Genomic DNA, 113,477 nt, shown 5'->3' on the forward strand with positions numbered 1-113,477 from the left:
CTGTCGCGGGCATACGGCCGCACGGTGGCACGGGTGGGGGCGGCGGCACCCTCCGAGCGGGGCAGGCGCATTCGCCCACCCGCAGCGCCCGCGGGCACCGGTCGCTAAGGGACCAGGTGCCCCAGATCGTTCCAGCTCTCGATCGCCGGCTCCCCGTACGCCCACCCCAGCACCGACAGCGACGTCGGATTGAGCCGTATCCGTGCCGCGAAGTCCAGCGGCAGCCCGAGCCAGCGCGCCCCGATCGACCGCAGGATGTGCCCGTGGGCGAAGACCAGCACGTCACGGTCCTCGGCCCGGGCCCAGGCCACCACCTGGTCCGCGCGGGCGGTCACCTCGGCGAGCGTCTCTCCGCCGGGGACGCCGTCGCGCCAGATGAGCCAGCCCGGCCGCTCGTCCTGGATCTGCTGCGGCGTGAGGCCCTCGTAGGCGCCGTAGTCCCACTCCACGAGCGCGTCCCAGCGCGTCGCGCGGTCACCGAAGCCGGCCAGTTCGCACGTCTCACGCGCGCGGGACAGCGGACTGGTGCGGACCTCGACGCCGGGCAGGCCGTCGAAGGGCGGCCGGTGCAGCCGCTCGCCGAGGAGCTTGGCGCCGCGCCGGCCCTCCTCCAGGAGGGGGACGTCGGTCCTGCCGGTGTGCTTGCCGGACAGCGACCACTCTGTCTGTCCGTGCCGGGCCAGCAGGATGCGCGGTGCCATGGGGAGCCTTCCGGGAAAAAGTACGATCTTCAGGCGGAACCCTTCCATCATCGCGCACCCTTGGCGGGAGCAACCCGAGGGTCGATCTCTGCGTCTTTGAGGGCCGGGGCGCCCCATGAGGGCGGGCGCATACACCGTAAAGTGGCACGACCGGCCGGACACCACCGGAGATCACCGGGAGCCGCAGCACCGACAAGAGCGACGAGAACGGGGAGGGGCATCGGATGCCGCAGACGGAGGCACCGGCACCACGCACCGAGGCGGCCCCGCGGACCCGGCTGCGCTGGTGGACGGAGCTGCCGCTGATCCTGCTGGTGTACGGCTGCTACTCGGCGGGCCGGCTGCTGGCCCGCGGTGACGTCTCCAGCGCCGTCGACCACGGACTGGCGATCCTGCGCCTGGAGAAGCTGCTGCGGCTCAACGCCGAGCACCCGCTCAACCGCCTGTTCACCCGCGAGCCCTGGCTCGGCGTCCCGGCCGACTTCTGGTACGCCTCACTGCACTACGTGGTGACGCCCGCGATCCTGGTGTGGCTGTTCCGGACGCGCAGCGCGCACTACCGCGCGGCCCGCACCTGGCTGATGGGGTCCACCTTCATCGGGCTGATCGGCTTCACGCTGCTGCCGACCTGCCCGCCCCGGCTGCTCTCCCCCGACCACGGCTTCGTGGACACCATGGCCCACTACAGCTCGTACGGCTGGTGGGGCGGCGAGGCCAGCGCACCGCGCGGCCTGGGCGGCATGACGAACCAGTACGCGGCCATGCCGAGCCTGCACGTGGGCTGGGCGCTGTGGTGCGGGATCATGCTGTGGCGCCACGGCGGCACGCGCTGGGCCAAGACGGCCGGCGTCGCCTACCCGCTGCTGACCGCGCTGGTGGTGATGGGCACCGCGAACCACTACTTCCTGGACGCGGTGGCGGGCGTGGCCGCGATGGTGGTCGGGCTGCTGCTCGCGCCGTACCTGATGCGGGGCATGGACCGGGCCCGGGCGGCGCTGGCGGCCCGCGCCCCGGCCGTCGCATGGCGCACGAGCGCCGCGGGTTCCCCGATTGTCAGTGGTGGATGCCAGACTTCGGCGGGTGAGCGAATTCCACGGCAGCGCGAAGCACGGTTCGGTTCCGGAGCCGAGCCGGGTGCCTCCTCCCAGGACGCGGGGGACGGCGCTCCGGCACCGGCTCGCTGAGCTGCGCGGCCCCGGCGTGCCGGCCCGGGCGCTGGACGCCCGCGCGCTGGCGGCGCTGGCCGCGAACCCGGGCTGCAGGCGGCGCGCGATCCTGGACGGCGCGGGCGTGGACAAGGCGGCGCTGGCGGGCGCGCTGGGGTCGCCTTCGGCGTTCGGCCAGTCCCAGTTCGCCTTCATGCGGGGCAACGCGTTCGAGGCGCGGGTCAAGGCCGACGGCGGTGCGGAGCTGCTGCGGCTGGCGCACCAGCGGCTGGACCCGGGCGCGGAGCCGCCGCGTCAGGCCCAGCTCCCGGACCTGACCGCCGCGGGCCCCGAGGGACGCGCGGAGCGTACGGCGATGGCGCTGCGCGAGGCGACGGCGGCGGGCGGCTGGACGCTGCTGGACCACCCGATGCTCGCCCTGGAGGTGGCCGGCTCCCCCGCCTACCTGGAGCCGGACGCGGTGGCGGTGCACCCGGACGGCAGCTGGACGGTCGTGGAGATCAAGTCGTTCCCGATGCTGGACGGCTCCGCGGACCCGGCGAAGGTCGGCGCCGCGGCGCGCCAGGCGGCGGTGTACGTGCTGGCGCTGGAGGACGTCGCCGCCCGGATCGCCCGGGACATCTCCGACCAGGACGGGGCGCCTGTCCCGCGCGTGCGGCACCGGGTGCTGCTGGTGTGCCCCAAGGACTTCTCCAACCTGCCCACCGCCTCCGCCGTGGACGTGCGCAAACAGCGCGCGGTGACCGCCCGCCAGCTGGCGCGCCTGACCCGCATCCAGGACATCGCCGACACCCTCCCCGAGGGGGTGTGCTTCTCCCCCGAGCTGCCCGCCGAGGAGCTGACGGCCGCGGTCGAGGCGGTCCCGGCGACCTACGCGCCCGAGTGCCTGGCCGCCTGCGAGCTGGCCTTCCACTGCCGGGCACGCTCCCGCGACCAGGGCGCCGTGACCGCCCTGGGCCGCTCGGTCCGCGCCGAACTGGGCGGCCTGACCACGGTGGAGGACGTCCTGGCGGCGGCGCACGGCGAGGCCGGCGACCCCGACGACCCGGCCGTGGCCGCCCTGCGCAGGGCGGCACGGCTGCGGGCGGAGGCGCTGAGCGGCCACCAGGACGCACTCGGCGGCCGCCCGGCCCCCAGGGACCACGCCCACCGGGACCACGACCACGGGGACCACCGGGAGGCGGCGTGTCGCTGATCGCCACCCTCGCCCGGCTGGAGGCCGTGCGGGACGGTCGCGCCCGGCCCGCCGCGACCGTCCGCCACCGGCATGTCGCCGAGCGTCCGCTGGTGTTCGTGCCGCTCACCACCGCCGGTGAGGCCGGCGCCCCGCTGGGCGCGCTGATCGGCACCGACCGGGACGCGCCCCGGCTGCTGGCCGTGCCGCAGCCGCGCGACCGGGACCTCAGGTTCGCGTTCCTGGCCGAACTGGCCGATGTGATCCTCCCGTACATCGACTCCTACGCCGACACCGTGGAGGCCGCCGAGCGCAGCGAGACCGACCCGGAGACCGGCAAGCGGGTCAAGGTCGAGGTCGAGCTGTGCGCGGACGCACCCCAGCTGATCGTGCCGAGCCGCGCGGGCATCGACTTCGTACGGCTGCTCGGACGCTCCACGCGGTTCCGGCGCACCGCCGAACAGGACCCCGAGGCCCCGCACCCGGCGCCGCCGAGGGTGCCGCTGCTGGGACGGTGGCTGACCCACTTCGGGGAGCGGGCCCGGGTGCCCGGCTCCTCGCTGCTGCTGGCGCTGAGCGATGTGCTGGCCCGGCACTGGACCACCGGCCAGTCCAGCCTGGAGGACCAGCACCTCGGGGCGCTGCTGGCGTGGATCACCCCGCCGGTGGGCGTCCCGGGCGCCGAGGCGGCACTGCGCGCGGAGCTCGCGCGGGACGCGGCCGGCCAGCTGGAGTGCCCGCCCGCGGGCCCGGCCACCGACCCGGCGTTCGACAACAAGCTGCTCGCCCCCGCCATCGAGCGCTACGACCGCGCCCGTACCGCGCTCGCCGCCGCCGAGGACGGCTTGGAGGCGGACGACCGGCTCGGCGCCCTCACGGCGGCCGAGCGGCACATACGGGCACTCGTCGAACAGTGCACGCGCCCCACGTGGGAGAAGGTCTGGGACGGTCTGGACCTGCTGCGGACGCTGCCCGAGGGCGGGCACGTGGCGGAGCGGTGGACGCGCGACCGCTGGTCGTTCACCGGTCACCGCGACCGGGTGCTGGCCGGCGAACCGCCGCAGCCGCGCCGCGACGACGCGGTCACCGCCGCGAACAAGCTGGCCACCCGCGAGCGCGAGCAGGCCCGGCTGGAGGCCCAGGAGGCGCTGGACGACCCGCTGGTCATGGCGGGGCGGCGGCTGGCCGGGGAGGCGTTCGCGGGCGAGGTGACCGATGTGACCATGGCGTACAGCGAGGGCAGGCGGCCCAGCCCGCGCCCGCTGGTCACCGTGCGCACGGACGACCGGCCGCACCTGGGCGAGCGGGCCCGGGTGTACCGCTCGCTGGGCGGGAAGCCGCAGTCGGCGGAGTTCGTCGGCTTCGCGGAGGACGGCGGTCCGGAGGACGGCGGTTCCGAGGCGGGCGGTCCCGAGGGGGGCGGTCCCGAGGCGGGCGGGGCGCTGATCGTGCTGCGGATCCTCGACAAGATGGGGCGCGGCAAGGAGCCGGAGGCCGGTTCCGTGCCGGAGAAGGGCGACCACGTGTGCTTCACGCTGTTCGAGCACGAGCAGCGCGGCGGGGCCAAGCTGCCCGACCCCGAGCAGACCCCGTGGACGCACGGCGGCCCGCCGGGCGAGGAGAGCGTGCCGGAGATCCCGGACCCGGTGACGGAAGAGGATGTGTTGTGACCGCCCCCGCGCACCCCACCCGGGCAGTTCCGGACGGCGCCGCCTTCGATCCGGGGGCGGCGGCCGCCCGCGCCACCGAGGCGATCCTGCGCGACACCCTGCACGGCCCGCACCGCGGTGTCGTCGTCGACTCCCCGCCGGGTGCGGGCAAGTCGACGCTCGTCGTCCGCGCGGCACTGGAGCTGGCCGAGGCCGGGCGGCCGCTGATGGTGGTCGCGCAGACCAACGCGCAGGTCGACGACCTGGTGCTGCGGCTGGCGGAGAAGAACCCCGAGCTGCCGGTGGGCCGGCTGCACAGCAGCGACACCGACCCCTACGACAAGGCCCTCGACGACCTGCCGAACGTACGGAAGTCGGCGAAGGCGGCCGATCTCGCCGGTCTGGACGTCGTGCTGTCGACGGCCGCGAAGTGGGCGCATGTGAAGGTCGACGAGCCGTGGCGGCACGCGATCGTCGACGAGGCGTACCAGATGCGCTCCGACGCGCTGCTCGCCGTGGCCGGGCTGTTCGAGCGGGCGCTGTTCGTGGGCGATCCCGGTCAGCTGGACCCGTTCTCGATCGTGGGCGGCGAGCAGTGGGCGGGGCTGTCGTACGATCCGTCGGCCTCCGCGGTGACCACCCTGCTGGCCCACAACCCCGAGCTGCCCCAGCACCGGCTGCCGGTGTCCTGGCGGCTCCCGGCGTCGGCGGCACCGCTGGTCTCGGACGCGTTCTACCCGTACACGCCGTTCCGCAGCGGTACCGGGCGCGGTGACCGGCGGCTCACCTTCGCGGTGCCCTCGGACGGCTCGGGCCCCGACCGGGTGATCGACGAGGCCGCCGAGTCGGGCTGGGGCCTGCTGGAGCTGCCCGCGCGGCACACTCCGCGCACGGATCCCGAGGCCGTGCGGGCGGTGGCGGCGGTCGTGGCGCGGCTTCTGGAGCGGGGCGGGGCCGCCGTCTCGGAGCGGTCCCCGGATCCGGCCCCGCTGACCGCCGACCGGATCGCCGTCGGCACCGCGCACCGGGACCAGGCGGCGGCCGTACGGGCGGCGCTGGCGGACCTCGGTGTCACGAACGTCACAGTGGACACGGCGAACCGGCTCCAGGGCCGGGAGTTCGACGTCACGGTGGTCCTGCACCCGCTCTCCGGCCGCCCCGACGCCACCGCCTTCCATCTGGAGACCGGCCGCCTGTGCGTCCTGGCCTCCCGACACCGGCACGCGTGCATCGTGATCTGCCGCGCGGGAGTCAGCGAACTTCTCGACGACCACCCCTCCACGGAACCCGTCCAGCTGGGCGTCACGGTGAAGTTCCCGGACGGCTGGGAGGCGAACCACGCCGTACTGGCCCGGCTGCGGGAACATCGAGTCGGGTGGCAGCCATGAACAGCGGCCCGCAACCCGTCACCACCACCCAGCCCGAACCACCCCCACCGCCGGACGGAGTCCGGCACGCCGCCGCAGGCGGCAGAGAAACACAGCCCGGACGGCTGGGAGGCGAACCACGCCGTACTGGCCCGGCTGCGGGAACATCGAGTCGGGTGGCAGCCATGAACAGCGGCCCGCAACCCGTCACCACCACCCAGCCCGAACCACCCCCACCGCCGGACGGAGTCCGGCACGCCGCCACAGGCGGCAGAGAAACACAGCCGGACGGCTGGGAGGCGAACCACGCGGTACGGGCCCGGCTGCGGGAACATCGAGTGGGGTGGGCGCCTTGAGAACCTGTGGGCCTTGAGAACCTCCGGGGTGGGTAGGAACTGTCTCTGTCCGGTCCGCCGGGGTCCGTGTGATCCCAGGGAGGGGCAGGCGCCGTGAGGCGACCGCCCCCCTTGCGTGGGCGCGGGACAATGGAGGGTGGCCCTGAAAGAGGTGGCACCGATCCGAACCGTACGAGGAGGACACGAGATGGCGGAGCCCGAGCCGCGTCGGAACGAGCAGCGGCTACGCCCCGCGCCCCTGATCTTCGAGCCCGCGGAGGCCGCTGCCGACCCCGAGCACTTCTTCGACCTGGAGTCGATCGAGGACCCCGGGGCGCTGCTGGCGCGGGCGACCGAGCTGACGCTCGCGTTCCGCGCGGCGGCCGACCGTGCCGTGGAGTTCCAGGCGATCGCGGCGGCGCAGCTCGCCGACCCGCGGCGGTTCGACCGGCTGAGCCCGGCGGACATCGCCGAGCGGGCGGAGTGGACCGAGGACTACGCCAAGAAGATGGTCGAGTTCGGGCGGGACCTGCTGCGCGGGGCCGAGGGGCTGCACGCCAATCCGGCCGACCCCGTCTGACGCTTCGCCCCAGGCGCTTCACCGGCGTCCGACGCCGCCTCGCCGTCCGACGCTTCCCGCCCGATGGGCTGGCATATGCCAGGCGGGCAAGATACTCCTCACCTTCCCTTTCTGTCCCGGTTTCCGGCAACCCTGGGAAAGTGCCCCCTCACGGTCGGTAGACGTATCCGACATGAGCCGCACTGGGAAGCAACCGCTCGCCGACCGCCTCGACCTCGCGGCAGGCCGCCGTTCCGACACCTCCGACGCCTCCGGCGTCACCGCGGACGGCGCGGCCTGGCTCGCCTCGGCCGGCCCGTATCCCCGCAGCACGCTCGCGTTCTGGCGGGAGCGGCCGGACGCGCCGGTCGTGCTGCCCTGCGGCGCCGCCTTCGACGTGGTCAGCGCACCGGCGATCTTCGGCCGCCGGATGCTGGACCGGCTGTGGGAGGAGGGCCCGGGGACGGGCCCGGTGGCCGTCCACCGGGGGCGGACGCTGTTGTTCGCCGCCCCGGGCACGGCGCAGCGGCTGCCGTCGCTGCTGGAGTGGGAGGAGTGGGGGTCCCGGGGCCGGCAGGACCGCTCCGGGCGCGCCGGCGGCGTTCCCCCGCTGCTGTGCCACGGCAACGGCGACGCGGTGACCGTGCCGGCCCCGGCCGGCGGCCCTGGGCTCATGCGGTCCGCGTCCCGCTGGCTGGTCGCCCCGGACACCCGTCACCCGTGGCTGCCCGGCCCGGAGATCCTGCTCTGGGCGGCCGTGCGGGCGGCTCGTGCGGCCGTACGGATTTCGATTTTTCCTCCCGCCGACCAGGATGCTAATGTCTACGACGTCAGCAGGCGCCGCTAGCTCAGTTGGTTAGAGCAGCTGACTCTTAATCAGCGGGTCCGGGGTTCGAGTCCCTGGCGGCGCACGATGGCGATGGCGAGGCATGTTCGCGGAAAACGCGAATCGGCCTCGCCATCGTCGTTTCCGCACGGTTTCGCTCCCTCCGCGCCGCCCATCATGCGGTCAGCCCGCTTGGGCCGTGGGGTAGCCGGGTGTGATCTTGACCGTGTACGCGCCCGAGGGCGTACGGTCCTCCACCTCCACACGGACGCCGTCGCCCGGCACCGTGAAGCTCTCCCCCACGCCGATCGGCGCGTCCGCGAGCGGCGGGTACACGGAACTCTCCGGGCAGGCCGAGGTGTGCGGATGGGCGTCGATCACCTGGACGGGGCCGCCGCCCGACTCCATCTCGCTGCGCACCCGGTACACCAGCACCCCCTCCCGGCATCCGGCGATGTCGCTCCCGAGCGACTCCCGCACCTCGAGGGCCAGCACGCTGTCGTTCCCGGTCCGCACCACCGCGAGCTTCGTGCCGCCGCCCAGCCCGAACATCGGCGACCCGGCGGCACCCGTCGCCGGCGACCGCGCGTCCGGCACGTCCGCGCCCGCCGGGCCCACCTCCACCGGTTCCAGCGTCAGCCGGGTCGGCCCGGTTCCCCGCACGCACGCCACCTGGCGCGGGTCCAGCCAGCCGAGTTTCCACTTGTGCCAGGCGAACAGATCGGGCGAGAGCGCGAACTGGCTCCCCATCAGGTCCCAGTCGCCCACATAGGTGTCCCAGTCGCCCTTGCCGTCCGAGGGCCGGTGGTACAGGTCCGGCAGGTCGAAGACGTGCCCGGTCTCGTGGGCGAGCACCAGCCGGTCCGGGGGGTGCCGTTCGAACACCGTCACCACCCGCCGGATGTCCGTGTGGTCGGCCCACAGCGGGGTGTCGAGGTTGACGACCTTCGTGGCGTCGGAGTCGACGCCGGGCGCGTCCGGGTCGGCGACGAAGTAGACGACGCGGTACCGCGAGAAGTCCACCTCCTTGTCGGCGGCCGCGAGGGCGTCGTGCAGGTAGGCGGCCCGGTCGGCGGGGTTCCAGTCGCGGTGCATGGCGTACGCGGTGGACGGCCGCGGCATCCGGATCCAGTGCTTCAGCGGATGCGGGCGCAGCACGAACCTGCCGTAGGACGCCCGTGCGTAGAACTGGCTGGTGGCCGGGAAGTGGTCGGCGGCGAGTTCCGCCGGGGTGGTGCGCGGGGTCGAGTCGGGGAAGGACAGGAAGATCATCACGGCGTCGATCGGCTTGACGGGCCGGGCGTAGGCGGCGTTCCAGGTGTCCACCCCCTCCGAGTGGTGCGCCTCGGTCCGCCGCAGCGCGCACGGCGCCGGTGAGAAGGGCTCGGCGGCCGAGGGACCGCTCAGGATCGAGGTGGCGGCGACCGCCGACAGGACGCTGAACACGGCCGTGGTGCTGCGCAGTCGGGGCCGCGCCGCCGTCCCGGTCAGCGCTTCGAGGGCGTCACGGCTGAGCGCCTTCAGAGCGAGCTGACGCGGCACAGGGACCTCCGGGTGCGGTTCGCGGGGACACCGCACCCAGCCTGTGGCAGTTTGTAGGTGTACGCCCTGTTTGTCTGCACCGGAAGGGTGAGGGACGGGTGAGTGGTCCGAGTTCGCGCCGCACCAGGCCGTTGCCTGCCCCGAGTTCGCGGCCGCTGGCCGCACGGAGTTCGCCGCCGTGGCGGATCCGGACGGCGACACCCCCGAACCGCTCACGGAACGTCACAAGTGGTCGGCCGTCAGAAGAACCCGTCCAGGCACGAGCAGAAACGATCTGGCAGAGGGACCCGCCGCACGGCAGGACCGGCAAGCGGCTGGAACGGGTCAGGCGCCGGCATCTATGATCGGCACACTTTCCTGGCACTTCCTGCGCGGGCACGGGCCCGGCGGCCGTGCGTCACCCGGCCGGCCACCCGACGAGACCGATACGAAGACCGAGTGCACTGCGGGAGCGAGCGGTGAGCGGAACGTCCGAGGGGCCGACGCCCACGGCAGACCTCATCCGGCCGAAAGTCACACAGAGTGATGTTACGAAGTCGTCCGGTGCCGGACCGCTCGTGGCCGCCGTCCACGAGGGGGCCGTCGCCGCCACCGCCCCGGCCCCTCCCGCGCCGCCCGGGACCGGCCCCTGCGCGCCCTCCCCGACCGGCCTGACCGGCCCCTCCGACCCGGCCCCGGCGCCCGCCCCGACGCCCCCGCCGGCCCCCCTCCGCGCCCCCGGCCTCACTCCGTTGGCGGAACCGGCCCCCACTCCGCTCGAATTCACCGACTTGGCCCAACCCGCGCAGGACCCCCGACTCCCGCAGGACCCCGGATCCGCGCAGGACCCCCGACTCCCGCAGGACGCCTGCTCCCCGCAGAGCCCCCACCCCGCCCCCGCCGGTCAGCCCTTCCGCTCGGTCTTCGACGCCGCCCCCCTCGCGATGGCCGTTCTCGACGGCGACGGGCTGGTCGTCAGCGCCAACGACGCCTTCGGCGCGCTGCTCGGCACCGGGCCCGACGAACTCGCCGGACAGGTCGCCGCCGACCTGGTCGACCTGGCCTCCGACGCCCGCACCTGGCACGCCTACCGGGAGGTCCTGCGCGGACGGCAGGCCCGGCTGCGCTGCACCCGCCGCCTCAAACACGCCGACGGCCGCTCCCTGTGGGTCCAGGTCACGGTCGCCCCCCTGCCACCCGAGAGCCCACCAGGAGCGGCCGGACCCCCCGGCGTGCTGCTGTCCGTCGCCGACGTCAGCGCCCGGCGCGAACTCCAGGCCCGGCTGCGGCATGTGCGGATGCACGACCCGGTGACCCGGCTGCCCAACCGCACGCTGTTCTTCGAACGCCTGTCCGCCGTACTGGAGGCGGAGCCGACGGCGCCGGCGGAGTCGTACGACGAGGAGCGCGGCGGGACCGGCCGGATCGGCCTGTGCTACCTGGACCTCGACGGCTTCAAGGCGGTCAACGACACCCTCGGCCACCACGTCGGCGACCGGCTGCTCGCGGCCGTGGCCCAGCGGCTGACGAACTGCGCCGACGCGGCCGCCCACGGCCGGGCCGGCGCCCCGCTGGTGGCCCGGCTCGGCGGCGACGAGTTCGCGCTGCTCGTCGAGGACTCCACCGGCACCGAACAACTCGCCGGCCTGGCCGAGTCGGTGCTGACGGCCCTTCAGACGCCGTTCGAGATCTCCGGCAGACGGCTGTCGGTGTCGGCGTCGATCGGCGTGGTCGAGCGGCGGACGGCAGGGACCTCGGCCACCGCCCTGATGCAGGCGGCCGACACCACCCTGTACTGGGCGAAGGCGGACGGCAGGGCCCGCTGGACCCTGTTCGACCCCGAGCGCAACGCACACCGCATGACCCGTCAGGCGCTGGTCTCCACGCTGCGCGCGGCCGTCGAGCGGGGCGAGTTCACGCTGGAGTACCAGCCGCTGGTCGGCATGGACGACGGGCGGCTGCGCGGGGTCGAGGCGCTGGTGCGCTGGCGGCACCCGCAGTTCGGTGTGCTGACGCCGAATCGGTTCATCACACTGGCGGAGGAGGACGGCTCGATCGTGCCGCTCGGCCGCTGGATCCTGGCCACCGCCTGCCGCCAGGCCCGGCGCTGGCAGCTGGACCACCCGGACGAGCCGCCGATCTTCGTCAGCGTCAACGTGGCGGTCCGTCAGGTGTGGGACTCCGACCTGGTCGCGGACGTCGCCCAGGTGCTGGCGGAGACCGGACTGGCGCCGCATCTGCTGCAGTTGGAGCTCACCGAGTCGGCGGTGATGGGCTCGGCCGGGCGGCCGCTCCAGGCCCTGCGGGCGCTGAGCGACATGGGCGTGCACATCGCCATCGACGACTTCGGCACCGGCTACTCCAACCTCGCCTACCTCAGCCGTCTGCCGGTGTCGGCGCTGAAGCTGGACGGTTCCTTCGTGCGCGGCTTCCAGTACGAGGAGCGACAGACGCGCGAGGCGGAGGCCCGGCAGGCGGAGAACCCGCAGGCCGCGGTGAACCGGCAGGCGGAGACCCCGCAGCCCGCGGCGGACCGGCCGAGCCCCGCCGACGAGGTGATCGTGGAGGCGATGATCCAGCTGGCCCACCGGCTGGGACTGACCGTCACCGCCGAGTGCGTGGAGACCTCCGACCAGGCCAGCCGGCTGCGCCGGATCGGCTGCGACACCGGGCAGGGCTGGCTGTACTCCCGGCCGGTGCCGCCGGACCGTATCTCCGAACTTCTCGACGGCCACGCCTGCGGCCGCCGGTAGCGGCGTCAGGCCCAGGGCGAGACGCCCCTAGGACGCGCCGGGCAGCCCGTAGGCGTCCGCGATGAGTTCGTAGCTGCGCAGGCGCGCGTCCCCGCTGTGGGCGTTGCTCGTGATCATCAGCTCGTCGGCGCCGGTGCGCTTGTGCAGGTCGTCGAGGCCGGAGTGGACCTCGTCGGGCGTGCCGTGGACGACGTTGGCCGTCCAGGAGGCGACGAACTCCTCTTCCATCGGGCTGAATTCGTACGCTTCCGCCTCCTCGGGGGCGGGGACCAGGCCGGGCCGGCCGGTGCGCAGCCGGACCATGTTCAGCGCGGCGGCCCGCACCTGGCGGCGGGCTTCCCGCTCCTCGTCGGTGGCGAGGGCGGCGACGCCGATCAGGGCGTACGGGGCGTCGAGCACCGCGCTGGGCCGGAACGACTCGCGGTACAGGTCCAGGGCCGGGACGGTGTTCTGCGCGGAGAAGTGGTGGGCGAAGGCGAACGGCAGGCCGAGCATGCCGGCCAGGCGGGCGCTGAAGCCGGAGGAGCCGAGCAGCCAGATCGGCGGCCGGTGCGGCGACTGCACCCCGCCCGGGGAGGTGGCCTGGACCGGGCCGGGGACGGCGTGGATACGGCGGTAGGGGTGGCCGTCGGGGAAGTCGTCGTCGAGGAAGCGGGTGAGTTCGGCGAGTTGCTGGGGGAAGTCGTCGGCGCCCTCGTTCAGGTGGTCGGTGCGGCGCAGGGCGGCGGCGGTGGCGCCGTCGGTGCCGGGGGCGCGGCCGAGACCGAGGTCGATCCGGCCGGGGGCCATGGCCTCCAGGGTGCCGAACTGCTCGGCGATGACCAGCGGGGCGTGGTTGGGCAGCATGACGCCGCCCGAGCCGAGGCGGATGCGCTCGGTGTGGGCGGCGAGGTGGGCGAGGATCACGGCCGGTGAGGAGGAGGCGACGCCCGGCATGGAGTGGTGCTCGGCGACCCAGTAGCGGTGGTAGCCCCTGGCCTCGGCCAGGCGGGACATCGCGACACTGGTGCGCAGCGCGTCGGTGGCGGTGCGGCCCGCCCCCACGGTCACCAGGTCCAGTACGGAGAGGGGTACGGGTGCGATGCAGTGGGCTTCGCCGCGGATCTCGTTCGCCAACACGGGGGCGCCTCCTGTGTGTGCCGTGCGCTGTCCTGCCTGCCCGGCGTTAACAGGAGACGCTCTCCGCTTATTCCCTCACCCCGTCTCTCACCCTCTCTCACCCCGTCCCTCAGGCCGTCTCTCTCCGGTCTCTCAGGCCGTCTCTCTCCGGGTCTCTCAGGCCGCCAGCGCGTGTCCCGGGTGCAGGACCACCTTCGTGTAGCCCTCGATCCGCTTGTCGAACTTCTCGTACGCCTGGGGCGCCTGCTCCAGCGGCAGCTCGTGGGAGACCACGAAACTGGGCTTGGCGCGCCCGGCGATGATCAGGTCGCGCAGCTGGCGGTTGTACCGCTTGACGTTGCACTGGCCGGTGCCCATCTGCTGGCCCTTCTCGAACATCCGGCCGATGGAGACCAGCAGCTGGCCGTGCTTGGCGTGCTCGTCGGGGCCGCCCGGGTCGGAGGGGACGTACAGACCGGGCACGCCGAGCATGCCGGTCGGCCGTACCGTCTCCACGAGCGTGTTCAGGACGACGGCGGGCTCCTCGTGGCTGACGTCCTTGTGCGACTGAGCCTGGTAGCCGACGGCGTCCACGCCCTTGTCGGTGCCCTCGCCCGCCGTCTGCTCCTTGATCTGCTCGGCCGGGTCGCCCTTGGTGAAGTCGATGGGGATGGCTCCGATCTCCTCCGCCTTGGCGAGCCGCTCGGGCACGCGGTCCACCGAGAACACCTTGGACGCGCCGCGCAGCAGCGCCGAGTAGGCGGCCATCAGGCCCACCGGTCCGGCACCGAAGACGGCCACGGACTCACCCGGCGAGACCTGGGCGAGCTCACAGCCGTGGTAGCCGGTCGGGAAGATGTCCGCGAGCAGCACGAAGTCGGTCTCGTGCTCCTCCCCGGGCGGCAGCTTCAGGCAGTTGAAGTCGGCGTAGGGCACACGCACCCGCTCGGCCTGGCCACCGAGGAACGGGCCCATCGCCACGTATCCGTACGCACCGCCGGCGAAGCCGGGGTTGACCGTGAGGCAGAACCCGGTCTTCTCCGCCAGGCAGTTCTTGCAGAACCCGCAGGCGACGTTGAACGGCATCACGACCCGTTCGCCCTCGGACAGGGCGGTCACGCCGCTGCCGACCTCCTCGATGACACCGAGGTTCTCGTGGCCGAAGACGATGCCCGGCTCGGCGGCCGTGCGGCCCTCGTACATGTGCAGGTCGGAACCGCAGATCGCGCTTGACGTGACGCGTACGATCACGTCGTTGGGGTGCTGGATCCGCGGATCGTCGACGTCCCGTACCGCCACGCTGTAGGGCTTCTCGTAGACGACGGCTTTCATGGGTCACCTCCGCGTCGAACGCTGGACGACGACGGCGACGACGGGCCGCTGCCCGGGGCGGGGGCACACAGACACACGACCCGCCGGGTGCTGCCGTGGGCGGCCCCGGGGCGTTCTCGCTGCACCGCCGGATACTTCCAGGGAACGCCCCCGCGACGGGGGCCGCAACCGCGCCCCGGCACACCTGGACATCCCCGGGCGGCCTCACACCTGGACGATCGGCTCCCGCATGAACAGCGCACCCAGGTCAGGTGCGTTGACCCGGCGGTCGGTGAGCCTCAGCCCCTCCCACACGGTCACCTGGTTCGCCGTGAGGACCGGCTTGCCGAGCCGCTCCTCCAGGGCCGGGATGTGGGAGGCGGTGTGCAGGGCCGTGTCCGGCAGGAGCAGCGCCCCGGCCCCGGTGGTGTCCACGGCCCCTGCCAGGGCCAGTACCTCCGGCTCACCCCAGCCGGCCACCTCGGCCGCGGTGGCGGCACCGGCGCTGTGCGCGGCGACCACCTCGATGCCGCCGGCCCGCAGGAAGTCCGCGAACAGGGCGGTCACGTCCTCGGGGTACGGCGACGCGACCGCGACACGCCGTACGCCGATCTCGCGCACCGCGTGCACGAAGCCGAAGGAGGTGGAGGAGGCCGGCATGCCGGCGGCCTGGGCGAGGGTGCGCACCTGCGTGTGGGCGTCGTGCCGGCCGGGCCCGAAGCCGCCGCTGGTGCTCGCCCACACCACCGCCTCCGCGCCGGCCAGCCGCAGCCCCTCGACGTTCCGTGTCAGCCGCTCGGCCGGGACCGTCTCGCGCACCGCCGCCGCCCGGTAGGCGTCCTCGCAGCCGACGTGCACCAGGTCCACTCGAACGTCACTGCCCAGGAGTTGCTCGATGCGCGGATAGTCGTCCTCGGCGAAGTGGCCCGGGTAGAGGACTCCGAGTGCGGTCATGACCAGCCTTCCTGCTGTTCTTCGGGGCAGTACGGACACGGCGCTCGCCGAGTCGTCCGGCAGCGCCCGGCAGGTTCCACCGCTCGGGTACCCAGCCGTCGCGACACCGCTCCACCTGGTGACCTGGTCGGCCGAGACGACCGGGATGCGCGGTGAGGCCAGTGCCTCCGCTCCCCGGCCTCCTGAAACGGAACCGTCTCGCCCACGTCACCGTTCCATCACGTCCGACGGCAGACCCGCATAGTTCCCGTGAGTCGGGAAGGGGCCCTCACTGGCCGCATTTGGCCCGTCCGGCAAGGCTCCCTGGAGGTTGCACGTCCATGACCGAGTTCCCGAACCTGTCCCGCAGGGGCTTCCTCACCAGAACCGCGGCCGTCGGCGGGCTGCTCACCGTCCCCGGACTCCTCAGCGCCTGCAGCAAGACGGACAGCGGTGACGGCAGCGGGAAGCTGGCCCAGCTGAAGAAGCAGGGCTATGTGAAGGTGGCGTACGCCAACGAGGCGCCCTACGGCTACAAGGAGAACGGCCAGCTCAAGGGTGAGGCGCCCACGCTGCACCGGGAGATCTTCAAGGCGCTCGGCGTGCCCGAGCTGCGCCCCACCTTCTCCGAGTGGGACGGCCTGATCCCGGGCCTGCAGGCCGGCAAGTACGACGTGATCAGCGCCGGCATGGCGATCATCCCGGACCGCTGTGCGAAGGCGCTGTTCTCCGAGCCGGAGTTCGTCTCGCCGACCGCGATGATGGTGAAGAAGGGCAATCCGAAGAAGCTGACCGACCTGGCGTCGGCGAAGAAGGCCCAGGTCACCATCGGCGTGATGTCCGGCGCGGTCGAGAAGGACTACGCCACCGGCGCCGGGATCTCCGCCGGCAGCATCAAGACGCTGCAGAGCCCGCAGGACGGCGCGGACGCGGTCAAGGCCGGCCGGATCGACGCCTTCCTGCTGACCAGCATCTCGCTGAACTGGCTGGCCAAGACCAACAGCGGGCTGGAGGTCACCCAGCCGTTCATCCCGGAGATCGACGGCAAGAAGCAGTACAGCCCGGGCGGCGCCGTCTTCCGCAAGGGCAACGAGGAGCTGCGGGACGCCTTCAACGAGCAGCTGAAGAAGATCACCTCCGACCAGGCCCGCTATGTGAAGCTCATCGGGCAGTACGGCTTCGGCAAGGAGACCATCCCGCCCGCGAACCTCAAGACCGCCGACCTCTGCAAGGGCTGACGGGGACGCCTGCCCATGGGTGACTTCTACTCCTACTTCTTCGGCCACTTCTCACAGGTGTGGTCCGGACTGGCGGTGACGCTGGAGGCCACGGTGCTCGGCGCGGCCGTCGCGCTCGCGCTGTCCTTCGTGTTCGGCTTCATGGCGGGCAGCCGGTCCGTGCTGGTGCGGGGCGTGTCCCGGGTGATCGTGGAGTTCTTCCGCGGCACCTCCCTGTACGTCCAGCTGTTCTGGTTCTTCTACGCCTTCCCCCTGCTCTTCCAGTACCAGCTCACCCCGCTGTTCTGCGGAGTGCTGGCCTTCGGCATGAACTACGGCGCCTACGGCTCCGAGGTCGTGCGCGGCGCGCTGAACGCCGTACCCAAGGCGCAGTGGGAGGCGGCGGTCGCACTGAACATGACGCCGCTGCAGCGGATGCGCCGGGTGATCCTGCCGCAGGCGTGGGTGCAGATGATCCCGCCGTTCACGAACCTGCTGATCCAGCTGGTGAAGTGCACCCCGCTGCTGTGGCTGATCCAGGCGGCCGACCTGACCACGGTGGTGCAGCAGATGCGGACCCGCACCGGCGAGACGACGTGGGCCTATCTGACGTTGCTGGTGCTGTACTTCGTCATCGCCTACGCCCTGACCCTGCTGATGAACGCCCTGGAGCGGCACGCGAAGGCCCGGCTCGGCCAGCACGATGACGCCCGCTCCCTGCTGCGCACGCGGAGCGCCGAGTCGCCGCGCAGGTCCGAACTGGCGGGAGGTGCCCGGTGAACTACCAGTGGGACTGGGGCGCGATGGGGGACGCGCTGCCCCTGCTGCTGAAGGGTTTCGAGACCACGCTGCTGGCGACCGTCCTCGGCATCCTGCTGGCCGCCGTGCTGGGACTGGTCGTCGCCGTGCTGGGCCGTGCCCCGACCCGGCTGGTCACGGTGCCCGTGCGGGCCGTCACCGAGTTCGTGCGGTCCACGCCGATGCTGGTGCAGCTGGTCGGCGCCTACGCGATCTTCCACACGGTCAAGCCGCTGGTCATCGGCATCGCGGTGCTCGGCATCCACTACGCCTCATACCTGTCGGAGGTGTACCGGGCGGGCATCGACGCCGTGCCGAAGGGTCAGTGGGAGGCCTGCCGGGCGCTGTCGATGTCGACACGGCGCACCTGGCAGGCGGTGGTGCTGCCGCAGGCCGTGCGCAACGTGCTGCCCGCGCTGGGCAACTACGGCATCTCCATGTTCAAGGAGACCCCGTTCCTGGCCGTCATCACGGTGTCGGAGATGGTCTCCCAGGCCCGGGAGTACGGGGCCACCCACTTCGTGTACGCCGAGACGTTCACCCTGGCGGGACTGATCTTCCTGGCGGCTAGCTATCCGACCTCGCTCCTGATGAGAAAGCTGGAGAGGCGCCTTGGCCACTGATCCCCTGCAGAAGACGAGCCCGGCGGACGCGGTGCCGCAGGCACCCTCCGACCTGGTGCGCTTCGACCATGTGGTCAAGCGCTTCGGTGACCACGTCGTGCTCGACGAGCTGGACTTCACCGTCCGGCGCGGAGAGCACGTGACTCTGATCGGGCCGAGCGGCTCCGGCAAGACGACCATCCTGCGGCTGCTGATGACCCTGGAGCGCGTCAGCGACGGCGTGATCTGGGTGGACAGCCAACCGCTGTCCCACATGCCCGGTCCGGACGGCCGGCTGAAGCCGGCCGACGACAAGCACCTGCGGCGGATCCGCAAGAAGATCGGCATGGTCTTCCAGCAGTTCAACCTGTTCCCGAACATGACAGTGCTGCGCAACATCACGGAGGCACCCGTCAACGTGCTCGGGCTGAGCCGCGAGGAGGCCGAGCAGCGGGCGCGCGAGCTCCTGGACCTGGTCGGGCTCGCCGACAAGGTCGGCGCGCACCCGTCCCAGCTCTCCGGCGGCCAGCAGCAGCGGGTGGCGATCGCGCGGGCGCTCGCCATGCGGCCGGAGATCCTGCTGTTGGACGAGGTGACCTCGGCGCTGGACCCCGAGCTGGTCGCCGGTGTGCTCGACCTGCTGAGGGAGATCGCGCACACCACCGACATCACGATGCTCTGCGTCACCCATGAGATGAACTTCGCCCGCGACATCTCCGACCAGGTGATGATGTTCGACTCCGGACGGGTGATCGAGTCCGGTCCGCCGGACAAGATCTTCGGCGAGCCGGAGCAGGAGCGCACCCGGGAGTTCCTCAGCGCGGTGCTTTGACTGCTCCCCTCCCTGATGGGAGGGGATTCCTGGCTCAGGCCGCCTCCCGGAGCAGCGCTCCGGGAGGTCTTGTGCCCTCGACACCAGCCGGGTCCAGACCTGCCCGGAGGAGCATCACGCGCGCGGAGTTCTTGTCCCTCGGGGAGACGGCTCCGCACGCGGTGCAGGTGTAGGTGCGTTCCGACAGCGGCAGGGCGTGCTTGGTTCTCGCTCCGCACCGGCCGCAGTCCATCGTGGTGTGCGCGGGATGCACCAGACGCACGTCCCGGCCGTGTTTGCGGCCCATCTCGATCAGGGCCTGTTTGGTGGCGCCGATCGCGGCGTCGGCCGCCTTGCGTGCCATCGACGTCCGGGCCAGGAACTTCGGCCGGAAGTCCTCCACCGCGATCACGTCATGGTCGCGGACCACCTTCTTCGCCCACTTGCGGGCCGCATCCTTCCGCTGCCGGGCGATCTTGGCGTACGTCTTCGCCCGCCAGTGTTTCGCCTCCCGGTAGCCCTTCGACGCCGACTGGCCTTTCTTCGGCTTGCGGCGGGCCATCATCCGGTCGTAGCGGCGCAGCTTCTCCTGCCCCTTCCGCCCGTGCTGAGGGTGCGGGAAGTCGTGGGGGTCCGAGGTGGTGGTAGCCGTCTCCTTCACGCCCCAGTCGACACCGAGCACCCGGCCGGTCGGTGGCAGCGGCTGAGTCTGGGCAGGCACGACGAACGAGCAGTACCAGTGGCCCAGTCGGTCGCGGTAGACCCGTACCGAGGAGGGTTCGGCAGGCAGCGGCCTGGACCACACGACGGTCAGGACGATCCCGCCCGCCAGATGCAGCCGCCCGTCCTTGAGACGGAAGCCGCGCCGGGTGTAGTTCAGCGTCGGCCGCGCCCGATGCTTCTTCCTGTGCCGGGGCATGCCCGCCCGCCGTTTTACCGGCAGCCGGTCCTTGATGTCCTTCAGCGCCTTCACGCGGGAGGCAGCGAAGTCGCGGATGGTCTGCTGCTGCGGCACCGACGAACCGGCGGCCAGCCACGGTGTCACCGCCCGCGCTCGGGTCAGCATCCTGTCCAGCAGGGCAGGCCCGCACGCCTCCCTCTCGGCGTGGGCCCTCTTGGAGCGGGCCACGCACTCGTTCCACACCCAGCGGCAGCGGGCCCATTCCGCCTCCAGCCCCGCACGGGCCGTCGACGACACCCGCAACCGGTACGTGTAGCGCGCGTGTCCCGCCGCCTCCCCGGCCTCCCGCACCGCCCCCGCACCCCCTGCCTTGCCCCGGTCAGCCGACTCCCACCGCCTGACCGTACGTACGAGTCCCGCACGCCCGCACGCCCTTCCCTCACACTCACCCCGACCGGCGAACAGGGGCACACACGTTCACCTTTGCCCGGCCCCGCCGGGCCGGGTCGGCGGTCAGGGCGCTCCGCGCCCCCGGGGCCTGGTGCGGCCCGCGCGGCCATGCCGGTGCCCCGGGGTGGTCACGAGCACCCCTCGGGACCAGGTAGTATTTTCTTCGTCGTCGGCCGCGTGAAGCGGAAGGCGAGAGTCATGCGCCGCTAGCTCAGTTGGTTAGAGCAGCTGACTCTTAATCAGCGGGTCCGGGGTTCGAGTCCCTGGCGGCGCACCGGAGGAAAGGCCCCTCGCGCGAGCGGGGGGCCTTTCGCATCCCCCGGGCCGCTACGGCAGCACCTCGTCCGCCGCCGAGAAGATCAGGTACGCGATGCCCATGAACGCGAGGCAGAAGACGATGAAGACGCCGAAGAAGGCGTAGGCGCAGCCCTGGCCCACCGCGAGTCTGCCGGGCGCCGGAGCGTGGGCCGTCGCCCGCTCCGGGTGCTCGGCCGTGTAGTGCACGGTGACGATGTCGCCCTCCACGGTCGTCACCGGACCGTCGCTCTCGGTGAACCGGACCCCGCGGCCCTCGCGGGTCGTGAACTCGTACACGTGGTGCACCGTCGCGCTCACTCCACCGCGGTGCCAGTCACCGGTCCCGTCGTACGTCCGATGCGTCTGGTACGTCTGATACGTCCGCAGGCACCGCCCCTCGGCCGTGAGCCCGCTGCTCCAGGCGCCGCGCACCTCGCGCGAGCGCCGGGTGACCCGCACCAGGAGGAACACCGCGCCGCCCATCATGAGCGTCGGCACGAGACAGAACAGTGCCGGTACGGCGTAGGTCAACGCCTCCATGAAGCCCCCCGAACTCCGTGCGGCCGTGATCGGCCGGCGTGGGTGGGAAGCTACCCACACCGGCCGTACCGGTGACTCAAGGGATGCTCAGAACTGCCTTCGGAGCCGTTCAGAAGGTGACGTCGGAGCAGGCGTAGAACGCGTTGCCCGTGTCGGCGATCGTCCAGACGGCGAGGATCACGTGGTGGCCGCTCAGCCCGGTGGGCAGGGTGCCGCTGTGGCTGAGGGTGGACGGTGGCTGCTTGCCGCCGTAGGGGACCGTCAGGAACGGCGTCGTGTTCAGGTCGGAACGGGTCAGGGCATGGTCCTGGTTCCAGCCCTGCCGGGTGACGTAGTACTTGAAGTCCGTCGTCGCGTGCCTGGCCGTGAACTGCCAGCGGAAGGTGTAGCTCTGGCCGCCGGTGACCCTGGTCGTCGGCCAGGCACCGCCCGAGGGCGTCCGGGGGCTGTCGAGCTGGGCGAACCGGGTGTTGCTGCCGGAACAGATCCGCCCGTCCGCCGGTCCGGCCGCCGGGAAGCCCTTGGGCCCCTCGACGCTCTGCGGCTCCCACTGGATGTCGCCGCAGTCGGTGACCGTGCCGTTGGCGCAGAGCTTCTGCCTGCTGATGGGGAGGTCGGTGTAGCCGTGGCTGCTGGCGCCGCCGGTGGAGAGCACGAAGGCTCCGGCGGTGGTGAGGCCCAGCACGGCCGCGTACAACTTGGCCTTGGTGCCCATGCTGCCGCTCCTGAGAACGCGTGGGGAGGTTCGATGAGCTGTACTGTGCGTGTGCTGTGCATGCTGGTCTAGACCAAGCTCCAGGCTATTGCGACTACTTGAGCATGTCCATACCAATTACAGGACGGCTTCCGGGCGCCCGGCGGTCAGGACCACCCCTCACCGTCCTGTAAAGTTGTCCACGTCAGCAGGCGCCGCTAGCTCAGTTGGTTAGAGCAGCTGACTCTTAATCAGCGGGTCCGGGGTTCGAGTCCCTGGCGGCGCACGGTGACGATGGCGAGGCATGTTCGCGGAAAACGCGAACCGGCCTCGCCATCGTCGTTTACGGCGCGAGGTCGCCGCGCGCCGTAGAGGCTTCGCCACCCACACCCCCACACCGGCCCACCGGCACCCCTGCTCGCACGGATGCGCCGCCATGAAACTTACGTGCGTATGAGTGGTCAGCTCCGTTTTTCACACCTTGTGATCATGATGAGCCCCGTAGAACCCTGGATGCGGAGATGCCGCATGTACGCGGCAATTGGGGGGTTGTCGGGGGATTTCGAAAGGTCGTTTGAGCCTGTTGCCCGATGTGCGGGGAGAAGGGGGTTCCGTGCGTCGACGGCTGCCGAGGGGGGCAGCCATGCAACCGGCACGAAACCGATGACACGCGCGTGACCTGCGTGTGGGGGGATGACTCATGACGTCGACGCCGACGGGCGCCCGGCACCAGTACGACCACACCAGCCGAACCGGCCGCACAGGCCGCGACAGCCACACAGGCCGCTCCGGCCGCACAGGCCACAGCGGGAGTCTCCGCAGACTCCGGAAGACCCTGCCGAGATACGACTACGAGCACTACAGCCGCCTGGCCGGTCCCCTCACCCAGCCCGATCCGGACCGGCCGTACCGGGTGCAGTACCGCTCGCTGCTCTCCCGGGAACCGCACCGCCTCCGGGTCGCGCTGATGCTCGTCGCCGCGCCGCTGCTCTCGCTGGTCCTGCTGGCCTGGCTGCTCCAGCCCGAGCACTGGACCGAGCGGGACCACCCGGCGTACGACTTCCTGCCGGTCCTCGACGTGGTGATGCTGGTCTCGATCGGCCTGATCGAGTTCTTCCGCTGTATGAACGTGCTGTCCAACGCGCACGCCACCCTGGTCGCCCGCGACCCGGTCCCGGTGGTGCCCGAGACCGGCACCCGCGTGGCCTTCCTCACCACCTTCGTACCCGGCAAGGAACCGGTGGAGATGGTGACGAAGACCCTCCAGGCGGCCGTACGGCTGCGCCACCGGGGCGTGATGCACGTCTGGCTGCTCGACGAGGGCGACGACGACGAGGTGAAGGCGGTCTGCGCGCGCCTGGGCGTGCACCACTTCACCCGCAAGGGCGTCGAGCGCTGGAACCAGCCGAGGGGCCCGCACCGCGCGAAGACCAAGCACGGCAACTACAACGCCTGGCTCCAGGCGCACGGCGACGAGTACGACTTCTTCGCCTCCGTCGACACCGACCACGTGCCGCTGCCCAACTACCTGGAGCGGATGCTGGGCTACTTCCGCGACCCGGACGTCGGCTTCGTCATCGGCCCGCAGGTCTACGGCAACTACGACACGTTCGTCACCAAGGCCGCCGAGTCGCAGCAGTTCCTCTTCCACGCCCTGGTTCAGCGCGCCGGCAACCGCTACGGCGCGCCCATGTTCGTGGGCACCTCCAACGCCGTACGGATCAGCGCCGTCAAGCAGATCGGCGGGCTGTACGACTCGATCACCGAGGACATGGCGACCGGCTTCGAGATGCACCGCGCCAAGAACCCGGCGACGGGCCGCAGGTGGAAGTCGGTCTACACCCCGGACGTGCTCGCCGTCGGCGAGGGCCCCAACGCCTGGACGGACTTCTTCACCCAGCAGCTGCGCTGGTCGCGGGGGACGTACGAGACGATCCTCAAGCAGTACTGGAAGGGCTTCGGCTCGCTGCCGCCGGGCCGGCTCTTCAACTACACCATGATGATCGTCTTCTATCCGATGTCCGCCCTCAACTGGATCCTGGCCGCGCTGAGCTGCGCGCTGTTCCTGGGCCTGGGCGCCTCGGGCGTGGACATCGACCCGACGGTGTGGCTGATGCTGTACGGCAATGCCTCCGCGCTCCAGATCGGCCTGTACATCTGGAACCGCCGGCACAATGTCTCCCCGCACGAGCCGGAGGGCTCCGGCGGTGTCGCGGGCATGGTGATGTCGGCGCTGTCCGCGCCGGTCTACGCCCGCTCGCTGATGGACGCGGTGCTGCGCCGCGGGAGCAGGTTCGTGGTGACCCCGAAGGGCGAGTCGGCGAGCCCCGACACCCTGTTCGGGACCTTCCGCGTGCACTGGTTCTTCATCCTCGTCTTCGCCGGCTCCCTCGCCACCGGCTTCGTCCGCGGCCACTCCCACCCCGCGATGATCACGTGGGCGGTTCTCGCCCTGCTGATCACCGCCTCGCCGATCCTCGTCTGGCGGTGGACGCTGCGGCGGGACAGGCGCGCGCCGGAGCCCGCTCCGGCCACGCCGTACGCCGACCCGCAGGACGTCGCGCTGTCGGCGCGCACATCACCAGCGCAACCCAGGCCCACCTGGGCCGGGTCCGGCGCGAGGAGCTCGGAGGGGACGGGCGAGCACACCATGCGGATCGCCCTCGGCGGGCTGGGGGAACGTAAGGAATGAGGGAGCAGCAGGCCGGCCTCCGCCGTGTCCGCCGGCTCGGGATCGGCGCGGTGGCGGTCCTCGCCCTGGCCGGGATGAACGGACCGTGGCTCTACCGCTTCGGCACGGAGCGCTACCACCAGTACACGATCAACAAGCCCGAGTACAAGGCCGCCCACGGCCACTGGGACATCATCGAGTTCCCCAGGAAGTACCGGCAGGACACCATCCACGCCGTGCTGCTGCACACCGGGAAGGTGCTGCTGGTCGCCGGCTCGGGCAACAACCAGGAGAACTTCGACGCCAAGAAGTTCGACTCGCGGATCTGGGACCCGGTCAAGGGCACCATCAAGAAGGTGCCCACCCCCAACGACCTGTTCTGCACGGGCCACACCCAGCTCTCCGACGGCAAGATCCTGATCGCGGGCGGCACCAAGCGGTACGAGAAGCTCAAGGGGGACGTCACCAAGGCCGGCGGGCTGATGATCGTGCACAACGAGAACCCGGACAAGCCCATCACGCTGCCCGCGGGCACACGGTTCACCGGCCGGGCGAACGGCAGGACCTTCGTCTCCAGGGACCCGGTGCTGGTCCCGCGCGCGAAGAAGAACTTCGACAAGAAGACGGGGAAGTTCCTCGGCAACAGCCCGGGGCTGGGCCGGATCTACGTCGAGGCGCTGAGGAGCGGCGCCGCGTACGAGACCGGGACCCAGGACAACTACCGGATCCGGGGCCTGACCGGCACCGACGCCCGCAACACCTACGGCATCGCGCAGAAACTCGCCCTGGACAAGAAGGACTTCCAGGGCATCCGGGACACCTACGAGTTCGACCCGGTCGCGGAGAAGTACATCAAGGTCGACCCGATGCACGAGGCCCGCTGGTATCCGACGCTCACGACCCTGAGCGACGGCAGGATCCTCGGCGTCTCGGGCCTGGACGACATCGGCCAACTGGTCCCGGGCAAGAACGAGATCTTCGACCCGCGGACGAAGAAGTGGACGTACGCACCGAAGATCCGTCAGTTCCCGACCTATCCGGCGCTGTTCCTGATGCAGAACGGCAAGATCTTCTACTCGGGGTCGAACGCCGGCTACGGCCCCGCCGACGTGGGCCGCGACCCGGGCATCTGGGACGTGGCCGGCAACGGGTTCAGCGAGCTGCCCGGGCTGAGCGACCCGGACATGCTGGAGACCTCCGGCACGGTGCTGCTGCCGCCGGCCCAGGACGAGAGGTACCTGGTCATCGGCGGCGGCGGGGTCGGCGAGTCCAAGCTGTCCAGCAGGAAGACCCGGCTGATCGACCTGAAGGCGAAGCACCCGCGCTTCACCGACGGCCCGTCCCTGGAGAAGGGGACCCGCTACCCGCAGTCCTCCATCCTCCCCGACGACACCGTGCTGGTCTCCGGCGGCTCCCAGGACTACCGGGGTCGCAGCGACTCCAACATCCTCCAGGCCCGGTCGTACGACCCGAAGTCCAACACCTTCAGGCGGGTGGCCGACCCGCTGGTGGGCCGCAACTACCACTCGGGCTCGATCCTGCTGCCCGACGGCCGGGTGATGTTCTTCGGCTCCGACTCGCTCTACGGCGACAAGGCCGACACCAAGCCGGGCACGTTCGAGCAGCGCATCGAGATCTACACGCCGCCGTATCTCTACCGGGACGCGCGGCCCTCGCTCTCCGGCGGCCCGGGGAGCATCGCGCGAGGCGCTTCTGGGACGTTCACCTCGCAGCACGCCACCGCGATCAGGAGGGTCCGGCTGATCCGGCCCAGCGCCTCCACGCACGTCACGGACGTCGACCAGCGCTCGATCGCGCTGGGCTTCAAGGCGTCGGGGGACAAGGTCACGGTGACGGTGCCGAAGAACCGGAACCTGGTGCAGTCGGGGTGGTACATGCTGTTCGTGGTCGACGACCAGGGGACGCCGAGCACGGCGCGGTGGGTGAAGGTGCCGTAGCCGGTCCGGTGGCTGGGCCTGGCCCGGTGGCCGAGCCGGCCCGGTGGCCGAGCCGAGCCGGTGGCTACCGGCTGGCCCTGGCGAGGGCGAGCGCATAGCTCGCCCACCACTGACCCGCCTTCGGCCCGCCCTTGCACTCGCCGTCCGACTCGCCGGGCCGCTTCACCCAGAGATAGGCGTCCACCAGCGGGTCGGCGGTCCTGGTCGTGGGCGACTCGCCCAGGGCGCGGCCCGGCGGGTTGCACCAGCGCTCGTCCGGGTCGCCGCCGGTGTAGGGGCCGTTGCCGTTGCGGCTGGTGTCGATGACGAAGTGCTTGCCGCCGGCCGCGGCCGACAGCTGTTTGCCGTAGGCGAGGGAGTCCGGCGTGGAGTAGAAGTTGGACACGTTGACCGCGAAGCCGTCGGCCGGGCCGACGCCCGCCCGCTTCAGCGGCTCGACGACCTGGTCGGGGCGGCCCCAGCCGGCGTTGCCCGCGTCCAGGTAGACCTTGGTGTTCTTCAGGGACTTGAGCGCGGTGACGGCGCCCTCGAGGAGGTCGTAGCGCTCCTCGTGGAACTCGTCCGGGGTGCAGCCGTCCACCAGGTGCAGTACGGCGTCCGGTTCCAGGATCACCGTCGCGGGGCGGTCCCCGATGCCCCGGGCGACGGCGCCGATCCAGGCGCGGTAGGCGTCGCCGTCGGCGGCGCCGCCCCGAGAGTACTGGCCGCAGTCGCGGTGCGGGATGTTGTACAGCACCAGCAGGGCCGTGCGGCCCGCGCGGTCGGCGGCCTCGGTGAAACCGCGGGCCTCCCGCTCGGGGTTCTCCGGACCGATCCACTCGCCGGTGGGCTGCTCGGCGATCTTGCGGATCTGCTCGGCGTCGTCCTTCCTGCCCGCCTTCTCGTACGCCGCGACCTGCCGGGCCGCGGTGCCGTCCGGGTTGACCCAGAACGGGTCGGCCTCCTTCGGCTGCTGGGTGATACGGGCGCCGGCCCCTTCCTTCCGATCGCCCCCGTCCCCGTCCCCGCCACCCGATGAGCACCCCGCGACGAGCAGCGCCGCCCCCAGCAGCGCCGCGATCACCGGGGCGCGCCGGCACCGGGCCCCCCTCCTGCCGTCCATGCGACTCCCCCTCGGTGCGCTCGGCCACCTGGCCCGCGTTCCATGCTGCCAGGTGGCCTCGGTGCCCGGGCCGGTTCCGGCGAGGCGGCGCGTGGACCGGTTGCACGAGGTGGGACGGGGTACGCGGACACGCTCCGGGCGCCGGGCGGGCGTGCCTCAGCGACCGGGCGCCGGGCAGGCGTGCTCAGCGGCCGGGCGCCGGCCGGGCGTGCCTCAGCGGCCGGGCGCCGGCCGGGCGTGCCTCAGCGGCCGGGCAGCACAGCCGGCGGGCTGTCCGTCACGGGCCGGCCGACCGCGGCCATGTCCCCGGTGACGGTGACCGGCTGGACCGGTCCCTGCCGCACCTCGGCCCGGTCGCTTCCCCACTCCCACACCCCGAGCAGCAGGACCAGCCAGGCGAGGCCGGCCAGCAGACGGCCGGTACTTCTCAGACGTTCGGTGTCGGACATCGTGATCGCATCCCTCAGACCTCTGTCTCGGACTCGGACTCGGACTCGGTCTCGTTCCGGGCTCGAGCCTCGGTCCTGGTCTCGCTGTCCTCCCGGGTCCGGTTCGCGCCGAGCGCCCGGGGCAGGAGGAGGACGGCGGTCGTCGCGGCGCCCGCGAGGACCAGGCCGGTCACCGCGTGCGCCGTACCGGGCGGGGCCGCGACGCGGTGAAGCTCCGCACAGAGCGTCATGCGCAGTGAACCCATCGTGACAACCTCCGGGTACCAGGAGACGCCCGGTGGACCGGCCCCGCATCCGCGGCGGAGCCTCACTGCTCCGTTCGGGTGACGAGGAGGGTCGCGGCAGGTCAGACCAGGTCCACCAGGTCGGCGATCGAGTCGACGACCTCGGACGGCCGGAACGGGTAGCGGTCGACGTCCTTCGGCTGCGTCACCCCGGTCAGCACCAGGAACGTCCGCATCCCGGCCTCCAGGCCGGCGAGCACATCGGTGTCCATGCGGTCGCCGATCATGGCCGAGTTCTCCGAGTGGGCACCGATCGCGTTCAGCCCGGCGCGCATCATCAGCGGGTTGGGCTTGCCGACGAAGTACGGCTTCTTGCCGGTCGCGGCGGTTATCAGGGCGGCGACCGAGCCGGTGGCCGGCAGGTCGCCCTCGACGGACGGACCGACGTTGTCGGGGTTGGTGGCGATGAACCGGGCGCCGCCGTTGATCAGCCGCACCGCCTTCGTCAGGGCCTCGAAGGAGTACGTCCTGGTCTCGCCGAGGATCACGAAGTCGGGCTCGTGGTCGGTCAGGATGTAGCCGACGTCGTGCAGCGCGGTGGTCAGGCCCGCCTCGCCTATGACGTAGGCGCTGCCGCCCGGCCGCTGGTCGGCCAGGAACTGGGCGGTGGCCAGCGCCGACGTCCAGATGTTCTCCACCGGCACGTCCAGGCCCATGCGGCTCAGCCGGGCGTGCAGATCGCGCGGGGTGTAGATGGAGTTGTTGGTGAGCACCAGGAAGGGACGGCCGGAGTCCCGCAGCTTCTTGAGGAAGGCGTCGGCGCCGGGAACCGGGACACCTTCGTGGATCAGGACTCCGTCCATGTCGGTGAGCCACGACTCGACGGGCTTGCGTTCTGCCATGTGCGGATCTCCTGCCGTACGCGGGCCTGCGTGGGCCTCAGCCTAACGAGTGACCCGATCTTGCCGGAACGGTTCGGCTTCCTGTCGTCCGCTTCCACGATCCGGCATCCGCGGTGCCGGACGGAGCAGGGCGGCAGGGCGGGCAGGGCGGCGACCGAGTCGAGCTCGCGGACGAGGCGGACGATCCTCGACTTCGCCGGTAGTACTCGGGGATCCGGCCGTGTTCCGGGATGCCGGAGCGGCCCGGGGCCCCGGGGGCCTGGTCGTTCGGGTGGTCCCCCCAGGGATCACCGCGGACTCGGGCCGCGCCTTCAGCGGCGCCGCCAGGTCAGTACGAGCGTGCCGCCGGCGGCCAGCAGCAGGGCGGCGGCCGTGATCACTCCGAGCGGGGTGGCGAGGCCCGTGCGGGCGAGCTGGTCGGCGAAGGGGAGGTCCTCGTCGGGGGCGGCGGGGTCGGTGGCGACGGCGGGGCCGGCGGAGGCTGTGGGGGTCTGGGAGGAGGTGGCCGAGGGAGCGGTGTCCGTGTCCGAGTCCTTGTGCGTGTGGGCGTGGGACCGGATACGGAAGCGGTAGTCGTTGGACTGCCCGACCCAGTCGCCGTCGTCGTCGTGCCGCTGTACGACGGCGGCGTTCACGGTGACCTCGTTCGCCACGGCGTCGGAGGTGAACGAGAGCCTGACCTTCACGGTGACGGTCTTGCCCGGCCCCACGGTGAACCCGGGCAGCCCGGCGTCGAACGGGCCGACGAGTTCGTCCTGGTCGGTGGACTCGAAGCGCACGGGGTGGAGGCGGGCGCCGGCGTAGAACTCCAGCCGGGCCTGGCCGGCCTTGAGGGCGCGCTTGCCGTCGACGAGGACGACGACGGGGTGGACGGCGGCGCAGGTGCCGGAGGTGGTGTTGGTGAGGTCGAGGGAGAAGGTGCCGTACCCGCCGCCCGCGCGGTAGGCGGCGGGGCCGCCGTGGATACGGCTGCTGATCGGGAAGTGACGGTCGTCCGGCCCGGCACAGGCGGGACGCGAGTCGGCCCGGGCGAGGGCGGGACCGGCCAGAAGGAGGGCGGCTGCGGCAAGGCAGGGGGACAGGGACGTGCACAGTCGCATGACCACGTGACCTTCCCGAACCCCACCCCTTTCCAGGAAGCCACCCCGAACACACCCCTCGAACAGCCGCACACTTCCGCCCGACCAGCCCAGTGCAGACAGCTGACGCAGCCGTGTGCCTCGTAGCTGCGCGCAGCCGCGTGCCTCCGTAGCCGCGGGCAGTCGTGCCGCAGGGCGGCACGGGTGGGCGCTGGGGGCACCCCCTCTGGGGGAGGCACCCCCACGCGGGGCAAGCGCCCCGATCCACAGCAACCACGCACCGCCCCCACCGGCACGCTCACCCCTCCCCCCGCCCGAACAACGGCGCCAACAGCAACTGCGCCGCCCCCACCGCAACCCCCCACCCCCCTCCCGGCGCCACCCGAACCGGCACCCCGCAAGCAGAACCCCCACCCCGCCGAGCCCGCGCGGCGACCCCCGCCCCCACCCCCGCCACGAACACCTCCGGCGCGGCCGCGACCGTACGCCCACCCAGCAGCACCAGATCGATGTCCAGCAGCCCCACCAGATTCGCCGCCCCCGCCCCCAGCACCCTCGCCGCCTCCTCGACGTCCCCCCGCTCCACGGCCGCCAGGCACAGCGCCTCGACGCACCCCCGCTCACCGCACCCGCACAGCGGCCCGTCCAGCTGGATCACCTGGTGACCGAACTCCCCCGCCCCGGTCCGCGCCCCCCTGTGCACGCTCCCGCCGATCACCAGTCCGGCCCCGAGGCCCGTACCGAGATGGAGATAGGCGAAGGAGCCGCCCTCCCCGGCGACGGCGAGCCCCAGCGCGGCGGCGTTGGTGTCCTTGTCGACGACGACCGGCAGGCTCAGTCGCGCGGCGAGCGCGTCCCGCAGCGGAAAGCCGTCCCACTCCGGGAACCCGGTCACCCGGTGCAGCACCCCCCGCGCATGGTCGAGCGGCCCGGGCAGCGCGACGCCCACGCCGAGCACCGAGCCCGCCGGAACCGACCCGGCAGGCGGCCGCACCGACCGCTCCACGGCGGCCAGCAGCGACTCGGCGCCCGCCCCGAGATCGAGCGGCGCGCGCCGGCGCCCGACGACGGCACCGGTGAGGTCGACGAGGACCACCCGCAGTTCGTCGCGGTCCAGGTGCACTCCCACGGCATGTCCGGCGTCCGGCACCAGCCGCAGCACCGTGCGCGGCTTGCCCCCGGTGGAGGCGCGCCGCCCGGCCTCCGCGGCCAGTCCCTTCTCCCGCAGCCGGGCGGTGATCTTGCTGACGGCCTGCGGGGTCAGCCCGGTGCGCTCAGCGAGTTCGAGCCGGCTGATGCCCCGCTCGCCGGACGTGCGCAGCAGGTCGAGCACCAGCGCGGTGTTGTGGCTGCGCACGCCCAGCAGGTTCACGCCCGCCGCGTCGTTCCTGATCCCGCCGATGCCACCCACGCCACCCACGCCGCCGACTCCGCCGCGTCCGCCGTCTCCGCCCACCCTGCCGTTCGTACCGCTCACAGCCCCCATTCTCCCCGCCGCTTGCACTTTGGCAACAGCGTTGCGAAAGTGGCAGCCATGACAGGTACGACAGGCACCCCCCTCCGCGTGGGCCTCATCGGCTACGGCCTCGCGGGCTCCGTCTTCCACGCCCCGCTGATCGCCACCACCGGCGGCCTGGTCCTCGACACGGTCGTCACCTCGAACCCGGAGCGGCAGGAGCAGGCCCGCGCCGAGCACCCGGGCGTGCGGACCGTGGCCGGCCCCGACGAGCTGTTCGCCCGCGCCGGCGAACTCGACCTGGTCGTCGTCGCCTCCCCGAACAGGACGCACGTCCCGCTCGCCACGGCCGCGCTGAAGGCCGGACTGCCGGTGGTCGTGGACAAGCCCGTCGCGGGCACGGCGGCCGAGGCGCGCGACCTCGCGGCCCTCGCCGAGGAGCGCGGACTGCTCCTGTCCGTCTTCCAGAACCGCCGCTGGGACAACGACTTCCTGACGCTGCGCCGGCTGATCGCCGACGGCGAGCTGGGCGAGGTGTGGCGGTTCGAGTCGCGCTTCGAGCGCTGGCGGCCCAAGCCCAAGGGCGGCTGGCGCGAGTCAGGCGACCCGGCGGAGATGGGAGGCCTGCTCTACGACCTCGGCAGCCACGTCGTCGACCAGGCCCTGGTCCTCTTCGGCCCGGTCACCCAGGTGTACGCCGAGTCGGTGATCCGCCGCGCGGGCGCCGAGACCGACGACGACACGTTCATCGCGCTCACCCACGCGAACGGCGTCCGCTCCCACCTGTACGTCTCCGCCACGGCCGCCCAGCTCGGCCCGCGCTTCCGGGTGCTGGGCTCCCAGGCGGGCTACGTCAAGTACGGGCTGGACCCGCAGGAGGACGCGCTGCGGGCGGGGACGCGCCCGGGTCCCGGGGGCTGGGGCCGGGAGGAGGAGTCCCTGTGGGGCCGTGTGGGTGCCGGGGAGTCCCCGGTGACCGGCGGCGGCCGTGCGGTACCGACCCTGCCGGGCGACTACCCGGCGTACTACGCCGCCGTGGCCGCCGCCCTGCGCGAGGGCGCCCCGAACCCGGTGACGGCCCGTGAGGCGGCCGCCGCGCTCGACGTCCTGGAGGCGGCACGCCGCTCCGCCCGCGACGGTGTGGCGGTGCGGCTGTGAACCCGGAACCCAGCCCCACCATCGAGGAGCTTCAGGCGCAGGAACGCCGCCTGGTCTTCAGCCGGTTCAGCCACGAGGACGCCTGGGTGCTGGGCTCGCTGCTGGTGGAGCTGGCGCGGGAGCGGCAGGCGCCGGTGGCCATCGACATCCACCGTGCCGGCCAGCAGCTCTTCCACGCGGCCCTGCCCGGCTCCACCCCCGACAACGACGCCTGGATCGCCCGCAAGCGCCGGGTGGTGGAGCGCTACGGCTCCGCCTCCTACCTGGTCGGCGCGCGCTTCCGGGCCAAGGGCACGACCTTCGAGGACTCCTCCCGCCTGGACCCCGACGCCTACGCGGCCCACGGCGGCTCCTTCCCGATCAATGTCGAGGGCGTCGGCGTGATCGGCGCGGTCACGGTGTCGGGCCTGCCGCAGTTGCAGGACCACCGGCTGGTGGTGGAGGCGCTGGAGGCGTTCCTCGACCGCTAGTGCCCCAACAGGCACCGTCTGCCCCGTCGCGACGCCCCGCACGCACTCTCGCCGCACCGGACGCCACTCCTTGACGGGCAAACGTTGCCTGCCGGGGCACTGGCCGTAACACCCCCGAGGGACCCGTAGTCCCCTCGGGGGATTACCGGCGAGGCCCCGCGGGTTGCGGTGCGTGTACGCGAGATGATCAGCGCACCCCGCCCGGAGGGATCGGAACCGATGAGCGACACGGCAGCCCCGCTGCAGGAAACGGCCGCGCTGAAGGAGAAGGTCGGACGGTACGGCGTCTGGAGCATCGGCCTCCGCTCGGAGGACCCGACCCGGCGCGGCGAGATCGCCGAGGCCGCCGCCGAACTGGAGGAGCTCGGCTACGGCGCCGCATGGCTCGGCGGCAGCAGCGCGCCCCGCAACGCCGCCCCGCTGCTCGAGGCGACCTCGACGCTCGTCGTCGGCACCAGCATCCAGAGCATCTGGCAGCACGACGCCGAGGCGAGCGCGGCCGGCTTCGCCGAGCTGGAGGCGTCCCACCCGGGCCGGTTCCTCCTGGGTCTGGGGGTGAGCCACGCCAGGGCCACGGAGCAGTACCGGCGCCCGTACTCGGCGCTGGTCGCCTATCTGGACGGCCTGGACGCCGCCGGCGTGCCCGCCGGACGCCGGGTGCTGGCCGCGCTCGGCCCCAGGACGCTGCGGCTGGCCCGGGACCGGGCGGCGGGCGCGGTCCCCTACCTGGTCACTCCGGAGCACACCGCGCAGGCCCGGGAGATCCTGGGCGAGGGCCCGCTGCTGGCCCCGGAGTTGAAGGTCGTCCTGGACGAGGACCCGGACCGCGCTCGCGAGACCTCCCGCGACTACCTCGCGATGTACCTGGAACTGCCGAACTACACCAACAACTTCCTGCGCCTGGGCTTCACCGAGGACGATGTGCTGCACGGCGGCAGCGACCGCCTGGTCGACGCGGTGTTCGCCTGGGGCGACGAGAGCCGGATCCGCGCCCGCGTCGAGGAGTTCCGGGCGGCGGGCGCGGACCACATGGCCCTCCAGATCGTCACCGGCACCGGCGACCGCGACGAACTCCCGCGGGAGCAGTGGCTCAGGCTGGCCGATCTGTTGAACGGCTAGGCGTCCTTCAGTTCCTGGCGCTGGCGCCCAAGGCCCTCGATCTCCAGCTCGACCACGTCGCCGGAGCGCAGGAACGGCTTCGGGTCGGGCCGGCCGAGGGCCACGCCGGCAGGGGTGCCGGTGTTGATGACGTCGCCGGGGTAGAGCGTCATGAAGTGGCTGACGTAGCGCACGACTTCCGCGACCGGGAAGATCTGCTCGGCGGTCGTGCCGTCCTGCTTCAGCTCCCCGTTGACCCACAGCTTGAGGGAGAGGTTCTGCGGGTCGGGCACCTCGTCGGCCGTCACCAGCCACGGGCCGAGCGGGTTGAACGTCTCGCAGTTCTTGCCCTTGTCCCAGGTGCCGCCCCGCTCGATCTGGAACTCGCGCTCGGACACGTCGTGCGACACGGCGTACCCGGCGACATGCGCGAGCGCCTCCTCGTGCGACTCCAGGTAGCGGGCCGTGCGGCCGATGACGATCGCCAGCTCCACCTCCCAGTCGGTCTTGGTGGAGCCGCGCGGTACGAGCACGGTGTCGTTCGGCCCGACCACCGTGTCGGCCGCCTTGAAGAAGATGACCGGCTCGGCGGGCGGCTCGGCACCGGTCTCACGAGCGTGGTCGTGGTAGTTCAGCCCGATGCACACGACCTTGCCGATCCGGGCGAGCGGCGGCCCGATCCGCAGCCCGGTCGCGTCCAGCGCGGGCAGCTCCCCGGCGTCGGCGGCGGCCCGGATCCGGCCGAGCGCCGCGCCGTCGGCGAGCAGCGCGCCGTCGATCTCCGGGACGATTCCCGACAGTTCACGCAGGGTGCCCTCGGCGTCCAGCAGCGCGGGCCGCTCCGCCCCCGCCGTACCGACTCGCAGCAGCTTCATGTTCCCCATCTCCCTCGATCGCGGTCAGCCCGGCCGAGCGACGCGACCTGGGTGCGGCGGACGCAGCCGTCGGAGGACTGGTCGATCCTCCAAGGTCGATATCCAGTCTGCAAGACCCCGTTCACGTACTGGACCGTAGCCAGGCCAGGCCCACGCGCAGGGTCACCGGTAGAGCACCACCCGCTCGACGGCGCTCCACGCCGTACTGGTCACCACGTACAGCGCGGCGGCCAGCGGCACCACCGCCACGGTGACGAGCGTGAAGTAGGACATGAACGGCATGGCCTTGCTCACCGCGCCGAGCCCGGGAACCCGCTCCCCCCCGCCTACGGCGACCCCACCGCTTTCGGCCGTGCTCCGCTTCGCGCGCAGGAAGTTGAGGGTGGCGACGGCGGCCACGACCGCGAACAGCGCGACGTACACGAGTCCGGCCACCCCGAAGACCTGGCCGTCCGCCAGGACGTCCGCCCACCGCCCGCCGAGCGGGGCGGCCAGCAGCCGGTGGCCGAGCAGCCCGTTGCCCTCGCCGCCGATCGTCGAGCTGGAGAAGAGTCGGTAGAGCAGGAAGAAGGCGGGCAGCTGAAGCAGGCCGGGCAGGCAGCCCGACAGCGGTGACACCTTCTCCTCGGTGTGCAGTTCCAGCACCGCCTTCCGCAGCCGCTCGGGATCCTTCCGGTACTTCTCCCGCAGCTCGGCGACCCTCGGCCGGAGCGCGGCCCGGGCCCGCTGCCCGCGCGCGGCCGCACGGGAGAGGGGAAGGACGAGGAGTCGTACGAGCGCGGTGAACAGGACGATCGCGGCGGCGGCCGCGGAGGCGTGGAACAGCGGCTGGAGCAGGTCGGCGAGTCGCTCGACCAGGCTCGCGAAAAGGGACAGCAGTGCGGACATGGGTGAGCCCTCCGGGGGTCTCTCGTCGTGCCGGGTTGATGACATGGCGGCATGACGACCGGACCCGCGCAGGGCCGAAGAGGGGAGGGAAGAGGTGCGCCCTACGCGACGGCGGTCGTCGGGAGGGCGTGTCCGGGTGCTCGGGGCCGCCGCCGGCCGGCGGCGTCGGGATCGCGCTGCGGCAGGAAGGCCGTACGGCGCACGCGGTCGCGGATGGCCGTACGCACCCGGGTGGGCGGCATGACCGGCACCGAGCGCGCCGCGAGCAGGGCGCAGGCGACGAGCGCCGCCCCGGCCGCGACGGTGACGGAGAGGCTGCCGGTGTCGAGCAGCGAGAGCTGGAGGACCAGGACCAGCAGGGACAGCAGCACGGGAGCGAGTCGCGCACCGACCCGGTGACGGATCACGGGCGACCCCCTTCCTCGCGTACCAGCTGTCGTCGTCATACAGGATCGGTCTGGAGCGGCTGCAACAGCCTCTTCGGCCGCAGCAGCGCCCGGCTGACCGGATCCGCCGGGTGGGGATCGAGTCCGGGTCCCGGCACCATGATGACGTCCCGGACGGGCACGACGGTTCCGCAGGCGGGGCACTCGCCGTACGGCCCGAGTTCGGTACCGCAGTCGGCGTGCCGGAAGCTGCGCAGCTGCTCCTCGCCGAAGTGCTCGCGCCCCCACAGGCCGAGCGCCCGCAGGGCGGGCCACAGGGCGATCCCGCGCTCGGTGACGACGTACTCGTCCCGGGGCGGCGACTCCTGGTACCGCCGCTTCTCGAGGATGCCCTCGGAGGTCAGCGTCTGGAGCCGGGCGGCGAGGACGGCGCGCGGGACGCCGAGGTGGACCAGGAAGTCGTTGTAGCGCCGTACGCCGTAGAGCGCGTCGCGGACGACGAGCAGCGTCCAGCGCTCCCCGACGATCTCCAGCGCGCGGGCGATCGAGCACTCCTGCGTCGCGTAGTCCTTGCCCAGTGCCATGAGACCCACTGTAGCCACTTTTCGACATCTTGGTTCAGTGAACGAACTGACGGTGTTACGGTGGCGGCAGGCGCTGAGTTCAATCAATGAACCAACACGCAGACCCAAGGCTCGACCAACGGACCCGACACACGGAGACCGTGGATCCCCCCCCGTCCGGAAGGACAAGGTCATGACCGGCCTCGACTCCCCCACCACGGCACACGCCACCGCAACCGCGACCGCACGCGGCACGGAGCGACCCCGCGAAGAACGCCGGGCCTCGCCCCCACGCCCGCGGGCCACCCTCGCCGTGACCAGCACCGCCACCGCCGTGGCCCTGATGACGTACACGGCGCCGATGGTCACGCTCCCCGACACCGCGGCCGCCCTGCACACCTCCCTCTCGGCCCAGGCCTGGCTGCTCAACGGCACCCCGCTGGGCCTGGCGGCACTCCTCCTGGTGGCCGGCAGCCTGGCCGACGACCACGGCCGCCGCCGCGTCTTCCTCGCCGGCACGCTGGCCCTGGGTCTGACCACGGCCCTGGGCGCCTTCTCGACCTCGACCTGGCAGTTCACGCTGGCCCGCATCGCCCAGGGCGCGGCGAGCGCGGCGCTGCTGGCCAGCAGCCTGGGCCTCATCGTCCACGCCTTCCCGACCCCCCGCGGCCGGCTCCACGCGACCGGCGTCTGGGGCGCCTTCGTGAGCGGCGGCATCGCGGTCGGCCCCCTGGTCTCGGGCGCCCTGCCGAACTGGCGGATCGGATACGGCATCCTGGGCGCGGCGGCGCTGGTGGTGACGGCGCTCGGCGCACGCGCCCTCTCCGAGTCGCGCGCCCCGAGGCCCGGCCGCCCGGACGTACCCGGCGCACTGGCCTTCGGCCTGGCCCTGGTCGCCCTGGTGGCGGCCCTGACCCTGGGCCGGGACGGCTGGATCCGGCCCTCGGTGGGCATCCTGCTCGCGGCGGCGGTGCTGCTGGTCGGGGTGTTCGTGGCGGTGGAGCGCCGAACGGCCACCCCGATGATCGACCTGTCCCTGCTGCGCCACCCGCCCTTCCTGGCGTCCTCGGCGGGCGGCCTGTTCACGGGCCTGGCGGTGATCGGCCTGTTCAGCTTCCTGCCGGCCCTGTTGCAGCAGGTGCTCCACCTGTCCCCCATCGCCACGGCCTGGCTGTTCCTGCTCTGGTCGGGCCTGAGCTTCGCCGTCGCGCTCCTGGCCAGGCACCTGGCGGGCCGGCTCTCCCCCCGCCCGCAACTGGCCCTCGGCTTCGCCCTGCACGCGGCCGGTGTCCTGACGATGCTGGGCGCGATCGGCTCCGGTTCCTGGGTACGCCTGCTCCCCGGACTGCTGGTGGGCGGCGTCGGCAGCGGACTGCTGAACGCGGCCCTGCCGCTGGTCGCGGTGGAGTCCGTACCGGCCGAGCGGGCGGCGATGGGCTCGGGCGCCCAGCAGACCTTCCGCTACATCGGCTCCTGCGCGGGTGTCGCCCTGACCATCGCGATCGCCACGTCGGCGGCGAGCCCGGCACGCGGCGCGAACATGGCGATGCTGGTGTCGGCGGGACTGGCCGCGGCGGGCGCGCTGACGGTGGCGGCGGCACGGGGAGCACGGTGACGGTGACCGCGACGCAAGGAGGACGGTGAAAGGCCACAGCGGTCGTGCGGGGCGCGCCGGTCACGGCGGCCTCGCGGTCACGGCAGCCTCGCCAGTCACGGCGGCCTCGCCGGTCACGCCGGTCGGCGGCACGCGAATGGGACACATCCCCGCCCGCGCGGCCGACGGACCCCTGCCGGCACCCTGGCCAGCAGATACCTCACGTTCGTCACCGCCCGGCAGTACGGTGTCCCCCATGCGCCCCGACACGCCGCCCGCCGACAACGCCGACACCGTCGACCACGCCGCCGAAGCGGCCCGCCTGGAGCGGACCGCCGGCCTGTACCCCGAGGACGCCGAGGCCCTGCTGCTCCGGGCCGCGGCCCACCTGGAACTGTCCGGCGACCGCCCCGCCGCGACGGCCCTCTACGACCGTCTGCTCTCCTCCGGCGACGGCCTGGAGAACCCCCACCTGGTCCGCGCCCTGAAGGCCTCCAACCTCTGGGAGTACGACCACGAGGCGGAGGCGAGGGCGATCATCGAGGGCATCCGCACGGCGGCACCCCGGGACCCGGCCCCCTGGGTGATCATCGCCGAGTCCCTGGAGTCCCACGACGAGCTGGAGTCGGCGCAGAAGACGTTCACGGAGGCGGTGGACCTGCTGCTCAGGGACGTCCCGGAACCTCCGTACGCCACGCACCCCCTCCTCTTCGGCCGCCACCGGGTCCGCCGCATGCTGGGCGCGGCCCACGACGCCTGGGACTCCCTGGCCGACACCCTGCACACGGCCCCGGTCTCCCTGGACGAACTCCACGACCCCAAACGCGTCTGGTCCCTCGGCTCCGACAACCCGGCGGAACTCCAGGCCGAACTGGTACGCCTCCGCGCCGAACTCGGCACCTACCGAGAGGCCCTCTCCCGCCCCTTCCCCGTCGCGGTCCTCCACTGGCCGACCCGGGAACTGCGAGAACTGCTCACGGCCTACCCGGACCTCACCACGGAGTACCCCTCCCACGAGGCCCACCTGGCGACCATAGAGGCATCCCTGCGGGAACTGGCCGCCTCCGGCACCCAGAACCTCGGCATCGTCTCCGGCACCCTCCCCTCCTACGAGGCCTTCGCCGCCTCGGAGGGCTCGTCACCGGCGGACCCGACCCTCCTCCCCCAGTACGCGACAACTCTCGCGGCCAGGGGCCGAGCGGTGGCCTGGCCGCCGCAGCAGGGCACTCCGTGCTGGTGCGGCTCGGGAGGAACGTACGAGACCTGCCACGGCACACCGACCCTCTGAGCCGAAGCACACCTACCAGACCCAGAGTTGGCCAACCCGGCACGCAGGAGGCCCCCGCACATTGCCCCACCCCTGGCCCGCCGTCTCGCTCCTCCTCGCCGTCTTCTGGGTGATCGTCGGCGCGCACGGCACCCGCGCTGCCCTGCGTGCCCGCCGTTCCTTAAGCCTGCTGGGCACGCTCGGCGTCGAAACGGTGGGCGAGGTGGCCAACGACGCCCGCCGGGTCGGCAGCTCCTACCACCCACCCCAGATCCGCTACCAAGCCCCGCCCCCAGGCCACCCCGCCGCCCCCGCCACCCACACCTACCGTCAGGTCCCCCTCAACCTCGACGCTCCCAACGCCCTTCACCGCGGCACCCCCGTCCTCCTCCGCTACGACCCGAAAGACCCGCGGCGCGCAGTGATCGTCCGCACGAAGAAGGCGTACTCGCCCACGGCCAATGTCGTGTGGTGCGTGTTCTGCTTGGTGGTGGGGCTGGCGCTGAGTGCGGCCGCGCTCCTGTGACCGGTCCGGTTCCGGCCCCCAGGCCGGTTACTCCACTCCGGCCCCTGCCTCCCTGCACCACCCCGGGAACGCATCCAGGATCTTCGGACGTATTTGTTCCTGTCCGGTTACTCCTTCACGTCAGGCTCACGCTAACGTCACATGGGAACCAGTCGCACTGGCATGTCCGCACACACCTGGACATGCCCCGGCCCGCGAGGAACACCCGTATGCCGCCGTACCAGCCCTCTTCTGACTGGCAGTTCGACGTACCCACCAGCGGAAGCAAGCGGCTCCCCCCGGCGGCCAGGTCGTTCGAATCGCTCGCTCATCAGGGCTACGGCTTCGAGGCGGCCATCGCCGACCTGATCGACAACTCGATCGACGCAGGAGCGCGCAACGTCGTCGTCAGCTTCCTGCGGGACACCGGTGAGCGGGGTGGGCGGGACCGGCTCGTCGGCTTGCTCGTCATCGACGACGGCCATGGCATGGACGAGACCGGTCTGGACACGGCGATGACCGTCGGGGGCCGTCAGGAGTACGCCATCGGCGCCCTCGGGCACTTCGGGGCCGGACTGAAGGCTGCTTCCCTCTCGCACGCCGACGCGCTCACCGTGATCAGCCGCACCAAGCGCAGCCCGTCGGCCGGCCGCCGCTGGCTCACCGCCCGCGCCCAGGCCGACTTCACCTGCGACATCGTCGATGCGGCGTACTGTCAGGATCTGGTCGACCGCTACGACGGGATCATCGGCTGGCACGGGACGATCGTGCGCTGGGACCAGGTCCGGACGTTCGAGACCATCACCGTCGGCCAGACCGACCGGTACCTCGACGACGCGATCGAACGGCTCGAGACCCACCTCGGACTTCATCTCCACCGCTTCCTCGCCCGCGACGGCTTCCACATCGACATCGTCGTCGAGGACGTCCACACACGGGAGGAGCTGGACCACCGCGGCGTGGAACCCATCGACCCGTTCGGCTACCGGGTCCCGGGCCGCCCCGGCTATCCCCGCGCGTACACCGCGCCTGTGGAGGGCGTCGGCGACGTCGAACTCACCGCCCACATATGGCCGCCCAAGTCACCCCTCGTCGCCTACCGCGGCATCGGGCCGCTCGCCGAGCGGCAAGGCTTCTATCTCTACCGCAACGACCGGCTCGTCCAGGCCGGCGGCTGGAACGACACCCGGAGTCCGGAGGGTCACCTCGCCCTGGCCCGCATCGCCGTCGATCTGCCGCCCGAACCCAACGACGTGTTCGCCCTGACCGTCAAGAAGGACGGAGTCCAGGTCACCCCGGCGTTCGCCCGGGGCCTTGAGAAGGCGGCGGCCCCGAGCGGCCACACCTTCGCCGAGTACGTCCGCGAGGCCGAGGTGACCTACCGCGAGGCCGCCAAGCGGCGTACGGAGGTCAAACGCGCGGCTGTCATCCCGCCTGGCAAGGGCATCGACCCGAAGCTGAAGCGGACGCTGCGGGACGAACTACCGCAGCTGGAGGGCGCCGACCCCATCACCTTTACCTGGGCCAGGCTCGATGTGCCACCCGGCGTCGACTCCGCGGAACTGCTCTTCACGATCGACCACAAGGAACGCCGGGTCGTCCTCAACAAGGACTATCGGCACGCCTTCAACGGTGACCGGCGCGGGGGTTCCAACGACGCACCGGTCCTCAAGAGCCTTCTCTATCTGATGCTCAACGAGATCTTCCAGAAGGAACGCGTCTGGGCCAACCAGACCGACAAGGTCACCCTGTGGAACAGCGTTCTCGTCACCGCGGTGCGTGCCGAACTCGCCCGCGCAGAGGGGTAGTCACGCCTCTCGCCCGCGCCCTCCCGTATCTCCAGAAAGGCCGCCCAGTCGCCGTGACCGCCGTGAACACATCCGCTCCCGACCACCTCACCGACCTGCACGGCGAGGTCCTCGACGCGATGAGCAGGCGTGGCCCCAGGCACTTCGCCAAGCTCGCCTTCGTGCTTGCCGACGCGGACGATCCGGCGGACGCGGACATGACCCGCTTCCGCGACCGTCTGCTGGCCGCGGACCCCGGCGACGCGCTGATCGCCCTCTGGCGCCGGAAGCTCACGGCATGGGACTTCGAACAGTCCCCTACGTGGTCGGCCACCACCGCGCCTCGCACCGCGGAGCGGCGCGCCGAGATCTACGACAAGCTCGCGTTCGGCGCGGATCTGCGCAAGGCGCTCGACGCGGCAGTCCCCGTGCACGAAGAAGCGGGCCCCGTCACCATCAGCCGCGAGTTCGAGCCCTGGTACACCCGGGAGCAGGCGGCGAACCGCTCCTTCTACTGGACGTCGTACGAACGGCTGCTGCGTCGCAAAGGCTGGAGCGACGCGGCGGTCTCCAGCCTGGACGAGGCCGCCCACGCGGTCGTCGAGCGGCTTGCCGACCCCACCCGCGACACCCCGTACGGCGCCCGCGGACTCGTCGTCGGCTACGTGCAGTCCGGCAAGACCGCCAACTTCACCGGCGTCACCGCCAAGGCCATTGACGCAGGCTACCGCCTGGTCATCGTTCTGGGCGGCACCTTGAACCTGCTGCGCGGCCAGACACAGCGCCGGCTCGACATGGAGCTGATCGGCCAGGAGAACATCCTGGGCGCCGCCGACCCGAACGACCCGGACGCCCTGGTCGGCATCGACTACCAGGACGACGAGGACTGGCCCGCGAAGTTCGTCTCCTTCGGCGCCCGCCCCTCCCTTCTCGGCGCCTTCGACATCGAGCGTCTGACCTCTCGCGACCGTGACTACATGGCGCTGGAGCGCGGCATCAGCGCCCTGGAGTTCGAGAAGCCGGACCGCACCCGCCCCCTGTACGAGCCGGCGAACCTGCACGCGGCCCGCGCCCGCGTCATGGTCGTGAAGAAGAACAAGTCGGTACTGGAAAAGCTGGTCACCGACCTCAAGAAGATAGGCCCGATCCTCGGCGAGATACCGGCCCTGATCATCGACGACGAGTCGGACCAGGCCTCGGTGAACACGACCGACCCGAAGAAGTGGGAGGACGGGAAGGTCACCCGCACCGCGATCAACGGCCAGATCAGCAAGCTCCTCAAGCTCCTGCCCCGCGCCCAGTACGTCGGCTACACGGCGACTCCCTTCGCCAACGTGTTCATCGACCCGGGTGACGAGGAGGACCTGTTCCCGCGCGACTTCCTGATCTCGCTGCCCCGCCCCACCGGCTACATGGGCGTTCAGGACTTCCACGACCTGGACACCATCGAGGGCGGCGAGGGCGAAGCCGAGAAGAAGCACGTCCGGGGCATCTACGGATCCACGGGCGACCGCCTCCAGGAGGCCCTGGACGCCTTCGTGCTCACCGGCGCCCTGAAGCTCTACCGAGAGAACCACGGCGTTCCCTCGGGCCCGTTCCGCCACCACACGATGCTCGTGCACGAATCGGTCCGCATGGCCGAGCACGCCGCACTCGCCGAGCGCATCGAGACGATGTGGCGCAACGCCGCGTATACCGGCCCGGAAGGCCACGCCCGCCTGGCATCCCTCTTGGACAAGGACTTCCACGCCCATGCGGACGGCTCCCTGCCCACTCCCGCGACCTACGCGGACCTCAAGCCGTACGTCTCCGGGGCCCGCCGCCTGATCAATCAGGGTGGCGGCCCCGTCATGGTCGTCAACGGCGAGAGCGAGCGCGACTATGCCCAGCCCGACCTGGACTTCGACCGCACCCCGAACGTCTGGAAGATCCTCGTCGGTGGCACCAAGCTGTCCCGTGGCTTCACGGTCGAGGGCCTGACGATCACGTACTACCGCCGCACGACGCAGCAGGCGGACACGCTGATGCAGATGGGCCGCTGGTTCGGCTTCCGCCCCGGCTACCGCGATCTCGTACGTCTCTACATCGGCCGCGAGGAGTCCCTCGGCCGCGGCCGCAACGCAAAGACCGTCGACCTGTACGAGGCCTTCGAGGCGATCTGCCGGGACGAGGAGCTCTTCCGCGCCGAACTGGCCCGCTACGCGCCCTTGGTGGACGGCCGCCCCCAGGTCACCCCCGCACAGATTCCGCCACTGGTGGCCCAGCACCTGCCCTGGGTGAAGCCGTCGGCCCGGAACAAGATGTTCAACGCGGAGCTGGTGGAGGTGCGGTCGCCGGGCGTGTGGGAGGAGCCGACGGCCTATCCCGAGGACGCCGAGGCTCTGCGTCACAACACGGAGTGCTGGGCGCCGGTCCTCCGAGCCCTGTCGCCTGCTCCCGTCTCACTCGGCGTGTTCGGCGGCCCGCAGTACGACGCGCGTGTGGGGACGGTGTCGCACCAAGACCTGCTCACGGTGCTCTGCGACCTGCGCTGGTCCGTCCCGGCGCAGTTCTCGCCGCACCTGGAGTTCCTCCTGGACGCCGGGCGCGGAACGGGCACGATCGACGACTGGTTCGTGATCACCCCGATGCAGACGTCCGCCAGTCGGAACGAGGCGCGGATCCTGGGACAGGGGCCCTTCTCTCTCGCTCGCCGCACACGCCGCCGCGGACCTCTGTTCGGTGCCGTTCGAGACCCCAAGCACGTCGCGGCGGCGAAGCGCCTGGCCGGAGCCTCGGACCTGACCGGCAACGCGATGGTCGAGCAAAACGTCCGCCCGCGTCGGGGCGCACTGGTGCTCTACCCGGTGGTGGAGTCCGAGCCGCGCACCCTGTCCGACGGCTCGGTCGATCCGCATGATCTCGTCATGGCCTTCGCCTTCGTCGCTCCGCCGTCGACGGTGCGGGGGAACCGTCCCTTGGTGCGGTTCCGGACGATCGACTCGACCAAGGCCGAGGCTGCGATAATCGATCGTGACGACACGGCTTCGTGAGGCTCGACGACAGTGAACAGCATGATGCCTTCCTCACCCGGAGTGTCGGCCCGTATGAGCCGGCAGGCGAGCAAGGACACGGGGGTCGAGCTAGCCGTGCGGCGGCTGCTGCACGCGGCCGGGCTGCGCTACCGCGTGGAGTACCCCGTGCCGGGCATGCCCCGGAGACGCCTCGACGTCGCGTTCCCCCGGGCCAAGGTCGCGGTTCTCATCGACGGCTGCTTCTGGCACGGGTGCCCTCAGCACGCCACGCAGCCGAAGGCCAATGCGGACTGGTGGCGCAGCAAGCTGGACCGGAACATGGCCCGTGACCGGGAGACGACGGAACATCTGGTCGCGGAGGGCTGGACGGTGCTCCGGTTCTGGGAACACGAGGCTCCTGAGGACGTGGCGGTACGGGTGGCGGCGGCAGTGGAGCAGCGCCGGGCAGACCTGCGCAGGGGGAGAAGCAAGTGAGGCCGCTGACCTTCGTCGACGTCTGCTCCGGAGCCGGTGGGTTGGCCCTCGGGCTGGAGCAGGCGGGGTTCGCGCCGCGTCTGCTGTTGGACGACGACGAACTCGCCGTCACCACACTCCGAACGAATCGCCCACACTGGAACGTACTCCACACCGACCTGTTGGACTTCGATCCGGCCGAGCACCCTGTGAGCTACGACGTGGATCTCCTCTCGGCGGGCCTGCCGAGGGTGAAGTCGAGTGCGACGGTCGGCCGGACGGACTCGCGCGCGGAAGAGCGACTGCTGGAGGCTGCCGTCCTTCTCGTCCATGCCATCAGGCCTCGGGCGGTGCTCATCGAGAACGTTCCCGGACTCGCTCATCAGGGCGAGTACCAGCGGTTCCGTGACTTCGCCCGGGCGGAACTGGCTCACCTGGGTTACGAGTTCAGTTGGTTCGTCGTGAACGCCGTCGACTTCGGCGTACCGCAGAACCGGAAGCAGGGCGTACTGATAGCGATCGAGCGGAATCGGGCTCAGGAATTCCGGCCCCCGTCGCCCACGGTGCAGGAGCCCACGACGGTGGGTGCCACCTTGGGCCCGTCGATGGCCGCACGTGGATGGCGGGACGCCGCCGGTTGGGCCGCCCAGGCCGACGAACCGGCTCCGACGTTGGTCGGGGGGTCGAAAAACCGGGGCGGCGCCGACCTCGGACCGACGGGAGCGAAAAGGAAGTGGGCGACCATGGGCGTCAACGGGCACACGGTGGCCGACGACGTTCCCGGTCCGGACTTCGTGTGGGACCCCGCACTCGGCATGGACAATATGGTGAAAATCACAGCTGATCAGGCGGCGTTGCTCCAGGGTTTCCCCGCATCGTGGGAGATCGCCGGTCGCAAGACCGCTCGGTACCGCCAGATCGGACACGCGACACCGCCGCCGGTCGCACAGGCACTGGGACGGGCGGTCGTCGAAGCGTTGGAGGGTCACCCAGCAGTTCCCGCTGCCGGCTAGACTTCCGCCACATGACCAGCACGGCGCCCCACCAGTCCATCCTCGACAAGCCCTTTGTCCTGGACCTCTTCGCGGGTCCCGGCGGGCTGGACGTTGCCGGACGCGCCCTCGGCATCCCGAGTCTCGGCATCGAGTGGGACAAGAGCGCCTGTCTGACGCGCTACGCGGCCGGGCTGGAAACCCTCCACGCCGATGTGAGTGCGATCCGCAAGGAGTCGTTCGAGGCGTTGCCGCCGGAGATCAACGTGCTCGCCGGGGGTCCTCCGTGTCAGACGTACTCGGTGGCCGGGAAGGGCGCGGGTCGTAAGGCTCTGGAAGAGGTCAAGGAGTTCATCAAGCGGCTCATGGCGGGTGATCCCGACGAGGAGATCGACAAGGAGTTGAAGAACCTCAGCGACCCGCGCACCGCGTTGGTGCTCGAACCCCTCCGCTACGCGATCCAGGCAACCAGGAGCCCGAACCGGGGGCACCGGCCGTACGACGTCATCGTCCTGGAGCAGGTCCCCGCCGTCGAGGCGCTCTGGGTCCGCTACGCCGAGGTGCTGCAGGAGATCGGCCTCCCCGACGGCACCAAGTACAAGGTCGTCGTCGACGTCCTGGACACCGAGAGCTACGGAGTGCCGCAGACCCGCTCCCGCGCCGTGCTGATCGCCCGCCGTGAGGGACTCGGCGAGCCCTCACTGCCCAAGCCGACCCACCGCGCCTACGAGGCGAAGGAGTGGAACCGCAGGAACGGTGACAGCACAGTCCCGGCAGCTCAGCCCACCCTCTGCGAGGCGACCGTCCCCGTCCCCCGGCAGCGCCCCGTGGACGGCGACGATCTGGAGCACTGGACGTCGATGGGCGACGCCCTCTCCGAGCCGGTCGGCACACACCCGGGGCGCAGGACACCCTTCTTGGTCCGGTCGAACTACGGCAGCTCCGGGAACCCGGGACGACGCGGGGTACGGACCGACCGACAGCCGGCCACCACCGTCACGGGGCGTATCTCACGGTTCGTGGTCTTCGAACCCGTCGGCGACCACCACCCCGACATCGTCCGGGAGGGTCGGAGGTTCAGCATGAACGAAGCAGGGATGCTGCAGAGCTTCCCCCCTGACTACCCGTGGTCGGGCACTGCGAAGGCCCAGCAGGTGGGCAACGCCGTCCCGCCCCTGTTCGGGGCGCACCTCCTGAGTGCCGCGCTCGGTCTCCCCGCGCCGGCCCCGGAGGTGATGAGGGAGCCATGGGTCCCGGCCACGGAGGAGCAGCGGGCCAAGCTGCGCAGCGAAGGCTGCGGGTCGGCGGGCGACTGCACCGCCCGCTGCCCGCGCCCCGAGTAGCAGGAGCCGCCCCGCGGCAGTGATGCAGGGCGGCCCGCCCGGTCAGTCCTCGATCTTCCTGCCCCTGACCGGAGCCGTCTCGAACAGGTCGGCGAAGTAGTCGGTGAGCGCAGCCAGGGACTCCTCCGGTACGGGGTCCTCGTCCGGCCCGTCGGGGAGGACGTGGCGTGAGACGGGTGGGGCTGTCTCCGCCTCGGCGATCCACTCCCGAAGACGGGCCGGCGTTCTCGGTTCGTCCGGTGCGAGGACGTCGTAGATCAAGGTCGCTCCGGCCGCGTTGATGGCAGCGCTCAGACCTTCGATCTCCCGCCCGGTGGTGACCTTTCCGTCCTTCAGGAGGCGGACCAGGGCCTGAGCGGTGGGGCGGTGGTCGAGCAGGTCCTTCCGTAGAACGGTGTGGATGAGGTCCTGATTGCCGCATGCGACCTCGACCGGCCCGTAGTCCGGCCCGTTCCGGAAGAGCTCGGCCGCCCACCAGAGACGGGAGAAGCACTGCCGATCCCCAGGTCCGCGGAAGCGCTCCGCAGCGACGCGCTGTGTCGAATCCGACTGGTGGCGCCACACGACATAGTCAGGGGCCACGGCCAGCGCCAGGTGGTTCCACAGGCGCTTGTCCGCCGCTTCCCTCCGCGTCAGACGCAGGGTGGCGTGGAGCCGTGGCGCGAGCCAGGCGTCGGCCCGGGTCCGGTCCTTGCCGAACTCGAACATGGCGTCCTCCACCAGGGTGCGGATCGGCTCGACCCACCACCTGGCGTCGTCCTCGGGGAGCGGCTCGACGACCTTGGCGAGGTCGATACCGCTGTGGACCTGTTCGCCCCTGAGCAGCCCCTCGGTGAGGAACGTGTCCATGGCCGATCCGGAAAGCAGCGCCAGACGCTCCGGTACGTGGTGAGGCTGGGTGATCACGACGCGCTCTCCCTGTTCGACCGTTCCAGACTGCGGATGACGTACCCCACGGCCTTGGCGGCCTCGGCACGCCGGACCGCCGCGTAGTGAATGCGGGTCTGGAGTTCGCCCCAGCCCGACTCGCCGGTGCGCCGGCGGTGGACCTGCCTCAGGGCCTCCTCGACATGCACACCGGGGACGACGTCCGGGAGCATCTCCCGCAGCACCTCGCCCTGCCAGTCGGTCGGGAAGACCGGGCCACCGCCCGGTTCCACCTCCAGGTCGCCGATGGCGCCGTGGAACACAGCCGTCCACACATCCGTGGCCATCTGGGCGACAAGGACGTCACGCACCTTGGTCTCCACGGCGGAGCCATTGCTGTCCAACAGCCCCACGATCCCGTCGATGTCGGTGTTGACGTACACGGTGGGGACACGTGCCGTGGTGTCCACCAACCAGGGCGCGTCGGCGTAGGCGCGCAGCCACTCCCTGGAGCTCTTGCTGAACGACGCCTTGCGGACGTCCAGTCGCAGGCCTCTGACCGGTTCGTCGGAGACGGTGTCGACGACCCAACTCCGGTCGGTCTCGGCGATCGACCGGCCCACCACCCCGTCGACCGTCCCGACGGCGCACACAGCGAGGGTCGCTCGTCCGAGGTGGTCGTCGCGGAGCACCTGGACGGTGCCCGACCAGTCGTGACCGTCCTCCGTGTCACGGGTGAGAGCCGTCGATGTACGAAGGTTGGTCTCACCGTCGGTCAACACGGCGAGGACTCGCAGCTCGGACCAGGCCGCGTCCGCGGCGTCGGAGCCGGGCGGCAGCGTGGCCGAAAGACCGATCGTGGCGCTCACCCAGTCCGCATGGCCCGCGACGCCGAGGGCGACGACCTGGTCCTGGGTCGAGTAGGCGCTGGTGTCCAGCGGGACACGGATGCCGTCGGAGAGGTTGAGCGAGACCGACGTCACGCGCAACGTGATGGGGCGGTCGAGCCGCTTGTACGGGTAGATCGGGCGGACCTTCACGTGTCACGCCTCCTTGCCGGCGCGCAGTTCGAGGACGAGGCGGGTGAGCGTGGTCCTCACCGGATGGCTGGAGACATCGGTGGCTCCTCGGAACTTCGCGCGTCGGGTGCCGGGCGGGAAGCGCAAGGTGCCGTCCTCGACCTCGCAGCCCTCGACGGCCACGAGTTCCGCCCAGTCGAGTTTCGGACGGCCACCGGAACGGACGTCCAACAGGGCGACCGGCACCATGGGGACGATCTCGTCGCCCCGCGGGATGCTCACCTCCGCGGTGATCAGCCACTCCCCCTGGTCACCGATGGTCGCGCCGAGTTCTTCCAGTGCGGGGACCACCGGTCCGGAGGGCACCTTGGCCTTGGGTCGGCTCTTGACGGTCAGCGCCTTGCGCAGCGCCTCGCCGCCCTCACGTCCCCCGCGCTTCGGCCGGGCGACGAGTTCTCTGACGGCGCTGTTGACCTCGGTGGTCAGGTTGTTGATCCGCCTGTACGCGGAAGGAGACCAGCGCAGGGTCAGTTCCTCCGTCTGCCCCCAGCGATCGTGCTCGGGCGGTTCCGCCGCCCGCAGGAACTCCTCGGCCTCCTTCGCGAAGGGAGCTGACTCCCCGGCGGCCTCGCCCACCAGGACGACGGCCTGGAAGGGGTTGGTACCGATCGGCAGGTTCGGGACCTTGGCCTTCCTGACCGTCATGCGGTTGCCGCGCAGCGCGTGCACATGGTTCGCAGGGATGTCCTTGTCGCCGGCGGCCTCGGTGACCAGCAGAACCGCCTGATGGGTACCGAGCGTCCCGTGGGCGCCGCCGGCCAGCGGCAGCTTCAGCGGAACGTTTCTGGATGCCACCTGACCGGACTCGGTGAGTCGATCCACCGTGGTGCCCTCGTAGTGGGCCCGCAGGGCGCGGGTTCGGGACGGCTGTTCGACGGACGGGTCCACCTTCGTCTCGGCCACGACCTCCTCGCCGTTGCGCAGAGCGCGGACCGAGGCTTCCAGCAACGGGAGTCGGCCACCCCCGCCGATCATGGCCGCCCAGAAGTCGCGGCCCAGCGCCTCGACCAGGCGGCCGTGCATCCTCTCGATGTCGCGCGTGTCCTCGGGCCCCTCCTCGTCGCGGGGCTTGTCGTCCTCGACCTGGTCCTCGAGGCTGGCCACGTCGTGCGCACCCACGATGAGGAAGGACGTACCGGGTTCGTCACCGTCCCGGCTCAGATGCAGCTGGGCCACGGTCTCCTCGTCCGCCCACCAGGAACGGGCGACCTCGGCACCAGGGGTGTCGGGGTCGGGGCGCCCGAACCAGGCGGGGCCCGCGCAGGTGCGGCCGTCGACCTCCCGCCAGGGCAGTTCGAGGCGGCCGATCACCCTCCGCTCGGTACGTCCTTCGTGCGGCACCGACAGAGTGGAATTGATGAGCACGAGGCCGAGAGCACTGGTCGCCCACAGCGTTGACTTGCCCAGGCCGTAGGAACCACCTGCGGCGGAACCGGACTTCAGGCTTTCGAGCTGGCGCCGGACGACGGCGGCGAACTTGCCGTCCGCGTAGTCGTCGCCGGTGAGCCCGGAGGCGTTGTAATCGTCGACCCGCAGAAGGATCAGGCGGCCCTTCTCGTACATGTCGCGCACACCGGCGTCGACGACCCGGCCCACCTTCTGGTTACCGGCGAGCTCCGAGACGGCGGAGTAGTGCGGGAAGAGTTCTTTCCAGAGGATCGCCTCGCGGAAGGCTTCCAGGTGTTCACCGGTCAGCTCGTGCAGGGTGTAGCGGACCCGGACGGGGCGACCGTTCTCCGTCAGGCGCTCGTCGAGGCTGTTCTGGCACGTCTCGCGCGCGAGGACCTGGACGTCGGCGTCGAAGGCGAAGGCCGCGGCATTGCCCAGGTCACGGCCGCCGTCGGGATAGCCGGGTCGGTGGTACCAGGTGACGGGGAGGCCGGCTTGGGTGTCGGTGGTGCGGGTGTGCACCGTGCCTACGTCCGTGCCGAGAGCCCTGGCGATGTCCGTCATGACGGTCGGACGGGGGGTCGACCGTCCGGCGATCCACGCGGAGACGGCAGCTCGGGTCAGCTGGAGTTCCTTGGCCAGTTCAGCCTGCGTCTTCCCCGCGAGTTTGAGCTGCCGAGCCAGCCATGGCCCGAACTCCTCACCTGTCTCCACGCGTCACCTGTCTCTTCCTCGGGTCGTAGAAGGAGGCTAATTTGACGATCACGATCACGTCAACCAATAGTTAACTGGACCGAGGTGCCTGATGGGTCAACCCTTCTGACCGAATCTTCCGATTCATGCACCTCGTCCTCGTTTGGCACCTGGCCAACAAATCGGAACCGTGAACTCCGTTCGTAGGCATGTGAGTTGGGTTGCCAACATCGCAGAACCCAGATACCTTCGCCATGTTGGAAAAGCCAACTCGCTCGCGAACCGGAAACCCGGGGGCTGGGCGACTGGGGGAGAAGTGCGTCCGCAGGCGGCCAACACCGCTGGGCGGAAACGTTTTTGGAAAGAGGCTGGCGGAACGACGATTCCGCCCGCTAGCGTTTTCACCGGGGGGCGTAGCCCGATTACACCCCTGTGCACCAATAGGAAATGACGCGACAGGGGTGGGGTGTCATTGAACGAGGACTACTTTTTTCTTTTGCTGCTCTCACAGCGGGAGCGCAGCGCGATAGCGCTGGATATTCAGTTGGCGACGAGCGAGGCGGAAGTGGCGGACATTCTGCGCCGCCACGGACTGTCCTTCCGCGACCCGGGCGAAGGCGGTTCGGGGGATGACGAACAAGAGTCGCCTGACTCCTGACGCACAGCACCCACCAGCATGTTCCACGTCCTCGACCACGGGCGACACGTTCGGAAGACCAACACCTCATGAACCCACGGGCCGGCTCGCGCACAGCTGGCGAGCCGGCCCGTCATCCAGACTTTCACCCACCTTTGACACCAGGAGAAGCAGCCGTGCCGTCCTCGTCCTCAGCGGTGATCGAAACCGTTCTCGAACAATCCGCCCGCGTTCTGCAGACCTATGCCGTGGACCCCGGCCTCGTGGCCGAGCACGCCAATGGCGAGCGTCGTATCACGCAGGGCGGATACGGCGACCGTCAGCTTTTCGAGCTCGTTCAGAATGCGGCCGACGAAATCGCCGGCGAACCCGGTGGACGGGTCCACGTGGTCCTCACGGAGACCCATCTCTACTGCGCCAATGAGGGAAACCCGGTCACCCCGGAGGGGGCCGAGACCATTCTTCGAATGAGCATGTCGAAGAAGCGCGGTGGGCAGATCGGGCGCTTCGGAGTCGGCGTGAAGTCGGTCCTCGTCGTGACCGACACGCCGCAATTCTTCAGCCGCACCGGGAGTTTCGGATTCGACCGCGCCTGGTCCTACGCGCAGATCAAGAACGTGCCCGGGGTGACGGAGCGCTACGGCCCGGAGTTCGACGCCCCCGTCCTGCGGATGGCCCGCCCACTCGACATGCAGGCCGAACGTGCCTCCGATCCCGTACTGGACAAGCTGTTGACCTGGGCGACCACGGTCGTTCGGCTCCCGCTGCTCCCGAAGGCCGACGACCGGCTGGGGAAGGACATGCACGGCAATCGTGGCAAGGACCATGGTGAGCCCCGCGAGGAGTTCCCGGTCGGGTTCCAGCTCTTCTCGCCGCACGTCTCCACGGTCGTGCTGGAGGACCACCGCCGCAGGCCCTTGGCGCGTCGTACGCTGACCGTCCAACACTCCGGCGACCTGCACACTGTCACCGAGGAGCGTACGGGGAAGGCCCTCTCCACGGAGCGGTGGCGCGTGTTCACCACCACGCACGAGCCGGGCCCGGCAGCCCGGGCGGACGCCGGGGAGTTGCACGACCGGTTCTCCCTCGACCTGTCCTGGGGCGTTCCCGCGCTGGAGAAGGACCTGGAGAGCGGCCTGTACGTCAGACCGGCCCGCTCGCGCGGTCGCGGCAAGTTCTGGTCCTTCTTCCCCACCAAGTACGAGATGTCCCTGAGCGGCATCCTCAACGGGGCGTGGAAGACCAACGAGGACCGGCAGAACCTGCTCGACTCCTCCCCCTTCAACCAGGAGATGATCAGGGTGTCGGCGAAGCTCGTCGTCGACTCCCTCCCGGCGCTGGCTCCGGCCGAGGACCCGGCCGCCTATCTCCCCCTGCTTCCCGGCCGTGTCAAGGAATCGATCAGCTGGGCCGACGAGTTCCTGACCCGGGAGATCTGGGCCCTCACCGCCGCGTCCCCCTCACTGCCTGATCAGGACGGCGTCCTGCGCGTCCCCGAGCAACTGCGCATCCACCCGCGGCTGGACAGGGATCTGAAGCAGCTGACGCGGTGGCTGCGGATGTGGCACGAGTGCCCGGGGCGCCCCTCGGACTGGCTGCACCCGAGCGTCGAGGCCGACGCCCTGCGCTCGGGCAAGGTCGAGCACATCCTCGGCGCCACCGGACACGAGCGGGCCGGGGTCCGCGACTGGCTGGAGGCTCTCGTCGCGAGCGGAACTGCCGAGGCGTCGGGGGTGGCCATCCGCATCCTGGCCGACATGATCGAGAACGACTCCCCATCCGCCGACGAGGCCCGCAAGGCTCGCATCGTGCTCACCGAGGAGCACGGGCTGGTCGCCCCCGTCCACGGCAAGGTGTTCCGTCGGGCCGAGCACCAGGACGGGCTGCGCGAGTCCACGGTGTACGTCGTCGACGAGCTCGCCCAGGACCCGTCGCTGGCGCACGCGCTCAATGTCCTCGGCATCCGCGAGGCCGACGCCGAGGGCCGGTTCGCCAGCGTCCTCGACCAGGGCTTCGACCACTACGTGGAGTCGGACTGGGAGCGCTTCTGGGAGCTGTTCCGCCAGGCCGGCATCCGTCGGCTGGCCCACAAGGTTCTGGAGCGCGTGCCCGATCCGCGCACGACGCTCCGGGTACGGACAGCCGACAAGCATTTCCGGCCTGTCGGGGACTGCATGCTTCCCGGTGTGGTGGTCGACGCCGAGCGCGATCCGAGCGTGGCCGTCGACACGACGTTCCACTCCGACGACGCGTCCTTCTTCTCTTTGATCGGTCTGCGGGAGCGGCCGACCGGCGGCGTGCAACCGCAGGCGGACGAGGCCTGGTTCGAGGAGTACCGCGCCGCCGTCCACGCGGCCTCGTTGCGCAACCTGGACAGCGGCGCCCCGCGCCCCTCGCTGAACCGGATGAAGGTCGAGGGTGCCGCGATCGGTGGTCCTCTCCATCTCTTCCGCGACCTGTCCGACGAGTCCCGCGCCGCCTTCCTCAAGGCGCTGCCCGACGACGCGGTGGTGGACAACTGGACGCGTCAGTTCGGCGCCCAGACGAGCACTCGGCAGGCGGTGATGTCCCCGATCCGGTGGATGCTGCGCAAGCACGGCAAGGTCGCCACCTCGCAGGGGATCAAGCCGCTGACGGAGGCCGTCGGCCCCCAACTCGCCGCCTACCGCGACGTGCTGCCGGTCGCCGACATCTCCCCCGAGAAGGCCCGCAAGCTGCGGCTGCCGATCACCGTCGAAGAGGTCCCCGCCGACCGCTGGGACACGCTCCTCGACGAGGTGTCCCACAGCGAGGACGACGCCTTCGTCGGTGCGACCTACGTGATGCTGACCCGGTTCGGGGCAGATTTCCCCGAGGACTCCCTCACCCGCTGCCGGATCGGTGACACCTGGGGCACCCGCCCCGACGACGAGATCACCCTCGCCGTCGGCGCCGCCGAATACCGGGCCCTGCGTGCCGAGCAGCTCCCGGCCCTGCTCGTGCCGACCGCCGAGGACGCCGAGCTGATGGTCGAGAAGTGGGGCATGCTCCGCTATGCCGACGTGATCAGTCGGGAGACCCGCGAGGTGCCCGACGGCGACCCCGTCCCCCTCGTCGAGCTGTTCCCCGCCCTGCGGCAGCGCCTGAACAGCGGTAACCGGAACAGCACGGTGCAGCGGTGCACCGAGCTGGAAGAGGTCACGCGCACGCCCAACGGCACTCACGCCTCTCCCCTGGACGCCGTGCGCCAGGACGGCACGGTCAAGATCCACATGCCTGTGGAGCCGGAGCCCATGCTGCGGCTGATCGACCGCGAACTCGGCCTCGGCCTGGGCGCGGCCGGCTGCCGCGCGGTGCTGGAACACCAGGACCGCATGGCCAAGGACAGCGCGCTGAAGGCGGCGCAGAAGGCCGTGCGCGATGCCGAGGACGTCGTGGCCAAGCTTGAACTGCTGATCGGTGCGGACGCGCTCAGGGCCGGCCTGCCCGAAGGTCTGATGGACGCCGAGCTGCAGGCGACCGGCGGCGCGGAGCCGTCCGGACGCCGCATCGCGCAGATGGCGTTCAACGCGCACGGCGACGGGGTGCTCCAGCAGCACGCCCGGGACATCCAGGCACGCTTCCCCAACGCCCCGGTCTCGTACGGAGGTTCTTCGGCGGCCATCGGGTTCGTCTCCGACCTGCGCCTGCCTGTCACGTTCGCAGGTTCCAGGACGCCGTCGCCGCCCTCCTTCGAGACCGTCGAAGGCCCCAGGGACTTCCCCAGGCTCCACGACTACCAGGAAGACCTGGTCCGGAACATCTCCACCCTGCTCGACCGGCTCGCTCCGCAGCGCGGCATGCTGTCCCTGCCCACCGGCGCCGGCAAGACGCGGGTCACCGCCGAGGCCGTGATCCGCTGGGTGAAGCGGGTCGGCGACCTCAAGGGACCCTTGCTGTGGATCGCGCAGACCGAGGAACTGTGCGAACAGGCCGTACAGAGTTGGAAGTTCGTGTGGGGGAAGGTCGGTGCCGAGCGTCCGCTCACCATCAGTCGGCTGTGGAGCAGCAACGAGGTCGGCAACGTCGTCGACCACCCCCACCTGGTGGTCGCCACGGACGCGAAGCTGGAGCGATGCCTGGGCACCGACCAGTACACGTGGCTGCGCGACCCCGCGCTCGTGATCGTGGACGAGGCGCACACCGCGATCTCCAAGCGGTACACGGAGATCCTCGGCCTGTTGGGCTTGACACAGTACGAGACGAGTCGGCATCTGCTCGGCCTGACCGCCACTCCGTTCCGCAACACCAACGAGGACGAGACCCGCCGGCTGATCAGCCGCTTCGGCAACCGGAGGCTCGACGAAGGCGTGTTCCCCTCCGGCGACCCGTACCGCGACCTGCAGAAGTGGGGCATGCTCGCCCAGGTCGAGCACCGCACCCTGGAGGGCGGTCGGATCGTGCTGAACCAGGACGAGAAGACGCACGCCGAACGCATGGCGATGCTGTCCCGTGCCGCCGAGCAGCGGCTCGCCGACGATCACGAGCGGAGTCTGCGCATCGTCGACTCGGTGGCCGACCTGCCGCCGGACTGGCCGACGCTGCTCTTCGCCACCTCCGTCGACCATGCCAAGTACCTGGCGGCCATGCTCAACGACAGAGGCGTCCGGTCCGCCGCCGTGGACTCGACGACCAGCGCGCAGGACCGTCGGACACGGATCGAGAACTTCCGGAACGGCCGCATCCGTGTGCTCACCAACTACGGCGTCCTCACCCAGGGGTTCGACGCGCCCGCCACGCGGGTCGTCGTCGTGGCACGACCGGTCTACAGCACCAACGTGTACCAGCAGATGATCGGGCGCGGCCTGCGCGGCCCCAAGAACGGCGGCAAGGACACCTGCCTGATCCTCAACGTCGACGACAACATCGCCAACTTCGAAACCAAACTGGCCTTCAACCAGTTCGAGCACCTCTGGAGCCGTGCGTGACCGACGTCTACCTCGACAGTCCCCCGCTCACCGCCGAGCAGCGGGTCGTCGTCGAGCAACCCTGGGACGCGCGGGTCCTGGTCACCGCCGGGGCCGGCGCGGGAAAGACGCACACGCTGGTGCGGCGGCTCGACGCACTGTGCGGTCACGAGGACCCGGAGGAGGCACTGGAGGCCACCGACATCCTCGTGCTCACGTTCTCCCGGGCGGCCGCGCGCGAGTTGCGTGAGCGCATCACCCGGCACGGGGACCGGGCCCGCCGGGTACGCGCCCAGACCTTCGACGCCTGGGCGTACGGGGTGCTCGTCCAGACGTACCCGGACCGGGACTGGGCCACGACCTCCTTCGACGAACGGATCAAGGCAGCGGCGGAAGCCGTCGAGGAAGGCGCGCTGGAGGCCGGCGACTCGGTCCCGCCATCCCATGTGGTGATCGACGAGGTGCAGGATCTGCTGGGCGATCGCCGGGAACTGGTGGAGTCCCTTCTCGACCGTTATCAGGACAGCTGCGGCTTCACCGTGGTCGGTGACGCCGCCCAGTCCGTGTACGGCTTCCAGATCGAGGACCCCGCCGAACGCAACGACGAGACCGGCCGCTTCTTCGAGTGGTTGCGCCGCTCGTACCCCGACGACCTGGTGGAACTGCACCTCACCGAGAACTTCCGAGCCGTCACCCCGGAGGCACGGGTCGCGCTGTCGCACGGACCCCGGCTCCAGCAGGTCCGGGACGCGGGCGAGGCCGCCACGCTCTACGAGGACTTGCGGGACCGGCTCCTGGACCCCGCGAACTCGCTCGGCGACCTCACCGACGAGTACACGCTGCAGGGTCTGCGGGACCTCGACGACACCTGCGCCGTCCTCACCCGCGACAACCGACAGGCCCTGGTGGTCTCCCGGCTGCTCCACGAGAACGGCATCGGGCACCGGCTGCGCCGTCCCCTCGAAGAGCGGCCGATCCCCTACTGGGTGGCCGAACTGCTGCGCCGTACCGAGGCGACCGGCCTGCCCGAGGACCGGTTCCGCTCCCTGCTGGAGCAGATCCCGCTGTCCCACCAACCGAACGCGGGCGCCCTGTGGACGGTGCTGCGACGCGCCACCCGCTCGCCCGGGCGCACCGCGCTCGACCTGAACCGGCTGCGCCGCCTGGTCGCGGACGGGCGGTTCCCCGACGAGGCGGCCGACCCGGAGAGCGCGCGGATCGTCGTCTCCACCGTGCACCGGGCCAAGGGGTTGGAGTTCGACCGGGTGGTCGTCCTGACTCCGCCGTCCGTCGCCGAACTCCACAAGCAGTACGGGACCGAGACGGACCTCCCCGCGGAGGCCCGCGCCCTGTACGTGGCGATGACCCGCGCCCGACAGGACCTGTACCACGTCCGCTCTCCCGAGCTGCCGATCGTCAAGAGGGCGGGGAACCGCAAGACCGGTCGGCGGTATGTCGGCGGGTGGCGGTCGTGGGAGAGGTTCGGCGTGGTGGCCGAGGCCGGGGACGTCTGCCAGGACAATCCGCCCGGTCACGCGACCGACGCCGTGGCGACCCAGACGTACCTCCTGCGGGAGGTCGGCCCCGGTCAGGAGGTGCTGCTGCGCAAGCGTCACGATCTGCCGGCGGGCGAGGCTCAGAGCCCGCCGTACGCCCTGCTGCACCGGGGACGGGAGATAGGCGAGGCGTCGGAGCGGTTCCGACAGGAGCTGTTCCGAGTGCAGAAGGTGAATCGGGCGTGGGAACCGTGGTGGCCCGACGAGATCCACGGTCTGCGGATCGACACCTTGGAGACGGTGACGGGCAGCATCGCGGCCGGCGCCAACGTCGGCCTCGGCGACCGGGGTGTGTGGATCGCGCCTCGGATCACCGGTATCGGCATGTTTCGACGGGCTGACGACGTAGAGGAGCAGGACGCATGACGCACGTGGCAGGTCGGCACTCCGAGCACTATCGAGTGCGCGACGAGGAACTTCTCCTGGGGGTGCGTGGGGAACTCTTTGGCCCCACCGAGGAGTCCGAGCCGCAGGACCGGGCCGAGGTGCTTCCCCAGGACGCCCCGATCGACAGGTACCTGACCGGTGTGCTGTACCCCCGCGCCTCCCGGGAACGGAGGGCCGAGAACGCCGCCGAACAGGACGGCCTGGACGCCCCGCCTGTTCTCGCCCGGGAGGACGCCGAGGAGTCCGGTGCCGCGCAGGAATCCGGCGTCCCGGGTGACAAGCGCCCGTCCTCCATGGGCCTGACCTTCGCGGTCGACCCGGACATGAGCGGCACGATCGTGGTCTCGGCGCGCGCGGCGGTCTACGAGCCCACCGACGCGGACGGCAACCCGGTCCCGGCCCGCCGGGCCGAGGCCCGGACCGTCGCGGAGCAGCGGGAGCGGTGGCGGCGCAAGGAACTCGGGCTCCCCGAGCAGAGCATCGACGTGACCCGCCCCTCCCCGGGCGACCTCATCGAACTCGTTCCGGAGAAGGTCGCCCTGCACGTCATCGTCCGCAGCGCCTCCCCGGTCACCGGAGCGGTCACCGTCACGGTGACGCTGATCAACAGGCAGAAGGTCGGTGAGCGGGACCTCCAGGACGCCTTTGCCCTATTCCAGTGCGGCCTGACGGTCCGGGCCGCGAACGGCTCCAGCGCGTTCGTCGAGCGCCCCGCCCCGGGCCCCGCACACGACCCGGAGATCGCGACCAGTCGGCTGCTGCACCGCCATGCCCCGACCTTCGCCATCGGGCACGGCTGCGCCGCCGCCTGGGACTGGAACCCGTCGCCGATCGGCGTCACCGACAGCGTCCCGGCCGCCGTCCCCGAGGTGCGCAGCGAGTTCGTACCCAGCGTGGAGGTGCTGCTGACCGACTCCAATCCGGAGATCGACAGCTCGTCGCTGTCGATGCTGGGGCTGGCCGAGAAGTCCGACACCGAGGTCCTGGCCGCCCTGGAGGCGCTTGCCACGGGGTACGAGGACTGGATCGACCGCAAGTCGGCCGAAGCGGACGCTCTGGCGGGCGGCCCTCACGGGCAGCCCGCACGAGACCAGGTGGACGCCTGTCGCGAGGCGCTCGGCCGGATCCGCGAGGGCATCCGGCTGCTGCGCGGCAAGCCCGACCTGATGCGGGCCTTCCGGCTCGCCAACCGCGCCATGGCCGACCAGCGCTCCCGCAGCGCCTGGGTGAAGGGCGGGCGCGTGGGCGACCCCGACCCGTCCGCCGGGCGTTGGCGGCCCTTCCAGATCGCCTTCGTGCTGCTCTGCGTCGCCGGCATCGACGACCCCGACCACGACGACCGGAAGATCTCCGATCTCCTCTGGTTCCCCACCGGTGGCGGCAAGACGGAGGCCTACCTGGGGCTGATCGCCCTGACGTCCTTCCTGCGCCGCATCCGCAAGGGCCCGAACGGCGGCGGGGTCACCGTCCTCATGCGCTACACACTCCGCCTGCTCACCCTGCAGCAGTTCGAGCGTGCGGCGATCCTGCTCTGCGCCATGGAAGACATGCGACGCCACACGCCCGAGCTGGGCGACGAGCCGTTCTCCGTCGGCATGTGGGTGGGGCGCTCGGCCACCCCCAACACACTGGCCGAGGCCGCTGCCAGGCTCGACGAGCTGCGCGGCAACCCGGACAAGCGGCTCGCCACCGAGAACCCCGTCCAGTTGCACGCCTGCCCCTGGTGCGCGGCCCGGCTCGACGCCAGGGACTACGAGGTCGACGAGGACGCCAAGCGGATGTACATCCGCTGCCCCGGTACGGACTGTGACTTCGCCGACGGTCTCCCCGTCCACTTGATCGACGAGGCGGTGTACGACGCGCGCCCGACGCTCGTCATCGCCACAGTCGACAAGTTCGCCTCGATGCCGTGGCGCCCGGCGACCTCCGCGCTCTTCAACCTGGACGACCCGACCGACGACACTCCTGCACCGGAGCTGATCGTCCAGGATGAACTCCACTTGATCTCCGGACCCTTGGGTACCCTCACCGGCCTCTACGAGACCGCCGTGGACGCACTGGCCGACCGACCCAAGGTGATCGCCTCCACGGCGACCATCCGTCGTGCCGCCGACCAGGGCCGTCACCTCTTCGCCCGCGAGGTGCGCCAGTTCCCACCCGCCGGCCTGGACGCGCGCGACTCGTGGTTCGCCGTGGAGACCCCGCGTGAGGAGAAGGCGAGCCGCCGCTACGTCGGCCTCCTGGCCCCCGGCACCAGCCAGTCCACGCTGTTGATCCGCACGTACGCCACATTGCTCCACCGGGCCATGCACGCGGACACCGACGACAAGGTGCGCGACGCCTACTGGAGCCTCGTCGGCTACTTCAACAGCCTGCGGCTGCTCTCCGCAGCGGAACTCCAGGTCCACGACGACGTGGTGGCGTACCTGGAACTCCTCGCCGAACGCGAGGGCGTGGCCGTGCGCTCGGTGGCCAACTACTCGGAGCTGACCAGCCGGATCGACGCCAGCGAGATCCCTACCCGCCTCAAGGGAATCGAGAAGAGGCTCCCCGACGAGGGCACTGTGGACGTCCTGCTCGCCACCAACATGATCGCGGTGGGCGTGGACGTGGACCGGCTCGGGTTGATGGCCGTGATGGGCCAACCCCAGGCGACGGCCGAGTACATCCAGGCCACGAGCCGCGTCGGCCGCGCCCACCCCGGCCTGGTCGTGGTCATGCTCAACTCCGCTCGCGCCCGGGACCGTTCGCACTACGAGAACTTCCAGCATTACCACTCGGCTCTTTACCGTGAGGTCGAGTCGACCTCCGTGACCCCGTTCTCCGCCCGTGCACGTGAGCGGGGCCTGCACGCGGTGATCGTCGCTCTCGCCCGCATCCTGATCCCCGCCGCACGCCCGAACGAGGGCGCCGGCGACGTCGAGTCCTACGAGCATGTCCTGCGGGACCGCATCAGGTGCCTGCTCCTGGACCGCGTCAGCGCGGTCGCTCCCTCCGAGGTCGAGGCCGTGGAGCAGGGCTTCGACGAGTTCGTCGACTGGTGGTGCAAGGAAGCGGGCATCCACAGTGAGTTGCTCTTCGAACCGAAGCGGGGCAGCCGTGCCCCGTCACTCCTGAAGTCGTACGACGACGAGTCCGCGGACCGCGAAGCGTGGTCCACCCTGTGGAGCCTGCGCGATGTCGACTCCGAGTCCGCCCTGTTCATGGAGGGAACCCGATGACCCCGCCCCCCGCCCGCCGCCGCCGGGCCGCAGCGAACGGGGCCGCTCCGGCCCACAGCCTTCCCCGCCGCGGCACGGTCCGCCGCTCCCAGGTGATCACCACGTACGGCGTCGGGTCGCTCATCGCCGTCGACCACGAGTCCTTCATCGTCTCGGGACTGGACGAGGCCGACCGAAGCTGGAGCACGGACGAGTCACGCGTCGTCCACGAGCGGCGGCTCGCCCGCCTGCTCGAGGTCGACCACTTTCGGTTGCCGCCGGCGTCCGAGGACACCAGCAAGGACGGTCTTCGGGTCCGCCGCTTTCCCCTGATGCACTCGTGTCCCGAGTGCAACGAACTGCAGCCGCACCGCGACTTTTCACCACCGGCCGGTCGAAGCGTCTGCGGCACGTGCGAGGTGGACCTCGTCCCCTCCCGCTTCGTCGTCGCCTGCGAGGCCGGGCACCTCGACGAGTTCCCCTACTGGCAGTGGGTGCACCGCTCGCCCGACCGGGACGCCACAAGGCTCGGGAAGTGCGGCGGCAAGCTCAGGATGCGCACGACCGGACGCACCTCCTCGCTGCGCTCCATCGTCATCTCCTGCACCTGCGGTCAGGTGCCCGAGGTCTCGATGGAGGGCTCCTTCCGCAGGAACGCGCTGAAGGACCTGCGCCTCACTTGCCGAGGCGCCCGGCCGTGGCTCGGCCTCTCCGCCACGGACCCGGCGGGTTGCGGACTCCCCCTGCGCACCCTGCAGCGCGGTTCCTCGTCGGTATGGCAGCCGGTATTGAAGTCGGCGCTCTCCATCCCTCCGTGGAGCAACGGCCGTGCGGATCCGCTCGCGGAGCACTGGGACGCGCTTCGCCAGTTCGACAACCGCGAGCACGTCGGGATCTACCTCAAGGGCGCGTTCAAGGGTCAGTGCCCGATCCCGCTGGACGAGGTCATGGCACTGCTCGACGCGGAACGCGAGGAGGACCCGGACGACGGGACGGAGCCCACCTTCGACCACCGCTATCGCGCCCTGCGCCACAAGGAGTACGAACGCCTGCGCTCGGGCAACGACCAGAGCGAGCACTCCCGCGACGAGCGGTTCGTCTGCGAGACGCCGCTCGGTGACCCGAACGTGCTCCAGCCGCTCGGGGTCACCGACCCGATGCTGGTCAAGAAGCTCCGTGAGGTGCGGGCCCTGAAGGCGTTCACCCGACTCGTCGACGCCGAGTCGACGACCGACGCGAAGGAGATGCCACTCTCCGAGAAGCCCTTGCGCTGGCTGCCGGCCATGGAGGTCCAGGGCGAGGGAGTCTTCCTGCGCCTGGACGAGAACAGACTGGACGCCTGGGAGAAGGCGACGACGGTGGCGGCCCGCGTCGAGCGTATGCGTACCGCTCATCAGCGGGTGCTCGACCAGCGGGCCGACGACCCGAGTCGGGCCGTGCCTTCCCCGGCGACACCTCGCATGGTGCTGTTGCACACCTTGGCCCACGTCCTCATCAACGAGTGGAGCCTGGAAGCGGGCTATCCGTCCGCCTCCTTGCGCGAGCGCCTGTACGCCGCCAATGACATGGCCGGGGTACTCGTCTATACGGCGACGAGCGACTCGGCGGGCAGCCTCGGTGGTCTGGTCGCGCAGGGTGAGCCGGACAACCTCGACCGGACGATCCGTTCCGCCCTCCGCCGTGCCGAATGGTGTTCCTCTGATCCTCTTTGTATGGAGACCGCGGTGTCCGGCGCTGACGGAACCAACCTCGCCGCCTGCCACGCCTGTGTGATGCTCCCCGAGACAAGCTGCGAACACAACAACATCCTGCTCGACCGCGCACTGCTGATCGGGACGCCGGAGGATCCCGACCTGGCATTCTTCCGAAACGCCCTCACCCCCTGACAGGCCGAGTCGAATCACGAGCGGAGTTCGGACACCCGGGTCTCGAAGCGCATCCGGGTGCGGTCCAGCACGTGATCCGCGTTGCGGCCATGTGCCCCGAGCCAGTGGAGGAGGTCGGTGACGATGGAGATCACCGCCTCCTCCGCCTCGGTGATGCTCAACCTGCCGAGGTGTGAACCGAGCCTGGGTTCTCCCGCACCGTAGAGGTCGAGCGCCTCCGCCCGGGTCACCCGCGCGCCACGGTCACGGCTCGGGGAGGACGGCAGCGTCGTCGCCAGCTCGCACCAGGTCACCTTCCGGTCGGCGAGGAGCTCGACACCCCAGCGATCGGTCATCGCCGCGACGAGTGCCATGCCTCGCCCGCCTTCCGCCTCGGTGTCCGCGGCCACGAGCGTGGGCAGGGCACGGGTGTCGGGGTCATGGACCTCGATGCGAAGGAACCTGTCGTTCAGCAGGACGGCAAGAGTGGTCGGCGTTCCCGTTCCGACGTGAGTGATGACGTTGGCCACGAGTTCACTCACGCAGAGTTGAGCATCGTCCGTGAGGCCTTGCAGCCCCCATTTCTCGAGATGGGCCCGCACCCCGCGCCGTAGCGCCGCCACTTCCTCTTCCAGGGCCGTGAACTCCACGACCAGCGGCCTTCGCAGCATGCATGCACCTGGGATCACTTCCGGACCTTCCGTTGCTCGCCGATTCGTGTGGACGCTGGAGGTCTCAGCGATTCACACCGGTCGTCCTCCTTCGCCGTCCCAGAATGGCCGGCGCGAATCCCGCCGTGCAATGTGCACGCAGAGAATCCCACCTTCGAGTGATTGGCGCGGGACGGCCTTGGCACAGAGACTGAGCGCTGTTCGACACGAAGGAGGCCAGATGGCCGGATCACCGACGGCGCGCCGCCGTCGCCTCTCGATCGAGCTGCGAAAGCTCCGCGAACAACAGGCTCTGACATGCGCACAAGTGGGTGCGGCCCTTGACTGGAGCGGCTCCAAGGTCAATCGGATGGAGACCGGCAGCGGACGGATCCAGCCCTCCGACATCGACGCCTTGTGCCGCTTCTACAACACCACCGAGGAACTCCGGGAGTTTCTGAAGTCCCTTGCCCGGCAGGCCAAGACACGCGGGTGGTGGCAGGTGCACGGTTCCGGAGTGCCGGAGTGGTTCTCCATCTACATCGGGCTGGAACAGGATGCCTCGACTCTCCGCCAATACCAGTGCGAGGTACTTCCCGGCCTCCTGCAGATCGAGTCCTACGCCCGGGAGCTCCACACATGCGGCTCCTACATGCCGCCCGAAGACATCGATCGAGCCGTACGGGTACGCCTCGAACGCCAATCGATGCTCGCCGCCCCCGAGGCGCCGGACTGCTGGTTCGTCGTGAGCGAGGGTGCGGTGCGGAGAGTGATCGGCGACCGAGAGCTGATGCGCGCACAGTTGGAACACGTACTGGAGGCCGTCGAACAACCCAGGGTGACTCTCCAGGTGCTTCCCTTCGACGCCGGCACCTGTCCGACCACCGGGTCCTTCACCATGTTGGGCTACCCCGACCCGGAGGACCCGGACGTCGTGTACCGGGACGGCATCACCGACGCGATGTACCTGGAGGGGGAGCCTCACGTCCGCCAGTACACACGAGCCTTCGACGAGCTACGGGCATCGGCCCTGAGCCCACGACGAACCATCCAGACGATCAAGAGCCTTGTGAAGGAGTACGCACGGTGAACACAGGCATCGGCCACTTCGAGAGTCCCGGTACTTGGGTCAAGTCTTCCTACAGCAATGGCGCGGGAGGCGAATGCGTCGAGTGCGCGCACACCGATGACAGCGCTCTGATACGTGACTCGAAGCGGGAACCGGGCACCGTCGTCCGAGTCGGGATCGAGACGTGGCGTGTGTTCGTCCGGGCCTTGGCGCGAGCCGCGATCAGTTGAGCCGCATGGTGACGGACGACCGTCCGGCTCTCCCACCGCCGTGACGTGCTTTCGGTGGCTCAGGTGTGCGGGGTCTGGGGATGCTGAGGTCAGGGCTGCTGGTCGGCTGACGGACTCGTACCCGTCGGGACGCTCAGTCGCCTTGGCCAGGAGCTGTAGCGCGGACCAGGAGAGTCCCGATGTGACCTGAGTGCGGCGCGTCCAGCACATGAGCCTCTGCCGTGGCGAACCCGGCCTGTGTCAGCATGCGCTCCCACACCGCCGGAGGGTAGCTGTAGCGGTAGGTGAACATCGCCTTGCCGGCGAAGCCTCCCTTGTACATGCCCTGGGGCCCGTATGCGCCTGGGATGGCTGGAGGCTGCGAGAAGGCGAAGACCCCGCCGGGCTTGAGGCGCTGGCGGACGAGCGGGAAGAGGCGGCTGGGGTCGGTGAACCACGCCGCTCCGAAGATCGAGTAGACGGCGTCGTACGTGGCCTCGTGCTCGCTCAGGTCCGTCAAGACCTCGGCGCACACGAACTCCGCGCCTGTACTGGCCCACTTCACAGTCGTCTTCTTGACCATGACAGAAGACAGGTCAACGCCGCGAGCGGAGATGCCGCGCTGAGCGAGGTAGGCGAGGGCTCGGCCGGTGCCGCAGCCGATCTCCAGGACGGAGCGCGGGTCGCCGAGTAGTTCGGGGCCGGGTCCGTGACCGGCGTACTGGGTCCAGCAGAAGCTCGGCTCCGCGTCGTCCTTGAAGGCAGAAGCGGCGTACGTGTCCCACAGCTCCGTCTCGGCGGCGATGTCATGTTGTGCGGGCAAGGCGATTCATCCTTCGAAAGGGCTGGGCCCCTGTCCTCCTGGGACCGAGGACAGGGGCCAGCGTAGGGCCGTTCAGTGGCTGTCGGGAACCTTGTTGTCGCACGGCGAGCAGTCCGTGCCGTCGATCGCCCACAACTCCTCGTCGACCTCGAAGCCGATGGACTTCAGGAAGTCCGCCGTGCTCAGGCACAGGCCGTCGCGGCGCCGCTCGATGAACGGGGCGTGGTGCTTGTAGCGGCCCTCGTTGTACACGTCGCACAGGGCCCACCACACCGGCGTGTCGAGGATGAGTTGGTGAACGCCGATGTCGACGAGCTTGCCGACGCCCAGGTGGACCTCGGGGTGCTCCATGCAGCCGATGGTGTACATGACGGCGTTGCCGAGGATGCGTTCGGCCATGTCACGGACCATCGTTTGGTCGCGCAGCAGCAGGGCGACCTCGCGGTCCCAGAGGGTCATGCCGCTGTCCAGGACGTTGATCGTCAGGTGCTTGATGTGGGGCTGGACGGCGTTGAGGAGTTCCTTCGGGTCCCGTGTGCGGGTGTTCGCAGGTCGGTCGAGCGTGACGGTCATGGACTACTCCTTCGGAGACAGGTCGTGCCGAACCGGTCCGAGCCCGCCCCATCCGCCAGCCTGTCCAGGTCTGGACGCGCGGTGCGGGCGCCTTGCGGGTCCCATCCCAGCGAGAGCTACTGGGTGATCCGGCTGGAACGGGCGACTCGGGTGGTGCCCAGGCGGTTGGCGCGGCACAGGCAGGTGCAGCGGTGCACGAGCAGGAGTCCGGTGGCGTAGGGCAGAGGAACGTCCTCTGTCTGGCGGCACTGTGCGTGCAGATCCTCGTAACCGGGGCGGAGAGCGAGAGCGCACTCCGGGGACCACGACGTGGTGTCGGTGGTAGGGGCGCTCATCGCACTGCCCTCATGGCCCGGTGGTGAGGGCACGCGCAGGGAGGGAACTCCTGCCCAAGGCTTGTGGCCGACTCGGCTTCGGCGCCCTCGAAGCCGTGGATGCCGGAGTCGCTCGTGACGCGACCTTCGCGGTCCACGGTGTAGACCCGTAAGGTCATCCGGGGCGGGAGACCGCCGTCGGCGCCGAGGCTACCCACGCCGCTCACGCGTCGCCGCCTCGTCGGAGCCCCTCTGCCCGTCGTATGGCCACGTCGGCGCGTACGCGGCCCAGTTCCACGAGCCCGAGAGCGGGCGAGCCGACGTCGACTGCCGGCGAGGGCAGCACGGTGCCTGCCCGAGAAAGGGCTGACCTCAGATACTTGATGGCCGCGTATGGATCGACGTACTGGGCTTGGTGTGCTCTCGCCATGAACGCGACCGTAGACAGCGGGCGTGGTCAGGCGCCATAGAAGTTGCGTGAAGTTGCTCGACACCTCGTTGAAGTTGCGTAAGGTTGCTGATTCAGGGCAACCAAAGCTCGGACGTAAGGCGTTGGTCTCGTGGAAGCTTGGGAGATCAGTCCCCCCGAGAAGGACGTGATCATGACCCGACGACTGCGTTTCAACGGCACGGGCAGCGGCGTCAACGGGTGCCCGTCCATTCACGAAGACCTCGACACGGGGGAGGTCATCGTGCACGGCCCCGCCCTCACCGACCCCGACGACATCGCCCAGCTCCGGCACCTGAACGAAGGTGAGGTGCCCATCGTGGTGCCGCGCGAGCTGTTGGTCGACTTCGGCCCGAAGGAGGTCGCCCACGTGCCCAACGTCATCGGGCTGGACGAGTTCGACCGACTCTTCACGCAGTTCGAGCACACGGCCTGGCGCCTGGAGACGCGCCGCCGCTACGCATCGGACGAGCTCACGACCACCTACGCCCAGTTCAGGCGGGGCGAGCCCGTCAACTGGGAGGGAGTAGACGCGGAATGGTGCGCGGAGCGCCGCGAGCAGGTTGCTCTCGGCAAGCGGTTCGAGCGTGTCCGCATCGTAGACAACCCGCCCACGGATGGTCAGCTCTATCTGCTGGACAACGCACGCCGTAACAGCGCCGTCGGAGAGGAGGTCCTCAGTCTCCGGCGAGAAGATGCCGACCGCCTTGGCCTGCCCGCCGAAGATTTTTGGATCTTTGACTCCCGGCTGGTCGCACGACTCAACTTCGATGACGCCGACGACCTGGTCAGCGTCGAGTTGATCACGCAGCCTGCTGCGGTGCTGCGGTATGCCATGGTGCGCGATGCGGCGTTGCATCATGCCGTCCCGTACGAGGAGTTCGCGGCACGGCTGACCGCGAAGGAGGACTAAGGCAGGTGCGCAGCGGTGAGCACGGACTACCAGCAGGCACGAGAAGCACTCGGGGTGCGGCTGCGCGAACTCCGGCTCTCCGCCCCTGGGCGTCGGCTCACCGGTGCTGAGCTCGCCGAGCAGTACGGGTGGAACAAGTCCAAGGTCAGCAGGCTGGAGAACGGCAAGCAGACTCCAACGCCCGATGACCTGCGCAAGTGGGCGGAGGCAACCGGTCAGCCGGAGGCGTACGACGAGCTGGTCGCGCGCCTCCGGGGCTTCGAGTCCCACATCAGGTCATGGCGGCGTCAGCTGGCCTCCGGGCACAAGGCGGTCCAGGACACCCACCTGAGCGCGCATGCCGACGCCTCGGTGTTCCGCGGCTGGGAGTCCTCCATGATCTTCGGAATCCTCCAGACTCCGGACTACGCCCGGTCGATCTTCACGAGATACGCGGAACTACAACGATCGCCACGGGACACCGAGGAAGCAGTCCGGTCACGCGTGAAGCGGCAGGAAGCGCTGTACGACTCCTCGAAGTGCTTCCACCTCCTCCAGTGGGAAGCCGCCCTTCACACCTTGATCTGTCCACCATCGGTGCTTGCGGCCCAGCTTGATCGCCTCGCGGGAGCCATCGGGCTGGACACAGTCGAGCTGGGGATCATCCCGCTGTCCGCCCCGGTCAAGATCCCCCCGGCCACCGCCTTCTGGATATACGACGACAGCCAGGTGATCGTCGAGAACTGGCACGCGGAGTTGTGGATCGACGACGAAGCCAGCGTGGACACCTATCTGCGCACGTGGAAGACACTACGGGAGTCCGCCGTGTACGGCGTTGACGCTCAGAACCTCATCAGTGCAGTACGACGGACGTTGCTCTCGCGCTGAACGCGATGCCCGGGGAAGCCTGTTCGCAGCGCAAGGGCTCAGGCCAAGAACGCCCTCACCGCCCCGTACAGGGGCGCCGGTTGGTCCAGGTGTACGTCGTGGCCGGCGGTGGGACGGTCAGGAGGTGGGTGGTGTGGGGGCGGCGGGCGTGCATCTCGGTGAACTCGGCCTTGTCCATGGTGCCGTTCTCGCCTCCGACTATCAGGGTGGGGCAGGTGACGTCTTCCCACTCGCGCCAGTGGTCCCGTGTCGGTTGCCCGCGCCCAGGATCTCGGCACCGCCGTGGCCACCGCCAGGGAACTCCCGCTTCCTGACGGTGGCCAGATGCCCTGGTGCGTCCGTAGGCGTTACTGGGCCGGGGACAGGTCCGCTCTGCCGAACAGCAGCGCGTAGCCCGGTGGGAGTTGGGTCAGGATGCGGTTCAGCAGGTTCGGGTCCAGTGTGTCGGCCAGGACGCTCAGGACCGAGCTGACGTCCCAGCGGGCCGTGGCCGGGGTGGAGCCTTCGATGCGGGCCGCCGCCGCCTCGACGAACTCCGGTGCGGTGAGGGGGCGGGTGGCCGGGATCTGGGAGGCGATCACCTGTGCCGCTTCCCTGGGAAGGGCCTGGGCCAGGTCCACTCGTTCCTCGCCGGTCACGTGGCCGCCCAGGACCGAGAGGACGATGCGGGTGACCCGTTCGGCCTCCGGTCTCGTCGCGTACTGGCCGGCTTCCCTCACCTTCTCGGTCAGTTCTTCCCACCGCCGGTGTTCTGCCGCTTCGTCGCCGCGCACGGCGCTCGTGCCGCGCCTCGTCGTCTCCACCGGTGCCATCGTCGTGATCATCCTGCTGATCCCCTCCGCATAAGTCGTCCTGGCATGGACACGTGGCCGCGTCCCGCGGGGTGACACCGGACCCGCGGGACGCCTCTTGGGCTGTAGCCGCCGGCCGCTTTCGCCGCGGCCGGCGGCTCAGGTGCTCAGCCGGTCAGCTGCTTGCGTCCGCCGCCACCAGCGATCTGGATCTTGCGCGGCTTGGCCTGTTCGGCCACCGGAATGCGCAGCGTGAGGACGCCGGCCTCGTACGACGCGTCGATGCGTTCGGTGTCGAGGGTCTCGCCCAGGAACAGCTGGCGGGTGAACGTGCCCGTCGGGCGCTCGGCGACGATCAGTTCCGCACCCTCCGGGGCGGGGGACTTCCGCTCGGCACGGATGTTGAGCACGTTGCGTTCGACGTCGAGGTCGATGGTCTCCGGGTCGACCCCTGGGAGGTCGAAATGGACGACGAAGTCGTCTCCGGAGCGGTAGGCGTCCATGGCCATCGCGCCGGGGCGGGCCGGGCCGAAGACCTGCTGCGCGAGGCGGTCGAACTCGCGGAATGGGTCGGAGCGCATGAGCATCACGGGTCACTCCTCTCGTGTGGCACTGCTGTGCGATGCCCTACGCCCCTTATATAACTCGATGGATGAAAGTTGACAAGAGGCAGCTCAGGTTGGCTGACTCGGACCGAGGGCCGGGTCGGATCCAGGGTCCGGCTCAGCCGAACATGCCCGGCTGGTAGTCGCCCGCCGGCTGCTGGACGATGACGTTCACGCGGTTGTAGGCGTTGATGAGGGCGATCAGGGAGACCAGGGCGGCCAGTTGGTCCTCGTCGTAGTGCTTGGTGGCGTTCTCCCAGACCTCGTCGCTCACGCCGCCGGCCGCGTCCGCGATCCGGGTGCCCTGCTCGACCAGTTCCAGGGCCGCGCGCTCGGCCTCGGTGAAGACCTTCGCCTCCCTCCAGGCCGCGACCAGCAGGAGGCGCTGCGTGGTCTCCCCGGCGTGCAGGGCGTCCTTGGAGTGCATGTCGGTGCAGAAGCCGCAGCCGTTGATCTGGCTGGCGCGGAGCTTCACCAGTTCCTGCGTCGCGTGCGGGAGCGTCGAGTCCGACAGGACCTTGCCCGCGGAGTTGATGTAGCGGAGGAACTTGTTCGCGACGTCGTTTCCGAAGAGGCTGATACGGGCTTCCATCGTGGGCTCCTTGCTCGTCGACCTGCTCGCCGTCGGCTCGTTGTTTCGTTGATTCGTCGTTCCGGCGTTGCACAGGTACGACGGAGGCCGGCCTCGGTGTGTGACAGCCCAGCCGGCGAGAATGATGTGACCTAGGTCTCATCCGGTGGCGAGGCGTTCGCGATCCGGAGGGGCGGTCGATCGGCGCGCTGTTGTGCGGGTTAGTCTCGGTTTGCTCGGCTTCTGTTCGATGTCTGCGGGAGGCAGTGATGGCGAAGGTCGCGGCGAAGGTTCCCCCGGCGGTGGTCGCCGCCGGCGGGCTCGTCGGCGGGTACGGCGTGGCCCGGTGGACCAAGAAGCGGCAGCTGGGCGGGGCCGTGCTGGCCGTCGCCGGGGCCGCCGCCGCGCAGCAGTGGCGGCAGCGGGCCGGCGGGAAGGCGGCCGGGGCGCTCACCGCCGCCTACGTCGCCGCGTTCGCCGGGTCGCATCCGCTGGCCAAGAAGATGGGCGCCTGGCCCTCCGTGTTCACCGTCGCGGGGGCGGTCGCGCTGGCCTCCTGGGCCGTCGCCGACCGGCGTCACCCGTAGCCGTAGGCTCCGGTTCCGCTCACCGTCAGGTCAGGCCCACTGCCGGGCCAGGCCCACCGTCAGGTCAGGCCGGGCTCGACGACGGGGGTGTGGCGTCCGGGGGCGTGACGTCTGGAGGCCTGGTGTCCTGGTGGCCGCCGCCCTTCGTGGCCGCCTTCGCCTTCTGCGCCACCGCCGTCAGCGGCTTGGCGATGTCCTCCAGGGAGCGGCGTTCGGCGTCGACCGCGAGGAAGGCGGCCACCAGGCCCGCCGCGCACATCAGGGCGGCGCCGACGGAGAAGGCGAGGACCGTGTCGCCGATCCTGCCGGTGCCGGTGAGGTCGGCGAAGAGCAGCGGGCCGCTGATGCCGCCGGCCGCGGTGCCGATGGCGTAGAAGAAGGCGATGGACATCGCCCTGGTCTCCATCGGGAAGATCTCGGAGACGGTCAGATAGGCGCTGGAGGCGCCGGCCGAGGCGAAGAACAGCACGACGCACCAGCAGGCCGTCAGCGTGACGGCGCTCAGCGCGCCGCTGTGGAACAGCCAGGCCGTGCTGAACAGGAGCACGCCGGACAGCAGATAGGTGCAGGAGATCATCACCCGGCGGCCGACCGTGTCGAAGAGCTTGCCCAGCAGCAGCGGGCCCATGAAGTTGCCGACCGCGATGACGGCGAAGTAGTAGCCGGTGCGGTCGGAGGGAACGTCGAAGAACTTGGTCAGGATGGCGCCGAAGCCGAAGGTGATGGCGTTGTAGAGGAAGGCCTGGCCGATGAAGAGCGAGAAGCCGAGGACGGCCCGCCTGCGGTAGTCGGCGAAGACGGTGCGGCCGATCTCGACGAAGCTCACGCTCCTGCGCTGGTGGATGGTGATCTCGCCGTGCGGCTCGGGCAGCGGCTCGCCCTTCTCCGCCTCGACGCGGCCCTCGATGTCGGCCACCACCTCCTCGGCCTCGCGGTCCCGGCCGTGGATCAGCAGCCAGCGCGGGCTCTCGGGGACGTGGCGGCGGACCAGGAGGATCACCAGGGCCAGGACGGCGCCCAGGGCGAACGTCATCCGCCAGCCGACGTCGGCGGCCAGGAAGCCGGTGTTCAGCGCGAGGATCGACAGCAGGGAACCGCCGACCGCGCCGACCCAGAAGCTGCCGTTGATGATCAGGTCGACGCGTCCCCGGTGGTTCGCGGGGATCAGCTCGTCGATCGCGGAGTTGATCGCCGCGTACTCGCCGCCGATCCCGAAGCCCGTCAGGAAGCGGAAGAGGAAGAACCACCAGGCCTGGAAGGAGAGGGCGGTCAGGGCCGTCGCCGCGAGGTACACCGCAAGGGTGATCATGAAGAGCCTCTTGCGGCCCCAGCGGTCGGTCAGCCGGCCCCAGAAGAGGGCGCCGGTGCAGGCGCCCGCCACATAGAGGGCCGCCGCCACGCCCGTGACCTGACCGGAGGTGATCGACAGGCCGCTGCCGGGCTCCGACAGCCGGCTCGCGATGTTGCCCACGACGGTGACTTCCAGGCCGTCGAGGATCCACACGGTGCCGAGACCGACGACGATCGTCCAGTGCCAGCGCGACCAGGGGAGGCGGTCGAGCCGGGCGGGGATGCTGGTGGTCACGGTACGGCCGGTGGCCGCGGTGGCGGTGGCCATGGGCTCCCTCCTCGTCGAGCGGAACCCCATGCGGGTTCCCCTCGATGGAACGGATCACGCCCGGGGCACGGCCGACCGGCCTACCCGCCATCGGAAACCGGCCACGGCGGCCTGCCTGCCCGGCCATGGGAAGCCAGTCACGGCCGCGACCGGCCCACCCGGCCATGGACGGCCGGTCACAGCCGACCAGCCAACCGGGCCACCAGAAACCGGCCCCGGTCGACCGTCCCACCTGTCCCACCGGGCCCACCACGCCCACCCGTCCCGCGGCCCGCCGCCCCCGCAGCCCCCGCAGCCCCCGCAGCCCCCGCAGCCCCCGCAGCCCCCGCGGCGAACGCTCGCCCTACGCCCCCAGCACCCGCGACACCGTGTAGATCAGCAACCCCGCCAGCGAGCCCACCACCGTGCCGTTGATGCGGATGAACTGCAGGTCACGGCCGATGTGGGCCTCGATCTTGCGGGTGGTGTGCTCGGCGTCCCAGCTCGCCACCGTGTCGGTGATCAGGGAGGTGATCTCCCTGCGGTACGTCGTCACCACGTACACCGCCGCGCCCTCCACCCAGCGGTCCACCTTGCCCTGTGCCTTGGGGTCCACGGCCATCCGGGCGCCCAGGGAGAGCAGGGAGGCCCGCACGCGCAGGCGCAGCTCGCTGTGCTCGTCATCGGCCGCCGCGACGATCATGGACCGTACGGCGGTCCAGGCGGACGCGATCAGGTCCTGGACCTCGCCCCGGCCCAGCACCTCGCCCTTGAGCCGCTCCACCCGCGCACGGGTGTCGCTGTCGGACTGCAGGTCGGAGGCGAAGTCGGTGAGGAAGCGGTCCAGCGCCCCGCGCGCGGGATGGCTGGGCATGTCCCGCATCTCGGTGACGAACCGCAGCAGTTCCTTGTAGACGCGCTCCCCGACCTTCCGGTCGACGAACTTCGGGGTCCAGCCGGGCGCACCGCCCTGCACCGCGTCCATCACGGAGTCGCCGTGCAGCACCAGCCAGTCGTGCGCACGCGCGACGACCAGGTCGACGACGCGTCTGTGGCCGCCGTCGGCGACGATCTTCTCCAGCATCTTGCCGAGGCCGGGCGCGATCTCCTGCGCGCCCGCCCGGCGGGTGATCGCCTCGCCGACCACCGCCTGCACATCCGAGTCGCGCAGTACCGTCAGGGCGCCGCGCAGCGCGGTGGCCAGCTCGGCGGTCACCCGGTCCGCGTGCTCCGGGTGGGCGAGCCAGGCGCCCAGACGGCTGCCGATCCCCACGGCGCGCAGCCGCAGCCGTACGACGTCCTCGGAGAGGAAGTTCTCGCCGACGAACTCACCCAGTGAGACCCCGAGCTGGTCCTTCTTGGTGGGGATGATCGCGGTGTGCGGGATGGGCAGGCCCAGGGGACGGCGGAAGAGGGCGGTGACGGCGAACCAGTCGGCCAGGGCGCCCACCATGCCCGCCTCGGTCGCCGCCGCGACATAGCCCGCCCAGGCGCCCGCGCCCCGGTGCTCGGCCCACTTGGCGAGGACGTAGACCACGGCCACGAACAGCAGCAGCCCGGCCGCGGTCAGCTTCATCCGGCGCACACCGCGCCGGCGCTCCTCGTCGGCGGGGCTGAACACGGTCATCGCGCGGTGCGAGACGGCGGCCTCCGCCTCGGCCTGCGCCTGCGCCGCTTCCGGGCCGGCCTGTGTCGTTGGTTCCATCCACCGTTCCATCCACTCGACCGTTCGGCTCAGCGCCGGTCCTTCGGTCCGCGCCGGTCCGGCGGCTCCGGCCGCACCGGGGTGCTCCGGAGCCTTTGGCCCACCCGTTCGATGATCGCCCACGGGTCCCGTACACAATTGTCCCTGCCTGACCGACTCCCGGAACGCGACAGAAGTTCCCGGCGTCTGTCGGAAGAGGACCGGAGCACTGGGCTCCCGCCGCCGGAGGAGAACATCACCCATATGACCAGGCGTCACGGCTACGGCCTGCTCGCTGCGATCGTCGCGCTGATCGTGGCCGCTTCCGCCGCTCTGTACAGCGTGCTCGCCTCCGACGACGGCACACCCGAGGACTCCCTCGCCGCCCGGCACGGCCGGCACGACTCCGCCGCACCCGCCTCCACGGCCGTCTGGGTGGGGGCCTGGGCCGCCGCCCCGGCCGCCGCCGAACCCGGCACGGAGACCACCGGTATGGCGGGCCGCTCGGTGCGCAACGTCGTGCACACGAGCGTCGCGGGTACGAGTGCCCGTATCACGCTGTCCAATCTCTACGGCCAGTCGCCGCTGACGATCTCGCACGCCTCGGTCGCGGTCGCCGCCGCCAGGGGCACCGGCACCGACGGCACCGCTGCCGCCGCCGCGGACACGATGCGGCGGCTCACCTTCTCCGGCGCGCCGAGCGTCGTCGTCCCGCCGGGCGGGCAGGTGGTCAGCGACGCCGTCCGCATCGCCGTACCGCAGAACGCGGACGTCCTGGTCACCACCTACTCCCCCACCCCCTCCGGCCCGGTCACCTACCATCCGCGCGCCCGCCAGACCTCCTACGTCGCCCAGGGCGACCACACCGAGGACACCACCGGCACCCCGTACACCGAGCGGACGCCGTACTGGCGCTACCTGACCGCGCTGGACCTGCTCAGCGACCAGGCGGACGGGACCGTCGTCGTCCTCGGCGACTCGATCACCGACGGCATCACCTCGACCGTCGACGCCAACCACCGCTGGACCGACGTCCTGGCGGAGCGGCTGCGGGTCGCCGTCGCCGCCGACCGGGACATACCCCGCTACAGCGTCGTCAACGAGGGCATCAGCGGCAACGAGATACTCACCGACGGGCCCGGGCGGCCCGCGGACAACCCCAGCGGGCTGCACCGCTTCTCCCGGGACGTGCTGGAGCGCACGAACGCCAAGGTCGTCGTGGTCGACCTCGGCATCAACGACATCCTGCGCAACCGGGCGCTGCCCGACCCGGCGAAGATCGTCGCCGGGCTGCGCACGCTGGTACGGCAGGCGCACGCGCGCGGGCTGAAGGTCATCGGCGCGACCCTGATGCCCGTCGGGGGCCACCCCGGCTGGACGGCGGCACGGGAGGCGGTACGGCAGCAGGTCAACGACGCCATCCGGGCCGGCGAGGTGTACGACGGCGTCGTCGACTTCGACCGGGCGCTGCGGGACCCCTACGACCCGCGGCGGCTGCGCGAGGCGTACGACTCCGGGGACCATCTGCACCCCAGCGACCTGGGGTACCGGAGGATGGGCGAGGTGTTCGATCTGGAGGATCTCTGGGGGGCGGTGCAGACGGGGGTCTGAGCCGCCGGTGACGCGGACGGAAGTCCGGGGGCCGCCGGTCGCACGGACCGGGGCTCGGTCGCACGGACGCGAGCGCGGGGCCTCGGTGGCGCAGACGCGGGCGCAGGGCCTCGTCGCACGGACGCGGACGCAGGGCCTCGGTGGCGCAGACGCGGACGCAGGGCCTCGGTGGCGCAGACGCGGACGCAGGGCCTCGGTGGCGCAGACGCGAGCGCAGGGCCTCGGTGGCGCGGACGCGGACGCAGGGCCTCGTCGCACGGACAGGGGTTCGGGACGTCGGGGCGTCAGTGGTGGCGGTGCCTGCGGCGGTCGCGCTGCTCCCAGCGCTCCTCACGGCGGGCCGCCTGAAGTTCGCGGCGCTCGGCCCGGCGGTCCAGCTTCTCCTGGCGGTGCTCTTCCTTCAGCCGGAGCCGTTCCGCCCTGGTGAGCTTGCGCTCCACTCCCACGCCGCCCCAGAAGGCGAAGCCCGTCACGATCACGCGCGGGGCGCCCGGCTCCCCCGGTACGCCCTCCTCGCGGTGGTCGAAGCCGCCCATGATGCCGATGCCGCGCACGATCACCTCGACGCCGGGCGGCACGATGATCTGCATCCCGCCCATGATGGCCACGCAGTTGATCTCGACCTCGCGGTCGGCGAAGTCGGCCTCGCGCAGGTCGATCTCGCCCCCGCCCCAGAACGAGAAGCAGTTGAACCGCCTGGGCACGGTCCAGGCCCCCTTGCGCTGGAACCCGGACATGATGGCGACGGCCCACGACGAGGAGCCCTCACCGCCGATCACGCGGCTCACCCAACTCCCGCTCTCCACGGGCGCCTTGTGCAGAGACACCGCCGGGGCGGCGGTCTGCCCGGCGGGCAGGTCACGGGTGAGCGGGGCCAGTTCCCCGTATGTGCGCGCCTTGTAGGCCGTTTCCAGGCGCTCCTCGAACTCCGCCATGTCCAGGCGCCCTTCGGCGAGGGCGTCCCGCAGGACCTCGGCGACTCGTTCACGATCGGCGTCGGAGGCGCGCAGCTCCGGGGCATCGTCGCTCATGTGGAGCAGCCTACGAGTTCCCCGCTCGCCAGGCTACGAGACCGCGCGCCCCAGCCGGTGAGACCGCGCGCTCCGGGCTTCGACACCACACGCGCCGGGCTACGACACAGCGCGCGCCGGGCTAGGACACCGCGCGCGCCGCACCGGCCGCCGAAGCCGCGTACATCTTGGCGATCACCGCCTCGATGTCCGGCTCCCGCACCGACAGGTCCACCAGCGGATACCGGTCCGCGATCCGCGCCACCAGCGGCGCCGCCGAATCGGCGGCCGGGAAGGCCAGCCACTGCCGCGGCCCCTCCACGCGCACCACGCGCGTGCCCGGCACCTCGATCGGCGGCAGCTCCCGCTCCAGGTCGACCACGAGGGTGCGTTCGCTCTCGCCCGCCTCGTGCAGCCCGGCGAGCGGGCCGTCGTACATCAGGCGCCCGTGGTCGATGACCATCACTCGCGAGCACAACTGCTCGATGTCCTGGAGGTCGTGCGTCGTCAGCAGCACCGTCGTACCGCGCTCGGCGTTCAGGTCGCGCAGGAACTCGCGCACCCTGGCCTTGCTGATGACGTCCAGGCCGATGGTCGGCTCGTCGAGGTAGAGGACGTCCGGGTCGTGCAGCAGGGCCGCCGCGATGTCGCCGCGCATGCGCTGGCCGAGGGAGAGCTGGCGCACCGGGACGTCCAGCAGGTCCGCCAGTTCGAGGAGTTCGACGCAGCGGTCGAGGTTCGCCCGGTAACGGGCGTCGGGGATGCGGTACATGCGGTGCATCAGCCGGTAGGAGTCGATCAGCGGCAGATCCCACCACAGCGTCGTACGCTGCCCGAACACCACCCCGATGCGCTGCGCGAGCCGTGTCCGCTCACGGGAGGGGTCGATTCCGGCGACGCGCAGCCGGCCGCCGCTGGGGGTGAGAATGCCCGTGAGCATCTTGATCGTCGTCGACTTGCCTGCGCCGTTCGGGCCGATGTAGCCCACCATCTCGCCGCGCGCCACGGAGAAGGAGATCGCGTCGACCGCGCGCACCCGCCGCCGTTCCCGCTTGAGGAAACCGGTCTTCCTGCGCACCTCGAAGACCTTCTCGACGCGGTCGAGTTCGATGAACGCCCCGTCCGTCCCGCTCCCCGGTCCGTCCAGTTCCATGGGTTCCACGTCCCTTCAGCTTCCCGTGCTCCGGTACGAGCGCAGCCCCACGCGCCAGGCCAGTCCCGCCAGCGCACAGCAGCCCACCGCCACCAGCGGCGAGGCGAACGCCGTCCACCACGGCAGCGCCAGCGGATACGGCCGCCCGAGCACGTAGCTCGCGGGCAGCCAGTTGACGAACGCCAGCGGCAGCACGAACGTCACCCCGCGCACCAGCTCCCGCGCGAACACCGTCGGCGGATACTGGAGCAGCGTGGTGCCGCCGTAGGTGAAGGCGTTCTGCACCTCGGAGGCGTCCTGCGCCACGAACTGGAAGGCCGCCCCGGCGACGAACACCGCGCAGAAGATCGCCGCGCCGCCCAGCGTCATCAGCGGCATCAGCAGCACCTTCGGGGCCGTCCAGTGCACGTCGAGCGAGCCGAGGGCGTAGGCCAGCACGAGCGCGCCCTGCACCACACGGCCCAGGCGGCGCAGCGCGAACCGGTCCGCGGCGACCTGGGCGAGCACCGGGGCCGGGCGCACCAGCAGCGTGTCCAGCGTGCCGTCGCGCACCCGCCGGCCCAGCCGGTCCATCGAGCCGATCGCGAGGTCGGCCAGCCCGAAGGAGATGCTGGTCAGCCCGTAGAGGAAGGCGATCTCCGGCAGCGTGTAGCCGCCGAGGGCGTCCACGCGGGAGAACATCAGCAGGATCGCCACGAAGTCCAGCGCGGTCGCCACGAAGTTCCCGATCGTGGTCATGACGAAGGAGGCCCGGTAGGCCATCGTGGAACGCAGCCACATCCCGGCGATCAGACAGTAGGCCCGCAGGCCGTCCGCCAGCCGGCCGCGGGACGCGAGTGCGGGAGCGGGTGTGGGTGCGGGTGCGGCTGCGGCCTCGGTCTCCTCGTCCGTACGGCGCCCGTGGGGCCCGGCCCCTGTGATCTCAGCCACCCTGGACCACCACCCGCCGCGTCGCCGCCGACTGCAGCAGCCGCCCGGCCGCCAGCAGCGCCACCGCCCACGCTCCCTGGAAGGCGTACGTGCTCAACGGGACGGCGTGCCCCAGCAGTACGTCGGCCGGGGCCTGCAGCAGCGAGGACCAAGGCAGCGCCCGGACCACCTCGCCGAGCGCGCCGGGGAAGACGTTCAGCGGCAGCAGCATCCCCGAGCAGAAATACCCGGCCAGCCACGCCATCTGCACCACACCGGTCCCGTCCATCAGCCAGAACGCGCTCAGCGCGACCAGGAACCTGATCCCGAAGCTCACCAGCATCGCCAACAGCACGGCACCGAGGAACGCCGCCCAGGTCAGCGGGTCGGTGGGCAGCGCGACGGGGAAGAACAGCGCCCCGAACACGAAGGGCACGATCCCGCGGCCCACCAGCTGGAACATCGCGCGGCCCAGGTCGGCCGCCAGCCACCACAGCTGCAGGTCGGCGGGCCGGTACAGATCGATGGCGATGTCACCCGTACGGATGCGTTCCATCAGCTCGTCCTCGACCCCGCCCCCGCCGATCGCGAGCGTGGACAGAAATGCCTGTCCCAGCCATACGTACGTCACGGCCTGGGCACGGTCGTAGCCGCCCAGATGCGGGCGGACATCCCACAACGCAAGGTACGTGTACACGAGGATCAGCCCGAAAACCGTGTTCGTGAACACCCCGGCCGCCGTGGCCGCCCGATACGTCGCGTACCGTCTGAATCCCCCCGCCGCGACGGCCGCGTACAACCGCCCAGCGCCCACGTCACGCCCTCCAAGCTCCGCCGACACCGAAGCGCAGGAGCCTAGTGCGCGCGCGACGCGACGTGCCACGCGTTTTCCGCCCGGACAATTGCCCGGGACCGGGAACGGAACGCTTGGTGCGAGAGTCTTCATCTGGGGGCGCACAAGGCGCATGAGGGCGTACGGCGACGTACGACGCGAAACAGGAGTCCGTGCACGAGATGAGCGACGAGCCGCAGCCGCAGGCCGAGCAGCCACAGGCGGAGGCGCAGCCGCAGCCGCGGTCCGCCGAACCGGAGGCGACCGCACACCGACCCGACCGAACCCGGCCGCCGAAGCCCGCAGCCGGGACGGGGCCCGCCGCCACGGAGCAGGGCTCCACGGCGCAACGCCCGGCCGGGGACGCCGGAGAGGGTGCCGGGGGAGCCGCCGGGGAGGACACCGAGGGTTCCGCGGCACCGGGCCGGGCGGCGGCCACCGGACAGGGCAGCTCCGGATCCGCGACGCAGGGCTCCGCCCGGGCCGCCGGACAGGAACGCGAGGAGTCCGCGGGCCAGGGCCGCGCGGGGGCCGCCGCGGGTGGGCGGCCGGATGGCGCCGGCGGCGACCGGACCGAGACCACGGCCGGGAGCGCGGCCGGGAGCGCGGCCGGGAGCGCGGCGGGAGGCGTGGGCAGGTCCACCGCCGAAAGCACGGGCGGGTCCTCGGCCGGAGGCAACGGCGGCCAGGGCGCCGCCGTGGGTGACCTCACGGGTTCCGCCGAAGGCGGCGACGCCGCGGCCGCCGGGCGGGGCCGCGGCAGCACCCCCGCGGCGGACCGCGCAGCGGCAGACGACGCACGCGCCGCGGCACCCACCGCGGGTGGACGCCCCGGCATTCCCGCGGACGACCGCGACACGGGCAGCCACGCGAATCCCCCGAGCGGAAACGAGGACACCACCGTCCTGAGGCCCTCATGGGCCGCCGGCAACGCCGATGCCTCCGCGGACCGCGACACCGGCGACCGCCAGGACCCCACCAGCGTCCGCGAGGACACCACCGTCCTCAGGCCCTCATGGGCCGGCGGTGCCGGTGCTGCGGGTGCTGCCGGCGCTGCGGGTGCCGCGGGCGGTCCCGGCATGGCCGCCCGCGCGGGAGCCGTCGGTCAGGGCGGCCCGGCGGGCGGCCCCTCGGCAAGCCGCCCGGCCACCCCCGCGCCGGACCGCCCGAGGGCACAGCTCGCCGCCGACGGCGGTGCGAGCGAGCCACCCGAGCGGCCCGAGCAGCCCCGACAGTCCGAGCGGCCCAAGCAGTCCAAGCGGGCCAAACGGACCGGGTGGCGGCGGCTGGTGCCGACCTGGCGGATGGTGCTCGGGGGGTTCCTCACCGTCGTGCTGCTGGTGATCGGCGCGTTCTTCCTCGGGTACTCCCTGGTCAAGATCCCGCCCGCCAACGCCCTCGCCATGAAACAGGCCAACGTCTACCTCTACGAGGACGGCACCGAGATCGCCCGCGACGGCGACATCAACCGCGAGAACGTCACCCTCGCCGAGGTCTCCAAGGACGCCCAGCACGCCGTACTGGCCGCCGAGGACCGCGACTTCTACACCGAGTCCGCCGTCGACCCCAAGGCGATGCTCCGCGCCGGGTGGAACACCGCCACCGGCAAGGGCAAGCAGTCCGGCTCCACGATCACCCAGCAGTACGTCAAGAACTACTACCTGGGGCAGGAACAGACCGTCACCCGCAAGGTGAAGGAGTTCTTCATCGCGATCAAGCTGGACCGCAACGAGCCCAAGGACAAGATCCTCGAGGGCTACCTCAACACCAGCTACTTTGGCCGCAACGCCTACGGCATCCAGGCCGCCGCCCAGGCCTACTACGGCGTCAAGGCCAAGGACCTCGACCCGGCCCGCGCCGCCTACCTCGCCGCTCTCGTCAACGCGCCCAGCGAGTACGACGTGACCGCCCACCCCGAGAACAAGGCCGCCGCCGTCGCCCGCTGGAACTACGTCCTGGACGGCATGGTCAAGAAGAACTGGCTCAGCGCCTCCGATCGGGCCGGCATGAAGTTCCCGATGCCGAAGGAGGCCACCGTCCCCACCAACATGGCCGGACAGCGCGGCTACCTCGTCCGCGCCGTGAAGGACTACCTCGCCAAGAACGACATCCTCAGCGAGGACGAACTGGCCGCGGGCGGCTACCGCATCACCACGACCCTGGAGAAGAGCAAGCAGGACGCCTTCGTCAAGGCGGTCGACGACCAGGTGATGAGCAAGCTGGACAAGAAGAACAACCCCGTCGACAAGTACGTCCGGGCCGGCGGCGCCGCCGTGAACCCCAAGACCGGCGAGGTCGTGGCGATGTACGGCGGCATCGACTACGTCAAGCAGTTCACCAACAACGCCACCCGCAGGGACTTCCAGGTCGGCTCCACCTTCAAGCCGTTCGTCCTCACCGCCGCCCTCCAGAACCACTCCGACACCGCGGACGGCCGCCCCATCACCCCCAACACGGTCTACGACGGCACCAACAAGCGGCCCGTACAGGGCTGGAGCGGCGGCCACTACGCCCCCGAGAACGAGGACCAGCGCTCCTACGGCAACATCACCGTCCGCGAGGCCACCGACAAGTCCGTCAACGCGGTGTACGCGCAGATGGCCGTCGACGTGGGCTCCGACAAGGTGAAGGACACCGCCGTCGCCCTCGGCGTGCCGTCCGACACCCCGGAGCTGATCGGCAGCCCGTCCATCGCGCTCGGCGTGGCCCGGGCCAGCGTCCTCGACATGGCCGAGGCCTACGCGACCCTCGCCAACCACGGCAAGCACGGCACGTACACGATCATCAAGAAGATCACCAAGGACGGCGCGGACGTGGTGGACCTGCCCGAGCGGACGACCTCGCAGGCCGTCAGCCGCGAGGCCGCCGACACCACCACCGCGGTCCTGCAGTCCGTCGTCCAGAACGGCACCGGCGCCCCGGCGCTGGCGATCGGCCGTCCGGCCGCCGCCAAGACCGGCACCGCCGAGAAAGACCAGGCCGCCTGGTTCGCCGGCTACACCCCCGACCTGGCCACCGTCGTCTCCGTCATGGGTCAGGACCCGGTCACCGCCGCCCACAAGTCGCTCTACGGCGCCCTGGGCCTGTCCCGGATCAACGGCAGCGGCCCGCCCGGCAGCATCTGGGCTCAGTTCATGGGTGACGCCCTGAAGAACACCCTGGCCAGCGACTTCGACCTCCAGATCCAGCCCGGCGCCGACCAGACCCAGCCGCCGCCGTCCAGCGGCGCCGTGGAGACGCCCGGCACCGGCGGCCAGGACAATGGCGGCACCACCGCCGGCACGAACACCGGCGGCCAGGACACCCAGGGGCAGGGCGAGGTCCAGGGCCAGACCGGCGGCACCACGGGCGGCACCACCGGCACCACGGGCGACACCACCGGCGGCGACGCCACCGGCGGCACCCCGACCACCGGAGGCACGGACACCGGCACCACCACCGGCACCACGGGAGGCAGCACCCCGACCACGGGCGGCGCGGGCGGATCCACCCCGACCACGGGCGGCGGCACGACCGGCGGCACCAGCCCGAGCGGCGGCACCACCGGCGACGGCGGGACGACCACCGGCACGGACACGGGCATGTGGGGCGGCCCCACCTAGGCCAGAACCCCACCTGGCTAGCAAAACGAACCGGACGGCCAAGAGGCACGACAAAGGGGCTGGTGACAGCTGTCACCAGCCCCTCGGCTGCGTCACGTCACAGGTACAGCCCGGTGGAGTCCTCCGACCCCTCGAACCGGTCCGCGGCCACGGCGTGCAGATCACGCTCACGCATCAGCACATACGCGGTGCCCCGCACCTCCACCTCGGCCCGGTCCTCCGGGTCGAACAGGACCCGGTCGCCCGGCTCCACGGTCCGCACGTTCTGCCCGACCGCGACGACCTCCGCCCAGGCCAGCCGGCGTCCCACCGCCGCCGTGGCGGGAATCAGGATGCCGCCGCCCGAACGACGCTCGCCCTCGCCCGTCTCCTGCCGGACCAGCACCCGGTCGTGCAGCATCCGGATGGGCAGCTTGTCGTGATGGGTGCTGTGCTCGTTTCTGTTGGCGCTCACGCCTCGAACCTACCTGCCTTCAGCATGTCCGTACGCGGCCGGGTCAGCCCCGGCGCCTGCGCGCGCCCAGGGCGAGCAGTCCGACGACCCCGACGGCGACCAGCGCGACCGGCACGATCCGCTCCACGCGAGGCGCGCCGTCCCCGTCGACGAACTGGGCGCGCACATCGCTGACGACCCGGTTGACCTGCACATAGGCCCGTCCGAGTGTGTGGTCGACGTGGGAGGTGACCTTGGCCTTGGCGTCCGCGACGATGGTCTTCGGGTGCACCCGCACGCCGATCTCGTCGAGCGTCTCGGCCAGCACCTCGCGACGGCGCCTGATGTCCGCCTCGATCTCAGCCGGGGTCCTGGTGTCCGCCGTGTCCGCCACCGTACCGCCTCCGCAGTCCACTGATGCCTGTTCAGCACAGTCTGTCAGCTTCGGCCCGGACCGTGCTGTCGGCACCCCCGGTTACCCTCGGACCGACACGGTATTGGCACGCATGAGGAGACGAGCTTCGATGACCGAGCGACTCCAGCCCGGGGACGTGGCCCCCGCCTTCACCCTCCCCGACGCCGACGGCAACGAGGTGTCGCTGGCCGACCACAAGGGCCGCAAGGTCATCGTCTACTTCTACCCGGCCGCCCTCACCCCCGGCTGCACCAAGCAGGCCTGCGACTTCACCGACAACCTGGACCTCCTCGCGGGCGCCGGCTACGACGTCATCGGCATCTCCCCCGACAAGCCGGAGAAACTGGCGAAGTTCCGCGAGCAGGAGTCCCTGAAGGTCGCCCTCCTCGCCGACCCCGACAAGAAGGTCACCGAGGCCTACGCCGCCTACGGCGAGAAGAAGAACTACGGCAAGACGTACATGGGCGTCATCCGCTCCACGATCATCGTGGACGAGAACGGCAAGGTCGAACGAGCCCTGTACAACGTCCGCGCCACGGGCCACGTAGCCAAGATCATCAAGGATCTCGGTCTCTGAGGTGGCTGCCCGGCCAGTAGCATGGCCGGGCAGCATCGAGCGGCCGTGGTGGAATTGGCAGTCACGCTGGGTTTAGGTCCCAGTGGGGTAACTCCCGTGAGGGTTCGAGTCCCTCCGGCCGCACCGACTCCGGTCCGGACGGCCCTGACGGCCGGGTCAGCCGAGCAACTCCCGTACCACTGGCACCAGCGCCCGGAACGCCTTGCCGCGGTGGCTGATGGCGTTCTTCTCGTCGGGGGTCAGTTCGGCGCACGTCCTCGACTCTCCCTCGGGCTGGAGGATCGGGTCGTAGCCGAAACCGTTCGTGCCGGCGGGGGCGTGGCGCAGTACGCCGCGCAGTTGGCCCTCGACCACCCGCTCCGTGCCGTCCGGCAGTGCCAGGGCCGCCGCGCAGGCGAAGTGCGCCCCCCGGTGTTCCTCCGCGATGTCGGAGAGCTGGGCGAGGAGGAGGTCCAGGTTGGCCTGGTCGTCGCCGTGGCGGCCCGCCCAGCGGGCGGAGAAGATGCCGGGGGCGCCGCCGAGGACGTCTACGCAGAGGCCGGAGTCGTCAGCCACGGCCGGGAGGCCTGTCGCCTGGGCCAGGGCGTGGGCCTTCAGCAGGGCGTTCTCGGCGAAGGTGACACCTGTTTCCTTGACGTCGGGGATCTCCGGGTAGGCGTCGGTGCCGACGAGTTCGTGGGGGAGGCCTGCGTCGGCGAGAATCGCCCTGAGTTCGGTGATCTTTCCGGCGTTGCGGGTGGCGAGGATCAAGCGGGTCATGCTCACCAGTATCGGGGGACCGTCAGGGCGTGCAGACCTTGGTCAGTTCGCCGGCTGCGTCGGTGACCGGGGTGACGTCCGGGGTCTTGTCGCCGTTCCTGACGGCGGTGCGGACGTTGTCCACGGCCTTGCCCAGGTCGTCGACGGCCTTGTTGACGTCGGTGTTGTCCGTCTTGTCGCCGATCTTCCTGAGGTCCTTCTCGATGGCGGCGAGGGCTTCGTCGGTCTGCGTCGGGTCGTTCGACGCGTTCTGGACCGCTTGCTGGAGGTCGGTGACGCTGTCGGCGACGGAGTCGGCGGTCTGGACGCAGTCCAGGGCCTTGTCGACCGCGTCGCATCCGGTCAGGGCGGTGACGGCGAGTGCGACGGCGGCCGTGGTGGCGGCGATGGCGGTGGTGCGGCCCGGGCGTCGTCGGTGGCGGCTCGCGGCCATGGTTCGGTCCCCTCCCTGTGGTGGCCGGGCGTACGGCGGTGGTGCCGTGCGCCCGTACCGGTAGGGACGCGGGCCGGGTGGCCGGGGTTGCCCTCGACGGTCGCCTGTCTTGAGGCTCCCTTTACTTTTCTTGTTGCTTCTCCGGCTTTTCTACTTTTCGCGGGTGCTTTCGAGCGCCGTCCGCTGGATCGCGGCGAGGTCCGTGCAGCCGGCCACGGCGAGGTCGAGCAGGGCGTTGAGTTCCTCGCGGGCGAAGGGTGCGGCCTCGGCGGTGCCCTGGACCTCGACGAAGCGGCCGTCGCCGGTGCAGACGACGTTCATGTCGGTGTCGGCGCGCACGTCCTCCTGGTAGCAGAGGTCGAGGAGCGGGACTCCCCCGACGATGCCGACGGAGACCGCGCTGACGGTGCCCGAGAGCGGCTGACGGCCGGGCTTGATCAGTTTCTTGGCCTGGGCCCAGGCGACGGCGTCGGCGAGGGCGACGTAGGCGCCGGTGATGGCCGCGGTACGGGTGCCGCCGTCGGCCTGGAGGACGTCGCAGTCCAGGACGACGGTGTTCTCGCCGAGTGCCTTGTAGTCGACGACGGCGCGCAGGGACCTGCCGATGAGGCGGCTGATCTCGTGGGTGCGTCCGCCGATCCTGCCCTTGACGGACTCGCGGTCGCCGCGGGTGTTGGTGGCGCGGGGCAGCATGGCGTATTCGGCGGTGACCCAGCCCTCGCCGCTGCCCTTGCGCCAGCGCGGGACGCCTTCGGTGAAGGAGGCGGTGCAGAGGACCTTGGTGGCGCCGAAGGAGACGAGGACGGAGCCTTCGGCGTGCTTGCTCCAGCCGCGTTCGATGGTGACCGGGCGGAGTTGTTCGGCGGTGCGGCCGTCGATTCGAGACATGGCGTCGAGCCTAGTCCCCTGTGCGGAAGGGGCTCCTCCCGTGTCGGGAAGAGCCCCTTCCAGGTGAACCCCGCGGTCCGCGTGGACCGCGGAGGGTCACATCATGTCTTCGATCTCCGCGGCGATGGGGTCGGCGTCGGTGCCGATGACGACCTGGATGGCGTTGCCCATCTTCACGACGCCGTGGGCGCCTGCTGCCTTGAGTGCGGCCTCGTCGACCAGTGAGGCGTCGTTGACCTCGGTGCGGAGGCGGGTGATGCAGCCCTCGACCTCTTCGATGTTGTCGATGCCGCCGAGCCCGGCAACGATCTTCTCAGCCTTGCTGGCCATGTTCCTTCTCCCTGATCCGAAACCGCTTTGTGGCAGTAACCCACAGTTGGCCCATCTTCGCGAGCGGTCGTGCCGTGGGTGCCGAAGGATGGCGTTCACTACAGCGGAACCGTCCGTCGACTGGTCTACACCACCGTTGGGGCGGTGGCCAAACGCGCGCCGTGCCCAGGAGCGGAGGCGGGGAGGACGCCCATGAGTGCCGACAGCGCCGACGCCAGGGTCTCTCCCGTGCGCGAGCGCTGGAACACCCTGTTCCAGGGTCTGCAGAAGATGGGGCGCAGTCTTCAGCTGCCGATCGCGGTGCTGCCCGCGGCGGGCATTCTGAACCGGCTGGGGCAGCCGGATGTGTTCGGCAAGGACGGGCTGGGCTGGACCGATGCCTCGAAGGTGATGGCGGGGGCGGGCGGCGCGCTGCTCGACGGCCAGCTGGGGCTGCCGATGCTGTTCTGCGTCGGTGTGGCGATCGGCATGGCGAAGAAGGCGGACGGCTCGACGGCGCTGGCGGCGGTGGCGGGCTTCCTCGTCTACTACAACGTGCTGCACCAGTTCCCGATCACGTGTCCGGCGGGGGCCAAGGTGGTCGCGACCGGCTGTCAGGCGGCGAGCGGGACGGTGACGGCGTTCACGTACCAGAATCCGGGGGTCTTCGGCGGGATCGTGATGGGGCTGCTGTCCGCCTTCTTCTGGCAGCGCTTCCACCGGACGCGGCTGGTGGACTGGCTGGGCTTCTTCAACGGCCGCCGGCTGGTGCCGATCATCATGGCGTTCGTGGCGATCCTCTTCGCCGCCCTGTGTCTGTGGGTGTGGCCGCCGATCGGTGACGGCCTGGAGAGTTTCAGCGACTGGCTGCACGGCGCGGGGGCCTGGGGCGCCGGGATCTTCGGCCTGGCGAACCGGGCGCTGCTGGTCATCGGTCTGCACCAGTTCCTGAACGTGCCGCTGTGGTTCCAGTTCGGCAGTTACACCAAGCCCGACGGGACGGTGGTGCACGGCGACATCAACATGTTCCTGGCGGGGGATCCGAATGCCGGGCAGTTCACCTCGGGTTTCTTCCCGATCATGATGTTCGCGCTGCCGGCGGCGGCGCTGGCCATCACGCACACCGCCCGGCCGGGCCGGCGCAAGGAAGTCGGCGGGCTGATGCTGTCGGTGGCGCTGACGTCGTTCGTCACGGGGATCACCGAGCCGATCGAGTACTCGTTCATGTTCATCGCTCCGCTGCTCTACGCGGTGCACGCGGTGCTGACGGGTGTGTCGATGGCGGTGACGTGGGCGCTGGGCGTGCACGACGGGTTCAGCTTCTCGGCGGGCTTGATCGACTATGTGATCAACTGGAACCTCGCGACCCGGCCGTGGGCGATCGTGCCGATCGGGTTGTGCTTCGCGGTGGTGTACTACGCGGTCTTCCGTTTCGCGATCACGAGGTTCGACCTGCGGACTCCGGGGCGTGAGCCGGAGGAGGAAGTGGAGGACACCACCAGGGCCTGACGGCCCCCTTCAACGGCCGGAACGTCACCTCTACGGCCCGTAGTGGAACGGTCGCAAGTTCGCGGGTTCCTTACCTCACCTTCATCGTGCTACAACAGGTCTACACCACTGAGTGGTGTAGACCACCACCCGATGGAGGACGAATGAGCACCGCCACCGCGACATCGTCGGCGGCTCCCGCAAAGAAGCGGGGTTCAGGCCTGTTCCAGGGCCTGCAGAAAGTTGGCCGAAGCCTTCAGCTTCCGATCGCCGTACTGCCGGCGGCGGGCATCCTGCTCCGCCTGGGGCAGGCGGACGTGCACGACAAGCTGAACCTGCCCGACAAGGTTACGGCTGTCTTCGCCACGGCCGGTGGCGCGATCTTCGACAACCTGCCGCTGCTGTTCTGCATCGGTGTCGCGATCGGTTTCGCCAAGAAGTCCGACGGCTCGACGGCGCTCGCCGCCCTGGTCGGTTTCCTGGTCTACAGCAACGTCCTGAAGGCGTTCCCGGTCACCGAGGCCAAGGTCCAGGCGGGCGCGGACATAGCCGCCACCTACAACAACCCCGGTGTGCTCGGCGGCATCCTGATGGGTCTGCTGTCGGCGGTGCTGTGGCAGCGGTACCACCGCAAGAAGCTGGTGGACTGGCTCGGCTTCTTCAACGGCCGTCGCCTGGTGCCGATCATCATGGCGTTCGTCGGCACCGCGATGGGTGTCGTCTTCGGTCTGATCTGGAAGCCGATCGGTGAGGGCATCTCCACCTTCGGTGAGTGGATCACCGGTCTGGGCGCCGCCGGTGCCGGTCTGTTCGGTCTGATCAACCGTGCGCTGATCCCGGTCGGCATGCACCAGTTCGTCAACACCGTCTCGTGGTTCCAGATCGGCGACTTCAAGAACGCGGCCGGCGACGTCGTCCACGGCGACCTCAACCGCTTCTTCGCCGGTGACCCGACCGCCGGTCAGTTCATGTCCGGCTTCTTCCCGATCATGATGTTCGGCCTGCCGGCGGCCGCGCTCGCCATCGCGCACTGCGCCCGTCCGGAGCGCCGCAAGGCCGTCCTGGGCATGATGGTCTCGGTCGCTCTGACCTCCTTCGTGACCGGTGTCACCGAGCCGATCGAGTTCTCGTTCATGTTCATCGCCCCGGCGCTGTACGCGATCCACGCGGTGCTGACCGCCGCGTCGATGGCGATCACGTGGGCGCTCGGCGTGCACGCCGGCTTCACCTTCTCCGCGGGCCTCATCGACTACGGCCTGAACTGGAACCTGGCGACGAAGCCATGGCTGATCATCCCGATCGGCCTGGTGTTCGCGGTGATCTACTACGTGACCTTCCGCTTCGCGATCACCAAGTTCAACCTCCCCACCCCGGGCCGTGAGCCCGAGGAGGAGGTCGAGGACCTCACGAAGGCGTGAGTCCTCCCCGGACGTGAGAAGGCCCCCGAGCGCACTGCTCGGGGGCCTTCTCGTGTCGTCGCGGTGTCAGATCTCGTACGTCGCCCCCGTCGCCGCCAGTTCCACCGGGCCGGTGTAGACCGCTCGGGCGTGGGTGAGGTTGATCTGGGGGTCGGTCCACGGAGGGATGTGGGTGAGGACGAGGAGGCGGACACGGGCGCGGGCGGCGATCTCGCCCGCCTCGCGGCCGTTGAGGTGGAGGTCGGGGATGGTTTCCTTGCCGTCCGTGAAGGCCGCCTCGCACAGGAACAGGTCGGTGTCCCGGGCGAGTTCCTCCAGGGCCTCGCTGACGCCGGTGTCGCCCGAGTAGGTCAGGGCGCGGCCGCCGTGCTCGATCCGGATGGCGTACGCCTCCACCGGGTGGGCCACCAGCTCGGTGTGCACGGTGAAGGGGCCGATGTCGAAGGTGCCCGGCTTGACCGTGTGGAAGTCGAAGACCTCGCTCATGGACGAGGCGGTGGGGGTGTCGGCGTAGGCGGTGGTCAGCCGGTGCTCGGTGCCCTCGGGGCCGTAGACCGGCAGGGGGGCGCAGGGCCCGCCGTCGTGCCGGTAGTAGCGCGCGACGAAGTAGGCGCACATGTCGATGAAGTGGTCGGCGTGCAGATGGCTCAGGAAGATCGCGTCGAGGTCGTAGAGACCGCTGTGGCGCTGCAGCTCGCCCAGGGCGCCGTTGCCCATGTCGAGGAGCAGCCGGAAGCCGTCGGCCTCTACGAGGTAGCTCGAGCAGGCCGATTCCGCGGACGGGAACGACCCGGAGCAGCCGACGACGGTGAGCTTCATGGAGAAGAAACCTCCGCTGGCGGGAAAGATACAGAAGGTGACGAGGGTCGTGCGGTCCGTCGAGCGTAAGGCGCGAAACGGCCGGTCGCTCCTCCGGCAAGGGCTGTTGTGGGCGAACTCACCTGTGGTGTCACCGGTTCGGCTGGACGTGCGGCGCATGAGGTGTGAAAGAGGGCGCGCGCTGAAGGTCTCGCGCCGGTACCGTCGTCCTTATGGACACGTCGTGGTGGCTGGCGCTCGCGGCAGTGGTACTGCTCGCGCTGGTCGCCACGCTCGTGGACGGGTGGGGGCGCGGCCGCCGGCCCGCGGGGCGCAGGACGCGGCCGCCGGGGCGCGTGCTGGGGCGGGGCGGTGCGGCCCGGCCGCAGCCGGCGGAGATCTGGTGGGCGAACGTGCCCCACGAAGAGGGCCCGGGGGCCGGGGACCGGCCCTGTCTGGTGCTGTCCGTGCACGGCAAGCGGGCCCGGGTCGCCAAGATCACCAGCCGTTACCACGACGAGCGGGCCGGGGTGATTCCCCTGCCGCCCGGCTCCGTGGGTGACGCGCAGGGGCGGACCAGTTTCCTGGAGACCGACGAGGTGCGAGAGGTGCCCGTGTGGGACTTCCGGCGCCGGGTGGGGGTCGTGGACCCGGTGCTCTGGGACCAGGTGCGGTACCTGGCCGGCTGAGGTCATGGCCGTGTCACCCTCACGGTGACCGTCCACTCCTGGATGCCCTTGCAGGAGATCTTGTGGGGGCCGGTCGCGCACAGCGGGCGGGACGAGGTCAGCCGGGCCGTGCCGGGGGCGGTCGCGGTATAGGCGGCCAGGGCGTCGCCCGGAAGGATCACGATGCCCGGGTCGGCCCCTTTCAGGACGGTGCCGGTGGCCTCGACCGGGGTCCAGGGGCGGTCCTTGGTGCCGTCCAGGGTGAGGCGCAGATACCCGCCGACGGTGAGGCAGACGGTGCGGCCGGAGTCGGCGGCGCCGAGCTGGGCCTGGTCGGTGCAGCCGGAGGAGGCCTTGGAGGCGGGCGCGGACGGGGTGGCCGAGGGAGAGGCCGGCGGGGACGCCGGGCCGCCGCCCGCGGAGCCCACGGAACTCGCGCCCGCGGAACCCGGGGCGCCGCCGCCCTTGCCGTCGTGCTGCGCTCCGCAGCCGGCGGCGAGCAGGGCCGCTGCCGCCGCCGTGGCGGTGGCGACGGCGGTGCGGTGGAGCGTCGTGGACGTCGTACGGCGCATGGGGCGGCCGCCTTTCTGCTGTCCCGGTCACGGGTGCCCAGTGCCCTGATGCCGATGTGACGTCTTTCCAGCACATCAGGATCCGCTCCCCCGCGCACGCCGGAGCCCCGGCCGGTTCGTGCTCGCCCGGCCGGGGCCCCTGTGCGAGGCGCGGATCAGCTGGTCGTGATCGCCGTGTCGTCGACGACGAAGCTGGTCTGCAGGGAGTAGTCCTCGGTGCCGCTGAACTTCAGCGTGACCGTGGAACCGGCCAGCGAGGACAGGTCGAAGGACTTCTGGGCGTAGCCCGAGGCCGCGTTGACGTTGGAGTACGTCGCCAGGGTCTGGGAGCCGGCCGTCACCGTGAGCTTGTCGTAGGCGGTGCTGCCGCTCTCCGACGTGTCGATGTGCAGGTAGAACGTGAGGGTGGCCTTGCAGCCGGCGGGGATCGTCACCGACTGGGACAGGGTGTCGGTGTGGGTGGTCCCGTAGCCGTCGAGCCAGGCCTTGTAGGAGCCGCTGTGGGCGGGCTCACCGCTGTCGTTGGTGATGACGCCGCTGGTGGCGCTCCAGGTGGTGTTGCCGGACTCGAAGCCCGGGTTGCCGAGCAGCTGCGCCGAGGTGCAGGTGCCGCCGGAGGAGCCGACGGTCCAGGTGAAGGAGGCCGAGCCGGAGGCGCCGGTGGAGTCCTTGGCGGTGACCGTGACCTGGTAGGTGCCCGCGCTGGACGCGGTGCCGGAGATCAGGCCGGTGGAGCTGTTGACGGACAGTCCGGTCGGCAGGCCGGTGGCGCTGTAGGTGAGGGCGGCGCCGGCGCTGTCGGTGGCGTGTATCTGGAGGCTGACGGCGCTTCCGGTGGCGGTGGACTGGCTGCCCGGGTTGGTGACGGTCACCGTGTTGCCGCTGGTGGTGCCGGAGGTGAAGGCGGTGGTGCCGTTGGGGGTGCCCCAGCCGGTCGGGCCGTCGTAGCCGGTGCGGGCGGTGCAGAAGTACGAGGTCGAGCAGGAGCCGTTGCTGCCGCTGGTGACGTCGTACAGGTTGCCGGTGTGGGAGTACGGGTACTTCGCCGGGTAGTCGCTGCTGCCCGGGGTGCCCGCGAGGGCGTAGACGCCGGCGATGATCGGGGCGGAGGCGCTGGTGCCGCCGTAGACCGCCCAGCCGGAGCCGCCGTAGGTGTCGTAGACGGCGACGCCGGTGGCGGGGTCGGCGACCGCGGAGACGTCGGCCTCCATGCGCTTGGCGCAGCCGGTGTCGGTCTGCCAGCTGGGCTTGGGGTCGTAGGCGGAGCAGCCGGAGCCGGTGCCCTCGGTGGAGTTGGTGTGCCAGACGCTCTCGCTCCAGCCGCGGGAGTTGGAGGCGGTGGTCAGCGCGGTGCCGCCGACGGCGGTCACGTACTGGGAGGTCGCCGGGTACTCGGCGCCGTAGCCGGAGTCACCGGCGGAGACGGTGATGGCGACGCCCGGGTGCTTGAAGTACTGGGTGTCCTCGGTGGTCTGGTTGGAGGCCTCGCCGCCGCCCCAGCTGTTGGAGACGAACTTGGCGCCGAGGGCGACGGCCTCGTTCTCGGCGATGCCGAGGTCGGTGTCGGTGGCCGAGTTGGCCTCCACGAGGATGATGTTGCAGTTGGGGCAGACGGCGCTGACCATGTCGATGTCGAGCGCCTCCTCGCCGGCCCAGCCGGTGTCGTTGGAGGGCAGCGAGGTGGTGGAGCCGGTCTGGCTGACCTGCTTGAAGCAGCCGTTGGCCTTGGTGCACGGCGACAGGCCGTAGGTCGAGCGGTAGGTGGCCAGGTCCGACTCGGCGTTGGGGTCGTTGTAGGCGTCGACGACGGCGACGGTCAGGCCGGAGCCGCCCGTGGTGGGCAGGTTGTAGGCGCTGTGCAGGTTGGCCGGGGAGAGGCCGGAGGGTGCGGCGGCCGCGAGCGCCGAGGCGAGGCGCTGCTTGATGTCGGTGCGGCGCTGGGCGAAGCAGGAGGCGTGGCCCGGCTCGGCGGTGGCGCACAGGTGCTGGGTGGGGACCTTCTGGCCGGCCTTGCCGGTGGAGTGGAAGGTCTGGCGCTCGGGGTCGGTCAGGGCCTTGGTGTTCTGCGCGGTTTTCGTGAGGTGCGGCTGCGCCGCGGCGGCGGGCTGGGCGCCGGCCGTGGGGGCGGCGACGAGTCCGGCGACGGTGAGGGCGAGGGCGGGGAACGCGACGGCGAGGAGTCTTCTCAGGCTCCGTCTCCGCCGGCTCGGGCGTGACTCACGCATGGGGTACTGCCTCCGGTTGACGTGGGGATTCGCACTGGATTGGCAGCCCGTGACGCGCGTAGCGGCGGCGAGACGCAGTCATGAGCATGACACTCACAGGCGTCCGCCATGGCGCTGGGGTGAGCGTGACATGACAGGACGCGAAAGGAACGTAGTACCGGGGGCGTGCTACCCGGCAGTACCGGAGCGAATTCTTTGCGTCTCCATAGGATGCGCTTAGCCCCCACATGAGAGTGGGGGCCGCGCGTGCCCGAGCAGGACCAGGGCCTGCCGCGAAAGAAGCCCTACGGCCCTACGGCCCTACGCCCAGAGCTGGCCCTGGAGCGTCTCGATGGCCTCCTCCGTGGTGGCGGCCGTGTAGACGCCGGTGGAGAGGTACTTCCAGCCGCCGTCGGCGACGACGAACGCGATGTCGGCGCTCTGTCCCGCCTTGACCGCCTTCCTGCCGACGCCGATGGCCGCGTGCAGGGCGGCGCCGGTGGAGACGCCCGCGAAGATGCCCTCCTGCTGGAGGAGTTCACGGGTGCGGGTGACCGCGTCGGCGGAGCCGACCGAGAAGCGGGTGGTGAGGACGGAGGCGTCGTAGAGCTCGGGGACGAAGCCCTCGTCGAGGTTGCGCAGGCCGTACACCAGGTCGTCGTAGCGCGGTTCGGCGGCGACGATCTGCACGTCGGGCTTGTGCTCGCGCAGATAGCGGCCGACGCCCATCAGGGTGCCGGTGGTGCCCAGGCCCGCGACGAAGTGCGTGATCGAGGGCAGGTCGGCGAGGATCTCGGGGCCGGTGGTGGCGTAGTGGGCGCCGGCGTTGTCCGGATTGCCGTACTGGTAGAGCATCACCCAGTCCGGGTGCTCGGCGGCCAGCTCCTTGGCCACGCGCACGGCGGTGTTGGAGCCGCCCGCGGCCGGGGAGGAGATGATCTCCGCACCCCACATGCCGAGCAGGTCCCGGCGCTCCTGCGAGGTGTTCTCCGGCATCACGCACACCATCCGGTAGCCCTTGAGCTTGGCCGCCATGGCCAGCGAGATACCGGTGTTGCCGGAGGTGGGCTCGAGAATCGTGCAGCCCGGGGTGAGCCGGCCGTCCTTCTCCGCCTGCTCGATCATGTGCAGGGCGGGGCGGTCCTTGACGGAGCCGGTCGGGTTGCGGTCCTCCAGCTTCGCCCAGATGCGGACGTCGGCGGACGGCGAGAGCCGCGGCAGGCGCACCAGAGGGGTGTTGCCGACCGCGGCCAGTGGGGAGTCGTAGCGCATCGCTGCTCAGCGACCGATCAGCGCATCCCGCCGGCGACGGCCGGCAGGATCGTCACGTTGTCGCCGTCGGCGAGCTTGGTGTTGATGCCGTCCAGGAAGCGCACGTCCTCGTCGTTGAGGTAGACGTTGACGAAGCGGCGCAGCTGGTCGCCGTCGACGATGCGGGCCTGGATGCCCGGGTGCCGGGCCTCGAGGTCGGCGAAGAGCTCGGCGAGGGTCTCCCCGTTCCCCTCCACCGCCTTCTGGCCGCCGGTGTAGGTGCGGAGGATGGTCGGGATACGGACCTCGATGGCCATGGTTGCGGGCTCCTGTCAGGAAGGTGTCGTCGGAAGGGTGCGGCGCGCGATGGGTTCTCCCAGGCGATCAGCACGGGAAGGCGCCGCGGCTCACGGCCGGACGGCGGCAGGAGAACGTCAACAGATGGCGCTGTTCAGCCTGCACAGGTCGACGTGCAGCCGCGCCACGAGCAGCATGCCCGGCGTCTCATCGCTCACGTCGTTCAGAACCATGCGGTCATCGTATCGATTCCCGGCCCGTGCCCCCGAGTGTGATCTCGCCCTTCGGACCGCTTCCGTCCGCGATGCGGGATCAGTAGGCCTCGACCACCTTGACCTCCTCCTCCGTGACCTCGCCTTCCAGGATCCGGAACGAGCGGAACTGGAACTCGCCGGCCCCGTCGGTGTCGGCCGTGGACACCAGGACGTAGTGGGCGCCGGGCTCGTTGGCGTAGGAGATGTCGGTGCGGGAGGGGTAGGCCTCGGTCGCGGTGTGGGAGTGGTAGATGATCACCGGCTCCTCGTCACGGTCGTCCATCTCGCGGTAGAGCCCCAGCAGGTCCTGCGAGTCGAACTCGTAGAAGGTGGGCGAGCGGGCCGCGTTGAGCATGGGGATGAACCGCTCGGGGCGGCCGGCGCCCACGGGACCGGCGACCACGCCGCACGCCTCGTCCGGGTGGTCCTTGCGGGCGTGGGCGACGATCTGGTCGTAGAGCGACTGGGTGATGGTCAGCATGGGGCACAGGATAAGCAGACCCGAAAGGGGGCGGCCGCGCGATGGGGGTCCCCCCAGGCGTTCAGCTCTGGGGGAGCGTCAGGTGGGGCGGTGGTGGACGACGGGCGGGCCGTTCCGTACCGGGGAGTGGTACGGAACGGCCCGCATGGCGGACGTCCTGAGCGGCAGCGGGAGCGGGTTCCACGAGTATCCGCTCCCGCTGGACGTCCGGGCCCTCGGGCGGAGCGCCGGGTCAGCCGACCTTCTGCAGCTCCCGCTCCGGGTCGCGGCGCTGGGTGACGTGCGGGTTGCGCGCCTTGAGCACCGCCCAGCCGACAGCGAGGGCGGCGGCCCAGACCGCCATCACGTACAGGCAGATACGGGAGTCGGCGTCGTAGGCGATCAGGCCGGTGACGAAGAGCAGGAAGGCGATGGCGATGTAGGAGCACACCGCGCCGCCCGGTGCCGGGAAGGCGGAGGCGGGCAGCCGGCCCGCGGTCACCGCACGGCGGTACAGCACGTGGCTGACCAGGATCATCAGCCAGGTCCAGATGCCGGCCGCGGTGGCGACGGAGGTGACGTAGCCGAAGGCCTTCTCCGGGACGACGTAGTTCAGCACCACACCGATGGCCATGAAGGCGACCGAGACGGTGATGCCGAGCGCCGGGGTCTTGGAGGCCGACAGGCGGCTGAACCTCTTGGGCGCCTCGCCGTTGTCGGCGAGGGTGCGCAGCATCCGGCCCGTGGAGTACATGCCGGAGTTGCAGGAGGACAGGGCCGCGGTCAGCACGACGAAGTTGACGATGCCGGCGGCCGCCGGGATGCCGATGACCGCGAAGGCCTCCACGAAGGGGCTGACACCCGCGGCGAACTGGGTCCACTTCACCACGCAAAGGATCACGGTGAGGGCACCGACGTAGAACAGGGCGATGCGCCAGGGCAGGGTGTTGATCGCCTTGGGGAGGGTCTTCTCCGGGTTCTCCGACTCGCCGGCGGTCACACCGACCAGCTCGACGGCGAGGTAGGCGAACATCACGCCCTGCAGGGTCATCAGGGACGAGCCGATGCCGTGCGGGAAGAAGCCGTGGAAGTCCCACAGGTTGGAGACCGAGGCGGTGTCGCCGGCCTGGCTGAAGCCGAAGGTGAGCACGCCCAGGCCGATCACGATCATGCCGATGAGCGCGGTGACCTTGACCATCGAGAACCAGAACTCGATCTCGCCGAAGAGCTTCACCGAGATCAGGTTGGCCACGAACAGGACCACCAGGAAGACCAGCGCCGTCACCCACTGCGGGACGGCCGGGAACCAGTAGTGGACGTAGATCGCGGCGGCCGTCAGCTCGGCCATGCCGGTCACCACCCACATCAGCCAGTACGTCCAGCCGGTGAAGTAGCCGAAGAACGGGCCGAGGAACTCGCGGGAGTACTCCGCGAAGGAGCCCGAGACCGGGCGGTACAGGAGCAGCTCGCCGAGCGCCCGCATGATGAAGAAGATGATGATGCCCGCAAGGGCGTACATGAGGATCAGACTGGGACCGGCCTTGGCGATGTTCGCCCCGGCACCCAGGAAGAGGCCGACGCCGATGGCGCCGCCGATCGCGATCATCTGGACCTGACGGCTGCCGAGCCCTCGCTCGTACCCCTCCTCAGGGGCGTCGGTGACCTCGGAAGAGGTTGCTGTGACCTTCGAAGAGGTCATGTGTTGTGCGCCTTTCTCCATGCCGAACCGGGCCGTTGGTCGGCCGCGGATCGGGTCTCGATCCCCCCGGATTGAAATGGAGTTGTGCCTGGCCGACGGTTGGTCGACTCGGTGGCGCACCCGGCGGACATGGGTGGTGTTCGCCGAGCGGTCGTGAAGATGTACCACGAGCTTTACAGAGATCACAGGTGGGGCCTGTGATGCATCACACAACTAGAAACGGGCAAAGGCCACTGGAATCGGGCATACGGGGGCACCGCGGTAACAGGATCGTTATGCGGATCTGAGCGTCCGCTGAGCGGACACCGAAGCGGCCGGAATGGGATCGATCCGGATCGATCCGGGCATGCGGATCAGGGCGTGTGGATCAGGGCATGAGGGTGGTGACGAGGGTCTCCTGGAGCCCCCCGAGCCACAGATACGCCATCACCATCGGCTTGCGCGGGTCCTCGTCGGGGAGGGTGTAGAGAGCGTCGGCGTCGTCCTCGTCGGTGATCTCCAGCCGGGAGCCGATGGCCAGACGCAGGTCGTTCAGGGCACCGAGCCAGCGCCGGGAGTCCTGCGGCGACAGCTTCAGCACGGCACCGCCCTCGCCCGCCGGGGACAGCTCGTTGAGGGAGTGGACCACCGCGAGCGCGTTCTCGCGTTTGCCGGCGCGCAGGTCGTTCTCGGTGTAGCGGCGGAACTCCGCCGAGTGGGCGCGCTGCTCGGCCGCCTCCTGCGGGCCGGCCGGCTGCTCCTCGGGGTCGCTGTAGGCGTCCGGGAACAGCCGCTTGAGGACCGGGTCGACGGGCGGCTCGCTCGGGCCCTCGGCGAAGAGTTCGGCGAGCGGGTCGGCGGGGGCGTCCTCGGCGGGGCCGGGGCCGATCAGCTCCAGGAGCTGCACGGCCAGCGACCGGATGATGGAGATCTCCACCTCGTCGAGGGCGACGGCCGCGCCGCCGCCGGGGAGCGGTTCGAAGTGTCCTGGCATGGAAGGGGTTCGCTGCTTCCGGTCGGTCCGGGCTGTCCTGCTGCCCACGGCTGCTGGATGGCTGCTGCGCGACTACTTGCGGTCCTGCTGGAGCGTGGCCCACAGACCGTAGCCGTGCATGGCCTGAACGTCCCGTTCCATCTCCTCGCGGCTGCCGCTGGAGACGATCGCCCGGCCCTTGTGGTGGACGTCGAGCATGAGCTTGGTGGCCTTGTCCTTGGAGTAGCCGAAGTACGTCTGGAAGACATACGTCACATAGCTCATGAGATTGACGGGATCGTTGTGGACGATCGTCACCCAGGGGACGTCCGGCTCGGGTACGGCGGAGACCTCTTCCGCCGATTCGGTCTTCTCGATCTCGATGGGTGCGGCTGCCGTCACATGGCCCATGCTGCCACTACAGGGGGGTGGGAGCACAAACAGGCAGGGCGGCGGCCGAGTGGTGGCGAGCGGGAAACCTTAAATCGTCAGACTGACGAAATGGGAGTACGATTCCTCGTCATACCGCAAACACCGGGGGACAACCCCCGGACCCCCGGCAGTCACTCGGGGGACCCGCAGATTCATGGCTAGGAGAGGCGTGTTGAACGCAGCGGACCTCAGGCTGCCGGTGGACGTTCCCTCGACGGCACTCTTCACCGACCACTACGAGCTGACGATGCTGCAGGCCGCTCTGCGGGCCGGGACGGCCGGGCGGCGCAGTGTCTTCGAGGTCTTCACCAGGCGGCTGCCCGAAGGGCGCCGGTACGGCGTCGTGGCCGGGACCGGACGCGTCCTGGACGCGGTGGAGAACTTCCGCTTCGACGCGGGCGTCCTCGGCTTCCTGCGCGAGCGCGGGGTGGTGGACGAGGCCACCCTCCAGTGGCTGGCCGACTACCGGTTCAGCGGCGACATCTGGGGCTATCCCGAGGGCGAGGTGTACTTCCCGGGCTCGCCGGTCATGCGGGTCGAGGGCTCCTTCGCCGAGTGCGTGCTGCTGGAGACCGTGATCCTGTCGATCCTCAACCACGACTCGGCGATCGCGGCCGCCGCCTCCCGGATGTCCTCGGCCGCCGGCGATCGGCCGCTGATCGAGATGGGCGCCCGCCGCACCCACGAGCTGGGCGCCGTCGCCGCCGCCCGCGCCGCCTACGTCGGCGGCTTCTCCTCCACCTCCGATCTGGCCGCCGGATTCCGTTACAACATCCCCACCGTCGGCACCGCCGCCCACGCCTTCACCCTGCTGCACGACTCCGAGCGGGACGCCTTCCGCGCCCAGGTCGACTCGCTCGGCCGGGGCACCACCCTGCTGGTGGACACCTACGACGTCGCCGAGGCCGTCCGTACGGCCGTGGAGATCACCGGGCCCGAGCTGGGCGCGGTGCGCATCGACTCCGGCGACCTGCTGCTGGTCGCGCACCGGGTACGGCAGCAGCTGGACGAGCTGGGCGCCCGCGACACGAAGATCATCGTGACCTCCGACCTCGACGAGTACGCCATCGCCTCGCTCGCGGCGGCGCCCGTGGACGCGTACGGCGTCGGCACCCAGCTGGTCACCGGCTCCGGCCACCCGACCTGCTCGATGGTCTACAAGCTGGTCGCCCGCGCCGAGTCCGACGATCCGAGCGCTCCGCTCACACCGGTGGCGAAGAAGTCCAGCGGCGGCAAGACCTCCATCGGCGGCCGCAAGTGGGCGGCGCGCCGGCTGGACGCCTACGGGGTCGCGGAGACCGAGGTGGTGGGCACCGGCCCGGTGCCCGACGAGCTGGCCGGCCGGCAGCTGCTGGTGCAGCTGGTCAAGGGCGGCGAGGTCGTCGGCCGCGAGCCGCTGGACGCCGTACGCGACCGGCACACCGCCGCCCGCGCCGGCCTCCCGCTGTCCGCGACCCAGCTCTCCCGCGGGGAACCCGTCCTTCCGACGGAGTACGTCCACGAGCGCTCGGGTAACTAGGGCCTGTCGGGAGTTCCAGCGCGGGTGAAGGAGCGGCGTGTGGTGCCGTCGAATCCAAGGCGGAGGAAGGAGTCGACGCGGAGCGTCGGCGACTGACGACAACGCCGGAGGCGGCGGTGCCGCACGCCGCGACGCCGCGGGGAACTCCCGACAGGCCCTAGGAGGCGCTCCCTGAAGCGGGTGCCCGCTTCAGCCGCCGAGAGCTGGTTCCGCCCACTGATCCCAGACCGAAGGACACCCACCATGCGCCGCGCCTTGATCGTCGTCGATGTGCAGAACGACTTCTGTGAGGGGGGCAGCCTCGCGGTGGCCGGTGGAGCGGACGTTGCCGCCGCGATCACCGAGCTGATCGGGCAGGCGCCCGCCGGCTACCGGCACGTGGTGGCCACCCGCGACCACCACATCGCGCCCGGCGGGCACTTCGCCGACGACCCCGACTACGTCCGCTCCTGGCCCGCGCACTGCGTGGCGGGCACGGAGGGCGTGGGCTTCCACCCGAACTTCGCGCCCGCCGTCACCTCCGGCGCGATCGACGCCGTCTTCGACAAAGGCGCGTACGCGGCGGCCTACAGCGGCTTCGAGGGCGTCGACGAGAACGGCGTGTCCCTGGCCGACTGGCTGAAGGCCAGGGAGATCACCGAGGTCGACGTGGTCGGGATCGCCACGGACCACTGTGTGCGCGCCACCGCCCTGGACGCCGTGAAGGAGGGCTTCCGCACCCAGGTGCTGCTGGACCTCACCGCCGGGGTGGCCGCGGAGACCACCGAACGCGCCCTGGAGGAGCTGCGCCGCGCGGGCGTGGAGCTGACGGGCAAGCCGGTGGTGGCGTAGCCCGCCCGGCAGCGTGTGTTCCCGAGCGGACGCCCTACGCCTGGGCGGGTGTGTGCGGGCGCAGGAGGGTTCTGATCGGGTGCCACAGCTCCAGGGGGCCGACGGGGACGCCGACGGCGTCGTCCGGGGATGTGCGCCATATCAGCCCGTCGGGGTGGTGCAGCACCGCGGTGATCTCGTCCGGGGTGGGCGGGGCGGCGTTGCCCCGCAGGTAGACCGCGCGCAGGCCCAGGTTGCGCAGCCGGGTCAGGGCGCGGGCGCGGTTGCGGGCGTGGACGAGCACACGGACGCCGCCGACGCCGTCGGGGGCGGCGCCGGGCAGGTTCAGCGCCACCACCACCGTGCCGTTCGGCAGTCTGCTGAAGCCTCCTGCGGCCATGCGGTCACATCCCCGTTCCGGTCGGTGTCAATAAGAGAGCCACAGCAGGCACCTAAACACGATCGGCGGCAACCCGCCAGGGGGTTACCGCCGATACGCGTGTGACCTGCGTGTTTGCTGACTACTTCACCGCGCGGCCGACCTCGAGCTCGATCGTCGAGCCGTCGCGGGCCTCCTTGGTGATCTCGATCCGGGTGTTGGTGTCAGTGATCTCGACACCGCCGGCCGGGTTCGAGGCGTCGTAGTAGGTGCTGGTGTGGTCGTTGAAGACCGGCACCCCCTTCGACGACTTGATCTTGGTCGCGACGTCCCCCTTGTGCAGGGTGATGCCGTCGGTGCGGAACTTGCTGAACGGCGAGTCGTAGGTCTGGATGCGGTTGCGCATCAGGGTGCCGTCGGACCACTTCAGCGCGTTCGGGTGCGAGTCGACCGGGAGGATCAGACCGGTGCCGGGGTGGGCGCTGGTGTTGTTGTCCGCCTCGGAGGTGTCCCACTTCCAGATCAGCAGGCCGTTCTGGTACGGGTAGTGCTCCACCCAGTCGGGACGGCCGGCGAACCCGAAGTTGTACGGGCCGGTCTTCAGCGTGGTGTCGTACGAGACGTACTGGCGGTTCTCGGCGATGTAGTACTGCTTGTAGTCCTTGGTGAAGGACGCGCCGATGCGGGAGAAGCCGTTCGCCGTCCAGGCCGCGTCCGCGCTCTCGGCGTCGTCGGAGAACAGCGGCGAACCGTCCGCGGTCAGCGTGATCTCGTCGGCCGCGAAGCCCTTCTGCGCCACGCCGCCGTCGGTCTGGTAGCGGAAGCGGAGCTGGATCTTCTGGCCGGCGTAGGCGTCGAGGGAGTACGACAGCTTCTCGTAGCCGTCGATGGTGCCGGTCAGGGCGGGCTTGTCGCTGCCGTCACGGGGGATCGGCCGACCGTCCACCGTGCCGTCCAGGGCCGTCCAGCCGGCGCCGCCGTCGGTCGACACCTCGGTGTAGAGGTAGTCGTAGTTGGCCTCGATGTCGTACCAGCCGTCGAGGGTGAGGGCGGCCGACTTCTTGCCGGTGAGGTCCACGGACCGGGTCAGCGTGTTCTTCAGGTCGTCGCCGCTGCCGCTCCACCACTGGGTGGCGCCCTGGGCCGGGGTGACGACGGTGGTGGTGACCGCCTTGTCGGGCAGGGAGACCACCACGGCCTGCCGGTACTTGGTGTTGTACTCGGAGAGCCCCAGCTTGTGCCAGGACTTCACACCGGCCTTGGCGGTGTCGTAATTCAGCCAGCCCAGCTGGAGCTTGTCCCAGGCGTTCATGTCGCCGGGCAGGTCGCCGATGGCGTCCTTGCCGCGGCCGAGCCAGGAACCGGAGGACATCAGCGTCCAGAAACCGGTGGAGTTCTCGCCGCCGGCGGTGTCGTACTCGTCCGGCAGGCCGAGGTCGTGGCCGTACTCGTGGGCGAAGACGCCGAGTCCGCCGTTCTCCGGCTGCATGGTGTAGTCGCCGACCCAGATGCCGGTGTCGCCGATCTGCGTGCCGCCGAGCTTGTTGTTCTCGGGGCCGGTGGCGCCGGCGTCGGTGCCGAAGGCGTACCAGCGGTGCGCCCAGATCGCGTCGGTGCCCTGGGCGCCGCCGCCCGCGGACTCGTCCTCGCCGGCGTGCACGATCTGGAAGTGGTCGATGTAGCCGTCGGGCTCGTTGAAGTTGCCGTCGCCGTCGTAGTCGTAGCGGTCCCACTGGTCGTACTGGGCCAGGTCCGCCTTGATGTCGGCGTCGGAGCGGCCCGCCGCCTTCTGGTCGGCGACCCAGGCGTTCAGACCGTCACGGACGAGGTTCCAGGCGGAGGAGCAGGTGGTGGAGCCGCAGGCGTTGTTGCCGTAACGGGCCTCGTTGTAGGGCACCTTGACCCAGTCGGAGACCTCGCCGTCGACCGAGTAGCGGCCCGAGGACTGCTTCTCGTAGTACTTCTTGAGCGACTCGGTGTCCTTGCCGGTGCCGAAGTACAGGTCCTGGTAGTGCTCCCGGTTGAAGTCCGCCTGCCAGTCGGTGGAGTTGTCCTTCTTCCGGTCCGGCGCGGCGATCCGGTTGTGCAGCGGGCCGGCGGTGCCGCCGTACCTGGGGTCCGCCTGGTCGCCGAACTCGGCAAGGATGGTGAAGATCTTGTCGGTCTTCTCCCGGCCCAGCTCGACGTACTTGGTGTCGCCCTTCCTGCCCTTGAGGCCGACGACCTTGGAGCCGTCACGGTCCTGGACCTTGGCCTTGCCGGCGATGAGCTGGTTCAGGGCCTCCTGGCGCTGGGCGTCCTGGGTCTTGCTCAGCGGGCCGTCGAGGTTGTGCTCGGGCTGCTTGACCGGCTGCGGGTCGTGCCGGTCCACTGAGGCGGAGCCGCTGCCCGTGGTGGCGGCCTCCGCGACGGCGAACGTCGAGAACGTGGCGGTGGCCGCCGCGAGAGCGACACCGATCGCGGCCGTTCTGAACGTCCAGGGTCTGCTTGTCACTTGATGTCCTCCCCTGACGCGTCCTGGCGCGCGGAGAGGCGGTCTCAGGCCACGACAAAGGTCCGCGCGCGATCAACGCGTGTAGTCAAGTGACGACATTTGACTAGAGGTTTACGAGAAAAGACAGACCTTGACTTGGACAGTTCAAGTGCACTATGCGGAGCAGAGGTTCGCTTTACGGACGGCGGAACGTGGGGAGTCGGGTCGGCGCACGGGGTCGGCGGGCGCGTGGGGCCGGGGGTCGGGAGCGAGGCGTGACTCCGTGCGCCCCCTGTGCATCGACACCGTGGGTTAGGTCACGCTTACCAGCCGTTCCGCTCGGGCATGCAGGGGATTAGAGTCGATTGGCGGAACGCCCGGAAGTCGGCGGAAAGCCAGGCCGTCACCCCGTCTCGCCCCCAAAATCTTCCGAGGACACGATTGCCATGCCTCGTCCGACCGCCGCACAGCTCGCCTACGGTTCCTGCACCGTGATCCTCTCGACGCTCGCCATGCTGCTGCTGTCACGGACGAGTTCGGGCCTGGGCATCGCGGTCGTCGCCCTCGCGGCACTCGCGCTGGGAATCCTGGTCGCCATGACCGTACCCCTGCCGAAGGCACACGCGGCGCCCGCCGCGGCGGCCGCCCGGGAAGCCCGGACCGTCGAGCACGTCCAGGCACCCGCCCGGGAATGGCGAGAGCCTGTCTCCGCGGGCGCGGAGACAGGCCAGGGCAGGTCCACGGGAAGCGCCTGACGCCACGTCGGGCCGGACAGGCCCTGGGCGCGTTCAGCGACTCGTGCTGACCACCACCGTCTTGGCCGCCTTGTCGTGCAGTCCCTGCTTGTAGGGCCGGTCGAAGAAGCTCCAACCGCCGCTGATCGCCAGCCAGATGCAGGCGCAGCAGAACCAGAACGGGATCCACAGCACCGCCGCGCGCGCCAACGCGGTCGCGACGGACGGCGTGGAACCGTCGGCCAGGTTCGCCACGCGCATGCCCAGCCACATCTTTCCGAGGGTCTGCCCCCATCGGGCGGTCATGAAGGTGTCGTAGGCCATGTAGAGCACCACGCCGACCACCGACTGCCAGATGGAGCGCGCGACTTGCACCTGGTCGGCGTCCACCGTGTACTCGTTGACGCGGAGCGCCAGGGTGATCAGCCACACGACGATGCCCACCAGGATCAGGTCGATGATCCGCGCGAGGGTGCGCCTGCCGCTGTCCGCGAGCGGGGGCATCCCAGCGAGCGGGTCTTCGGGGTACGGGCCGCCCCCGTAGGGACCGCCACCGCCGTAGGGCCCGCCTCCGTAGGGACCGCCACTGCCACCGCCGGCACCACCGCCTCCGCCGTACGGGGAGCCTCCCGTGCCGCCGCCGTACTGGTCGCCGCCGTGCGGTCCTCCGCCGCCGTGCGGCGGGGGCGGCCCGCCGGGGGGCGGGGTCGGGGATCCGGAGCCCGAGGGCGGTTCGGAGCCGGGGGGCGGTTCGGTGCTCATGCGCCGAGTCGATCTCGAACCCGGCCGGGCCGCATCCGGCGAGCGGCCGTACGGATGACGGCCGCCGCGCCCCTACGCCGTCCCGGTCACCCCGCCACGAAGGTGTGCGCGGCCTTGTCGTGCCAGCACTGGTGCCAGGGCCGGTCGAACAGGCACCACAGCACGCCCACGAGCCCGACGATCAGCAGCCCGGGCACGCTGTAGACGAGCCAGCGGCCAAGAGCCCGGCCGAAGGACGGAGGCTCGTGGGCCTCGATGTCCCGCACCTGGAGACCGCACAGCTTCTTGCCCAGGGTGCGGCCCCACCTGGCCGTGGGCAGTGCCTCGTACACGACGCCGAAGAGCAGCAGGGCGGCGAGGACGATGCCCAGATACGTCGCCGTCGTGCCGTCCAGCAGCCAGACGGTGACCGTGTGGCCGGAGAGCTTGGCCGTGTCGATCTTCTCGTCGATGTGGTCGGCCGCCCTGGTGCCCAGCGGCACGGCGGCCCCTGCGGTGACTCCCGCGAGGACGACCGTGTCGACGAGGCGTGCGGCCAGCCGCCTGCCGAGGCCGGCGGGCCGGGCCGCCGCCTGCCGGCTCGCGGCCGCCTGGAAGGGGTCCTCGACCGGCGGCTTCCACGGCGCGACGGGCTGCCCCTCCCCCGCGCCGGCGGCCGCGCCTGCCCCCGATCCCGCCCCGGCGAGCTGGTGCACCTGCTGTGGCCAGGAGGACCGCCCGCCACCGGGGCCGCTGGTCAGTGGTGTGGGCAGGGGGCCGGCGGCCGGACCGGCGGAGGCGTTGGGGACGGGCTGGGGTGCGCTGCCCTGATGGGGCAGTGAGGGGGCGGGGGCGTGCGCCGGGGAGGGTGTCGCGGCCGGCCCGGCGCCGGATGCCTGAGCAGGGGCGGCTCCCGCCGCCTGAGCCCCGGCGGCCGCCTGGCCCTGCGGGCGGCCGTGCGGGGTGGCCTCCGGACCGCCTCGCAAGCCCTGAGCCGGACCCGCCGGACCCTGAGCGGGGCCGTGGTCCTGCGCCTGTCCTTGCGTCTGCCCCTGCGCCTGCCCCTGGGCCTGCCCCTGCGCTGCTGACGCGCGCGCGGCCGCCGCCTTGCCGGCGGCGAAACCGGGGCCGTCCGGCGAGCCGTGCGAGCCCTGGGCGGGTACCGGCGCCGGTCCCGGGCGTCCCGGGTCTCCCGTCGGATCGGCCGGCCGCTCGGGGCGTACCGGGCGGAACATCATGGTGCCCTCGTCGGCCGGGGGGCCGCCCGGGGCCGGAACGCCAGACCCGGGCGGGTTGCCCGGCGTTCCGGCGGCACCGTCCGCCGCCGTCGGACGGCGGAACACGAACGTGTTGCCCGCCTCGGCCCGGCCCCGTCCTCGATCCTCCCCCTCCCCGTGCGCCCGGCCCTGCCCTGCCTCCGCGGCCGGTTCGTCAGAGGGCCGGGCGGCCGGCTCGGGCCCGTGGGCCGCACGAGGGTCGGCCGGGGTGCCCCAGGACACGCGGCGGTCCTGGTCGCCGCCGAATCCGGACTGCTGCCCGCGGTCGGCGCCCCACGCCGAGGCCGGCTCGGCACGGACGCCCTGCGCCCCTGCCGGGCCCGGCGCGTCCGCGGGGTCCTCGTCGAAGAAGTGCGGGCCCGTCTCCTCGACCGCCGCGGTGGCCACGCCCGGGGGCGCGGGCGCGGGCCTCGCCCCGGGCGGCGGGCTGAGCGGCTCGCCGTCGGCCGGTGCCGGACGGCTGGTGCCCGGTACCCAGGCGGCACCGTTCCAGTACCGGACGTATCCGGGGATGGACGGGTCCGGGTAGTACCCCTCGCGGGGCCTGTCGTCACCTGGTGCCGGGGTTGGGGCGCTCATGTCCGTCGTCCCGTATCTGCTCGGGGGTGGTATCGGGGGCCTCCACATCTATCAGACCGGCGCACCCGCCACCGCCGGTCCGGCCGGACCCACTCCTTTCCGGGCAACCTCGTGTCTGTACTTCACAAGCCCGAAGCCCCGAACGGAAAAAAGTTCGGTCGATCCGCGTAACGCCCGGCGTCCACCCGCCTCTCCACTCGTGCGGGTCCGCTCCGGATCCGTATCCGTACCCGTGACGAGTGGAGAGGACCGACGGAGGATGAAGCGCACCGTGGTGGAACGCGAGCTGAGGCTGGTGCTGTCGCCGAGCGGGGGATCCCCGTTCCGGCCCGGCTCGGATACCGCACCGACGACCCGTACGCCGTGCACCTCGACTTCCATGTCGACTCCGCGCACCCCGTGCACTGGACGTTCGCCCGCGAGCTGCTCGTGGAGGGGGTTGTTTACTGCTCGTAGGGGGCTTGCGCGAGGGCGGTTTGACTCGATCGTGTGATGGTCTGCTTCCGAGCTTGCAGAGTCCTGGGCCGTTCGGGCTACGGTGATCGTGCGATCTGGGACGCCGGGTACGGCGCCAGCGTGCGGGGCCCCTGCTCCACCGGAGTGATGGTTCGGGGCTTCCCCGTCGCCTCTGGCCGTGCCATATGGCCAGGTCGTGAGGGAACCGGCCTCCCGGGATCGGACCACGCACAGGATCCGTGTCGCTGCCCCGGGGTCGAGTACGCCGGGGACCTGGGGGTACCTCCCACGCCGTTCAGGCAGTGGGGGAGCGCCCAAGACCGTTCGGGGCGTGCGGCTGAGCGGACTCACTCCTGCTCAGTCCACAGGAACGGTGTTCCGGCCGTGCGGGCACGGTGACGTACGGGTGTGGCCGTCGAAGTAGGACGGCCACAGCGTCGTCCTGATGACTCTGCGGGTCAGAACAGCTTGCCGGGGTTGAGGATGCCCAGCGGGTCGAAGACCTGTTTGATCCCCCGCTGCATCTCGACGCCCACCGGGCCGATCTCGCGTGCCAGCCACTCCTTCTTCAGTACGCCCACTCCGTGCTCGCCGGTGATCGTGCCGCCGAGCCGGAGGCCGAGGGCCATGATCTCGTCGAAGGACTCGCGGGCGCGCCGGGACTCGTCGGGGTCCTGGGCGTCGAAGCAGACGGTCGGGTGGGTGTTGCCGTCGCCGGCGTGCACGCAGACGCCGATGGTGAGCTGGTACTTCTCGGCGATCCGCTCGATTCCGTCGAGCATCTCGCCGAGCCGGGAGCGCGGCACGCACACGTCGTCGATCATCGTGGTGCCCTTGACCGCCTCCAGCGCGGTCAGGGACAGCCGCCGGGCCTGGAGCAGCATCTCGGACTCGGCGGCGTCCTCGGCGGGGACGACCTGGGTGGCGCCGGCCGCCTCGCACAGCGCGCCGACGGCGGCCAGGTCGGCGGCCGGGTCGGGGGTGTCGAAGGCGGCGAGCAGCAGGGCCTCGGTGGTCTCCGGCAGGCCCATGTGCGCGAGGTCGTTGACGGCCTTCACCGTCGTGCGGTCCATGAGCTCCAGCAGCGACGGCACATGCCCTCCCGTCATGATCCGGCACACCGCGTCGCAGGCGGCGGCCGCGGAGGAGAACTCGGCGGCGAGCACGAGTTGCTGCGGCGGCTGCGGCTTGAGCGCCAGCACGGCCCGTACGACGATGCCGAGCGAGCCCTCGGAGCCGACGAAGAGCCGGGTGAGGTCGTATCCGGCGACGCCCTTGGCGGTGCGGCGGCCGGTGGACATCAGGCGCCCGTCGGCCAGCACCACGTCCAGGCCGAGGACGTACTCGGCGGTGACGCCGTACTTCACGCAGCACAGGCCGCCGGAGCCGGTGCCGATGTTGCCGCCGATGGTGCACATCTCCCAGCTGGAGGGGTCCGGCGGGTAGTACAGGCCGTGCTCGTTCACCGCGCGGGAGAGCGCGGCGTTGACGACGCCCGGCTCGACGACCGCGATCCGGTCGACCGGGTTGATCTCCAGGATGCGGTCCATCCTGGTCAGGGACATGATGATGCAGCCGTCGGAGGCGTTGGCCGCGCCGGACAGACCGGAGCGGGCGCCCTGCGGGACGACCGGGACGCGCAGTTCGGTGGCGATCCGCATGACGTGCTGGACCTGCTCCACCGTGCGCGGCAGGACGACGACGGCCGGGACGCCCGACGGGCAGAAGCTCGCCATGTCGTTGGCGTAGGAGGCCGTGACGTCGGCGTCGGTGAGGACCGCCTCGGCCGGCAGGCCCGAAAGGAGCCGGTCGGTGAGGTTGCCCTGGGCCTCGTCGGGTGCGGCTTGGATACGGCTCATGATCACAGCGTCGCACTCGGGGGCTGTGCTGTGAACCCCGTGAGAGCGCTTGCCGCCCCGTGCGAGCGCGCCCCTGGCGAGCACCCCGTGCGGGCGCGCCGGGCGGCGCGCCCGCACGGGGCAGGGTCGCCGGGGTCCTCAGAGGTTGCCGCGCCGCTCCTGCTCGCGCTCGATCGCCTCGAACAGGGCCTTGAAGTTGCCCTTGCCGAAGCCCATCGAGCCGTGCCGCTCGATGAGTTCGAAGAACACGGTCGGGCGGTCCTGGACCGGCTTGGTGAAGATCTGCAGCAGGTAGCCGTCCTCGTCGCGGTCGGCGAGGATCTTCAGCTCGCGCAGGGTGTCGATGGGCACGCGGGTGTCGCCGACCCACTCGCCGAGCGTGTCGTAGTAGGAGTCGGGGGTGTCGAGGAACTCGACGCCGGCCGCGCGCATCGTCCGTACGGTCTGCACGATGTCGTTGGTGTTCAGCGCGATGTGCTGGACACCGGCACCGCCGTAGAACTCCAGGTACTCGTCGATCTGGGACTTCTTCTTGGCGACCGCGGGCTCGTTGATCGGGAACTTGACCTTGAGGGTGCCGTCGGCCACGACCTTCGACATCAGCGCGCTGTACTCGGTGGCGATGTCGTCGCCCACGAACTCCTTCATGTTCGTGAAGCCCATGACCTTGTTGTAGAACTCGACCCACTCGTTCATCCGGCCGAGTTCGACGTTGCCGACGCAGTGGTCGATCGCCTGGAAGGTGCGCTGGGCGGGCGGCTCGACGAGGGGCTTCGCGGCCGCGTAACCGGGGAGGTACGGGCCGTCGTAGCCGGTCCGCTCGACGAGGGTGTGGCGGGTCTCGCCGTAGGTGGCGATCGCGGCGAGGACGACGGTGCCGTGCTCGTCCTTGATCTCGTACGGCTCGGCGACCGGGCGGGCGCCGTGCTCGATCGCGTACTCGTACGCGGCACGGGCGTCCGGGACCTCGATGGCGAGGTCGATGACGCC

General features: G+C 70.8%; 101 protein-coding genes, 4 tRNA genes and 1 pseudogene (1 of these 106 running past the window's edge). 48 read left to right on the forward strand and 58 right to left on the reverse strand.

The window, feature by feature from the left end:
• Positions 1-104 precede the first annotated feature (104 nt).
• Complete coding sequence (locus R2S09_RS23715; protein ID WP_306189902.1) at positions 105-701, reverse strand: histidine phosphatase family protein; 597 nt, start codon at positions 699-701, stop codon at positions 105-107.
• Positions 702-925: 224 nt separating this feature from the next.
• Between R2S09_RS23715 and R2S09_RS23720 the strand changes: the two genes are divergently transcribed.
• From R2S09_RS23720 to R2S09_RS23750, 7 genes are all read left to right on the forward strand, one after another.
• Entirely contained in the window at positions 926-1,885 is a 960-nt protein-coding gene (locus tag R2S09_RS23720; protein ID WP_316743108.1) for a phosphatase PAP2 family protein, read from the forward strand.
• Positions 1,836-3,062, forward strand: coding sequence for a hypothetical protein (locus R2S09_RS23725; protein ID WP_306189900.1), 1,227 nt, complete (start codon positions 1,836-1,838; stop codon positions 3,060-3,062). The genes R2S09_RS23720 and R2S09_RS23725 overlap by 50 nt, the downstream gene beginning before the upstream one ends.
• On the forward strand, positions 3,053-4,711 hold the full coding sequence (locus tag R2S09_RS23730; protein WP_316743110.1) for a hypothetical protein: 1,659 nt from the start codon (positions 3,053-3,055) through the stop codon (positions 4,709-4,711). The genes R2S09_RS23725 and R2S09_RS23730 overlap by 10 nt, the downstream gene beginning before the upstream one ends.
• A complete protein-coding gene (locus tag R2S09_RS23735; protein WP_316743112.1) occupies positions 4,708-6,078 on the forward strand; it encodes an AAA family ATPase in 1,371 nt (456 codons plus the stop codon). The genes R2S09_RS23730 and R2S09_RS23735 overlap by 4 nt, the downstream gene beginning before the upstream one ends.
• 522 nt (positions 6,079-6,600) lie before the next feature.
• Positions 6,601-6,972 (forward strand): hypothetical protein, encoded by a 372-nt coding sequence (locus R2S09_RS23740; RefSeq protein ID WP_306189897.1) that lies wholly within the window; start codon positions 6,601-6,603, stop codon positions 6,970-6,972.
• 172 nt (positions 6,973-7,144) lie between these two features.
• A complete protein-coding gene (locus R2S09_RS23745; protein WP_306189896.1) occupies positions 7,145-7,798 on the forward strand; it encodes a bifunctional DNA primase/polymerase in 654 nt (217 codons plus the stop codon).
• Positions 7,789-7,862: transfer RNA gene (locus tag R2S09_RS23750), tRNA-Lys, on the forward strand. Before R2S09_RS23745 ends, R2S09_RS23750 begins: the two co-directional genes overlap by 10 nt.
• 98 nt (positions 7,863-7,960) lie before the next feature.
• Here the strand turns inward: R2S09_RS23750 and R2S09_RS23755 are convergent.
• Positions 7,961-9,319 carry a M6 family metalloprotease domain-containing protein gene (locus R2S09_RS23755; RefSeq protein WP_316743114.1) on the reverse strand — a complete coding sequence of 453 codons (1,359 nt, stop codon included), beginning with the start codon at positions 9,317-9,319 and terminating at the stop codon, positions 7,961-7,963.
• A 458-nt stretch (positions 9,320-9,777) separates the two neighbouring features.
• Between R2S09_RS23755 and R2S09_RS23760 the strand changes: the two genes are divergently transcribed.
• Entirely contained in the window at positions 9,778-12,051 is a 2,274-nt protein-coding gene (locus R2S09_RS23760) for a putative bifunctional diguanylate cyclase/phosphodiesterase (protein WP_399144504.1), read from the forward strand.
• A gap of 27 nt (positions 12,052-12,078) precedes the next feature.
• On the opposite strand, the gene R2S09_RS23765 is transcribed toward R2S09_RS23760, so the two are convergent.
• The 3 genes from R2S09_RS23765 to R2S09_RS23775 all read right to left on the reverse strand — a co-directional run bounded on the left by R2S09_RS23765 (position 12,079) and on the right by R2S09_RS23775 (position 15,414).
• Positions 12,079-13,170, reverse strand: coding sequence for an LLM class flavin-dependent oxidoreductase (locus R2S09_RS23765; RefSeq protein ID WP_316743118.1), 1,092 nt, complete (start codon positions 13,168-13,170; stop codon positions 12,079-12,081).
• Positions 13,171-13,326: 156 nt separating this feature from the next.
• Positions 13,327-14,481 carry a glutathione-independent formaldehyde dehydrogenase gene (locus R2S09_RS23770; RefSeq protein ID WP_306189892.1) on the reverse strand — a complete coding sequence of 385 codons (1,155 nt, stop codon included), beginning with the start codon at positions 14,479-14,481 and terminating at the stop codon, positions 13,327-13,329.
• A gap of 204 nt (positions 14,482-14,685) precedes the next feature.
• Positions 14,686-15,414 carry a decarboxylase gene (locus tag R2S09_RS23775; protein ID WP_316743120.1) on the reverse strand — a complete coding sequence of 243 codons (729 nt, stop codon included), beginning with the start codon at positions 15,412-15,414 and terminating at the stop codon, positions 14,686-14,688.
• A 320-nt stretch (positions 15,415-15,734) separates the two neighbouring features.
• Between R2S09_RS23775 and ehuB the strand changes: the two genes are divergently transcribed.
• Genes ehuB through ehuA form a run of 4 tightly spaced genes read left to right on the forward strand, consistent with a single transcriptional unit; the run spans position 15,735 to position 18,842 of the window.
• Positions 15,735-16,631 (forward strand): ectoine/hydroxyectoine ABC transporter substrate-binding protein EhuB, encoded by an 897-nt coding sequence (gene ehuB / locus R2S09_RS23780; RefSeq protein ID WP_316743121.1) that lies wholly within the window; start codon positions 15,735-15,737, stop codon positions 16,629-16,631.
• A gap of 15 nt (positions 16,632-16,646) precedes the next feature.
• The gene (ehuC, locus tag R2S09_RS23785; protein ID WP_316743122.1) at positions 16,647-17,390 is read left to right on the forward strand and encodes an ectoine/hydroxyectoine ABC transporter permease subunit EhuC; all 744 of its coding nucleotides are present in this window, start codon (positions 16,647-16,649) and stop codon (positions 17,388-17,390) included.
• A 23-nt stretch (positions 17,391-17,413) separates the two neighbouring features.
• Positions 17,414-18,031, forward strand: a complete 618-nt coding sequence (gene ehuD / locus R2S09_RS23790; RefSeq protein WP_372337752.1) for an ectoine/hydroxyectoine ABC transporter permease subunit EhuD — start codon at positions 17,414-17,416, stop codon at positions 18,029-18,031.
• Positions 18,021-18,842 (forward strand): ectoine/hydroxyectoine ABC transporter ATP-binding protein EhuA, encoded by an 822-nt coding sequence (ehuA, locus tag R2S09_RS23795; protein WP_306189887.1) that lies wholly within the window; start codon positions 18,021-18,023, stop codon positions 18,840-18,842. The genes ehuD and ehuA overlap by 11 nt, the downstream gene beginning before the upstream one ends.
• Positions 18,843-18,876: 34 nt before the next feature.
• Here the strand turns inward: ehuA and R2S09_RS23800 are convergent, their stop codons facing one another.
• Complete coding sequence (locus R2S09_RS23800) at positions 18,877-20,073, reverse strand: transposase (RefSeq protein ID WP_306189886.1); 1,197 nt, start codon at positions 20,071-20,073, stop codon at positions 18,877-18,879.
• Positions 20,074-20,372: 299 nt separating this feature from the next.
• On the opposite strand from R2S09_RS23800, the gene R2S09_RS23805 reads away from it, so the two are divergent.
• Positions 20,373-20,446: transfer RNA gene (locus tag R2S09_RS23805), tRNA-Lys, on the forward strand.
• A gap of 53 nt (positions 20,447-20,499) precedes the next feature.
• On the opposite strand, the gene R2S09_RS23810 is transcribed toward R2S09_RS23805, so the two are convergent.
• Both R2S09_RS23810 and R2S09_RS23815 read right to left on the reverse strand, forming a co-directional pair.
• The gene (locus R2S09_RS23810) at positions 20,500-21,009 is read right to left on the reverse strand and encodes a DUF3592 domain-containing protein (protein WP_316743124.1); all 510 of its coding nucleotides are present in this window, start codon (positions 21,007-21,009) and stop codon (positions 20,500-20,502) included.
• A 109-nt stretch (positions 21,010-21,118) separates the two neighbouring features.
• Complete coding sequence (locus tag R2S09_RS23815) at positions 21,119-21,724, reverse strand: lytic polysaccharide monooxygenase (protein WP_306189884.1); 606 nt, start codon at positions 21,722-21,724, stop codon at positions 21,119-21,121.
• 191 nt (positions 21,725-21,915) lie between these two features.
• On the opposite strand from R2S09_RS23815, the gene R2S09_RS23820 reads away from it, so the two are divergent.
• From R2S09_RS23820 to R2S09_RS23830, 3 genes are all read left to right on the forward strand, one after another.
• Positions 21,916-21,989, forward strand: a tRNA-Lys gene (locus R2S09_RS23820).
• Positions 21,990-22,403: 414 nt separating this feature from the next.
• A complete protein-coding gene (locus R2S09_RS23825; protein WP_316743126.1) occupies positions 22,404-24,395 on the forward strand; it encodes a glycosyltransferase family 2 protein in 1,992 nt (663 codons plus the stop codon).
• Positions 24,392-26,332, forward strand: a complete 1,941-nt coding sequence (locus R2S09_RS23830) for a galactose oxidase-like domain-containing protein (RefSeq protein ID WP_306189882.1) — start codon at positions 24,392-24,394, stop codon at positions 26,330-26,332. The genes R2S09_RS23825 and R2S09_RS23830 overlap by 4 nt, the downstream gene beginning before the upstream one ends.
• Positions 26,333-26,396: 64 nt before the next feature.
• Here the strand turns inward: R2S09_RS23830 and R2S09_RS23835 are convergent, their stop codons facing one another.
• The 6 genes from R2S09_RS23835 to R2S09_RS23860 form a co-directional block, all read right to left on the reverse strand.
• Positions 26,397-27,434 (reverse strand): glycoside hydrolase family 6 protein, encoded by a 1,038-nt coding sequence (locus R2S09_RS23835; RefSeq protein ID WP_316743128.1) that lies wholly within the window; start codon positions 27,432-27,434, stop codon positions 26,397-26,399.
• A 242-nt stretch (positions 27,435-27,676) separates the two neighbouring features.
• A complete protein-coding gene (locus R2S09_RS23840; protein ID WP_306189880.1) occupies positions 27,677-27,883 on the reverse strand; it encodes a hypothetical protein in 207 nt (68 codons plus the stop codon).
• 14 nt (positions 27,884-27,897) lie between these two features.
• Positions 27,898-28,128 (reverse strand): hypothetical protein, encoded by a 231-nt coding sequence (locus tag R2S09_RS23845; RefSeq protein WP_316743131.1) that lies wholly within the window; start codon positions 28,126-28,128, stop codon positions 27,898-27,900.
• A gap of 101 nt (positions 28,129-28,229) precedes the next feature.
• Positions 28,230-29,009: an HAD-IIA family hydrolase gene (locus tag R2S09_RS23850; protein WP_306189878.1), complete on the reverse strand. Its 780-nt coding sequence runs from the start codon at positions 29,007-29,009 to the stop codon at positions 28,230-28,232.
• 311 nt (positions 29,010-29,320) lie between these two features.
• A complete protein-coding gene (locus tag R2S09_RS23855; protein WP_316743132.1) occupies positions 29,321-30,109 on the reverse strand; it encodes a hypothetical protein in 789 nt (262 codons plus the stop codon).
• Between the two features lie 277 nt (positions 30,110-30,386).
• Positions 30,387-31,574: an ROK family transcriptional regulator gene (locus R2S09_RS23860; RefSeq protein ID WP_316743133.1), complete on the reverse strand. Its 1,188-nt coding sequence runs from the start codon at positions 31,572-31,574 to the stop codon at positions 30,387-30,389.
• Between the two features lie 48 nt (positions 31,575-31,622).
• On the opposite strand from R2S09_RS23860, the gene R2S09_RS23865 reads away from it, so the two are divergent.
• From R2S09_RS23865 to R2S09_RS23875, 3 genes are all read left to right on the forward strand, one after another.
• On the forward strand, positions 31,623-32,702 hold the full coding sequence (locus R2S09_RS23865) for a Gfo/Idh/MocA family oxidoreductase (protein WP_316743134.1): 1,080 nt from the start codon (positions 31,623-31,625) through the stop codon (positions 32,700-32,702).
• On the forward strand, positions 32,699-33,172 hold the full coding sequence (locus R2S09_RS23870; protein ID WP_316743136.1) for a heme-degrading domain-containing protein: 474 nt from the start codon (positions 32,699-32,701) through the stop codon (positions 33,170-33,172). Before R2S09_RS23865 ends, R2S09_RS23870 begins: the two co-directional genes overlap by 4 nt.
• A 219-nt stretch (positions 33,173-33,391) precedes the next feature.
• Positions 33,392-34,291, forward strand: a complete 900-nt coding sequence (locus tag R2S09_RS23875) for an LLM class F420-dependent oxidoreductase (protein WP_316743138.1) — start codon at positions 33,392-33,394, stop codon at positions 34,289-34,291.
• Here R2S09_RS23875 and R2S09_RS23880 read toward each other — a convergent pair.
• From R2S09_RS23880 to R2S09_RS23895, 4 genes are all read right to left on the reverse strand, one after another.
• Positions 34,288-35,145, reverse strand: a complete 858-nt coding sequence (locus R2S09_RS23880) for a fumarylacetoacetate hydrolase family protein (protein WP_316743140.1) — start codon at positions 35,143-35,145, stop codon at positions 34,288-34,290. The genes R2S09_RS23875 and R2S09_RS23880 overlap by 4 nt on opposite strands.
• A gap of 162 nt (positions 35,146-35,307) precedes the next feature.
• Complete coding sequence (locus R2S09_RS23885) at positions 35,308-36,021, reverse strand: membrane protein insertase YidC (protein WP_316743229.1); 714 nt, start codon at positions 36,019-36,021, stop codon at positions 35,308-35,310.
• Positions 36,022-36,134: 113 nt separating this feature from the next.
• Positions 36,135-36,440, reverse strand: coding sequence for a DUF6412 domain-containing protein (locus R2S09_RS23890; RefSeq protein WP_306189450.1), 306 nt, complete (start codon positions 36,438-36,440; stop codon positions 36,135-36,137).
• A 35-nt stretch (positions 36,441-36,475) separates the two neighbouring features.
• A complete protein-coding gene (locus R2S09_RS23895; RefSeq protein WP_306189449.1) occupies positions 36,476-37,003 on the reverse strand; it encodes a helix-turn-helix domain-containing protein in 528 nt (175 codons plus the stop codon).
• Positions 37,004-37,175: 172 nt separating this feature from the next.
• Between R2S09_RS23895 and R2S09_RS23900 the strand changes: the two genes are divergently transcribed.
• The 8 genes from R2S09_RS23900 (at position 37,176) to R2S09_RS23935 (ending at position 47,937) form a co-directional block, all read left to right on the forward strand.
• Positions 37,176-38,597 (forward strand): MFS transporter, encoded by a 1,422-nt coding sequence (locus R2S09_RS23900; protein WP_316743142.1) that lies wholly within the window; start codon positions 37,176-37,178, stop codon positions 38,595-38,597.
• A 235-nt stretch (positions 38,598-38,832) separates the two neighbouring features.
• Entirely contained in the window at positions 38,833-39,864 is a 1,032-nt protein-coding gene (locus tag R2S09_RS23905) for an SEC-C metal-binding domain-containing protein (RefSeq protein ID WP_316743143.1), read from the forward strand.
• A gap of 61 nt (positions 39,865-39,925) precedes the next feature.
• Positions 39,926-40,369, forward strand: a complete 444-nt coding sequence (locus tag R2S09_RS23910; RefSeq protein ID WP_316743145.1) for a DUF3592 domain-containing protein — start codon at positions 39,926-39,928, stop codon at positions 40,367-40,369.
• 209 nt (positions 40,370-40,578) lie between these two features.
• Positions 40,579-42,156, forward strand: coding sequence for an ATP-binding protein (locus R2S09_RS23915; protein ID WP_316743146.1), 1,578 nt, complete (start codon positions 40,579-40,581; stop codon positions 42,154-42,156).
• A 119-nt stretch (positions 42,157-42,275) separates the two neighbouring features.
• A complete protein-coding gene (locus R2S09_RS23920) occupies positions 42,276-45,167 on the forward strand; it encodes a Z1 domain-containing protein (protein WP_316743230.1) in 2,892 nt (963 codons plus the stop codon).
• 54 nt (positions 45,168-45,221) lie between these two features.
• Positions 45,222-45,623 (forward strand): very short patch repair endonuclease, encoded by a 402-nt coding sequence (locus R2S09_RS23925; protein ID WP_316743148.1) that lies wholly within the window; start codon positions 45,222-45,224, stop codon positions 45,621-45,623.
• Positions 45,620-46,615, forward strand: coding sequence for a DNA cytosine methyltransferase (locus R2S09_RS23930; RefSeq protein WP_316743150.1), 996 nt, complete (start codon positions 45,620-45,622; stop codon positions 46,613-46,615). The genes R2S09_RS23925 and R2S09_RS23930 overlap by 4 nt, the downstream gene beginning before the upstream one ends.
• An 11-nt stretch (positions 46,616-46,626) precedes the next feature.
• Entirely contained in the window at positions 46,627-47,937 is a 1,311-nt protein-coding gene (locus R2S09_RS23935; RefSeq protein WP_316743152.1) for a DNA cytosine methyltransferase, read from the forward strand.
• Between the two features lie 42 nt (positions 47,938-47,979).
• On the opposite strand, the gene R2S09_RS23940 is transcribed toward R2S09_RS23935, so the two are convergent.
• The 3 genes from R2S09_RS23940 to R2S09_RS23950 are packed head-to-tail and all read right to left on the reverse strand — an operon-like array spanning position 47,980 to position 51,986.
• A complete protein-coding gene (locus tag R2S09_RS23940) occupies positions 47,980-48,843 on the reverse strand; it encodes a DUF6339 family protein (RefSeq protein WP_316743154.1) in 864 nt (287 codons plus the stop codon).
• A complete protein-coding gene (locus tag R2S09_RS23945; protein WP_316743155.1) occupies positions 48,840-49,844 on the reverse strand; it encodes a hypothetical protein in 1,005 nt (334 codons plus the stop codon). The genes R2S09_RS23940 and R2S09_RS23945 overlap by 4 nt, the downstream gene beginning before the upstream one ends.
• A gap of 3 nt (positions 49,845-49,847) precedes the next feature.
• On the reverse strand, positions 49,848-51,986 hold the full coding sequence (locus R2S09_RS23950; protein ID WP_316743156.1) for a helix-turn-helix transcriptional regulator: 2,139 nt from the start codon (positions 51,984-51,986) through the stop codon (positions 49,848-49,850).
• Between the two features lie 451 nt (positions 51,987-52,437).
• Here R2S09_RS23950 and R2S09_RS23955 point away from each other — a divergent pair, with 451 nt between their 5' ends.
• The 5 genes from R2S09_RS23955 (at position 52,438) to R2S09_RS23980 (ending at position 64,556) form a co-directional block, all read left to right on the forward strand.
• Positions 52,438-52,623, forward strand: a complete 186-nt coding sequence (locus R2S09_RS23955; protein ID WP_316743157.1) for a hypothetical protein — start codon at positions 52,438-52,440, stop codon at positions 52,621-52,623.
• Between the two features lie 155 nt (positions 52,624-52,778).
• The gene (locus tag R2S09_RS23965) at positions 52,779-57,548 is read left to right on the forward strand and encodes a DEAD/DEAH box helicase (protein ID WP_399144519.1); all 4,770 of its coding nucleotides are present in this window, start codon (positions 52,779-52,781) and stop codon (positions 57,546-57,548) included.
• Positions 57,545-59,449 carry a UvrD-helicase domain-containing protein gene (locus tag R2S09_RS23970; protein ID WP_316743160.1) on the forward strand — a complete coding sequence of 635 codons (1,905 nt, stop codon included), beginning with the start codon at positions 57,545-57,547 and terminating at the stop codon, positions 59,447-59,449. Before R2S09_RS23965 ends, R2S09_RS23970 begins: the two co-directional genes overlap by 4 nt.
• Positions 59,446-62,691 carry a helicase-related protein gene (locus R2S09_RS23975; RefSeq protein ID WP_316743162.1) on the forward strand — a complete coding sequence of 1,082 codons (3,246 nt, stop codon included), beginning with the start codon at positions 59,446-59,448 and terminating at the stop codon, positions 62,689-62,691. Before R2S09_RS23970 ends, R2S09_RS23975 begins: the two co-directional genes overlap by 4 nt.
• Positions 62,688-64,556, forward strand: a complete 1,869-nt coding sequence (locus R2S09_RS23980; protein ID WP_316743164.1) for a DUF1998 domain-containing protein — start codon at positions 62,688-62,690, stop codon at positions 64,554-64,556. The genes R2S09_RS23975 and R2S09_RS23980 overlap by 4 nt, the downstream gene beginning before the upstream one ends.
• A 14-nt stretch (positions 64,557-64,570) precedes the next feature.
• Here R2S09_RS23980 and R2S09_RS23985 read toward each other — a convergent pair whose 3' ends face one another.
• Positions 64,571-65,206: an ATP-binding protein gene (locus R2S09_RS23985; protein WP_316743166.1), complete on the reverse strand. Its 636-nt coding sequence runs from the start codon at positions 65,204-65,206 to the stop codon at positions 64,571-64,573.
• Between the two features lie 220 nt (positions 65,207-65,426).
• Between R2S09_RS23985 and R2S09_RS23990 the strand changes: the two genes are divergently transcribed.
• The gene (locus tag R2S09_RS23990) at positions 65,427-66,275 is read left to right on the forward strand and encodes a helix-turn-helix transcriptional regulator (RefSeq protein WP_316743168.1); all 849 of its coding nucleotides are present in this window, start codon (positions 65,427-65,429) and stop codon (positions 66,273-66,275) included.
• Positions 66,272-66,484, forward strand: a complete 213-nt coding sequence (locus R2S09_RS23995) for a DUF397 domain-containing protein (RefSeq protein WP_316743170.1) — start codon at positions 66,272-66,274, stop codon at positions 66,482-66,484. The genes R2S09_RS23990 and R2S09_RS23995 overlap by 4 nt, the downstream gene beginning before the upstream one ends.
• A gap of 133 nt (positions 66,485-66,617) precedes the next feature.
• On the opposite strand, the gene R2S09_RS24000 is transcribed toward R2S09_RS23995, so the two are convergent.
• The 4 genes from R2S09_RS24000 to R2S09_RS24015 all read right to left on the reverse strand — a co-directional run bounded on the left by R2S09_RS24000 (position 66,618) and on the right by R2S09_RS24015 (position 68,603).
• On the reverse strand, positions 66,618-67,286 hold the full coding sequence (locus R2S09_RS24000; protein ID WP_316743172.1) for a class I SAM-dependent methyltransferase: 669 nt from the start codon (positions 67,284-67,286) through the stop codon (positions 66,618-66,620).
• Positions 67,287-67,358: 72 nt separating this feature from the next.
• Positions 67,359-67,859, reverse strand: coding sequence for a hypothetical protein (locus R2S09_RS24005; RefSeq protein WP_316743173.1), 501 nt, complete (start codon positions 67,857-67,859; stop codon positions 67,359-67,361).
• Between the two features lie 116 nt (positions 67,860-67,975).
• A complete protein-coding gene (locus tag R2S09_RS24010) occupies positions 67,976-68,194 on the reverse strand; it encodes a hypothetical protein (protein WP_316743176.1) in 219 nt (72 codons plus the stop codon).
• A gap of 202 nt (positions 68,195-68,396) precedes the next feature.
• Positions 68,397-68,603, reverse strand: a complete 207-nt coding sequence (locus R2S09_RS24015) for a hypothetical protein (protein ID WP_316743178.1) — start codon at positions 68,601-68,603, stop codon at positions 68,397-68,399.
• Positions 68,604-68,775: 172 nt separating this feature from the next.
• On the opposite strand from R2S09_RS24015, the gene R2S09_RS24020 reads away from it, so the two are divergent.
• The gene (locus R2S09_RS24020) at positions 68,776-69,534 is read left to right on the forward strand and encodes a DUF6879 family protein (protein ID WP_316743180.1); all 759 of its coding nucleotides are present in this window, start codon (positions 68,776-68,778) and stop codon (positions 69,532-69,534) included.
• A gap of 15 nt (positions 69,535-69,549) precedes the next feature.
• Positions 69,550-70,401 carry a helix-turn-helix transcriptional regulator gene (locus R2S09_RS24025; RefSeq protein ID WP_316743182.1) on the forward strand — a complete coding sequence of 284 codons (852 nt, stop codon included), beginning with the start codon at positions 69,550-69,552 and terminating at the stop codon, positions 70,399-70,401.
• Between the two features lie 55 nt (positions 70,402-70,456).
• Here R2S09_RS24025 and R2S09_RS24030 read toward each other — a convergent pair whose 3' ends face one another.
• From R2S09_RS24030 to R2S09_RS24045, 4 genes are all read right to left on the reverse strand, one after another.
• On the reverse strand, positions 70,457-70,579 hold the full coding sequence (locus tag R2S09_RS24030; RefSeq protein WP_316743184.1) for a hypothetical protein: 123 nt from the start codon (positions 70,577-70,579) through the stop codon (positions 70,457-70,459).
• 169 nt (positions 70,580-70,748) lie between these two features.
• On the reverse strand, positions 70,749-71,225 hold the full coding sequence (locus R2S09_RS24035) for a DUF2267 domain-containing protein (RefSeq protein WP_316743186.1): 477 nt from the start codon (positions 71,223-71,225) through the stop codon (positions 70,749-70,751).
• 134 nt (positions 71,226-71,359) lie between these two features.
• Positions 71,360-71,779: an Hsp20/alpha crystallin family protein gene (locus R2S09_RS24040; protein ID WP_306189461.1), complete on the reverse strand. Its 420-nt coding sequence runs from the start codon at positions 71,777-71,779 to the stop codon at positions 71,360-71,362.
• 136 nt (positions 71,780-71,915) lie between these two features.
• Positions 71,916-72,389 carry a carboxymuconolactone decarboxylase family protein gene (locus R2S09_RS24045; RefSeq protein WP_316743188.1) on the reverse strand — a complete coding sequence of 158 codons (474 nt, stop codon included), beginning with the start codon at positions 72,387-72,389 and terminating at the stop codon, positions 71,916-71,918.
• A 248-nt stretch (positions 72,390-72,637) separates the two neighbouring features.
• Here R2S09_RS24045 and R2S09_RS24050 point away from each other — a divergent pair, with 248 nt between their 5' ends.
• The gene (locus R2S09_RS24050) at positions 72,638-72,955 is read left to right on the forward strand and encodes a hypothetical protein (protein WP_306189439.1); all 318 of its coding nucleotides are present in this window, start codon (positions 72,638-72,640) and stop codon (positions 72,953-72,955) included.
• Positions 72,956-73,019: 64 nt separating this feature from the next.
• On the opposite strand, the gene R2S09_RS24055 is transcribed toward R2S09_RS24050, so the two are convergent.
• Both R2S09_RS24055 and R2S09_RS24060 read right to left on the reverse strand, forming a co-directional pair.
• Positions 73,020-74,573 (reverse strand): MFS transporter, encoded by a 1,554-nt coding sequence (locus tag R2S09_RS24055; protein ID WP_306189438.1) that lies wholly within the window; start codon positions 74,571-74,573, stop codon positions 73,020-73,022.
• 343 nt (positions 74,574-74,916) lie between these two features.
• Entirely contained in the window at positions 74,917-76,269 is a 1,353-nt protein-coding gene (locus R2S09_RS24060) for a DUF445 domain-containing protein (RefSeq protein ID WP_372337732.1), read from the reverse strand.
• A 231-nt stretch (positions 76,270-76,500) separates the two neighbouring features.
• Here R2S09_RS24060 and R2S09_RS24065 point away from each other — a divergent pair, with 231 nt between their 5' ends.
• The gene (locus R2S09_RS24065; RefSeq protein WP_316743191.1) at positions 76,501-77,847 is read left to right on the forward strand and encodes an SGNH/GDSL hydrolase family protein; all 1,347 of its coding nucleotides are present in this window, start codon (positions 76,501-76,503) and stop codon (positions 77,845-77,847) included.
• Positions 77,848-78,131: 284 nt separating this feature from the next.
• On the opposite strand, the gene R2S09_RS24070 is transcribed toward R2S09_RS24065, so the two are convergent.
• The 4 genes from R2S09_RS24070 to R2S09_RS24085 form a co-directional block, all read right to left on the reverse strand.
• Positions 78,132-78,878, reverse strand: coding sequence for a DUF1707 domain-containing protein (locus R2S09_RS24070; protein WP_316743193.1), 747 nt, complete (start codon positions 78,876-78,878; stop codon positions 78,132-78,134).
• 121 nt (positions 78,879-78,999) lie between these two features.
• On the reverse strand, positions 79,000-80,010 hold the full coding sequence (locus R2S09_RS24075; protein ID WP_306189435.1) for an ATP-binding cassette domain-containing protein: 1,011 nt from the start codon (positions 80,008-80,010) through the stop codon (positions 79,000-79,002).
• A 15-nt stretch (positions 80,011-80,025) separates the two neighbouring features.
• Positions 80,026-80,829 (reverse strand): ABC transporter permease, encoded by an 804-nt coding sequence (locus R2S09_RS24080; protein WP_399144539.1) that lies wholly within the window; start codon positions 80,827-80,829, stop codon positions 80,026-80,028.
• A 103-nt stretch (positions 80,830-80,932) separates the two neighbouring features.
• Positions 80,933-81,733 (reverse strand): ABC-2 family transporter protein, encoded by an 801-nt coding sequence (locus R2S09_RS24085; RefSeq protein WP_316743197.1) that lies wholly within the window; start codon positions 81,731-81,733, stop codon positions 80,933-80,935.
• Positions 81,734-82,830: 1,097 nt separating this feature from the next.
• On the opposite strand from R2S09_RS24085, the gene R2S09_RS24090 reads away from it, so the two are divergent.
• Complete coding sequence (locus tag R2S09_RS24090) at positions 82,831-85,353, forward strand: transglycosylase domain-containing protein (RefSeq protein WP_316743232.1); 2,523 nt, start codon at positions 82,831-82,833, stop codon at positions 85,351-85,353.
• 97 nt (positions 85,354-85,450) lie between these two features.
• Here R2S09_RS24090 and R2S09_RS24095 read toward each other — a convergent pair whose 3' ends face one another.
• Positions 85,451-85,807, reverse strand: a complete 357-nt coding sequence (locus R2S09_RS24095; protein ID WP_030167393.1) for a co-chaperone GroES — start codon at positions 85,805-85,807, stop codon at positions 85,451-85,453.
• 43 nt (positions 85,808-85,850) lie between these two features.
• Positions 85,851-86,180: a DUF3618 domain-containing protein gene (locus R2S09_RS24100; RefSeq protein ID WP_306189432.1), complete on the reverse strand. Its 330-nt coding sequence runs from the start codon at positions 86,178-86,180 to the stop codon at positions 85,851-85,853.
• 130 nt (positions 86,181-86,310) lie between these two features.
• Between R2S09_RS24100 and bcp the strand changes: the two genes are divergently transcribed.
• Entirely contained in the window at positions 86,311-86,778 is a 468-nt protein-coding gene (gene bcp, locus R2S09_RS24105) for a thioredoxin-dependent thiol peroxidase (protein ID WP_306189431.1), read from the forward strand.
• A gap of 39 nt (positions 86,779-86,817) precedes the next feature.
• A tRNA-Leu gene (locus R2S09_RS24110) sits at positions 86,818-86,901 on the forward strand.
• A 33-nt stretch (positions 86,902-86,934) separates the two neighbouring features.
• Here R2S09_RS24110 and rdgB read toward each other — a convergent pair.
• The 4 genes from rdgB to R2S09_RS24130 all read right to left on the reverse strand — a co-directional run bounded on the left by rdgB (position 86,935) and on the right by R2S09_RS24130 (position 89,188).
• On the reverse strand, positions 86,935-87,537 hold the full coding sequence (rdgB, locus tag R2S09_RS24115; protein ID WP_306189430.1) for an RdgB/HAM1 family non-canonical purine NTP pyrophosphatase: 603 nt from the start codon (positions 87,535-87,537) through the stop codon (positions 86,935-86,937).
• A gap of 22 nt (positions 87,538-87,559) precedes the next feature.
• Positions 87,560-87,970 carry a hypothetical protein gene (locus tag R2S09_RS24120; protein ID WP_306189429.1) on the reverse strand — a complete coding sequence of 137 codons (411 nt, stop codon included), beginning with the start codon at positions 87,968-87,970 and terminating at the stop codon, positions 87,560-87,562.
• Positions 87,971-88,120: 150 nt separating this feature from the next.
• Positions 88,121-88,858, reverse strand: coding sequence for a ribonuclease PH (gene rph, locus R2S09_RS24125; RefSeq protein ID WP_316743202.1), 738 nt, complete (start codon positions 88,856-88,858; stop codon positions 88,121-88,123).
• 96 nt (positions 88,859-88,954) lie between these two features.
• Positions 88,955-89,188 (reverse strand): glucose PTS transporter subunit EIIB, encoded by a 234-nt coding sequence (locus tag R2S09_RS24130; RefSeq protein WP_030167375.1) that lies wholly within the window; start codon positions 89,186-89,188, stop codon positions 88,955-88,957.
• 192 nt (positions 89,189-89,380) lie between these two features.
• Between R2S09_RS24130 and R2S09_RS24135 the strand changes: the two genes are divergently transcribed.
• On the forward strand, positions 89,381-90,676 hold the full coding sequence (locus R2S09_RS24135) for a PTS transporter subunit EIIC (protein ID WP_306189427.1): 1,296 nt from the start codon (positions 89,381-89,383) through the stop codon (positions 90,674-90,676).
• Positions 90,677-90,819: 143 nt separating this feature from the next.
• Positions 90,820-92,073, forward strand: a complete 1,254-nt coding sequence (locus R2S09_RS24140) for a PTS transporter subunit EIIC (RefSeq protein WP_306189426.1) — start codon at positions 90,820-90,822, stop codon at positions 92,071-92,073.
• Positions 92,074-92,139: 66 nt separating this feature from the next.
• Here the strand turns inward: R2S09_RS24140 and R2S09_RS24145 are convergent, their stop codons facing one another.
• On the reverse strand, positions 92,140-92,892 hold the full coding sequence (locus R2S09_RS24145; RefSeq protein ID WP_316743207.1) for an MBL fold metallo-hydrolase: 753 nt from the start codon (positions 92,890-92,892) through the stop codon (positions 92,140-92,142).
• Between the two features lie 212 nt (positions 92,893-93,104).
• Here R2S09_RS24145 and R2S09_RS24150 point away from each other — a divergent pair, with 212 nt between their 5' ends.
• Positions 93,105-93,560 carry a type II toxin-antitoxin system PemK/MazF family toxin gene (locus tag R2S09_RS24150; protein WP_306189424.1) on the forward strand — a complete coding sequence of 152 codons (456 nt, stop codon included), beginning with the start codon at positions 93,105-93,107 and terminating at the stop codon, positions 93,558-93,560.
• A 2-nt stretch (positions 93,561-93,562) separates the two neighbouring features.
• Here R2S09_RS24150 and R2S09_RS24155 read toward each other — a convergent pair whose 3' ends face one another.
• The 9 genes from R2S09_RS24155 to clpS all read right to left on the reverse strand — a co-directional run bounded on the left by R2S09_RS24155 (position 93,563) and on the right by clpS (position 101,639).
• Positions 93,563-94,111 carry a hypothetical protein gene (locus R2S09_RS24155; RefSeq protein ID WP_316743208.1) on the reverse strand — a complete coding sequence of 183 codons (549 nt, stop codon included), beginning with the start codon at positions 94,109-94,111 and terminating at the stop codon, positions 93,563-93,565.
• A gap of 155 nt (positions 94,112-94,266) precedes the next feature.
• Positions 94,267-96,336, reverse strand: a complete 2,070-nt coding sequence (locus tag R2S09_RS24160) for a putative Ig domain-containing protein (RefSeq protein ID WP_306189422.1) — start codon at positions 96,334-96,336, stop codon at positions 94,267-94,269.
• Between the two features lie 300 nt (positions 96,337-96,636).
• Positions 96,637-97,587 carry a PLP-dependent cysteine synthase family protein gene (locus R2S09_RS24165; RefSeq protein WP_306189421.1) on the reverse strand — a complete coding sequence of 317 codons (951 nt, stop codon included), beginning with the start codon at positions 97,585-97,587 and terminating at the stop codon, positions 96,637-96,639.
• 17 nt (positions 97,588-97,604) lie between these two features.
• The gene (locus tag R2S09_RS24170) at positions 97,605-97,883 is read right to left on the reverse strand and encodes a MoaD/ThiS family protein (protein ID WP_316743211.1); all 279 of its coding nucleotides are present in this window, start codon (positions 97,881-97,883) and stop codon (positions 97,605-97,607) included.
• A gap of 117 nt (positions 97,884-98,000) precedes the next feature.
• Positions 98,001-98,096 carry a putative leader peptide gene (locus tag R2S09_RS24175; RefSeq protein WP_316743213.1) on the reverse strand — a complete coding sequence of 32 codons (96 nt, stop codon included), beginning with the start codon at positions 98,094-98,096 and terminating at the stop codon, positions 98,001-98,003.
• A gap of 79 nt (positions 98,097-98,175) precedes the next feature.
• A complete protein-coding gene (locus R2S09_RS24180) occupies positions 98,176-98,598 on the reverse strand; it encodes a M67 family metallopeptidase (RefSeq protein ID WP_306189419.1) in 423 nt (140 codons plus the stop codon).
• Positions 98,599-98,830: 232 nt separating this feature from the next.
• The gene (locus R2S09_RS24185; RefSeq protein ID WP_306189418.1) at positions 98,831-100,276 is read right to left on the reverse strand and encodes an amino acid permease; all 1,446 of its coding nucleotides are present in this window, start codon (positions 100,274-100,276) and stop codon (positions 98,831-98,833) included.
• A gap of 367 nt (positions 100,277-100,643) precedes the next feature.
• On the reverse strand, positions 100,644-101,249 hold the full coding sequence (locus R2S09_RS24190) for a DUF2017 domain-containing protein (protein ID WP_316743214.1): 606 nt from the start codon (positions 101,247-101,249) through the stop codon (positions 100,644-100,646).
• Positions 101,250-101,321: 72 nt separating this feature from the next.
• The gene (gene clpS / locus R2S09_RS24195) at positions 101,322-101,639 is read right to left on the reverse strand and encodes an ATP-dependent Clp protease adapter ClpS (protein WP_030167345.1); all 318 of its coding nucleotides are present in this window, start codon (positions 101,637-101,639) and stop codon (positions 101,322-101,324) included.
• A 193-nt stretch (positions 101,640-101,832) separates the two neighbouring features.
• Here clpS and R2S09_RS24200 point away from each other — a divergent pair, with 193 nt between their 5' ends.
• Together R2S09_RS24200 and R2S09_RS24205 are read left to right on the forward strand one after the other, a co-directional pair.
• The gene (locus R2S09_RS24200; RefSeq protein WP_316743217.1) at positions 101,833-103,179 is read left to right on the forward strand and encodes a nicotinate phosphoribosyltransferase; all 1,347 of its coding nucleotides are present in this window, start codon (positions 101,833-101,835) and stop codon (positions 103,177-103,179) included.
• A 243-nt stretch (positions 103,180-103,422) separates the two neighbouring features.
• Complete coding sequence (locus R2S09_RS24205) at positions 103,423-104,010, forward strand: isochorismatase family protein (RefSeq protein ID WP_306189415.1); 588 nt, start codon at positions 103,423-103,425, stop codon at positions 104,008-104,010.
• A 34-nt stretch (positions 104,011-104,044) separates the two neighbouring features.
• Here R2S09_RS24205 and R2S09_RS24210 read toward each other — a convergent pair whose 3' ends face one another.
• Both R2S09_RS24210 and R2S09_RS24215 read right to left on the reverse strand, forming a co-directional pair.
• Entirely contained in the window at positions 104,045-104,389 is a 345-nt protein-coding gene (locus R2S09_RS24210) for a hypothetical protein (RefSeq protein ID WP_306189414.1), read from the reverse strand.
• Positions 104,390-104,510: 121 nt separating this feature from the next.
• A complete protein-coding gene (locus R2S09_RS24215; protein ID WP_306189413.1) occupies positions 104,511-106,862 on the reverse strand; it encodes an immune inhibitor A domain-containing protein in 2,352 nt (783 codons plus the stop codon).
• Positions 106,863-107,287: 425 nt separating this feature from the next.
• On the opposite strand from R2S09_RS24215, the gene R2S09_RS24220 reads away from it, so the two are divergent.
• On the forward strand, positions 107,288-107,596 hold the full coding sequence (locus tag R2S09_RS24220; protein ID WP_306189412.1) for a hypothetical protein: 309 nt from the start codon (positions 107,288-107,290) through the stop codon (positions 107,594-107,596).
• A gap of 33 nt (positions 107,597-107,629) precedes the next feature.
• Here the strand turns inward: R2S09_RS24220 and R2S09_RS24225 are convergent, their stop codons facing one another.
• Positions 107,630-108,337 (reverse strand): RDD family protein, encoded by a 708-nt coding sequence (locus tag R2S09_RS24225; protein ID WP_316743219.1) that lies wholly within the window; start codon positions 108,335-108,337, stop codon positions 107,630-107,632.
• Between the two features lie 86 nt (positions 108,338-108,423).
• Positions 108,424-110,172: an RDD family protein gene (locus R2S09_RS24230; protein WP_316743221.1), complete on the reverse strand. Its 1,749-nt coding sequence runs from the start codon at positions 110,170-110,172 to the stop codon at positions 108,424-108,426.
• Between the two features lie 259 nt (positions 110,173-110,431).
• Between R2S09_RS24230 and R2S09_RS24235 the strand changes: the two are divergent.
• A pseudogene (locus R2S09_RS24235) lies at positions 110,432-110,613 on the forward strand (SsgA family sporulation/cell division regulator); the annotation flags it as partial.
• 473 nt (positions 110,614-111,086) lie between these two features.
• Here R2S09_RS24235 and R2S09_RS24240 read toward each other — a convergent pair.
• Together R2S09_RS24240 and hppD are read right to left on the reverse strand one after the other, a co-directional pair.
• On the reverse strand, positions 111,087-112,493 hold the full coding sequence (locus R2S09_RS24240; RefSeq protein WP_306189409.1) for an FAD-binding oxidoreductase: 1,407 nt from the start codon (positions 112,491-112,493) through the stop codon (positions 111,087-111,089).
• Positions 112,494-112,625: 132 nt separating this feature from the next.
• Positions 112,626-113,477, reverse strand: partial view of a 4-hydroxyphenylpyruvate dioxygenase gene (hppD, locus tag R2S09_RS24245; protein ID WP_306189408.1) — the 3' portion only. 297 nt of this gene lie beyond the right edge of the window; the window shows 852 of its 1,149 coding nt (coding positions 298-1,149); its start codon lies off the right edge, out of view — the gene reads right to left on this strand; it ends in the stop codon at positions 112,626-112,628.

Origin of the sequence: Streptomyces sp. MK7 (assembly GCF_032658145.1) — a bacterium.
In the GTDB taxonomy this organism is placed as follows: domain Bacteria; phylum Actinomycetota; class Actinomycetes; order Streptomycetales; family Streptomycetaceae; genus Streptomyces; species Streptomyces spiralis.

Excerpts from the sequence above, each read along its gene's own strand:
- R2S09_RS23835 (WP_316743128.1), bottom strand. The coding sequence starts at position 27,434 with ATGGACGGCAGGAGGGGGGCCCGGTGCCGGCGCGCCCCGGTGATCGCG.
- R2S09_RS23830 (WP_306189882.1), top strand. The coding sequence starts at position 24,392 with ATGAGGGAGCAGCAGGCCGGCCTCCGCCGTGTCCGCCGGCTCGGGATC.
- R2S09_RS23860 (WP_316743133.1), bottom strand. The coding sequence starts at position 31,574 with ATGGGGGCTGTGAGCGGTACGAACGGCAGGGTGGGCGGAGACGGCGGA.
- R2S09_RS23715 (WP_306189902.1), bottom strand. The coding sequence starts at position 701 with ATGGCACCGCGCATCCTGCTGGCCCGGCACGGACAGACAGAGTGGTCG.
- R2S09_RS24150 (WP_306189424.1), top strand. The coding sequence starts at position 93,105 with ATGGACACGTCGTGGTGGCTGGCGCTCGCGGCAGTGGTACTGCTCGCG.
- R2S09_RS23875 (WP_316743138.1), top strand. The coding sequence starts at position 33,392 with ATGAGCGACACGGCAGCCCCGCTGCAGGAAACGGCCGCGCTGAAGGAG.
- R2S09_RS24030 (WP_316743184.1), bottom strand. The coding sequence starts at position 70,579 with ATGGACAAGGCCGAGTTCACCGAGATGCACGCCCGCCGCCCCCACACC.
- R2S09_RS24070 (WP_316743193.1), bottom strand. The coding sequence starts at position 78,878 with ATGAGCGACGATGCCCCGGAGCTGCGCGCCTCCGACGCCGATCGTGAA.
- R2S09_RS24145 (WP_316743207.1), bottom strand. The coding sequence starts at position 92,892 with ATGAAGCTCACCGTCGTCGGCTGCTCCGGGTCGTTCCCGTCCGCGGAA.
- rph (WP_316743202.1), bottom strand. The coding sequence starts at position 88,858 with ATGTCTCGAATCGACGGCCGCACCGCCGAACAACTCCGCCCGGTCACC.
- R2S09_RS23895 (WP_306189449.1), bottom strand. The coding sequence starts at position 37,003 with ATGGCACTGGGCAAGGACTACGCGACGCAGGAGTGCTCGATCGCCCGC.
- R2S09_RS23920 (WP_316743230.1), top strand. The coding sequence starts at position 42,276 with ATGAGCAGGCGTGGCCCCAGGCACTTCGCCAAGCTCGCCTTCGTGCTT.
- R2S09_RS23855 (WP_316743132.1), bottom strand. The coding sequence starts at position 30,109 with ATGCGACTGTGCACGTCCCTGTCCCCCTGCCTTGCCGCAGCCGCCCTC.
- R2S09_RS24010 (WP_316743176.1), bottom strand. The coding sequence starts at position 68,194 with ATGAGCGCCCCTACCACCGACACCACGTCGTGGTCCCCGGAGTGCGCT.
- R2S09_RS24090 (WP_316743232.1), top strand. The coding sequence starts at position 82,831 with ATGGCCGCCCGCGCGGGAGCCGTCGGTCAGGGCGGCCCGGCGGGCGGC.
- R2S09_RS24050 (WP_306189439.1), top strand. The coding sequence starts at position 72,638 with ATGGCGAAGGTCGCGGCGAAGGTTCCCCCGGCGGTGGTCGCCGCCGGC.
- R2S09_RS24220 (WP_306189412.1), top strand. The coding sequence starts at position 107,288 with ATGCCTCGTCCGACCGCCGCACAGCTCGCCTACGGTTCCTGCACCGTG.
- R2S09_RS24015 (WP_316743178.1), bottom strand. The coding sequence starts at position 68,603 with ATGGCGAGAGCACACCAAGCCCAGTACGTCGATCCATACGCGGCCATC.
- R2S09_RS24185 (WP_306189418.1), bottom strand. The coding sequence starts at position 100,276 with ATGACCTCTTCGAAGGTCACAGCAACCTCTTCCGAGGTCACCGACGCC.
- R2S09_RS23745 (WP_306189896.1), top strand. The coding sequence starts at position 7,145 with ATGAGCCGCACTGGGAAGCAACCGCTCGCCGACCGCCTCGACCTCGCG.
- R2S09_RS24120 (WP_306189429.1), bottom strand. The coding sequence starts at position 87,970 with ATGGCCGCGAGCCGCCACCGACGACGCCCGGGCCGCACCACCGCCATC.
- R2S09_RS24075 (WP_306189435.1), bottom strand. The coding sequence starts at position 80,010 with ATGGAACTGGACGGACCGGGGAGCGGGACGGACGGGGCGTTCATCGAA.
- R2S09_RS24135 (WP_306189427.1), top strand. The coding sequence starts at position 89,381 with ATGAGTGCCGACAGCGCCGACGCCAGGGTCTCTCCCGTGCGCGAGCGC.
- R2S09_RS24045 (WP_316743188.1), bottom strand. The coding sequence starts at position 72,389 with ATGGAAGCCCGTATCAGCCTCTTCGGAAACGACGTCGCGAACAAGTTC.
- R2S09_RS24060 (WP_372337732.1), bottom strand. The coding sequence starts at position 76,269 with ATGGAACGGTGGATGGAACCAACGACACAGGCCGGCCCGGAAGCGGCG.
- R2S09_RS23825 (WP_316743126.1), top strand. The coding sequence starts at position 22,404 with ATGACGTCGACGCCGACGGGCGCCCGGCACCAGTACGACCACACCAGC.
- R2S09_RS23815 (WP_306189884.1), bottom strand. The coding sequence starts at position 21,724 with ATGGGCACCAAGGCCAAGTTGTACGCGGCCGTGCTGGGCCTCACCACC.
- ehuB (WP_316743121.1), top strand. The coding sequence starts at position 15,735 with ATGACCGAGTTCCCGAACCTGTCCCGCAGGGGCTTCCTCACCAGAACC.
- R2S09_RS24230 (WP_316743221.1), bottom strand. The coding sequence starts at position 110,172 with ATGAGCGCCCCAACCCCGGCACCAGGTGACGACAGGCCCCGCGAGGGG.
- ehuC (WP_316743122.1), top strand. The coding sequence starts at position 16,647 with ATGGGTGACTTCTACTCCTACTTCTTCGGCCACTTCTCACAGGTGTGG.
- R2S09_RS23990 (WP_316743168.1), top strand. The coding sequence starts at position 65,427 with ATGGCCGGATCACCGACGGCGCGCCGCCGTCGCCTCTCGATCGAGCTG.
- R2S09_RS23865 (WP_316743134.1), top strand. The coding sequence starts at position 31,623 with ATGACAGGTACGACAGGCACCCCCCTCCGCGTGGGCCTCATCGGCTAC.
- R2S09_RS23975 (WP_316743162.1), top strand. The coding sequence starts at position 59,446 with ATGACGCACGTGGCAGGTCGGCACTCCGAGCACTATCGAGTGCGCGAC.
- R2S09_RS24130 (WP_030167375.1), bottom strand. The coding sequence starts at position 89,188 with ATGGCCAGCAAGGCTGAGAAGATCGTTGCCGGGCTCGGCGGCATCGAC.
- R2S09_RS24170 (WP_316743211.1), bottom strand. The coding sequence starts at position 97,883 with ATGGCCATCGAGGTCCGTATCCCGACCATCCTCCGCACCTACACCGGC.
- R2S09_RS23775 (WP_316743120.1), bottom strand. The coding sequence starts at position 15,414 with ATGACCGCACTCGGAGTCCTCTACCCGGGCCACTTCGCCGAGGACGAC.
- R2S09_RS23900 (WP_316743142.1), top strand. The coding sequence starts at position 37,176 with ATGACCGGCCTCGACTCCCCCACCACGGCACACGCCACCGCAACCGCG.
- R2S09_RS23925 (WP_316743148.1), top strand. The coding sequence starts at position 45,222 with ATGAGCCGGCAGGCGAGCAAGGACACGGGGGTCGAGCTAGCCGTGCGG.
- R2S09_RS24210 (WP_306189414.1), bottom strand. The coding sequence starts at position 104,389 with ATGGCCGCAGGAGGCTTCAGCAGACTGCCGAACGGCACGGTGGTGGTG.
- rdgB (WP_306189430.1), bottom strand. The coding sequence starts at position 87,537 with ATGACCCGCTTGATCCTCGCCACCCGCAACGCCGGAAAGATCACCGAA.
- R2S09_RS24035 (WP_316743186.1), bottom strand. The coding sequence starts at position 71,225 with ATGATCACGACGATGGCACCGGTGGAGACGACGAGGCGCGGCACGAGC.
- R2S09_RS23810 (WP_316743124.1), bottom strand. The coding sequence starts at position 21,009 with ATGGAGGCGTTGACCTACGCCGTACCGGCACTGTTCTGTCTCGTGCCG.
- R2S09_RS23985 (WP_316743166.1), bottom strand. The coding sequence starts at position 65,206 with ATGCTGCGAAGGCCGCTGGTCGTGGAGTTCACGGCCCTGGAAGAGGAA.
- R2S09_RS23720 (WP_316743108.1), top strand. The coding sequence starts at position 926 with ATGCCGCAGACGGAGGCACCGGCACCACGCACCGAGGCGGCCCCGCGG.
- bcp (WP_306189431.1), top strand. The coding sequence starts at position 86,311 with ATGACCGAGCGACTCCAGCCCGGGGACGTGGCCCCCGCCTTCACCCTC.
- R2S09_RS24175 (WP_316743213.1), bottom strand. The coding sequence starts at position 98,096 with ATGGTTCTGAACGACGTGAGCGATGAGACGCCGGGCATGCTGCTCGTG.
- R2S09_RS24005 (WP_316743173.1), bottom strand. The coding sequence starts at position 67,859 with ATGACCGTCACGCTCGACCGACCTGCGAACACCCGCACACGGGACCCG.
- R2S09_RS24155 (WP_316743208.1), bottom strand. The coding sequence starts at position 94,111 with ATGCGCCGTACGACGTCCACGACGCTCCACCGCACCGCCGTCGCCACC.
- R2S09_RS24160 (WP_306189422.1), bottom strand. The coding sequence starts at position 96,336 with ATGCGTGAGTCACGCCCGAGCCGGCGGAGACGGAGCCTGAGAAGACTC.
- R2S09_RS24205 (WP_306189415.1), top strand. The coding sequence starts at position 103,423 with ATGCGCCGCGCCTTGATCGTCGTCGATGTGCAGAACGACTTCTGTGAG.
- clpS (WP_030167345.1), bottom strand. The coding sequence starts at position 101,639 with ATGGGCCATGTGACGGCAGCCGCACCCATCGAGATCGAGAAGACCGAA.
- R2S09_RS24020 (WP_316743180.1), top strand. The coding sequence starts at position 68,776 with ATGACCCGACGACTGCGTTTCAACGGCACGGGCAGCGGCGTCAACGGG.
- R2S09_RS24055 (WP_306189438.1), bottom strand. The coding sequence starts at position 74,573 with ATGGCCACCGCCACCGCGGCCACCGGCCGTACCGTGACCACCAGCATC.
- R2S09_RS24190 (WP_316743214.1), bottom strand. The coding sequence starts at position 101,249 with ATGCCAGGACACTTCGAACCGCTCCCCGGCGGCGGCGCGGCCGTCGCC.
- R2S09_RS23905 (WP_316743143.1), top strand. The coding sequence starts at position 38,833 with ATGCGCCCCGACACGCCGCCCGCCGACAACGCCGACACCGTCGACCAC.
- R2S09_RS23980 (WP_316743164.1), top strand. The coding sequence starts at position 62,688 with ATGACCCCGCCCCCCGCCCGCCGCCGCCGGGCCGCAGCGAACGGGGCC.
- R2S09_RS24040 (WP_306189461.1), bottom strand. The coding sequence starts at position 71,779 with ATGCTCATGCGCTCCGACCCATTCCGCGAGTTCGACCGCCTCGCGCAG.
- ehuD (WP_372337752.1), top strand. The coding sequence starts at position 17,414 with ATGGGGGACGCGCTGCCCCTGCTGCTGAAGGGTTTCGAGACCACGCTG.
- R2S09_RS23850 (WP_306189878.1), bottom strand. The coding sequence starts at position 29,009 with ATGGCAGAACGCAAGCCCGTCGAGTCGTGGCTCACCGACATGGACGGA.
- R2S09_RS24065 (WP_316743191.1), top strand. The coding sequence starts at position 76,501 with ATGACCAGGCGTCACGGCTACGGCCTGCTCGCTGCGATCGTCGCGCTG.
- R2S09_RS23915 (WP_316743146.1), top strand. The coding sequence starts at position 40,579 with ATGCCGCCGTACCAGCCCTCTTCTGACTGGCAGTTCGACGTACCCACC.
- R2S09_RS24180 (WP_306189419.1), bottom strand. The coding sequence starts at position 98,598 with ATGCTGACCATCACCCAGTCGCTCTACGACCAGATCGTCGCCCACGCC.
- R2S09_RS24140 (WP_306189426.1), top strand. The coding sequence starts at position 90,820 with ATGAGCACCGCCACCGCGACATCGTCGGCGGCTCCCGCAAAGAAGCGG.
- R2S09_RS23840 (WP_306189880.1), bottom strand. The coding sequence starts at position 27,883 with ATGTCCGACACCGAACGTCTGAGAAGTACCGGCCGTCTGCTGGCCGGC.
- R2S09_RS23770 (WP_306189892.1), bottom strand. The coding sequence starts at position 14,481 with ATGAAAGCCGTCGTCTACGAGAAGCCCTACAGCGTGGCGGTACGGGAC.
- R2S09_RS23880 (WP_316743140.1), bottom strand. The coding sequence starts at position 35,145 with ATGAAGCTGCTGCGAGTCGGTACGGCGGGGGCGGAGCGGCCCGCGCTG.
- R2S09_RS23845 (WP_316743131.1), bottom strand. The coding sequence starts at position 28,128 with ATGGGTTCACTGCGCATGACGCTCTGTGCGGAGCTTCACCGCGTCGCG.
- R2S09_RS24225 (WP_316743219.1), bottom strand. The coding sequence starts at position 108,337 with ATGAGCACCGAACCGCCCCCCGGCTCCGAACCGCCCTCGGGCTCCGGA.
- R2S09_RS23740 (WP_306189897.1), top strand. The coding sequence starts at position 6,601 with ATGGCGGAGCCCGAGCCGCGTCGGAACGAGCAGCGGCTACGCCCCGCG.
- R2S09_RS23935 (WP_316743152.1), top strand. The coding sequence starts at position 46,627 with ATGACCAGCACGGCGCCCCACCAGTCCATCCTCGACAAGCCCTTTGTC.
- R2S09_RS24165 (WP_306189421.1), bottom strand. The coding sequence starts at position 97,587 with ATGCGCTACGACTCCCCACTGGCCGCGGTCGGCAACACCCCTCTGGTG.